Below are 112396 nucleotides of genomic sequence, written 5' to 3' on the forward strand. Positions count from 1 at the left end.
CCAGCGGCTGCCCGCCTGGGTGCCGAGCACCGCCCACACTGCCAGTAACAGCACGGCGAGGATGGCCACCAAGGCCAACCCCGCTATTTTCACACCACGCATCACAGCTCAGGCCCCATGGAAAAGTGCAATCGAACGCCACCCGGATCTTCGAGGGCATGGGCCAGGTCAAGGCGGATCGGGCCGACCGGCGACACCCAGCGAATACCGACGCCCACGCCGGTTTTCAGGCTGGGCATTTCCAGGGTATTGAACGAGTTGCCCTGGTCGATAAAGGTCGCGATTCGCCATTTTTCGGCGATGGAATATTGGTACTCGGCGCTCAGGGCGACCATATAGCGGCCACCAATGCGGTCGCCACGGTCGTTCTCGGGCGACAGCGTCTGGTACTCGTAGCCGCGCACGCTCTGGTCGCCACCGGCAAAGAAGCGCAGCGACGGCGGCACCGACTTGTAGCCATTGGTGGCACTGCCGCCCACCTGGGCACGCGCCAGGAAGCGGTGGTTGTCCCACAAAGTGGTCAGGCCTTTGACCATGGCCGTGCCGTAAAGCAGGTTGGTGTCGGACCCCAGGCCTTCCTTGGCCACCTTGGTATCGAATTGCAGGCGGTAGCCATTGTGCGGATCGATACGGTTGTCACTGCGCAGGTAGGAGTAGCTGACCCCCGGCATCACCAGGTTGCTCAGGCCGGAGTCATTGCCCAGGCGATATTCTTCGCGCTGGTACTTGAGCGAGATGACCCGGGTCCAGCCGCTGGGCAACTTGCTGTGCCACTCGGGGCCGAGGGTGAGCAATTTACTCAGGGTGTCGGTGTTGGCGATTTCTTCATTCTGGTAGCCACCGGCGAACCGCAGCTTGTCGGTGAGCGGCGGGTCGAGCGGGATGTCGTACCACAGGCCGACGTTCTGGCGTGGTGCCGACAGCTCGGCTTCCCAGCCATAGCTGTGCCCTTGGGGGTTGACCCAGTGGCGGGTCCAGTTGGCTTTGCCGCGCGGCCCCACGTCGGTGGAAAAACCCAGGCCCAGGCCCATGGTGCGCGGCTTGCGGGTTTCCAGGCGCACAGCGACCGGGATAATGTCATTGCTGGAGGCGGCCGGGGCAGCGTCCACGCGCACGCCTTCGAAAAAGCCGCTGGCTTGCAGGTTCTGGTTGAGTTCGGCGATCAGTTCGGAGTCGTAGGGCGTGCCGCTTTTGAACGGCACCATGCGTTGCAGCAGTTCTTCGTCAAACGGCGTATCACCGGCAAAGCTGACCTTGCCAAGGGTGTAGCGCGGGCCGCTGTCGTAGATCAGTTCGATATCGGCGACACCGGCCTGCGGGTCTACCGAAAGTGTCTGGTGGGTGAAGCGCCCGCTGAAAAAGCCGTAGCGCGACGCCTGGTTCTGGATCAGACGCTTGGCGTCTTCGTAGTGGCCGTGGTTGAGCACGGCACCGGATTTGAGGTCGTCGCTGACGGGCACGCGAAAGGCCTTGAGGTCGGCGGCAGGGCCGTCGACCCGAATGGTCACGTTACGCAAATGCACCGGCTCGCCGCGGTCGATGGTAAGGATCAGGCGCGGGTTCTTGCCGCCCTTCACATCACTTTCGATCTGTGGCTGATAGAAACCGAGCGCCTGGGCGGCTTTGCGCGCCTGCTCCTCGGCGCCACGGCTGAACCGCAGCAGGGCCTCTTCATCACGATCGCCGACCCCGCCGATATAGCCTTCGATGTTGGCTTTCAACGCGTCGTTTGAAGGCTTGATCCGCACGTCCAATTCGCTTTGCGCAAACGCGCCGCAGCTTGTGAACAGCAGAACCAAGCCGCTGGTAAATCTTCCTGGAAACTTCATAGGCGCGGATGCTACACGAGCTGGGGAGAAACTTAGAACTCAGACAATTCTGAAAAATTCTGCGCTAAGCCGTTGCAGCATGTAACGGCTGGGGGTTCGGATGAAAAAACACGTGTTCCAGGATGGGGCCTATAGCGACTTCACCAATTTCCTCGTAGCCCTGACGTTTATAGAACTCCAGGTAGCGTGAATTGCCCGTATCGAGCACCACACCGGCCGAGTGCGGGTCTTCGGCGCACCAGTTATGCACGGCCTCCAGCAACTGCTCGCCATAATGCTTGCCCTGGAATTGCGGGTGAATCCCCAGCAATGGCAACACATGCACCGACTCACTCGGCAGGCACGCCAGCACTGCATGATGGTAGTCGAGGTAGCGCCGCGTCCCACGCACGCCGGTGCTCAGCCACATGCGCAATTGCCAGGCCCAGCTCTCGGTGATGCCCAGGCGCCGTTGCGGAGGCGCAATCAGGGCGATGCCGATCAGCCGGTCGTTGACGAACAGGCCAATGGCCGGCAGTTTCTGAAAGAAATGCTGCTTGACCAACTCGCGCACGGTGGCGCGTACCCGCTGCTCGTAACCCGAGCGCTCGGCTTCGAAAATGTAGGCAAAGGTCGGCTCGTGACGATAGGCCTGGTACAGCAGTGAACGAGCCTCGCGGGAATAGCCGCTGTTGAGCAGGCGGATTTCGGCAATGGCAGTCGAGGTGTCAGGCATACAATCAATCTCCCTGGGCACCGCTCAGGAGGCGGCGTTCTTATGGGTACGAACCCACGCAGCACGAGTCGTTCCCAGACATTAGCAGCGCATCTGGCCTACCGCCACGCTGGCCCCCGTCCGACTTGTCCGCTAGCATCGCCCTTTTGCCAGGACTGGACAGCCGACCATGAAAATCGTCTCCTTCAATATCAACGGGCTGCGCGCCCGCCCTCATCAGCTGGCGGCGCTGATTGAAAAGCACCAGCCCGACGTGATCGGCCTGCAGGAAACCAAGGTCCACGACGACCAGTTCCCCCTCGCCGAAGTACAGGCCCTGGGCTATCACGTGTACTACCACGGGCAGAAAGGCCACTACGGCGTGGCGCTGCTCTCGCGCAAAGAAGCCTTGAGCGTGCACAAAGGTTTTGCCAGTGATGAAGAAGACGCCCAGCGCCGCTTCATCTGGGGCACTTTCGCCGACGAGAACGGCCACCCGGTCACCATCATGAACGGCTACTTCCCCCAGGGCGAAAGCCGCGACCACCCCACCAAATTCCCGGCCAAGCAGCGCTTCTATGAAGACTTGCAGCACCTGCTGGAAAGCCAGTTCAGCAATGACCAGGCACTGGTGGTGATGGGCGACGTAAACATTTCCCCGGAAGACTGCGACATCGGCATCGGCGCCGACAACGCCAAGCGCTGGCTCAAGACTGGCAAGTGCAGCTTCCTGCCAGAAGAACGCGAGTGGATGGCCCGCCTGAAAAACTGGGGCCTGGTGGACAGCTTCCGTCACCTCAACCCGGACGTGGCCGACCGCTTCAGCTGGTTCGACTACCGCAGCCGCGGCTTTGAAGATGAGCCCAAGCGCGGACTGCGGATCGACGTGATCCTGGCCTCCAACGGCCTGATGCCGCGCGTCAAGGACGCTGGAGTGGACTACGACCTGCGCGGCCTGGAAAAGCCATCGGACCACGCGCCTATCTGGCTCGAATTGAGCTGACAACACCGTCCAGCCAGGTAACTACAGAACGCTGCAGCAGCCACAGTAACCACGATGCGAAGCGAGCCGCTCTTGATCTTGATCTTGATCTCGCTTTTGATCCTAGGCGCCCCATCAAACACGCTGGCCGTAATTCGGCAGTGATTTGGGGGGTAAACCGGCAGGGATGCCGGTTTAGCCGCCCCGCGCCATGGATGGCGCGTGGCGGCGGCCCCCCAAATCACTGTCGAATTACGGGCACACCGAGCCTAGGCGAGGTGCCGAGTGTTGGGGCAAGAGCGTTTTGCTTACTTTTGCGCTTTTCAAAAGTGAGCCGCCGTAAGGGCGGAACCCATAGAAGCCGTTACCCAAATAACGGATATGTACCCGGTCTGATCCAATATCCTGGTCGGCTGTCAGGCCGCCTTCGCAGGCAAGCCAGCTCCCACATTTTTGGATCGCGGGGGGACAGTTAGATTGTGGTCGGCTGTCGGGCCGCGTTCGCAGGCAAGCCAGCTTCCACATTTTTGGATTGCGGGGTGACAGTTAGATTGTGGGCGGCTGTGAGGCCGCCATCGCTGGCAAGCCAGCTCCTACCGTTGAGTCATATTTATGCAACCTGCCTGACTTATTCTCGCAGCACTCCCTTTGGCTTGAGAAGGTGGCGGCATGAGGCTGCGCGTTCTGTTCCTGCTGACCCTGTTACCCCTCGTTTCTGTTGCTGCCCCCCTACCCGCTCCCGACCAAGGCCCTGCATTGCGCATCCAGGGTTCCAACACCATTGGCGCAGCGCTGGGTCCCGCGCTGGTCAAAGGCTTGATGGAACAACAGGGCCTGCAGGCCGTGCACAGTGAGCCGGCCGAAGGCGCCAATGAACAGCGCGTGGTCGGCAAGACGCGCCAGGGCAAGACCGTCACCATCGAGGTCGCGGCCCATGGTTCCAGCACCGGTTTCACGGCGCTGAAAAAATCCACCGCCGACCTGGCGGCTTCGTCCCGCCCGATCAAGGACAGCGAACTGGTCGACCTCGAACCCCTCGGCGACCTGAAAAGCCCCGAAGCCGAACAGGTGATCGCCATCGACGGCCTGGCGATCATCCTTAACCCGCAAAACCCGTTGAACAGCCTGAACACCGAGCAACTGGCGCAGATCTTCAATGGCGAAGCCAGTACCTGGGAGGCCGTGGGCGGCGTCGGCGGGCCGATTCAGGTGTACGCACGTGATGACCAATCCGGCACCTACGACACCTTCAAGGACCTGGTGCTGCGCCTGCGCGGCAAACCGCTGGCGCCCTCCGCCAAGCGCTTCGAGTCCAGCGAACAGTTGTCCGATGCCGTCAGCCGGGATCCCCAGGGCATCGGTTTTATTGGCCTGCCCTACGTGCGCCAGGCCAAAGCGGTGGCGATTGTGGATGGCGACTCACAACCCATGTTGCCGCTGAACAGCTTGATCGCCACCGAGGATTACCCGCTGTCCCGCCGCTTGTTCTTCTACCTGCCGCCGTCGGCGCGCAACCCGTGGGCCAAGGCACTGGTGGACTTTACCCAGAGCAGCAAGGGCCAGGCGATTGTCGCGGCCAGCGGGTTTATCGCCCAGCAGGTGCAGGCGATCGCCGTGGAGCCCCGTACTTCGATGCCCGAGGACTATCAGGCTATCGCCCGCGAGGCACAGCGTCTGACCGTGAATTTTCGCTTCGAGGAAGGCAGTGCGAGCCTGGACAACAAGGCGCGCCAGGATCTGCAGCGGGTGGTGGCGTATATAAAGAGCCATGGCAAGCTCGACAAACAGGTGTCGCTGGTGGGCTTTGGTGATGCCAAGGATGACCCGCAGCGAGCGGCGCTGCTGTCGAAGTTGCGGGCGATGGCGGTGCGCCGGGAGTTGGTAAAAAACGGTGTGGTACTGCGGGATATTCGCGGGTTTGGCGCGCAGATGCCGGTGGCGGCGAATACGGCGGATGAAGGCCGGATCAAAAATCGGCGGGTGGAAGTTTGGGTGTACTGAGCATTGGGTTTTGTGTTGCTGGTACTGGCCTCATCGCGGGCAAGCCCGGCTCCCACGGTTGACCGAGTTGTTCAGGAGAACACGGTCAACTGTGGGAGCCGGGCTTGCCCGCGATTGCAGGCGACGCGGTGTTACTGGCCGCTGCGCATCAGCTCTTTAGGCACATACTTGCCAATCTCGAACTTGCCGATCGCTGCGCGGTGCACTTCGTCCGGGCCGTCGGCCAGGCGCAGGGTACGTTGCATGGCGTACATGTAGGCCAGCGGGAAGTCGTTGGACACCCCGGCACCGCCATGAATCTGGATCGCGCGGTCGATCACCTTCAAGGCTACGTTCGGCGCCACTACCTTGATCTGGGCGATTTCGCTTTTCGCCACTTTATTACCCACGGTGTCCATCATGTACGCCGCCTTCAGCGTCAGCAGGCGCGCCATGTCGATTTCCATGCGTGAGTCGGCGATCTTGTCGATGTTGCCGCCCAAGCGGGCCAGTGGTTTGCCAAACGCGGTACGGCTGACGGAGCGCTTGCACATCAATTCCAGCGCGCGCTCGGCCATGCCGACGGAGCGCATGCAGTGGTGGATACGGCCTGGGCCAAGACGCCCCTGGGCAATTTCAAAGCCACGGCCTTCGCCCAGCAGTACGTTTTCGTACGGTACACGCACATTGTCGAACAGCACTTCGGCGTGGCCATGGGGCGCGTCGTCGTAGCCGAACACCGGCAGCGGGCGCACGATTTTCACGCCGGGGGTATCCACCGGTACCAGGATCATCGAGTGCTGCTGGTGGCGCGGCGCATCCGGGTTGCTCAGGCCCATGAAGATCAGGATCTTGCAGCGCGGGTCGCAGGCGCCGGAGGTCCACCATTTCTTGCCGTTGATCACCCACTCGTCACCCTGGCGCTCGGCGCGGGCGGCCATGTTGGTCGCGTCCGAAGATGCCACGTCCGGCTCGGTCATGGCGAACGCCGAGCGGATCTCGCCGCGCAGCAGCGGCTCCAGCCAGCGTTGTTTCTGCTCTTCGTTGGCGTAGCGCACCAGCACTTCCATGTTGCCGGTGTCGGGGGCGGAGCAGTTGAACGGCTCCGGCCCCAAGAGGGAACGGCCCATGATTTCGGCCAGCGGCGCGTATTCAAGGTTGGTGAGGCCGGCGCCCAGTTCGGATTCAGGCAGGAACAGGTTCCACAAGCCTTCGGCTTTAGCCTTGGCTTTCAACTCTTCCATGATTGCGGTGGGCTGCCAGCGGTCGCCTTCGCTGACTTGGCGTTCGAACACCGGCTCGGCCGGGTAAACGTAAGCATCCATGAACGCAGTGACGCGTTCACGCAGTTCCTGAACCTTGGGCGAATAGGCGAAATCCATGAGCAGCTCCCTTCTCTGAGAGGTTGTTTAGGTCATGCAATCGATGCTAGAACAGCGTTGATAATTTACCTAGCCTATTCTCGGCGTGTATTAACATTCATCACCGATATATGATCGACGTATGGCCACCTAACAATAAGAGCGCTACGAAATGAATCTGAGCAAGGTCGACCTCAACCTGTTTATCGTCTTTGACGCGATCTACACCGAAGCCAACCTGACCCGCGCCGGGCAGATTGTCGGCATCACCCAGCCGGCGGTGTCCAACGCGCTGGCGCGCCTGAGGGAAACCTTCAACGACCCGCTGTTCGTGCGTACCGCCCAGGGCATGGTGCCCACGCCCATGGCGCAGAACATCATCGGCCCGGTGCGTAATGCGCTGTCGTTGCTGCGGGTGTCGGTGCAGGAAAGCCGCATCTTCAACCCGCAACAGGCAGCCAAGACCTACCGCATCAGCATGACTGACCTCACCGAAGCGGTGATTCTGCCGCTGTTGTTCCAGCGCTTGCGCCGCCTGGCGCCGACGGTGGTGATCGAGAGTTTCCTGTCCAAACGCCGCGAGACCACCAAGGAACTGGCCGCCGGGCGCCTGGACTTTGCCGTGGATGCGCCGTTGAACACCGACCCGCAGGTGCGCCACGTCAAGCTGATGGAAGACCGCTACGTATGCGCGATGCGCAAGGGCCACCCCCTGGCCGGCAAGGACAAGCTGACCCTGGATGACTACCTGTCGCTGACTCATATCCATATCTCCAGCCGCCGCAACGGGCTGGGCCACGTCGACCTGGCCCTGGGCAAGATGGGCATCCAGCGCAAGATCGCCCTGCGTTCCCAGCATTACCTGATGGCCTCGCAAGTGTTGCAGCAGACCGACATGGTCATGACCGTGCCCGAGCGCTTCGCCCGCCGCCACGAACTGCACTGGTTCAACCTGCCGGTCAACGACGTGCCGCCGGTGGAAACTCACCTGTACTGGCACGAAAGCACCGACCAGGACCCGGCGAACCGCTGGATGCGCGAGCAGATGATCGAGCTGTGCCAGCAGGTGACGGCGCACGAAAAGAAACTCGACAAACAACAATCCTGAGATTGCCCTCCCTGTAGGAGCCGGCTTGCCGGCGAAAAACGCACAGTCACCGCCGTTGTCCGGGCTGGCTGCGTCATCGTTGACGACCATCGCTGGCAAGCCGGCTCCTGCAGTGATTCGCTTGACGTTTACGTCAACCTGCCATTAGCTTAACGCCAAGACTTTCTTGAGCGCCGCCATGAGCACCACCTACAGCATTTCCGACCTCGCCCGCGAGCTCGACATCACCACCCGCGCCATTCGCTTCTACGAAGAACAAGGCTTGCTGGCCCCGGAACGCCGGGGCCAGGAGCGCATCTACTCCGCGCGCGACAAGGTCAGCCTCAAGCTGATCCTGCGGGGTAAGCGCATCGGCTTTTCCCTGGCCGAATGCCGCGAGTTGATCGAGCTCTACGACCCCACCAGCGGTAACCACGTGCAGCTCAACAGCATGCTGGCGAAGATCACCGAGCGCCGCGAGCAGTTGGAACAGCAACTGCTGGATATCGAACAGATGAAGCTGGAACTGGACACCGCCGAAGAGCGCTGCACCCAGGCCCTGGCCCACACCATGCGCCAGGCTGGCCATTGATCACGAAGGTAACTGCCATGTCCCTCCCCTCACACGTACGCCTGGTGGAAGTCGGCCCGCGCGACGGCCTGCAGAACGAAGCCCACCCCATCAGCGTGGCGGACAAAGTCCAGTTGGTGGACGCCCTCAGCGCGGCCGGCCTGAGCTATATCGAAGTCGGCAGTTTCGTCTCCCCCAAGTGGGTGCCGCAGATGGCGGGTTCAGCCGAGGTGTTCGCGCAGATCCAGCGCAAGCCCGGCGTGACCTACGGGGCACTGGCGCCGAACCTGCGCGGGTTCGAGGACGCATTGGCGGCCGGCGTAAAGGAAGTGGCGGTGTTTGCGGCGGCGTCCGAGGCGTTTTCCCAGCGCAATATCAACTGCTCCATCAGCGAAAGCCTGGAGCGCTTCGCGCCGATCATGGCGGCCGCCAAGCAGCACGGGGTCAGCGTGCGCGGTTATGTGTCGTGCGTGCTGGGTTGCCCGTATGAGGGTGAGATCGCGCCGGAGCAAGTGGCGGCGGTCGCGCGGGAGTTGTATGCCATGGGCTGCTATGAGGTGTCCCTCGGCGACACCATCGGCACCGGCACGGCGGGCGCGACGCGGCGGTTGTTCGAGGTGGTCGCCGCGCAGGTGCCACGGGACAAGCTGGCCGGGCATTTCCACGACACCTATGGCCAGGCCATCGCGAATATCTACGCCAGCCTGCTGGAAGGAATCACGGTGTTCGACAGCTCTATCGCGGGCCTCGGCGGCTGCCCCTACGCCAAGGGCGCCAGCGGTAACGTCGCCACCGAAGACGTGCTGTACCTGCTTAACGGCCTGGGCATCCACACAGGAATCGACCTGGAGGCATTGATTGGCGCGGGCCAGCAAATCAGCACTGTGCTGGGCCGGCCTACAGGATCGCGTGTAGCGAAGGCGCGTAACGCCGGTTGAGTCGCTTAGCCGTGACAATGTGTTACCGCACGGCTACACATCGAGTAACACGGGAACATATTTTGTCGTATTTGCCGTAGGCCATTCCCTACACAAAATTTATATCACTGATTTTAAAGGAATTTTAAAAGTTGGCACGGGTTCTGCTATCTCTATGGCATAACAAGAATAAAAAGCACCAAACCTAATAAAAATAAGACGAAACGACTCTGACATAACAAAAACAACACGGCAGAGACGCAGCTAACAGATTTTTTTGGAGAAGATGTGCTTCGCAGGGTACGGCGTGCCGAAACCCGCAACCGGTTAGAGAAAAATAAAACTACCTCAGGTAGCTACCCACTGGTTGGATCGTTCACGAAGAAGCAGATCAGCGCTCAAAAAAATACGTTTGCTCTTGACCCCGGATGGGGGTCGCCAAAAACAGCGGTAAAGGGTAACGGTTGCCAAAAACAACAATAGACCGCCCCTCAATAATAAAAAAAGAGCACGCAACGACACATTAAAGGGGACCCTCGGGTCCCCTTTGTGCTGTGTGCCCCCCTCCCTCAGAGCGATGTCCCGCTCACCGCCGCAACGTTGTTCAATACAGTGCGCGTCAAGGTTTTCAGCGAGTTTTGCTCCAGCATTTGCCGCTCCACCCCCAATTGATCGAGCTCCCGCTTGTAAAAAGCACTCGGCATCGCGCCGTTCACCAGCACTTCATCCCTGCGTGCGCCAAACAGGCGGGCCACCCGGTCGGCGGCCTCAGCGTGCTTTGCCTGCCATTGCTCTATTGCGTCCTGGCCAGCAGCGGTATCCCGTTGACCTTCCAGATCCGAAAGTTCGAATAACGCTTCGCTCTTCTCTCCCAGCAACCCGCGACCGGGTGCCATCAGTGCATCGAGCGCTTGAGAGTAGCGGGTGCGAAGGTGTTTCTCCCAGAACAGGCACCCGACAAAAAAAGCCTCCTCGGCAGCCGGATTGCGCTCGTCCCTGAGCACCTGTGCATACGCGGCGTCGATGGTCTCCGGGCTTACATTGGCCATCTGGGGAAACAACATGTCCCGGGACCGGACCGGTAACGCCAGCCGCTCTGCAAGCCGTACGCGATAAGCCAGGACGACTTCAACCTCCTCGGTAAATCCAGGGCCTCTTGCCGCAACGTCCCGTAGGGCAATGTCGTCTACCAGCATCAAACGATACAACTTCCTGGCCGTTTCGATCAGCGTGCTTTCGGCATTCTCCGTTCCGGCTAGTTCAAGTGCCTTTGCCCCTAGCAGCTCACGCTCAAGGTTCATGAACTCGACCGAACTGCCGTCACCACAGGTCACTCGATCGTCGGCCACGGTAAATAACGCCTCGCGAATAGCCTGGCTTTCGCTTGCGGCCTCCAGCATGCCCCACACCCGCTCGGCCAGCGCTGGGCGAGTCACCGCGCTGGCGTACTCGGCACTGCGGGTTGTGTCGGCCACCACTGCAAAAAAAGCATCCGAACTCAGACTGACCCTGAGTTCATCCCAGATCCCACCCAACCGCGCCGAGTCACCGGTCGACGACGCGCCCAACCACAAACCACGCGCTTCATCGACCGTCACGTGCTCACCCAGTTGTACCTGGGCGGCTGCCAATACCGGATTGCCGTGCACAATAACGCGATCCGGATGCTCATAGGCGTATTCAGGCAATGTCCTGATCCGGTTGTCATGCAGATCGGTACGGGCCAGATAGGGCAATTGTTCGGCACCGACGGGAAAGCTGACCGTACCTGTATTGGGCAGGTAAAGCTGGTTCAGGTTGCGCAGGCCACGCAGATCGGCCTGCCACCCCAAGCGGGGATTATTGCCAAGATTGAGTATCTTCAGGCTCCGCATACCCTCCAGGCGCCGACGGCTTTGGTCGGTCAACTGGATATCATTTCCGCTCAAATTGAGTTTGGTAAGCCCCACCCCCTCGTTCGCAAACGTCGGCAGTTGCGTCAGGTTGTTATTGCTCATGTTCAACCAGCGCAGCCCGCCGAATGCATTCAGAAAGGGCAAGGAGCTGTCTGAAAGCGCCATCCGGCGTAAAAACAGACTGCCTACGTGATCCATGTTTGCGCTGATCGCCGGTAACTCGCCGATCGCCTCATCCGACAGGTCCAGCACATGGCCGATTGGTGTCCCATCCCCTGCAAATGCCTGCGCAGAGGCCCTGCGCCAAGCCGCCTTGAGGGTACCCGAGACTCTGCGGCGGGCGCTCGCATAACCTGATCCCCCTTGCTGTTGCCACTCGAGCAGCGTCTTGTTCAATGCGGCAAATTCCGCTTCAAGCTCGGTCAGTTTTGCCAGCAGAACGGCGTCACTGGCCTGTTGAAGGCCAAGCAGGGTCTCGACCTCTTCCATGGACTTTGTTGGATAGAGCGCCATCGCAGCGCTCTTGCAAGCTAACGGACGTTCGACGGCGCCACCTACCGGACTGAGCGGATAACCCACGCGCCCATCAGCCAGGCGCATGGGGGATTTGAAACCGGGCTTGATCGCCTGCAAGCCCAGTGCACGTCGACTCACCGGCTCACTCAGCGGCTGCTGCGCAAGCTTGCGCTTGAGCCGTTGCGCAGCCGCATTGAACTGCGGCCAACTGGTGAACTTGCCACTGCTAGCCATCCAGAGCGCGTTGAAAAAGGCGTCCTTGTCGCTTCGCCAGTATTCAATTTTTCCCGGTCCGCTGCAGAGTTTCCACGTCTTCATGTCGGTGTGGATAAGCTGCAGTTGCCGGGGGGCACTACTGTCTCCCACCCGGTCCAGCAAAGGGCCGTCGTAGGCCCCCGACCGAAGCTCAATGCACACGCCATCCAGGAGCTCAGGCAGCGCGGCCATCTTGTGCAGTGCCAGGTGCACGCTGTCCAGGGTGAGTTGATTGTCGAATAACAGATCGGCCTGTGCCCGCATCACGCGCGCCTTCTGCAAGTACCCTCGCGCTTCTTCGGCCAGGCGCAACGGCACACGCGATGGGGTCTGCATGCGTGCCAGTTCCTGACTGTTGGCATGGCTCAGAATTTCTTCAGCCGCTAACCTGGGCAAGCCTGGAAAGCTACGCTGGAGCAGCTGCACGTTGGCATCACTGGAAACCTCACCGGCCGAGATCTCGCGATTTAACAGCGTGCCTCGGGTGCTCTCGGCGGCTTCCAGCAAACAATCCCGGTATCGCACGACCCTTGCCAATGGTGTACGCAGGTATTGCATCAGTGGATCGACCTCATTGCCCTCCTGCACCTGGCCCGCAGCAGCCGTATCCTGTATCACGTCTCGGGTCTGAAGAAACAGAAAGGCCATCGCTTCCCTTGTAACCCTCTGCTCTCCCAACAATCGGCGAATTTCAGGTTCCGTCAACTGCTTGATGAACGACGGAAACAGCAGGCCACTTTGCAATTGCTCATGTTCCAGTGTGATCACTTGGTTTGCATCGCTCGGTACACCTGAACGCCATATCGGGTTGCCCTTTGCATCCAGCGCCACCAATACACGTGACTCTGGCCACATCCCGCTCTCGATCAATACCTGGACTTGCATGAACCAGTCGACGCGAGAAAACACCTCAGGGTCCGGGTGCCTTAACCGGTCGATAAATGCCTGGTGCCTGCCAGCGCATTCAAACCGCCGAAGCATATCCTTGAACAGCGGCGCGGGCGCTTGATGCTCAATGAACACCCGACGCAACTCGTCGTCCGACACACCACTGAACGCCCTGGCCTGCTCCAACTGGCTATCGCTCAAGTTATCCACGCTATGGCCTATGCGGCGCAACAGGGTCTTGCGATCCCAGGTCAAGGGTTGTTCGAACTCATGCACCCATGCGCCCTCACCGTTGTGGCGAATCCGGGGGGCATAACGTGAATCGCCATCGGGGTGCAGCAGCCTGAATTCGTCAGAGCGATTGCTGGCCTGGAGCTTGTAGTAGCCGCCGCCCGCTGCCTGCAGGTATAACCCTGCGTCGTGGGCATACAAGCCTTGTGTGTTGGGGCGGTGTCCGTCGGGCAGGTTGATCCTGTGCAGGTAGTGCGCGGGATTGAACGCGTAAAGACGCCTACGCCCACCGAACTCTACCTGCACCAGGCGCTTGATCAGCGCGGCGTCCTTGGTTGCCGACAACACGGCTGGCACCGCCAACCCAGCCAGGTTGAGCCCCACCGCCGAAAAATGCGCCCACGCCGTTTGGGTGTCGTCCTGCGACCAGGCCTCAATGCCTTCGCCGATCTCGTAAGCCATCTGCACGGCGCCGACGACCAGCATCACCTCACCCAGCACAGGCACCACGAACGACGCAAGGTTGAGAATATCCAGCGCCGTACTGCCGAACGACCACAGCCAGGCGTTGTAGACCCGATCGTCGACGTCCTGTGTCGACACCACACTTGCGCGGGCATTCGCCACGAGCGAACGTATACGCTGAATCGCGCAGTCCGCCCAGACATCACCCCATGCAAGCGCGTAGCTGCCCTGATGATTGACCCGGCCTTTTTGCGCCGGGTCAAAGTCCTGGGCGGTGCCGTGCAGCGCGCTCGGATCCAGCGAAGCCTTGAGCCTCGTGAAGAATGCATCCTGGCTGGCCAGCGGCACGAACTGGCTGAAGAAGGTGCGGTACTCGACACGACACAGGCGCGTGGTCAGGTGGTCGGTAAAAGCGCTGATCGTGTCATAGGCTTTGAGCGGATGAAGGGGGTCGCCTGGGATATAGACCAAGCACGCTCGGGGCATGAGATCCGCCCCTCTCGAATGTGCCTGCCACACGACCGGACCGATGATCAGAATATTCTCGAGCACAAACGAGAATAGCCGAAACGGCGAACACTTGACCGCCTCCCCTGCCCATTTGACCTGCGACTGGCTGCGCAACAGATCGAAGATCACTTGGTGGCCGTCGGGCTGGATATCGCCCTTCATCAAGGCAATCTCTGCGGCCAGCTCCAACTGGTTTCGATGACTGACAATCAAGGTGCTGTAGAGTTTGCCAATGCCTGCTTCAGTGGTGGTGGTACGGATCAGGCTATTGATGAAGGTGCGCACGTACTCGTAGTAAGTGTTGCCCAGGTCGAGCTCGCGGCACAGCTTGGCAAACGCATGGGGTTCAATGGCTAGCTTGACCGACTTGACGTTTGCAAGCGGATGAAACTTATCGCTGGGGTACCCGTGAAAGTTGTAACGGGTGATCAGGTGGCAGTCTTTGCACACCGACTCAGCCGCCTCCTGTGCGGTGAAGTTGTTCAGCGCTGCCTCCAGCAGGCTGATACCCCGGTAGAAATAGAACTGCGCAGCCAAGGGGCTGGCCTGGCTCGTCGAGACCTCCTCAGGCTCGATGTCGCACTCTCTCTGCTCCATCTTGCGGGCATAAAATACCGTCCTGGTATCCAACCGTTGCCCGAGTTTCTTCTCAATCGCGGCCGCCAACAACGGCTCGGCGTAGGCTGCCGGCCCTTTGAAGTCCCTGAACATCTGATCGAGTTGATTCAAGGACCGCCTGCTGCGCACATGGACCGACCTCATGCGGTCCTTCGCCGTCGACGAGGCATTTTTGTACCAGTCGGGAATACTCAGCGCCAACCCGGCCAATTCAGTTTTGCGCTCATCCAGCGCATCGGTATACCAGCTTGGGGTGTTGTCCCGGATCACCTGCCAGTGGGGACTCTGTTCGTCCCCAACCGGACGCACGGGGGGATCAATGGAGGGGGTTGTCATGGGCGTGGCCTTCAAGTGGCGAAATAATCCGCCACTTTAGGCACCACGGTTCAGCGCAGAGCCGTAGACATGCACCCCGTTTCAACGGTCGTCGCGCAGCTCCTCGATGCTGATCTCGCGCATGCGGAATTTCTGGATCTTGCCCGTCACCGTCATCGGGAACTCGTCCACGATCTTGAAGTGCTTGGGCGTCTTGAAGTGTGCGATGCGGCCCTTGCACCAAGTTTGCAACTCAAGCTCATTGGCCACATGCCCTGGATGGAACTTGACCCAGGCGACGATGGCTTCGCCGTAACGTGCATCCGGAATGCCGATAACCTGCACATCCGCCACTGCTGGGTGGGTGAAGAAAAACTCCTCCAACTCACGCGGGTACACGTTCTCGCCGCCGCGGATGATCATGTCCTTGTTGCGCCCGGCGATGCACACGTAGCCGTGGGCGTCCATGCTCGCCAGGTCGCCGGTGTGCATCCAGCCGGCGTCGTCGATGGCCTCGCGGGTGGCGTCGGGGTTGTTCCAGTAGCCGAGCATCACGCTGTAGCCACGGGTGCATAACTCGCCGATTTCACCCCGCGCCAGCGTGTTGCCGTCGGCGTCGATGATCTTGTTTTCCAACTGCGGCTGGGTGCGCCCGACCGTGGTCACGCGGCGTTCCAGGTCGTCGTCCGCCCCGGTTTGCAAGGACACCGGGCTGGTTTCCGTCATGCCGTAGGCAATCTGCACCTCGCTCATGTGCATCTCGCTGATGACCCGGCGCATCACTTCGATGGGGCACGTGGCGCCAGCCATGATGCCGGTGCGCAAGGTGGACAGGTCAAAGTCACCAAGGCGCGGGTGATCGAGTATGGCGATGAACATAGTGGGCACGCCGTACAGGCCGGTGGCGCGCTCTTCGGCGACGGCGGTGAGAGTCAGCAGCGGGTCGAAGCCGTCATTCGGGTAGATCATGGTGGTGCCGTGGGTGATGCAACCGAGGTTGCCCATGACCATGCCGAAACAGTGATACAGCGGCACCGGGATCACCAGGCGGTCTTGCGCGGTCAGGCCCAGGCTTTCGCCGACCATGTAGCCGTTATTGAGGATGTTGTGGTGACTGAGGGTGGCGCCCTTGGGGAAGCCGGTGGTGCCGGAGGTGTACTGGATATTCACGGCCTGGTCGAAGTGCAGGCTGGCCTGGCGGCTGTGCACCTGTTCGGGCGGGATGCCTGCCCCGAGCGCGGCCAATTGCGACCAGGGCAGGAATCCCGGGGGCGGGCTGGGGTCGAGGCTGATCATGCCGCGCAGGTCAGGCTTCAGCTCTTGCAACATGGCGTGGTAATCAGAGGTCTTGAACGACCCGGCGCACACCAGCCACTGGCAGCCGGACTGCTTGAGTACGTAGTCCAGTTCAGTGCTGCGGTACGCCGGGTTGATATTGACCAGGATCACGCCGAGCTTGGCACTGGCGATCTGGCTGATGCACCACTCGGCGCAATTGGGCGCCCAGATACCCAGGCGGTCGCCGGCTTGCATGCCCAGGGCAAGAAAGGCACGGGCGTGCAGCTCAACGGTCTCGGCCAACTGCCGCCAGGTGTAGCGGCGCTGTTGATGGCGCACCACCAGGGCCTCGCCCTCGGGATACTGCGCGACGGTGTGATCAAAGGCCTGGCCGATGGTCATGGCCAGCAAGGTCTTGTCCTGAGAGCCACGGCTGTAGCTCTGATTCGGTTGATCCATAACGACCCCTGTTGTCTTTTTTGTAGGTTGACGTAAACGTAAACTACGATTGACAGCGCCGTAACGCAAGCTTACGTTAACGTAAAGGTGAGCGCCCTCCCCTGGCGTCCTCCCCACAACAACAAAGCTCACATTAAGGTGCCTGTCCATGAGTTACCCGTCCCTGAACTTCGCCCTCGGTGAAACCATCGACATGCTGCGCGACCAGGTGCAGTCCTTCGTGAGCAAGGAGATCGCGCCCCGCGCGGCCCAGATCGATATCGACAACCTGTTCCCCGCCGACCTGTGGCGCAAGTTCGGTGACATGGGCCTGCTGGGCATCACCGTGCCGGAAGAATACGGCGGCGCCGGCCTGGGCTACCTGGCCCACGTGGTGGCCATGGAAGAGATCAGCCGGGGCTCGGCGTCGGTGGCGCTGTCCTACGGTGCGCACTCCAACCTGTGTGTGAACCAGATCAACCGCAACGGCAACCACGAACAGAAACTCAAGTACCTGCCCGCACTCATCAGCGGCGAACACGTCGGCGCCCTGGCCATGAGCGAGCCGAATGCCGGCTCCGATGTGGTCTCGATGAAGCTGCGCGCCGATAAACGCGGTGATCGCTACGTGCTCAACGGCAGCAAGACCTGGATCACCAACGGCCCCGATGCCAGCACCTATGTGATCTACGCCAAGACCGACCTGGAAAAAGGCCCGCACGGCATTACCGCATTCATCGTCGAGCGCGACTGGAAAGGCTTCAGCCGCAGCAACAAGTTCGACAAGCTGGGCATGCGCGGCTCGAACACCTGCGAGCTGTTTTTCGATGATGTGGAAGTGCCGGAAGAAAACATCCTCGGCGCGCTCAATGGCGGCGTCAAAGTGCTGATGAGCGGCCTCGACTACGAGCGCGTAGTGCTGTCCGGCGGCCCTACCGGCATCATGCAAGCCTGCATGGACCTGATCGTGCCCTACATCCATGACCGCAAGCAGTTCGGCCAGAGCATCGGCGAATTCCAGCTGATCCAGGGCAAGGTCGCCGACATGTACACCCAACTCAATGCCAGCCGCGCCTACCTCTATGCGGTGGCCCAGGCTTGCGAACGTGGCGAGACCACCCGCAAGGATGCGGCCGGCGTGATCCTCTACAGCGCCGAACGTGCCACGCAAATGGCCCTCGACGCAATCCAGATTCTCGGCGGCAATGGCTACATCAACGAATTCCCGGCCGGGCGCCTGCTGCGTGACGCCAAGCTGTATGAGATCGGCGCCGGCACCAGTGAGATCCGCCGGATGCTGATCGGTCGCGAACTCTTCAACGAAACCCGCTGAAGGAGCGCACCATGGCCACCTTGCACACCCAGCTCAACCCGCGCTCGGCGGAGTTTGCCGCCAACAGCGCGGCGATGCGCCAACAGGTCGACGCCCTGCACACCCTGCTCACCCACGTGCAGCAGGGCGGCGGCGCCAAGGCCCAGGAGCGGCACACGTCGCGCGGCAAACTGTTGCCCCGCGAGCGCATCAACCGTTTGCTCGACCCGGGCTCGCCGTTCCTTGAACTCAGCCAACTGGCCGCCCATCAGGTGTACGGCGAAGACGTGCCGGCTGCCGGGGTGATCGCCGGGATCGGCTGCGTGGAAGGTGTCGAATGCATGATCGTCGCCAACGACGCCACGGTGAAAGGCGGCTCCTACTACCCGCTTACGGTCAAAAAACACCTGCGCGCCCAGGCCATCGCCGAGCAGAACCGCCTGCCGTGCATCTACCTGGTGGACTCCGGCGGCGCCAACCTGCCGCGCCAGGATGAAGTGTTTCCCGACCGCGAGCACTTCGGGCGGATCTTCTTCAACCAGGCCAACATGAGTGCCCAGGGCATCCCGCAGATCGCCGTGGTGATGGGTTCGTGCACGGCCGGTGGTGCCTACGTGCCGGCGATGGCCGACGAAGCGATCATGGTGCGTAACCAGGCCACTATCTTCCTTGCCGGCCCGCCGCTGGTAAAAGCCGCGACCGGTGAAGTGGTGAGTGCCGAAGACCTCGGCGGTGCCGATGTGCACTGCAAGATCTCCGGCGTGGCCGACCACTATGCCGACAGCGATGAACATGCGCTGGCGCTCGCCCGACGCAGCGTGGCCAACCTCAACTGGCGCAAACAGGGCGAGTTGCTGCAACGCCCGCCCGTGGCGCCGTTGTACAGCAGCGAAGAGCTGTATGGCGTGATCCCGGCCGACGCCAAGCAGCCCTTTGATGTGCGCGAAGTGATCGCGCGCCTGGTGGATGGCTCGGTATTCGATGAGTTCAAGGCACTGTTTGGTACCACCCTGGTGTGCGGTTTTGCGCACCTGCACGGCTACCCGATTGCGATTCTGGCCAACAACGGGATTCTGTTTGCCGAGGCCGCGCAAAAAGGCGCGCACTTTATCGAACTGGCCTGCCAGCGCGGCATTCCGCTGTTGTTCCTGCAGAACATCACCGGCTTCATGGTCGGCCAGAAGTACGAAGCCGGCGGCATTGCCAAGCATGGCGCCAAGCTGGTCACCGCCGTGGCCTGCGCCAAGGTGCCGAAGTTCACGGTGATCATCGGCGGCAGCTTTGGGGCCGGCAACTACGGCATGTGTGGCCGCGCCTATGACCCGCGCTTCCTGTGGATGTGGCCGAACGCACGCATTGGTGTGATGGGTGCCGAACAGGCGGCCGGTGTGCTGGTGCAGGTCAAGCGCGAGCAGGCTGAGCGCGCCGGCGTGGGCTTTAGCGCTGAAGAAGAGGCGGCGATCAAGCAGCCGATCCTCGACCAGTACGAAACCCAGGGCCACCCCTACTATTCCAGCGCGCGCCTGTGGGACGACGGTGTGATCGACCCGTTGCAGACCCGCGACGTGCTGGCCCTGGCCTTGTCCGCCGCGCTGAACGCCCCCATCGAGCCGAGCCGCTTCGGCGTGTTCCGCATGTAAATGGAGCTGTACCCCATGAGCGATTTCAATACCCTGGAACTCATCACCGACCCCCGTGGCTTTGCCACGCTGTGGCTCAGTCGTGAAGCCAAGAACAACGCGTTCAATGCCCAAATGATCCGCGAACTGATCATCGCCCTCGACCAGGTGCAAGGCGATCCGTCCTTGCGCTTTTTGGTCCTGCGTGGGCGCGGCAAGCACTTCAGCGCCGGCGCCGACCTGGCCTGGATGCAGCAGTCGGCCGAGCTGGATTACCACACCAACCTGGACGACGCCCGCGAACTGGCAGAGCTGATGTACAACCTGGCCAAGCTGAAGATCCCTACCCTTGCGGTAGTGCAAGGCGCGGCCTACGGTGGCGCGCTGGGCTTGATCAGTTGCTGCGACATGGCGATTGGCGCGGATGACGCGCAGTTCTGCCTGTCGGAGGTCCGCATCGGCCTGGCGCCGGCGGTGATCAGCCCGTTCGTGGTGCAGGCCATCGGCGAACGCGCGGCGCGGCGCTATGCCCTGACCGCCGAGCGCTTTGGCGGCCAACGCGCGCGGGACATTGGTTTGCTGGCGGAAAGTTATCCGCTTGGCGAGTTGGACGCTCAGGTCGAACAGTGGATCGCCAACCTGCTGCAGAACAGCCCGGCGGCCATGCGCGCCAGCAAGGACTTGCTGCGTGAAGTGGGCAACGGCGCCCTCACCCCGGCCCTGCGCCGCTACTGCGAAAACGCCATTGCGCGCATTCGGGTCAGCGCCGAGGGCCAGGAAGGCATGCGCGCCTTCCTGCAAAAACGTCCACCGAGCTGGCAGCCCCAGGAGCCACGTTCATGAGCACATTGACGACCCTGCTGGTGGCCAACCGTGGCGAGATTGCCTGCCGGGTGATGCGCACCGCCAAGGCCATGGGCCTGACCACCGTGGCGGTGCACAGCGCCACCGACCGCGATGCGCGTCACAGTCGCGAGGCCGATATTCGTGTCGACCTGGGCGGCAGCAAGGCCACTGACAGCTACCTGCAAATCGACAAACTGATTGCCGCCGCCCAGGCCAGTGGCGCCCAGGCGATTCACCCAGGCTATGGTTTTTTGTCCGAGAACGCCGGCTTTGCCCGCGCGATTGAAGCAGCCGGGCTGATCTTCCTCGGCCCGCCCGCCTCGGCGATTGATGCCATGGGCAGCAAATCGGCCGCCAAGGCGCTGATGGAAACCGCGGGCGTCCCCCTGGTGCCCGGTTATCACGGCGAAGCCCAAGACCTGGAAACCTTCCGCGCCGCCTGCGAGCGCATCGGCTACCCCGTGCTACTCAAGGCCACGGCCGGTGGCGGCGGCAAAGGCATGAAAGTGGTCGAGGACGTCAGTCAATTGGCCGAAGCCCTCGCGTCGGCCCAGCGTGAAGCACTGTCGTCCTTCGGCAATGGGCAGATGCTGGTGGAAAAGTACCTGCTCAAGCCGCGTCACGTGGAGATCCAGGTGTTTGCCGACAGGCACGGGCACTGCCTGTACCTCAATGAACGGGACTGCTCGATCCAGCGTCGCCACCAAAAAGTCGTCGAGGAAGCACCGGCGCCGGGCTTGAGTGTCGAACAGCGCAAGGCCATGGGCGAAGCTGCTGTGCGGGCTGCCCAGGCGATCGGTTATGTCGGTGCCGGTACGGTGGAGTTTTTGCTCGACGCACGCGGCGAATTCTTCTTCATGGAGATGAACACGCGGCTGCAGGTGGAGCACCCGGTGACCGAGGCGATCACCGGCCTGGACCTGGTGGCCTGGCAGATTCGTGTCGCCCAGGGCGAGGCGTTGCCGATCACCCAGGCGCAGGTGCCGCTGATTGGCCATGCGATAGAAGTGCGGCTGTATGCCGAGGACCCGGCCAATGATTTCCTGCCCGCCACCGGGCACCTGACGCTCTACCGCGAATCCGCATCGGGGCCGGGGCGTCGCGTGGACAGCGGGGTCGAGCAAGGCGACAGCGTGTCGCCCTTCTACGACCCCATGCTCGGCAAGTTGATTGCCTGGGGCGAGGACCGTGAACAGGCGCGACTGCGCTTGCTGGGCATGCTGGATGAGTTTGCCATTGGCGGGCTCAAGACCAACCTGGGCTTTTTGCGGCGCATTATCGGGCACCCGGCGTTTGCGGCGGCCGAGCTGGATACCGGGTTTATCCCGCGCTATCAGGATGAGTTGCTGCCGGCGCCTGGGGAACTGAGTGATGAATTCTGGCAGGCGGCGGGCTCGGCCTTTATTCAGAGCCTGCCGTCGGGTGAGGGACCGTGGGCGGATAAGCGCGGGTTTCGTGCCGGGCTGCCTGCCGAGGTTTCACTGCATTTGAGCTGCAATGGCCAGGATCGGCTGGTCACACTGGCCGCAGAGCCGCCAGAGTTGCGCGGCGAACAGTTGCTGATCGAACATCAGGGCGTGCGTCGCAGCCATCTGGCGGTACGGCACGACCGCACGGTGTACCTGCGTTGGGACGGCGAAATGCAGGGCGTGACGCTGTTCGACCCGATCGCCGCGGTCGAGGCCGGCCAGTCTCACCAAGGCGGCCTGACAGCCCCCATGAACGGCAGCATCGTGCGCGTACTGGTGGAGCTGGGCCAGCACGTCGAGGCCGGTACGCAACTGGTGGTGCTGGAAGCCATGAAAATGGAACACAGCATCCGCGCGCCCCAGGCCGGGGTGGTCAAGGCCCTGTTCTGCCAGGAGGGCGAAATGGTTGCAGAAGGTTGCGCGCTGGTGGAGCTTGAAACAGCAGGTTAAAACTTTGCCGTGGCCTGCACGACGACGCCGAGAAGACGGCAATCGTCGGTCAACAACTGTTTGGGATAGGTGGGGTTGAGCGGTACCAGGTAAAGCTGGCCACTCTCCTCCAACAACTGGCGGAAGGTGGCCTGGGGGCTCCCGGCCCATTGGGCGACCACCAGTTTGCCGGGCTCGGCGGCAATGGCCGGGTCGACCAGGATCATCATCCCCGCACTGACGCTCAGGCCTTTAGGTGCGGTCATGGCATCACCTGTGACCGGCAGCCAGAAGGCCTCACCCTGGGCATGATAATCGCTCAATTCGAAACGGGCCGCGCCATAAGCCGCCCGCGCTTCGCGGACCTCGCACAGCTCTCTCCAATCGCTGACGGGGTAGCGGAAATACGGGTTGTAGTTTTTCTCTGGGGGCGCCTCAGCGACTCGCTCGCGAATATCCAGGGCGACTTCCAGATACCCCAGCCCCAACGCCGCCAATACCCGATTCATGTCCACCAGGCTCGGCGCGCGGCGCTTGTTGAGCCAATGGCCCACGCCGCCCTGGGACATGCCCAGGCGCTCTGCCAGTTCACCTTGCGTGACCTTGCGGTCTTCCATGTTGGCCTTGACCAACGCGATCCAGTTATCCATGGGCGCTGACAATACGTCACGCAGTTTCCAGGGCAATAAACAGTTTGTAGTAATCCATAAAACGACATAAATACGATACGTACTATTATCGGGCATAAGGTTTTCGACACCCACCCAGAGTACCGCCCCTTATGACGACAAGCCCGTACCTCCTGCCCGAACTCCCCGAAGACACAGAGCTGCACGACCTGCGCAGCAGCGGCGCCGCCCAGCGCGCATTGGACTTTTACTTGAAAGAAGATATGTCGGCATCCATGCCTGACGACGCACTGTTTGCCATCAAGCCAGGCATCAGCCAGGAAGAAGCCCTGGTGCACGCCTCGGACCTGTTGCGCAGTGCCGCCGCCACAGCCTATGAATCTGCGAGCAGCCATCAGGGCTATCAGCGCGACCTGGCGTTTTCAGTGGTGTATTTGATTGATATGGCGAAGGCGATGGTGGAGCGGTCGTTGCGAGCGCCCGAGGCTCAAGCGAACGGATAACAGGCGCGAAGAAAAAATATTTCTATCCAGGGGATAAAAACATTTGACTTGCAAATGATAATGATTATTATTGGACCTAGCTGATCGCGAGATCAGTCGATAGACCAAGGGACCTTAGGTCGGACTCTTGGAATATCTCCTCATCAGGCTAATCACGGTTTTTGACCCGGCTCTTTGGCCGGGTCTTTTTTTTGCCAGTTTTCCTGGCATGGCTTCAGGCTAATGAAGACTGTGTGTTGCTCGATGGCGCGCATGGTAGCAAAAGACCATCGCCAAAAGAAAGCCAGTCGAACGCGCTAGCGCAGATCTTTGCGAAATAGCGCTTGAGAATCAATCTCATAGATTCTAAGCTGCTGCGGCGTCACGGATGACGCCCCCCCTCCCCCCTGCAACAATTTTGCATCCAGCCTTTACCAGACTCCTGTGTAATATGGCCGCCACAACACTCATATTCAGGCACCCAGACTATGACCGTGGCCTTGACCTCCATCAAAATCAGCTCCGACTTCGACAGTGGCAATATCCAGGTACTGGATGCCCACGATGCCTATCAGTTATTGCTGGCAATCAAACCCGACACACGCAGCCAACACTACCAATGGTTCCACTTCAAGGCCGAAGGCATGCACGTGGGCCACACTCACACCTTCCGCCTGAGCAACGCGGGCAAGTCTTCCTACCCGCACGCGTGGAGCGGTTACAACGCTGTGGCGTCCTACGACCACATCAACTGGTTCCGGGTGCCTTCGCGCTTTGATGGGGAAATCCTGCATATCAGCCTGGAAACCCGCGAGAAGCATGCGTGGTTAGCCTATTTCGAACCCTACAGCCGTGAGCGTCACGACTGGCTGATCGAGCAGGCCCTGAGTCGCGCCGGCACGCAATTACTGGCCACCGGCAAGAGTGCCGAGGGCCGTGACATCCAGTTGCTGCGTCGCGGCAAAGGCGGTGAAGGCCGCCGCAAGATCTGGATCATCGCCCAACAGCATCCTGGCGAGCACATGGCCGAATGGTTCATGGAGGGCATCATCGAACGCCTGCAACAGGACGGTGATGCCGAGCTGAAAAAGCTGCTGAAAGTCGCCGACCTGTACCTGGTGCCCAACATGAACCCGGACGGGGCGTTCCATGGCCACTTGCGCACCAACGCCATGGGCCAAGACCTCAACCGTGCCTGGCAGAGCGCCAGCCAGGAGATCAGCCCGGAAGTATGGTTCGTCCAACAACAGATGGAAACGTACGGTGTGGACCTGTTCCTCGATATCCACGGTGACGAGGAAATCCCCTACGTCTTCACCGCCGGCTGCGAAGGCAACCCCGGCTACACCCCGCGCATCGAGGCATTGGAAAAACACTTCCGCAGCCACTTGAGCGGCCTGACCCGCGACTTCCAGACCACTTACGGCTATACCCGCGACCTACCGGGCGAAGCCAACATGACCCTGGCGTGCAACGCTGTTGGCCAGCAATACGACTGCCTGTCCCTGACCCTGGAAATGCCCTTCAAGGACAACGACGACGCGCCCAACCTGAAAACCGGCTGGTCCGGTGAGCGTTCCAAGCAGCTGGGCAAAGACGTACTGAGCACCGTCGCCGACATCGTGACCACCCTACGCTAACGCCTTGTTGGAGCCGGCTTGCCGGCGATGAGGCCCTTGATGATGCAGACATTTCAAGGACGCCATCGCCGGCAAGCCGGCTCCTGCACCGTCAGCGTTTGCTGCCAGTCATGCTTTGCAATACGCCATCGCGCCGGATCAACCCATGGAACAACGCCGCTGCCAGGTGCAACAGCACCGTCAGGAACAGCAGGTAGGCCAAAAACCCATGGGCCTTGCGCAACACCGCGAACAACGGCGCGTTCGCGCCTACCAACGCTGGCAATTGCACCGAACTGCTGAGCATCACCGGGTCGCCCGCCGCTGAAATCATCGCCCAGCCCAGCAACGGCAACACCAGCATCAAGGCATACAGCACCACATGGGAGGCCTTGGCCGCCAACACTTGCCACAGCGGCAAGTCAGCCGGCAACGGCGGTTGGCGCGTGGAGAAACGCACTACCAACCGCACGATCACCAACGCCAGGATCGCGATCCCCAGCGGCTTGTGCAGGTGGATCAACCACTCATGCCGCTCCGACACAGAAGCCGCCAGGCCCGCGCCGATAAACAGCATGGCGATGACCATCAGCGCCATCAGCCAGTGCAACAGACGCGCCAGCGGCGCGAAGAACCGTGGTTGGGCATTCATGGCTTCGACTCCTGAGGGGCGCTGTGCAACGGGCTGACTTCACCGGCGCGGCGCAGGTACGAACTGGCATAGGCCGCCGAACGTGCCGCCAGCAAGGGATCATTGGAGGCTTCGATGCCACTGGGCAGAATCAGCGGGTCAAAGTTGATATCACGGCAATCACCGTCCGCTTGCGGCTGACTGCTTTGCAGCACCAGGGTGCCGGCGTTGATGACCTTATGCTCGCCGGTCCAGGCCTTGCTCGCATCGTCCAGCGGGTCCCCAGGGTTGGCCAGGGTCATGTTCAACTGCCAGCGCAACGGCCCTGCCGCCAGGCGCTGCACCAGGTCTTTTTCGAGGAAGTCACTCCCGGCCGGCGCAACATCGCCCGCCGCATCCTGAAGCTGCGGTACCACCCCCCAACGCACTGCCTGACGCTTGCCATCGGCACCCACCAAGTAAAACGCGTTGATACCGTTGTAGGTTTCAGTCGCATAACTGGCCGATGGCTTGGCGGTCTTGACCCACGCCAGAAACGGCGCGGTCTCGGGATGAGCGGCAAAAAACGCCGGCATGCTCGCCGGGTTCGGTTTGCCAGTGGCCGGCTCCGGTGTACCGGCCTTGAGCATCTGGTAGAACGCTTCAGGCGTACCCACCGGGAACACCGGCATGCTGTTCATGCCCGTACGCCACTGCTGGCCGTTGGCCTGGGTGAATTGCACGGCAAAACTGCGGATCGGCACACTGCTGTCGGGCGCATAGGGGTTGCCGCTGGGCAAGGCAAACCGGCCGACCAGCGGGGTCTTGGCCTCGCTGAACACCTGGGCGCTGGAGTAGGCACGGGCTTCGGGGCTGCTCTCGAAATAACCCGCGACACACACACCCTTGGCATGGTTACGTCGGAAGCCGGGGTGCACGCCATTGTTGGTTTCCAGGGCATTGACCAGGGTTTTAGGGCGCAGGCGCTGTGGGTCGAGGGTGCCATTGACGTAGGCAAATGCCCCCGCCACAACCGCAACCACGGCACCGATACCCGCCAGGCGCGCGATCAGGCTCGCAGTGCTCAACGGGGGACGGGGCGGTGATGAGTGATCTACCATGAAGGAACTCCAGGGCCAAAGGCCTTAGGGGTGAACATAAGGTCGGAGCATTAAGACGAACGCCGGTCGGCTCTATTCCCTGGCCTTGAATTTATTTTCAAGCAAGGGGAATAACCCTCAACGCCGCACGTCTCTCTAGTCCCAGCGTAGTGACCAGCCAGATTCCCATGCATGAACTCGACGAACAGTTACGTGAACTCATCCCCAGGCTGCGGCGCTTTGCCGTGTCCCTGACCCGTAACGCCAGCAGTGCGGACGATCTGGTGCAGTCGACCCTGGAACGGGGGATCATCAGTTGGGCCGACAAACGCATCGAAGGCGACTTGCGCGCCTGGCTGTTTTCGATCCTCTACCGCCAGTTCCTCGATGCCCACCGCCGCACCCGGCGCTATGCACGCATGCTGGAATTTTTTACCGGACGCGACGACGCGCAGCCGTCGGTGGAACGCACCGTGATCGCCCAGTCGACCCTGCAAGCCTTCGATCAACTCAACACCGAGCAGCGCGCATTGCTGCTATGGGTCTCGGTCGAAGGCTTGAGCTACAAGGAAGTCGCCGAGATCCTCGAAGTGCCCATCGGCACCGTGATGTCGCGCCTGTCGCGGGCGCGCCAAGCCCTGCGCCAACTCAGTGATGGCGAAATTGCCAGCCCTTCCCTGCGGATACTCAAATGATCAGCCTGCCCCCCAGCGAACGCGATTTGCATGCCTACGTCGATCACCAACTGCTGGAGAGTGATCGCCGCGTGCTTGAAACCTATCTGGCGGCCCACCCCGACGTCGCGGCCCAGGTCCATGCCTGGCAGCACGACGCACAATTGCTGCGCGCGGCGTTGGGCGGTGCCCTGCAACAGCCGCCCAACCCGGACCTGGACCCGGCATTGATTCGCCAGCGCATCAAGCGCCAGTCGCGCCGCCACTTCGCCACGGCAGCCGTGCTGCTGATCGCCGTCAGCCTTGGCGGTGTCGGTGGCTGGCACGCCCGTGAAGCCACCCAGCCCGCCCCATTGCCGATGGCCGATGCGATGCAGGCGTTCCGCTTGTTCGCCCAGGACGGCATCATGCCCGCCGATTATCAGGTTCAGGGCAGCGGCACAATGCAGGCCTGGCTCGATCGCTACTTCAACCAGGCCCATCGCTTGCCTGACTTGAGCGGTTCCGGGTTCACGCCGGTCAGCGGGCGCCTGCTCACCACCGAGCAAGGCGCGGCGGCCATGGTGCTGTACGAAGATCCACAAGGGCGGCGCATCAGTTTCTATATCCGGCCACCGGGACCGGAGAACGGCTTCCTGCCCCGTGGCAGCCGCAGTGCCGATGGCTTGCAGGCCCAATATTGGTCCGGCGCCGGCTACAACTATGCGGTGGTCAGCCCGGCAGACCAGCCCACTCCGGCGATGCTGAAGTTCTAGAAGCCCACGTCGAGTACCACGTTGTCGAGGTAGGTGCCGGCCGGCGGAGTGGTTTGATCGCTATAGATCCTGGCGTTGTAGTTGAACACCTGGCTGCCTATACCCAGGCCATTGCCGGGGTTGACCTCGGCGGTGGAGCTGTCGCGACGCGCCGCCCCCACACTGCCCCAACGGGTGGTGCCGGCACTTTTGAAGATGTCGTAGGCCAGGTAGTTGCTGCCTGAGACCATCCGCCGCCGCCCGCCCGCGCTGACTGAATTCTGGCCGTCGCTCAGCCCTACGCTGTACGCACTGCCCTTGGTGCAGGAAATGCTCGCCTGCCCGGTCACCGTGGTGAAACCACTGATCACCGGGGCGCTACCGAAACTGATATTGGGTGCAGTAATCTGGCAGTCATTGGTGACGGTCATGCTCACCGTCAAAGCAGCCGTACCACTGCCGATGTCGCGGCCCAGGCAGATACCGCCAATGCCAACCCCCGAGCAGTAGTTCCAGTTCCAGGCAATGTTCAAGGTCTCGGTGTACAAGCCGGCGGCGACGTTGCTGCCGGTGATACTGCTCACGTACAGCGGCACGGTTTTAGCGCCAGGCCCCGCGATCAACCCGATGCTCTGGGCAATGCCCCCCGCCCCGCCAAAATCGAATTGCGCCCCACGGGTTATCGGAAAGCTGGTGCTGTTGTTGGCGTAGATCGTATAGCCGATGACGTCACCGGTAGGCCCGACCATGCCGGTCTTGGAGGAGGTGATCGTCGCGTAGAAATGGTCGGAGGACACCAGCAGCGAGATCAATGCCGAGGTGCAGCTCAACCCTGAGTTGGCTGTCGACGTGGCCTGCGCCGCCGTGCGTACCGTCATCGAGCTGATCGACCCGAAGCTCGCCGGCAGCGTGGTTACCACCGAACACGCTGCCATGGCCTGGCCCGACAACACTAAACCTACGACAGACAGCCACCCCAACCCCCTCATTGGCACACCAACGGCCCGATCAGCGGCACGCCTTGTTGCTGCTCGTCCATGTCGAACCGCGCCTGGCACGTACGCCCCTCACCCAACGTGACCTGCAAGGTGTTATGCGCCGAGAGGTTTTCCAGGTAAACCAGGCCATCCCAGCCGACCACCGCCTGCTGGTTGCTTTGCTCGTGCACCACCAGGCTGCCCAAGGGCAGTTCCTGATGCTGGGTATCCACCAGGGTGACGCTGGCCGCGAGCACCCGGCGCAGCGGGAACTCCAGTAGGTAGCCGCTGCCACGGCGCACCGACACACGCTGCTCCACATTCGGGCTCTGCACGTTGAGCGGCAGGTTCAGCGGATCGATTTCATATTTGGCGCGGTAGTACGCGCTGCTCCACGGCACCAGCAGGTGGCCGTTGCGGTCGGTTTCGCCCACCAGTTGGTTCTCGTAGCGCACCGGGATCCCGGCGAAACCCTGGGTACTCACCACCACAAAGGCATCATTGATCCGGTTGGCGGCAAAGGTGTTACCGCCCATCCACACCAGCGAGCCGCTGGCATCCGCCCAGCGGGTCTGGGCATCGCTGCTGCCGTACACGCCGGCCTGCAACTGCACCGACTGCAAGCGCCAGGTCAGGTCGGCCTGCCGGTACGCCGCGCCATCGCCCTGGGCATAACCGAGGGTGTAGCCCACCCCGCCCTCGCTGGGCACCGCGCTGCTGTAATTGAGGCGCTGGCGACTGGCGCCGTCCTTGCTGCGCTCGGTGCTCAAGGCCAGGCTGCCGTTGAGGTCGAACGGAATCACCCACTGCGCCTGCATCGCCCAGTTGCTGTCGCCGATCTCGCGGTTGGCCGACAGGTAGAAACTGGTGTTGCGCCACAGCGGTTTACTCCAGCTCAGGTTGAGCAGGCGCGTGCGCGAATCGTCCGCCGCCTGCACGTCGAAATAGCCCATGCCCAGGCTGCCGAAGCGCTCGAGGTTGAGGCTCAGCGTTACCTGTTCGCTGCGCTTGCTGAGGCTGGCGTAAGGGGTGTCGACCAGGGTCAGGTCGGCGTACTCGTCGCGTCGCTCGACTCGTTGGTACGAGAGGCTGTAGCGCGTGCTGTTGTACTGATACCCCAGGCTCAGTTGCTGGCCGGTACGTCCTTCGAACTGGCTTTGGCTGACAGCCGTGTTGAGCACGCCGAAGTTGCCCAGCCGCAGGTTGCCGCCCAGGCCGCCCAGGGTCAGGTCACTGGAGGCCTCGGCATGGCTCTCCAGGGTCAGGTTGTCGGAATAACCATAACGAAAGGTGCCGCTGGCCACGCCAGGGCCATAGGCGAAATCCTTCAGGGTGTATTCCCGGCGCAAGGAGCCGGCGGCCACCGAGAAATCCGTCAGGCCTTTTTGCAACAACGTGCTAGTCACGTAGAACGGTACGGTGGTCGACACCTGGCGACCGAGGGCGTCGGTCGTCACCACCACCGCTTCGCCGGCGCCGTTGATAAACGGCACGTTGGTCAGGGTGTACGGCCCCGGTTGCAGCAGCGCGCTGTCAGATTTGTAGCCGTTGATAAACAGGTCCACCGACGACGGCACCGCGGCCTCACCGGCAAATTGCGGCAGGGGGTAAGTCACCAGGTCCGGGCGCACCGCGAAGTCCCGCGAGAACTGCACACCGCCCAGGCGCACCGAACTGCTCCAGGGCAAGGCGCCGCTGATCACGTCACCGGCTTCGTAGGTCAGCAGCCGCTCATCATCAGAGAACCGCCAGGTAGTGTCGTAGCGCCGGTAACCGTTGTTGAACGTACCGCTGCTGACGCCATCGGCCAAGGTCTGGCGGTACTGGCCGGTATTGGACAAAGTGCCCCAGTTGTCGAACAGCCGCACTTCGTTCCAGGCGGCGAGGTAGCTGCCGCCTTCGTCGGTGTCGTTGAAATACAGGTCATAGTTGAGCAAGGCGCCGAAGCTGCTCATCGCCTGGGTGCGCGGGTAAGTGTTGCGGTTGCCGATAAATTGTTCCTTCAGCCACGACGGCGGCACATCCAGCAGCAGGCGCTGGCCGTTGCTGTCGTAATCGCTGTGCAGGCCGGGGATCTTGTCCAGCGCTACGCTGCCGCTCAATTCGCCGGGCAGCTTCATGCCCACGTCCTGCAGTGCGCTGGCCGGCACATAGAGTTGCCCGGCCCGCTGATCGACCGCGATGACGCGGCCGGTGTCCATCTGGTTGACCACCAGCTCCAGAAACAACTGTGCATCGGCGACAGCCTCCATACTGCTCGGGGGCGGTGGCAGGTCGCCAGCCACGCCCGGAAGCGCAATCATTGCGCCGCCCAGCCCGCCTACCACCGACAGCCATAGACTGCGAGCCCGACCACGACTCACCATGGCGTTGTGTCCTTCAATGGACATCTCCATCCGTTTAAAACCCGGGGCCTCCCAGCCCCGCTACGCTGCCGTTACCGCTTCGGCGCAAGGTTCTCCAGCTGTTGCGCACCGTTGATCCTGACCTGCAACGGCTGGTCGGCCGACAGCCCGTCCGGCACCGGCCAGCGCATGGTCGCGCCGGGCAATACATAGCCCAGCAGGCCGTCCACCAGGGGCCGGGTCTGCCCACCCTGTTTGAACGAAGCATCGGTAAGGCGCGCATGCACGGCGCCCTGGTTGCGCACTTCGAGGTATTGGCGCCCCGCCACGGTGACTTTCTGCCAGCTCAACTCCGGTTTGCCGGCGCCCTTGGGATCGCGCTGGCGCGTGCTGTCTTCCTTGCTCCACAGGCCTGCGCCGTAGGCAAACAGCGGCACCGAATAACGCATCTGAAAGCGGATCGCCGCTGCGGTGTTCTTGCCTTCCGGCGGCGTGGGCACCTGCAGGGGCGAAGGGATTTCATCGATGATGATGCGGTAGGCCAACTCTTGCCCAGGTGGTACTTCGCGGGTGCGGGTCAGGCGTACCAGTTGCTTTTGCCCCGGCTCGATTCGCGCCACGGGCGGGCTGCCGATCACATCGCGCTGGTTCTGGTACTGCTCGTCAAAGCCGCTCTGGCTCCAGGCGAACACGCGAATCTGCAGGCTTGCAGTCTCGGTCCCGCGGTTTTCCAGCCACAGCGCGCTGGCCTGTTGATCGGCCTCCAGCACCGGGTCGATGGGCCAGATCAGCACCGAGCTGGCCGCCTGCACAAGCCCTGCCGTGCACACCGCACTCAAGGCAATACCCGCGGCCCACAGCCGCCGGGAAGGTGAACGCATAACCCCACTCCTTATACCGATAGCCTTACCACGTCAGCTGCACCTGCAGCGTGTCGCTGTATGTCCCCCCAGGCTGATTGCCCGGCAATTGCACCCGCCCGTAGATCGGCAGGCTGATGTTGTTCGCGTCGCTGTAGGCCACGTTGACGCTCTGGCCGATCCCCAGGCTCTGGCTGAACGCCGCATCCCGAAACAACTGGTAAGCCACCCGCGCGCTACCACTGTTGAGCTGCAAATTGCGCCCGGTGCTGCTGTGCTGCCCGCCATTGACGCTCATGCTCAGCGTCACCCCCGGTGTGCATTGCAAGGTGACGCCCCCCGTCAGCGCAGCCGTGACCGTGCCTGTCGCCAGCGCCGAGTAACTGCCGTAGGTCAGCGCACCGTAATTGGCGCCGCCGCCCACGATCAGGCAGCCGGGGGTAATGGTCGCGCTCACCTGGAAGCTCTGGCTGGTCACCGCCGACAATGGCAGCGGCAACGCCAGCCCACAGGCCAGCAAGGCTCTGAGCCACATCGCTAGAACGTCAGTTCCACGGCCACGGTGTCGGTGTAGGTGCCTGCCGGCAGCCCTGCCTTGCCCACCGCCCGACCGTAGAGGTTGACGGTCTGCGCCACGCCGGTACTGGTGGCGAGGGTAATCACGCCGTCGATCGCCAGCAGCGCGGAATGGCCGCTGTCGGTATAGAAGTCGTAGGGCACGAAGTTACCCGCACCGTCAGCCAATGCGCGGCTGCCTCCCGGCGATGCGCCGTCATGAGCACCGGCGCGCACCTTGACCGCTGGTGTGGTGCCACTGGAGCACAGGATCGACAACGCCCCACCGGTGCCGGTACCGCCCAACAACTGGGCATCGGCATTGGTGAACAGGCTGTTGGTGGTACCAAAATTCAAGGAGCCGAAGTTCAGGCCAGTGGCCGCCCCGGAGCCATTGACCTGGCAACTGGCAATCAACGTCAGGCTGGAAGTGATCTGCCCCGTCACCGTGGTTGCCGCGTTGAGGCTGGAGGCCATTGCCAGGCCCAGCGCACAGACGCCTAATCGCGAAACAAGTACATGCATGGTTTTCATCCTCTTGAGTTACCAGTCCAGTGTCACCGTCAACGTGTCGGTGTAGATCCCTGCCGGTAAGGCACTGGTATTTGCCACCACGGAGCCAAACACCGGGATCGGTATCTGGGTGCCCTTGGCCACGACAAAATTGCGTTGCTGCCCGATGCTGTAGGTGCTGCGCCCCTGCGGGTCGGCGGACAGTCGATAAGGAATCATCTGGCGCCCATTGCTCAGGCGCCGGGTGGTGCCGTCGCCGTTGGTGCCACCGTCGATGGTCACGGTGAAGCTCGAGACCGAGGGGTTGCACGACACCGCCAACGGCGCCTTGTCGCCATCGGTGATGCCGGCGCCCAACGGGTTGCTCCAGGTCGGGCCCTGGCTGCCGAAGTCAAGCATGGCCGTGCCGCCCGTGGGGTTGACCGGCGCACTCTCGACGCCTTTGCTCACCTCACAACTGGCGGTGATCACCAGTCGCGCCTGGATAAACCCGCTGGCGACAGCCGCCTGCGCGTCTTCTGCCAGCAACAGCAGGCCGCCCATGGCCACCAGGGCCAGACAGCGGCTTACCATGTCACCGTCACCTTGAGGAGGTCGGTGTAGCGGCCGGCGGCGGGGATGTCCTTGAGCGGCTCGATGCGCCCGTAGAGCGGCAGGTCGACGAACCCAGCGTCCGGCACCCGGCCGCTGAGCGGCACATCCACCGGCAACGGCACGCGCCGCGCGGCGTCGGCATAGATGCGATAGGGAATGGGTTTGGTCGATGGGGTGGCGCTGAGGTAACGCACTTCGCCGGTGCCGCCATGCAGGCCGCCATCGACGCGTACCTGGTACGGCGTGTCGGGGTTGCACTCCAGGCGCGGCTGGCGCTGGCTGATCAACGCCGCACTCAGGGGCCCGGCCGGGTCATCCAGACGCGGGCCGCTGCCGAAATCCAATACGCCAAGTTGCTCGATGCCAGCGCTGCGGGTGGTCCCCACCAGCTGGCAGCCCCGCTGCACGTCGATACGCACCTCCACCTGGAGTTGTGCACCGTAAGCCGTGTTGCAGAGCATCGCGCCCATGACTGCCAATACTGCTCGTCCCTTCACTGCCCCAAGTCCTTGTACAGGGGTGACTGCTGTGTAGGAGGTTAGACACTCAGCGAAAAACTGCCAGTCTGGACAGGATTACCTGCGTGACATGCTTTTTCGAGATAGCTGGCAGCGCCCTTCTCTATTGGTCAAAACGCGGCGAGCGCCCTAAAGTGAGCGACCACTGAAATACAGAGTGACTTGCATTGGCCGCGCTTTCCCTGATCCGTCGCCTGCTCGGCAAAAAGCCCGACACCCTCGACGCCTCGCCCATCCCCGCGTTCTTTCAGCAAAAGGCCGAGCAACAGGGTTACACCCTGAGCACCGGTCAAACCCGCGCCATTACCGCCCTGGCCCGCGAAACCCAACACCTGCTGGCCGGCCAACCCGCCCGCAGCCTGTACCTGCACGGGCCGGTGGGGCGCGGCAAAAGCTGGTTGCTGGACGGGTTTTTCCAGGCGTTGCCGATCGCCGAGAAGCAGCGCGTGCACTTCCATGACTTTTTCGCCCACCTGCATCGCGGCATGTTCACGCACCGTGCGCAGGACGATGCCCTGGCCGTGACCCTCGATGAACAGTTGGCAGACTGCCGGGTGCTGTGTTTCGACGAATTCCACGTCCACGATATCGGCGATGCCATGCTGATTACGCGGCTGTTCAAGGCCCTGTTCGAGCGCGGTGTGCTGGTGCTGGTGACATCCAACTATGCACCGCAAGGGCTGCTGCCCAACCCGCTGTACCACGAGCGTTTCAAGCCGGTGATCGACCTGATCGATGCGCGCATGGAGGTGCTGGAAGTCAGCTCGCCCCAGGACTTTCGCAGCCTGCCCCAAGCCCAAAGCGCGCAACGTTTTACCTGCGGTCAGTACGTGTGGCCGGGCACCCCGAGCCAGCGGGCGGCGCTCGACCTGCCCGCTGCGGACTGCCCGCCCCTCCCCCTGGCCGTCGGCCATCGAACGTTGATGTGTCGCCGCCATGAAGGACGCAGCGTCGCCTTCACCTTCAACGACCTGTGCGAACAACTGACGGCGGTGATGGACTACCTGCTGCTGTGCCAGGACTATGACCACTGGATCATCGACGGCCTGCCCCGACTGGCGGACTGCCCGATTGCCGTGCAGCAGCGTTTTATCAACCTGGTGGACGTGCTCTACGACCGCGACAAGCACCTGGTACTGATCGGCGAATTGCCGCTCGACGTTGCCTTGAGCGGCCAAGCCATCGACCTGGCGCGCACTGCCAGCCGTCTCGGACAATTGCAGCCGGCCAACGCGCAACACGCGCCCGACCCGGTATCATGAGCGCCATTTACGCCTTCTCGCCGAGTGACCGCGCCGTTCATGAATACCCTTGCCCAACTCAAGGCCGGCCAATTGGCCGGCATCACGCGCCTGGACCTGTCCTGCGGGCTGACCGAATTCCCCCGGGAAATTTTCGAGCTGGCCGACACCCTGGAAATCCTCAACCTCAGCGGCAATGCCCTGAGCAGCCTGCCGGACGACCTGCACCGCCTGCCGCACCTGCGCGTGCTGTTCTGCTCGGACAACCTCTTCACCGAGCTGCCAGCCAGCCTGGGCCAATGCGCCAAGCTGAGCATGATCGGCTTCAAGGCCAACCAGATCAGTCACGTGCCCGCCACCGCCCTGCCGCCGCTGTTGCGCTGGCTGATCCTGACCGATAACCGCATCAGTCAGTTGCCGAGCGAACTGGGTGAACGGCCGCTGCTGCAGAAACTGATGCTGGCCGGCAACCAACTGGACCACCTGCCGGAAAGCCTGGCCAACTGCCACAACCTTGAGTTGCTGCGCATCGCCTCCAACCGCTTTACACATTTGCCCGAGTGGCTGCTGGCGCTGCCCAGCCTGACGTGGCTGGCGTATGCCGGCAACCCGGTGGAAATGGCAGTGGAGGTGGCGGGCGATGACGCCACGCCAGATATTCCCTGGTCCGAATTGGAACTGGCCGAAGTCCTCGGCGAAGGCGCTTCCGGTGTCATCCGCAAAGCACTGTGGAAACCGTCAGGCAGACCTGTCGCCGTCAAACTGTATAAAGGCAGCATCACCAGCGACGGCTCGCCGCTGCACGAAATGCAGGCCTGCATTGCTGCTGGACTGCACCCCAACCTGATCAAGGTCGAGGGCCGCGTGGTCGGCCACCCTGACGACCAGGCCGCGTTGGTGATGGACCTGATCGACCCGAGCTACCGCAACCTCGCAGCCCTGCCGAGCCTGGCCTCGTGTACCCGCGACATCTACGAAGCGGGCACTCGCTTCAGCCTGGCGGTGGCGCTGCGCATGGCACGTGGGATCGCTTCGGTGGGCGCGCACCTGCACCGGCACGGCATCACCCATGGTGACCTGTACGGCCACAATATCCTGTGGAATGAAGCGGGCGATTGTCTGCTGGGGGATTTTGGCGCAGCGTCGTTTCATGCGATGGCGAACACGGTGGAAACCAGGGCGTTGCAGCGCATAGAAGTGCAGGCGTTCGGGATTTTGCTGGGGGAACTGCTGGAACGGGTTGAAGGACAGGTGAGCAGTGAATTAGTCGAGCTGCAAAAAAGATGCTGTCAGCGCGACGTGCTGGCACGGCCGAGCTTCAACGAAATAACACACATCCTGTAGGAGCCGGGCTTGCCGGCGATGGCGTCCTTGAAGCCACCATCGCCGGCAAGCCGGACTCCTACAAGGCATTGTCAGTCAGCACGTAAGCGTCAGCCAGCCAACCCGACAAACATATCCTGCACGTCATCGTGGTTGTCCAGGCCTTCGAGGAAGGCTTCGACTTCCGCCATCTGCTCATCGCTCAAACCGCTCACCGGGTTCTTCGAGAGATAGCCCAGCTTGGCCGACAGCACGGTGAAACCCTGCTCCGGCAAGGCTTTCTGCACGGCGTCGAGGTCGGTGGTCTCGGTGATGAACAGGGTGGTGCCCTCTTCTTCACCGTCTTCGAAATCCTGGGCACCGGCTTCGATAGCGGCCATTTCCGGATCGGCATCCGGGCTGTCCGGCGAGGCTTCGATCAGGCCGACGTGGTTGAAGTCCCAGGCCACGGAGCCGGAAGCACCGAGCTGGCCCTTGCGGAACGCCACGCGGATTTCCGCCACGGTACGGTTGATGTTGTCGGTCACGCACTCGACGATCAGCGGCACCTGGTGCGGGGCGAACCCTTCATAGGTCACGCGGTGGTATTGCACGGTTTCGCCGAGCAGACCGGCGCCTTTCTTGATGGCGCGGTCCAGGGTTTCCTTGGGCATCGAGGCTTTCTTGGCCTGTTCCACGACCAGACGCAGGTGAGCGTTGGTGGAGGTGTCCGCGCCGTTGCGGGCGGCGATGGTGATTTCTTTCACCAGCTTGCCGAAGATCTTGCCCTTGGCATTGGCTGCCGCTTCTTTATGTTTGACTTTCCACTGTGCGCCCATGACTCACTCTCTTTTCGTCCATCGCGCCGAAACGTCTACTGGCCGGCGCTTTGGGGGCAGAGTTTATAGCGCAAAAACACTCTAATCCACCAAAAAACCGGCCAGGCCTTCAGGTGCGCAGGGGGTTGATCGCCACACTGCGGTCCGGCACGAAGTCGCCCGCCTGGGCCAGTACCGCCGGTCTGGCGTTCCAGTAAGGCATCAGCACCAGGGCGGAAAACAATGCGGCGCCGGCAAACACAATAAAGACCGTCACGGTGTCAAAGTAACCCGGCAACAAGCCGCCGAGGATCGCGCCGACCGAACCACAGCCGTTGACGAAGCCAGCCGCCGTGGCGCCCGCCTTGGCGGTACCGAAGTCAATCGCGGCGGTGCTGCTGATCATCGAGTCCGGCCCGTACAGGGTCAGGCCCATCACGAACAGCAAGGCCATCACCAGCATCACGCTTCCGGTGTGCAACGCGCCCATGAACAACGCCAGGGCCACGGTCAGCGCCAGCAGGCTCAGCACACAGGCGGGCATGCGCCGGGCACCGAACAGTTTGTCGGAGGCCAGGCCGATCATGATCGGCCCAAGCAGCCCGGCCAGCTCGAACGCCGTGGGCACAATCGCCGCCCCGACCTTGCCCACCGATGGCATTTGCTCATAGACGATCACCGGCCCCCACAACAGGATCGCGTAGCGCGCCGGTTTCAGCAGGAAATACGCCAGCCCCAGGGTCAGCACCGTGCGGTTGCGCAGGATGGCGCGCAGCGGCTCCAGCATGCTGATGCGTTTTTCGGCGGCAGCCTGCTCTGCGGTCAAGACGGGCTCCGGCTCTACCGCGGGCAAGCCCACATCCTGTGGTGTGTTGCGCTGGAAGATGAAGAACAGTACCGCCACCACGCCCACCACCGCCGCGCTGGAGATAAACGCTGCGTGCCAACTGCCGACCAACGTGTAGGCCCACCACCCGGCGAAGGGCGACGCCACCAGTCCACCAAACGCGTAGCACGAACTCCACAAACCCAATACCCGCCCGCGCTGCTGCGCCGGGAAGAAGCTACCGAGGTTCTTGCAGAGCCCTGACCAACCGGTGGACTGCGCCAGCCCCTGGATCAACATGCAGGTGACAAAGATCGGCAAGGTCGCAAACGTGCCCATCACCAACGCGGCCGCTGCCGAAATCAGCAAGCCGCCCAGCACCACCACCCGTGGCCCGAAGCGGTCGGCCAGCATGCCCCAGGTGAATTGCCCCACGGCATACGCCGCCAGGTAAAGGCCATCGAGGTTGGCCATCATCATTTTGTCGAGGGGGAAACTCGGGTCGTCACCGATCCCCAGCTTTGCAACGGAAAATGCTTTGCGCGTGAAATAGAAGGCGGCGTAGGCCAGCCAGGTGATGGCAAAAATCTGCACGCGCCAACGCTTGATGCTACCCATAGGGATATTCATGGTGGTTCTGACCTCAGGTGTGAGTGTGCCGGCAGAATCGAAAACAAATGCCTGTTTTTTTATTGTTGAGCACTGCAATGCCTGGCCTTGTAGGGCGCGGCATTGGTCAGATGAGCCCTGTTTGCCAGGACCCATGGTCACCGCAGTTGTAGGACTCAACCTACGGCGACTGGGGCGTATCAAAGCAACGGCTGACTAATAGGTAAAATCGATTTATCGTATTTCAAATATAAGCTCAGCTTGTAAGAGGATCTGCGATGTCGGTTTCCCACGCCCAACTCAAAGCCTTTCATGCCGTGGCACTCCACGGCAGTTTCACCCAGGCCGCCGAGCGCCTGTTCCTCACCCAACCGGCGATTTCCGACCAGGTTCGCAAGCTCGAAGAACGCTTTGGCGTGCTGCTGTTTCATCGCAATAAACGCTCAGTGCGCCTGACCGACCTGGGCGAGCGGCTGCTGGCCATCACCCAGCGCCTGTTTGTGATCGAGGCCGAAGCCGAAGAGTTGCTACAAGACTCTCGCGCCTTGCAGACCGGCACCCTCACCCTGGCGGTGGATGCTCCCGTGCACTTGCTCCCGCAGATCGCACGTTTCTGCCAACGCTACCCAGGGATCAGCGTGAAGATCGAAACCGGTAACACCGACGAATCGCTGTTTCGCCTGTACAACTACCAGGCCGACCTGGCCCTGCTCGGGCGCGACGTCGACGACGAACGCCTGCTGTCTCTGCCCTTGCCCGACGGCCAGTTGCTGGCCTTTGTCGCACGCAACCACCCCTGGGCCGGACGAGCATCCATCTGCCTCGCGGACCTGGACGACACGCCGCTGGTATTGCGCGAAATTGGCTCCGTGACCCGTCAGACGCTGGAACAAGAGATGAACCAGGCCGGGCTGCGCATTCGCCCGGCGATCCAGGTCGAAGGCCGTGAAGCGGCGCGCGAAGCGGTGGTGGTGGGGATTGGGGTGGGTGTGGTTTCTGCCGCGGAGTTCGGCGCCGACTCACGGGTGTATGCCATGCCGATCCGCGATTGCAGCCAGCGGATGAAAGAGACCCTGGTGTGCCTCAAGGAACAGAGTTCACGCCGGGTGGTGGCGACCTTTCTCGACATCGTGCGCGACAGCCTTCAACCCGGCGCCAGCTCAAAGAACGCCTGAATCAAGCGCAGCGACCGGCGCCGCTCCATGCAACCGAGCATATGCCGGTTTACCAGGCCCTCCCCCTGGATCGGCACCGCCTGCACCCGGGGGTCCTGGCTGACCTCCATGGACGAAACCACGCCAACGCCCAACTCGGCCGCAACGGCCTCGGTCACCGCCTCACGGCTGTCCAGCTCCAGCAACACCTTGGGCTGCACGCCGGTGGCGGCACAGGCGTCGTCGAAGGTGCGCCGGGTGATCGAGCTGGGTTCTCGCAGCACCATGATCACCGCATCCAATTGCGCCAGGCGAATCCCCTTGGGCTGCAGCGTCCAAGGGTGCGCGGCCGGCACCAACGCGCAGATCCGCGACTCGCTCAACGGTTGCAGGTGCAGGCCATTGCGCGGCTCCACTTCCGTGAGCACCGCCACGTCCGCATGCTCGGACAACAACGCCGCCAGGGTTTCCTGGGCGTTGCCCAGGCGCAGGTTGACGGTGATGCCCGGGTAACGTGCGCGCAGGCTGGCGATCATCGGCATGACCAGGTGCGGCCCGTCCGCCGCGACTTCCAGGCGCCCGGTGAGCAACTGGCGGTTGGCCTCCAACAAGGTCTGTGCCTCGTCCACCAGGCCGAAGATCGCCCGGGTGATTGCCGCCAGGCGTGCGCCCTCTTCCGTCAGCTCGACCCGTCGCGCGGTGCGGCGCAGCAGCGGGATTTGGTAGTACTCCTCCAGTGCCTTGATGTGCCCGGTCACCGCCGGCTGGCTGATGAACAGCCGCGCGGCGGCACGGGTAAAACTGCCCTCACGGGCCACGGCATCGAATGCACGCAATTGGAACAGGTTCATAGCTATCGGCCTCACTGATAGCTCGCATAACAACAAACAATTTGATTGATAACAAGCCAAACTGCAATTTAAGCGCCGTAGCTTCAACCCCCGATGCCTTGCGAGGACTTGAGATGACCACTGCCGCGCCCATCCTGCTGACCCCCGGTCCCCTGACCACCTCCCACCGCACCCGCCAGGCCATGATGGTGGATTGGGGTTCATGGGATGACCGTTTCAACCAGCTCACTGCCAGCGTGTGCGAGCAATTGCTGGCGATCCTTCACGGCGAGGGCAGCCACCACTGTGTGCCCCTGCAAGGCAGCGGCACCTTCGCGGTGGAAGCGGCCATTGGCACCCTGGTCCCGCGTGACGGCAAAGTACTGGTGCTGATCAACGGCGCCTACGGCAAGCGCCTGGCGAAAATCTGTGAAGTCCTGGGCCGCGATTTCAGCACCTTTGAAACCGCCGAGGACGAACCCACCACCGCCGCCGATGTGGACCGCCTGCTGCAGGCCGACAAGGCCATCACCCACGTGGCGCTGATCCACTGCGAAACCAGCACCGGCATTCTCAACCCTCTGCCGGACATCGCCCAGGTGGTTAAAAACCACGGTAAACGCCTGATCATCGACGCCATGAGTTCGTTCGGCGCGTTACCCATCGACGCCCGCGAAGTGCCGTTCGACGCGCTGATCGCTGCCTCCGGCAAATGCCTGGAAGGCGTACCGGGCATGGGCTTCGTCTTTGCCGACAAGCAGGCATTGGCTGCCGCCCAAGGTCACTGCCACTCCCTGGCGATGGACCTGTTCGACCAGCACAGCTACATGGCCAAGACCGGCCAATGGCGGTTCACGCCGCCGACCCACGTGGTGGCGGCCCTGCACGAGGCGCTGCTGCAATACCAGGAAGAAGGCGGCTTGCCCGCGCGTCATAAACGCTACGCCAGCAACTGCCAGGCGCTGCTCGACGGCATGGGCGAACTGGGCCTGCGCAGCTTCCTGCCAGCAGATATCCAGGCCCCGATTATCGTCACCTTCCACGCGCCCCAAGACCCGCGCTACCAGTTCAAGGACTTCTACGAACGGGTCAAGGCCAAGGGTTTCATCCTGTACCCGGGCAAGTTGACCCAGGTGGAAACCTTCCGCGTGGGCTGCATCGGCCATGTCGACGCGGCAGGGATGCGGGCGGCGGTCAAGGCGATAGCCGACGTGCTGCAAGAAATGGAAGTACTCGAGATTTGACTCCCCCGTGTAGGCGCTGGCTTGCCGGCTCCTACAGTGCCCCTATGACCCACAGGATTTGTAACCATGAACTATCAAAACCCCAACACCCTCCAGGCCGTGATCCTCGACTGGGCCGGCACCGTGGTCGACTTCGGCTCGTTCGCCCCCACGCAAATCTTTGTCGAGGCCTTTGCCGAGTTCGACGTGCAAGTGTCCATCGAAGAAGCCCGTGGGCCGATGGGCATGGGCAAGTGGGACCATATCCGTACCCTCTGCGACCAACCGCAAGTCGCCGAACGCTACCGCAAGGCCTTCGGCCGCACGCCCACCGACGATGACGTGACCGCCATCTACCAGCGCTTCATGCCGTTGCAGATCGAGAAGATCGCCGAACACTCGGCCCTGATTCCTGGCGCCCTCGACGTCATCGCCCGGCTGCGCGTGCAAGGCATCAAGATCGGCTCCTGCTCCGGCTACCCCAAGCAAGTGATGGACAAGGTCGTCGCCCTGGCCGCCACCAATGGCTATATCGCCGACCACGTGGTCGCCACCGACGAAGTACCCAACGGTCGCCCCTGGCCTGCCCAGGCCCTGGCCAACGTGATCGCGCTGGGCATCGATGACGTGGCGGCGTGCGTGAAGGTCGATGACACGGTGCCGGGCATTCTCGAAGGGCGCCGTGCCGGGATGTGGACCGTGGCCTTGACCTGCTCCGGCAATGCCCTGGGCCTGACGTATGAACAGTTCCGCGCCCTGGACAGCACCACCCTGGATCGCGAGCGCAAGCGTATCGAGACTATGTTCGAAGGCTCGCGCCCGCATTACTTGATCGACACCCTCAACGACCTGCCCGCCGTCATCACCGACATCAATGCGCGCCTGGCCCGTGGGGAAATGCCGCAAAGCCACTGATAGAGGTCAACACAACGGCACTTACGCCAGGCAAAGCGCTCAAAACCGGCATACAGTTAAAGGACTCCATCGCCAAAGAATGGAGGTTTGCCCTGATGAGTGAGGAACCCAGCAATGCCGTGGAAAAACTCCGATACGCGCTACAGCACCATGTCGATCGCGTTGCACTGGTTGATGGTGGTGCTGCTGGCGGTGGTCTACGCCTGCATTGAGTTACGCGGCCAGTTCCCCAAAGGCAGCGGTGCGCGCACATTGATCGTCGAGATGCACTTTATGTTTGGCCTCACCGTGTTTGTGCTGGTGTGGCTGCGGTTGTTCGCACGCAGCCTGGGGGTGGCACCGAAGATCGTACCGGCACCGCCGCAATGGCAAAGCCTTTTGGCGATCCTGATGCACTTCGCACTCTACGCGTTGATGATCGGCATGCCGATTGCCGGTTGGCTGATCGTCAGTGCCGAGGGCCATTCGGTGATGTTCTACGGGATGGAATTGCCGCCGTTGATCGGTGAGAACAAGGACCTGGCCAAGCAGATCGAAGGCTGGCATGTGTGGTTCGGCAAGGTCGGTTATTGGCTGATCGGGCTGCATGCACTGGCGGGGATTGCCCATCACTACATCCTGCGGGACAACACGGCGTTGCGCATGATGCCGGGTGGGAGCCGGCTTGCTCGCGAAGGCGGCGGGCCAGCCACCAAATCTGCTGAACGATAAACAGCATTCGCGGGCAAGCCCGCTCCCACAGGGGGCATTCGTTAAGCTTCAAACCCTCGGCGGCCTTGGAGGCCGCCGGTGTGGACGAACACCAGGCGAGTACCGAGTGCGAAGCGCCCGGCCTCGATCTGCATCTTCAAGGCCAGTAACGCCTTGCCGGTGTAGAGCGGCTCCAGGGGCAAGCCACAAGCCTGTTGCGTGGCGTCGATGAAGTCGAGCAGCACCGGGTCGACTTTGGCGAAGCCACCTCGGCTGGCGTTCAGCAGCTCATAGCCGCCCTGCACGAGGGCGTCGACGTTCTGTGCCACGCCGTGGTCATCCGGCACCGCCATGGCGCCATACACCGGGTGCGCGCCCGCCTCTGCCAGCGCCAGGCCCGCCAGCGTGGTACCCGTGCCGGCGGCCAGCCACCAGGCGTCGTAATCCGCCCAGCCCACGCGGTGTAACTGCGCACGCACCTGCTCGACCAGCACCGCACACCCCAAGGCACCCGCACGGCCTCCGCCGCCTTCGGGCACGGGGTGCAGGTCGGGATACTGCTCGCGCCATGGCCGCCAGAAACCCGGTTCATGCCGCGCGCGATAGCCGCCATAGCCCAGCCAATGCAGTTGCATGCCGAAGGCTTTCAGGTCTTGGATTGTGGGGTTGTCTTGAGGATGACCACGCAGCAGGCCCACCGTGGGAAAACCGAAACGCTTCCCCGCTGCCGCCAGCGCATGCAGATGGTTGGAGTAGGCACCGCCCAGGCTAATGATGCCGCGCGCATCTTGCGCCTGCGCCAAGTGCCCGGTGAGCTTGAACCACTTGTTGCCGCTGATCAGCGGGTCGATGCGGTCCAGGCGCAACACGGCCAGCTCGACACCTTTCAGCCAATCCAGGCGCAAAGGTTCAAGCGGTGCGTGGGGAAGCCAATCGAAGGGACCCATCGGGAGGGATCTGCATGAAAAACGGGGCGGTAGTCTAACACCGCCCCGTCCGGGGTCTTACAACTCGGCCGCGAGACGCGAGCCTTGGTTGATCGCGCGCTTGGCGTCCAGCTCGGCCGCCACATCGGCGCCGCCGATCAAGTGCACGTTCTGGCCGGCCGCGACCAGGCCATCCTGCAGTTCGCGCAGTGGGTCCTGGCCGGCGCAGATGATGATGTTGTCCACCGCCAGCACCTGCGGCTCGCCCTCGGCGCCAATGCGGATATGCAGGCCTTCATCGTCGATCTTCAGGTACTCGACGCTGTTGAGCATCTGCACCTGCTTGTTCTTCAGGCCGGTACGGTGGATCCAGCCGGTGGTCTTGCCCAGGCCATCGCCGACTTTGGAGGTCTTGCGCTGCAGCAGGAACACTTCACGCGCCGGTGCATGGGGTTGCGGCTTGATCCCAGCCACACCGCCACGGGCCTCCAACTGGGTGTCGATGCCCCACTCCTTCCAGAACGCTTCGCGGTCCAGGCTGGTGGACACCCCCTGGTGCACAAGGAATTCCGACACGTCAAAACCGATACCGCCCGCGCCAATCACCGCGACGCGCTTGCCGACGGGTTTACGCGCCAGGATCACGTCCAGGTAGCTCAGCACCTTGGCATTGTCGATCCCTGGAATCGCCGGGGTACGCGGGGCAATGCCGGTGGCCAGGATGATCTCGTCATAGCCGCCTGCCGCCAACTGCGCCACGTCGACGCGGGTGTTGAGGCACAGCTCCACGTGGGTGGTTTGCAATTTGCGCTTGAAGTAGCGCAGGGTTTCAAAGAACTCCTCTTTGCCCGGCACACGCTTGGCGATATTGAACTGACCACCGATCTCGCTGGCCGAATCGAACAGCGTCACCTGATGGCCGCGCTCCGCCGCCACCGTGGCCGCCGCCAGACCGGCAGGGCCGGCGCCGACCACGGCGATCTTCTTGATGTGCTGGACTGGCAGGTAGTTAAGCTCAGTCTCGTAGCAGGCCCGCGGGTTGACCAGGCAGGTGGTCAGCTTGCCACCAAAGGTGTGGTCCAGGCAGGCCTGGTTGCAGCCGATGCAGGTGTTGATCTCATCGGCGCGGCCGGCGGCGGCCTTGTTGACAAACTCCGGGTCAGCCAGGAATGGGCGCGCCATCGAGACCATGTCGGCATCGCCTTCGGCCAGGATCTGCTCGGCGATTTCCGGGGTATTGATGCGGTTGGTGGTGATCAGCGGAATCTGCACCGCACCGCGCAACTTGGCGGTGACTTTGCTGAACGCGCCGCGTGGCACTTTGGTGGCGATGGTCGGGATGCGCGCTTCGTGCCAGCCGATACCGGTGTTGATGAGGGTCGCACCGGCGCCTTCAATGGCCTTGGCCAACTGCACGATTTCTTCCCAGCTGCTGCCGCCTTCCACCAGGTCGAGCATCGACAGGCGGAAGATGATGATGAAATTCGGGCCCACGGCGTCACGCACGCGGCGCACGATTTCCACGGCCAGGCGCATGCGGTTTTCGTAGCTGCCGCCCCAACGGTCGGTGCGATGGTTGGTGTGAGCCGCGAGGAACTGGTTAATGAAGTAGCCTTCGGACCCCATGATTTCCACGCCGTCATACTCGGCGACCTGGGCCAGCAGCGAGCAGGTGACAAAATCCTGGATCTGCTTTTCGATACCCTCTTCGTCCAGCTCCTTAGGCTTGAACGGGTTGATCGGCGCTTGAATCGCACTGGGCGCAACCTGCTTGGGGCTGTAGGCATAACGGCCGGCATGAAGAATCTGCATGCAGATCTTGCCGCCCGCCTTGTGCACCGCCTGGGTGACGATCTTGTGCTTCTGCGCTTCTTCGTCGGTGGTCAGCTTGGCGGCGCCTGCATACACGCCGCCCTCGTCATTGGGGCCAATACCGCCGGTCACCATCAAGCCAACGCCGCCACGGGCGCGCTCGGCAAAATAGGCCGCCATGCGTTCGAAACCGCCGGGTTTCTCTTCCAGGCCGGTGTGCATCGAACCCATCAGGGTACGGTTGCGCAAGGTGGTAAAACCCAGGTCCAACGGGGCCAGCAGGTGCGGGTAGGCAACAGCGGTCATGGTCAAGCTCCACAACGGATCATCACGGGACGTGGAAGGCTCGAATGGCCTGCCATCGGTTTATGTCCCACAGACTAAGAGGCGGTGGACGACGGCTCAATGACTGAAACTGACAACTTATTGATCCAAATGCACAGCGCCCCTTGGCAAGGCCGCCCATGCGCCCTACCCTAGTCGGCGAACCCTGCACACGGTCTGTTGTCTGTTCCCCCATGCGTAAACTTCTGATTTTCACCATCACCATGGCCCTGGTTGCCGCCATCGCCGCGTATCTGGTCTGGACCCAGGAGCGCCCCGTGGGGCATTACCTGTCGGACCTGCGTATCACACTGGCCGTCAACGAAGGCCTGCCTGCCGACCGTGGCAACTTGCTGGGCATCCAGCCGGAGTTGTTTCCCGCCGACTACCAGAGCCTGGAACGCCTGCACCTGAAGCTCGCGGCCTACCTGCAAAAAGCCCGTGACCAGGGGCTGATCAATGACAAGACTATCGTGGTGCTGCCCGAACATATCGGTACCTGGCTGATGCTCACCGGCGAAAAGAACGAGGTGTACCAGGCCCTCCACGCCAAAGAGGCGATGAATTGGCTGTCGGTCAGCAACCCGCTGCTGTTCGCCCGCGCCTGGATCAGTGCCACGGGCGACAACCGCACCGACGACGCCTACCTGCGCATGAAAGCCCAAGACATGGCGCGGGACTATCAGGTGTTGTTCGGCGGCCTGGCCAAGGAATTCGGCGTTACATTGGTGGCCGGTTCCATCACCCTGCCGAACCCGAGTGTGAGCCAGGGTCAACTGCAGGTCGGCCATGGCGCGCTGTATAACGCCAGCGTGGTATTTGCCGCCGATGGCTTGCCGATCGGCGACCCACAGCGCCAGCTCTACCCGATCTACGATGAACGCGGCTTTATCCAGCCCGGCGACGAAAACGTCGTCAGCGTGGTCGACACCCCGGCCGGGCGCCTGGGTGTGCTGGTCGGCAGCGACAGTTGGTACCCGGACAACTACCGCAAACTCAACGAGCAAGGTGCGCAGTTGATTGCAGTGCCGGCCTTTGTGCTCGGTCGCGATACCTGGGACCGCCCTTGGCGCGGGTTCAAAAGCGTGTCCACCCCGACCGAAATCAGCCTCAAGCCCGAAGAGCTCAGCGAGGGCGAGGCCTGGCGTCGGCTCACGCTGATCAGCCAGCCCCCCATCAGCCAGGCCAGCGCCGGCATGAGCGTGTTCCTGCGCGGGCAGTTCTGGGACCTGGGCACCGCCGGGCACAGCTTTCTCAGCAGCAATGGGCAAATCAGCGCCGATGGTGAAGCCCGTGGCGCACGCCTGTTGAATATCTGGCTGTGAAACCGGTCCGGCTGGGGGATCTGTCGGTGGGCTTCGTGCACACCCTGGCCGATGCCATCCACAGCCACGGCCTGGACCCACAGCCGCTGCTGCTGCAATACGGCCTCGACCCGGCGCGCCTCGCCGAGGCCGGCGCACGCTTGTCGATCCCACGCTACATGCGCCTGGGCCATGCGGCCATCCAGCTCACCGGCGACCCGGGCCTGGGCTTGCGCATGGGCCAGCTCAGCCGCTTGAGCCAGGCCGGGCTGGCCGGCGTCACCGCCGCCCAGGCGCCCAACGTACGCGAGGCGGCGCGCGCATTGACGCGCTTCGAGGCGCTGTACGGTTCCAATTATCGCGGGCAGTCGAGCTTTGTCGAAGATGCCGAAGGCGCCTGGCTGCGCTTCTATTCCATCAGCCCCTACAACGCCTACAACCGCTTTGTGGTGGACTCGATCATCGCTGGCTGGCTGCATCAATTGTCGAGCCTGGCCCAGCAACCGGTGCAAGCGCAGCGCATCGAAATCGAATTTGAAGCGCCGGACTACAGCGAAGACTACGAAGCGCTTGGAGACGTTCACTTCGGCGCCGACGCCAATCAATTGCGCCTCAACCAACACACCCTGGCGCTGCGCAACCCGCAGCACTGCCCAAGCACCTGGCAATTGCTGTTACAGCTGTGCGAAAGGGAATTGGAGCAGTTGACGCGCACCCGCAGCCTGCGCGAGCGCATTACCCGTTTGCTCGGGCCGATGCTCAATGGCGGCCGGGAACCCGACCTGGAAGAAGTGGCGGCACGCCTGAAGCTGCCCACCTGGACGCTGCGCCGCAAACTGGCCGAAGAAGGCACTCAGTTCCGCGCGATTCTCAACGATACCCGCCGCGACCTGGCCATGACCTACATTCGCGATACGGAATTGGCGTTCGGCGAGATCGCCTACCTGCTCGGTTTTGCCTCGGCCCAGGCGTTTCAACGGGCCTTCAGGCGATGGAACAACCAGACCCCAGGGGAATTTCGCCGCAGTCAGCGGCATTCCGCCTGAAGTCGGTCTTACAGCTCTGTTGCATCGTCAGCGGGTTCCAGCGGGTCCGACTCAATCGCGTGGTACTCGAGCAGTTCTTCCTGGTAATCGTCCATGCCGGACTCCTTCTTGATGTTAAAAGCGGCTGCTGATTAATGACCTGCACAGCCAGCCTAAAGTGCCGTCATGACGAAAAAATGTCGACGCCATGACGTTCCTGCGCTCAAGGTTTAAACGTAGCAGCGTTGCAGGGATTTAGCACCCGGCCATCGAGACACTATTGCAATCATTGCAATTGCAATCACATACAGATTTCCATTAGGGTAATGGCATTCGTCGCCAGGTGACCCTCTCCATGACCACCGCTACCGCACACGCCGCGCAGCTTTGCATCGACGCCTTGAGTGCTGCCACGCCCGCCAGCCGCTCACCGCTGTACACCGTGACAAGCATGGCCGACACCCTCGAATTCAGCCGTCAGGCCTGGGTGATCCGCGGCCAGTCACGCTCGCGGCGCGTGGGTCATTGGCCTAGTTGGTTCGCCCGTAATACCGTCGAAAAACCCTTGCTGTACCTGCACACTGCGCAGTCGTCGGCGCAGTTGAGTGCGCTGTCCGACGCCGCCCACCAGCGCGGCATCTTGTGCAACGACATCGAAAACCAACCCTCCCGGTGGCCCAAGGGTGCGCAGCCTTCCCTGCCGTTATGGCTCGCCACCCACCCGCGCTGCACGCCGTATGACCCGGCCTCCGGCGAGGAAGCCCGAGCGATTGTGCTGGCAGCGTTGCGTAGCCTGTATGTCGACGGCAAGCCCGGGTTCTATTACCTGGCCCTGCATGATCATGAAAGCGCGGCGCCCCTGAGTGAGCAGGACCGAGAAGCCGCACTCAAGGGCATGTACCGACTCCAACCTGACACCCCTGCGGATGTGCGCCTGCTCGGCTCAGGCCGGGCGCTTGAAGAGGTGCTGCAGGCCAGGCAGCTGTTGGAACAAGACTGGGACATCACCGCGCAACTGTGGAGCTGCCCCAGCTACACACGACTGGCCCGCGAGGCTGGCGCGGCTGAACGCTGGAATCGCCTGCACCCCGGGCTGTCCAAGCGCAGCTGCCATCTGCGCGATTGCCTGGCCGGGAATGCAGCTCCAGTGATTGCAGTGACCGGCTATCCGCAGGCGATTGTCGATCAGTTAGCGGCGCACGTGGATGCACGCTTTGTGGCGCTGGGCGCGGGGTCGGTGCAGGCGGCGGCGCCGAGTCGGTATTGGATCGTGGTAACGGCGCTCAGGGCATTGGCGGATGAAGGGCGGATCGACGCACGGCAGGTGCAGGCCGCGATGAATCGCTATGCAGTCGAATGCGCTGGACTGTAGGAGCCGGCTTGCCGGCTCCTACAAGGTTTTCGTGGGGCTTTAGGTTTTGCGGCGGCTGCGGGTCTGGACGCCGGCATCCATCGCCAGCCCGGCGGTGCGCTCCAGTGCGTCGGCAAAGCACTGGCGTTGCTCGGGATCGATCTGTGACAGGAACAGCTCATCCACCGTGCTTTCGTAGATCTTCCACATCTTTTTACGCAGCACCCGACCGGCCTCGGTGATCGAGGCAAACGCTGCGCGGCCGTCGCCGTCGGAGCGGGAACGCACCACCAGGCCGTCCTTTTCCAGGCGGTCGACCAGGCGGGTGAGGTTGTAGCGCTCGATGGCCAGCACATCGGCCAGTTCGTGCATGCGACGGGTACCGTCGGGGCCGCTTTCCAGGCCCCACAACGCGTCATACCAGGCATAGGGTGGCAGGCCCGCCTCTGCCAGGCGCCGCTCGATTTCGCGGATGACCGTCCTGTGGGCCCTGACAAAACGGAACCATACATCCGGCTCTTTCGACGACATGCAACACCATCCGGGCAATTTCAAGAAGGTTGCAATAGTAGCTCATCCCGCGCTAGATTCGGTCATGTAGTTGCAACTGCAATTACATTTGCCGGCACTCCCACAAGGAGCCCGCCACTTGAAATCCGCCTACCTTGGAGCCTCACATGACCCCGAACAACGCAGTCAGACGCGATGACGATCCACAGGAAACCCGCGAGTGGCTGGACTCCATCGAATCGGTGCTGTCCACCGAAGGCCGCCCGCGCGCCCACTACCTGATCGATCAGTTGCTGGATTTCGACGTGGCGCGGCATGGCGACTTCTACGGGCGGGTGACCACGCCCTACGTCAATACAATCCCGGTGGACCGTCAATTGCCCTACCCTGGCAACCTGGCCATCGAACGCCGTACCAATGCGTTTATCCGTTGGAACGCCATGGCAATGGTGTTGCGTGCAGGCAAACACTCAGGCGTCGGTGGGCACATCGCGACCTATGCGTCAGCCGCAGTGCTGTACGACGTAGGTTTTGATCACTTCTTCCGTGGCCGAACCGACAGCTTTGAGGGCGACCTGGTGTACATCCAGGGTCACTCCTCCCCCGGCATCTACGGCCGCGCCTACCTGGAAGGCCGCATCAGCGAAGCGCAACTCGACAACTTCCGCCGCGAGGCCGGTGGCGACGGTATTTCGTCCTACCCACACCCACGGCTGATGCCGGACTTCTGGCAATTCCCTACCGTGTCCATGGGCCTCGGCCCCATCACCGCCGCTTACCAGGCGCGCTTTATGCGCTACCTGGAATTGCGCGGCCTCAAGCAACACCAGGGACGCAAGGTCTGGGCCTTCCTCGGTGATGGTGAAATGGATCAGCCGGAATCCCTGGCCGCCATTTCCCTGGCCGGGCGCGAGAAACTCGACAACCTGATCTTCGTGGTCAACTGCAACCTGCAACGCCTGGACGGCCCCGTGCGCGGCAACGCCAAGGTGATCCAGGAGTTCGAAAGCCTGTACCGCGCCGCCGGCTGGAACGTGATCAAAGTGATCTGGGGCAGTGGCTGGGACGCGCTGCTGGACAAAGACCAAAGCGGCCTGCTGCGCCAACGCATGATGGAATGCGTGGACGGCGACTATCAGAACTACAAGTCACAGAACGGCGCCTATGTACGCGAACATTTCTTCGGCAAGTACCCGGAATTACTCGCGTTGGTTGCGGACATGTCCGACGACGAAATCTGGAAACTCTCACGGGGTGGACACGACCCGGACAAGGTCTACAACGCCTATGCGGCTGCCGTGCGCCATGGCGGCCAGCCCACTGTGATCCTGGCGAAAACCGTCAAGGGCTTCGGCATGGGTGAGGCCGGCGAAGGCCAGAACATCAACCATCAATTGAAGAAAATGGGCGCCGATGCGGTTAGAGCATTCCGCGATCGTTTCGACCTGGACGTCGCGGACGACCAACTCGCCGACATCCCCTACCTCAAGCCCGCGGCCGACAGCGAAGAAGCCCGCTACTTCGCCGCTCGCCGCCAGGCCCTGGGCGGCTACGTACCGGCGCGCCACAGCGTGGTCGAACCCTTGCAGATCCCCGAACTGGCCGCCTTCGCCACCCAGCTCAAGGACACCGGCGAACGGGCAATCTCCACCACCATGGCCTTTGTGCGCATCCTTGGCACCCTGCTCAAGGACCCGCACCTGGGCAAACTGATCGTGCCCATCGTGCCGGATGAGTCGCGTACCTTCGGAATGGAAAGCCTGTTCCGTCAGATCGGCATCCACTCGGCCGTAGGCCAGCTCTACACCCCGCAGGACGCAGGGCAACTGAGCTACTACAAGGAAAGCAAGGACGGACAGATCATGCAGGAAGGCCTGAATGAATCCGGCGCCATTTCCTCATGGATCGCGGCGAGTACGTCCTACAGCAACCACGCTGTGATGACCGTGCCGTTCTATATTTTCTATTCGATGTTCGGCTTCCAACGCGTTGGCGACCTCGCCTGGGCGGCAGGCGATGCGCGGGCGCGCGGCTTCCTGCTGGGGGCCACGGCAGGCCGCACCACGCTGATGGGCGAAGGCTTGCAGCATGACGATGGGCACAGCCATATCCTGTCGTCAGTGATCCCTTGCTGCGTGTCCTACGACCCGACGTTTGCCTACGAGCTGGCGGTAATCATTCGCGAGGGCATGCGGCGGATGTACGTGCAGCAAGAGGACATTTACTACTACATCACCTTGCTGAACGAAAACTACCCGCACCCGGCAATGCCCGAAGGTGTGGAGGACGGCATTCTCAAGGGTATGTACCGGCTCAGTGCCAGCACGCAGGCCCAGGTGCAACTGATGGGCAGCGGCTCAATCCTGCGCGAAGTGATTGCGGCGGCCGAGTTGCTGCACAAGGACTTCGGCATCCACAGTAATGTATGGAGCACAACCAGCCTCACCGAGTTGCGCCGTGACGGGCATGCCGTGGAGCGCTGGAACCTGCTGCACCCGCAGAGCGAGCCAAGGGTGAGCTACGTGGAGCACTGCCTGGCCAGTGAAACAGGGCCGGTGGTGGTGGCGACGGACTACATGAAGCTGTTTGCCGATCAGATTCGCCCCTTCGTTCCCGGCCGGCGCTTTGTGGCGCTGGGCACGGACGGTTTTGGGCAATCGGACACCCGTGAAACCCTGCGGGCGTTCTTCGAAGTGGACCGGCATTTCATCGCGCTGGCGGCCTTGAAGGCCTTGGCGGATGACGGCGTGATCGGACGCGAGAAAGTCAGTGAAGCGATCAGCCGCTACGGGATCAACGTCGACAAGGTCGACCCCGTAGCAGTCTGAGTTACTGCGCAGGCGTCGGCAGGGGCGGAATCGCTTCTGTCGGCGCAGGCAAGTCCGGGTTGCTGGTGGCCGGTGCGGGTTCTGCCTGCGGCGCAATCGGCGCGGCCTCGGCAGGTGGCGTGACGGGCTGGGAGACAGGCTGCGGGGCGGCAGGCTCTTCCTTCGGCGGCTCGACTTTCTCGGTAGCCGGGGCGGCCTTGGGTTCCGGCACCCCCAGCTCGGCTTTCGGTTGCTCGGGGATATGCTCGGCCTTCTTCACTTCCTGTGGCAGGAACACATCAACCAGCGAAAAATAACGCTCGTAGAATTTCGGCGCCGAAACGGTCTCGCTCGCCACCTTCACCATCGAGTCATCGGTGGAGCCGATCGGCATCGACACCGAACCCAACACCCCAACCCCCAGGCTCGCGGAGTTGTTGACCTTCTTCAGCGCATAGCGATCCTGCAAGGCGTTGGCGAACATCGTCGAATGGTTGGTGCCTTTGCCATCATCGGCACACACCACGTTGAAGCTGATCTGCAAGTGGGTTTCGCCGGTCTGCTGGAAGCTCTTGTTACCCACGACCAGTTTCGGGTCGCTGCTGGTGATGATGTAGCCCTGGCTCAGCAAGGCGCGCCGTGCGGCTTCACACGCGGCGACGTCAGTCACCGGGTAATCCCGGGAAAACGTACCGGAGTCGTCGAAATTCTCATGTTCATAAATAGCGGTCTTGGGTGACGAGCAGCCCGCGGCGCCCGCCAACACCAGCGCCAACCCGAGGCTACGCAAGTGAAATGATGTCGACATTGAAAATCCTGAGGAAAACGGTCCGGGCGGTATTGTGCAACAGAACGAGGCCTTGGCGCGCGCATTCCTGTCGGTAAAACGTCACAGCCTTAGATTGCACCACTCGCAGGAAAAAGCCCTGCGCACATATGCTCAATAAACACGCGCAATTTGACCGAGGCATGGCGACTTGATGGCCATAACAGCCAGAAACTGCCCCGATGTTCCAGGTGGTCATCCAGCACCCGTTGCAGGCGCCCGTCGGCAACGGCCTGATTGACCATGTAGTCCGGCAGGCAGGCGATCCCCAGCCCTTCATGCACCACGTGGTTGAGGGACTCGATGGTGGTACTGACCAACGGGGCGCGCAAGACAGGTTCCGAGGCGCCGGCAGCCAGGCGCAACGGCCAGGGCTCCAGCTTGCCCGTGGCGCAGAACTTGTGACGCAGGCAGGCATGCTCGCTCAACTGCTGCGGCAGTCGCGGGGTGCCATGCTCGCGGAAATAGGCCGGGGTGCCCACCACTACCAACTGGTAATGCCCCAGGTGACGCGCCATAAGGCGCGAATCTTCCGGCTTGCCCGTGCGAATCACCGCGTCGAAACCTTCTTCGATCACGTCCACCATGCGGTCGGAGAAATCCACATCCAACTCGATCTCCGGGTAAGCCCGCATGAAATCGCTGAGCACCGGCATTAACAAGCCGCGCACTTGCGGCACGCTGATGCGCAACTTGCCTCGGGGCGTGGCGCTGGCCTCTGTCAGTTCGCGCTCGGCGGCTTCGACTTCGGCCAGGATACGCCGCGAACGCTCAAGGAACAGCGCTCCCTCGCTGGTCAAGGTGATGCTGCGGGTGCTGCGGTGAAACAGCCGCACGCCCAGGCGCTCTTCCATCCGCGCGATGCTCTTGCCGACGGCCGACGATGACACACCCAGTACACGCCCTGCGAGGGTGAAGCTGCGCGTCTCCGCCACCTGCACGAATACCGAAAGGCTGCCCAAGTTGTCCATGATCTCTCACAATGATTACGGACGCCTACGTCCGATAAGTTCGGAACCTTAGCCTGTTTTTCCGCGGACAACAGCCCCCTACTCTGCCTGCTTGCCCTTTTGCATGGATAGAGTGTGATGACTTCCCTCACCGATTCCCCCGTGACCGCTCAAAAAGACACCCTGCCGCTGGGTGGTTTGCTGGCCTTGGCCAGTGCCGGTTTTATTACCATCCTTACCGAAGCCATGCCCGCCGGCCTGCTGCCGCAAATGGGCGAAGGCCTGGGCGTGTCGCCCGCACTGGTTGGCCAACTGGTGACGCTGTATGCCCTGGGCTCACTCGTCGCCGCCATCCCGCTGACGCTGTTGACGCGCGGCTGGCGCCGCCGGCCGTTGTTGCTGGTGGCCATTGGCGGCTTCGCCCTGGTCAACAGCGTGACCGCGCTTTCCAGCCACTATGGGCTGACCCTGGTGGCGCGCTTCTTTGCCGGCGTGTTCGCCGGGCTGCTGTGGGCATTGCTGGCGGGGTATGCCAGCCGGATGGTCGCGCCACACCTGCAAGGTCGAGCCATTGCAGTGGCGATGCTGGGCGCCCCGCTGGCGCTGTCGTTGGGTGTGCCCGCAGGTACGTTTCTTGGCGCCGCCGTTGGCTGGCGCCTGAGCTTTGCACTCATGACCGGCCTGACGCTGTTGCTGTTGATAGGGGCGCGTCTGCAACTGCCGGATTTCGCCGGCGAACAGGCCGGAAAACGCTTGGCCCTGCATCAAGTGCTGAGCTTGCCGGGTATTCGTCCGGTGCTGTGGGTGACCTTTACCTACGTACTGGCCCACAACATTCTCTACACCTACATCGCCCCATTGCTGGTGCCCGCGGGCATTGCCGCCGACATCGACCGCGTGCTGCTGGTGTTCGGCCTCGCCGCGCTGTTGAGCATCTGGCTGGCCGGTGTGTTGATTGACCGGTGGTTGCGTGCACTGCTGTTGATCAGTTGCGCGCTGTTTGGTTTAGTCGCCTTGGCCCTGGCGTTCTGGATGAACCTGCCAGCGGTGATCTACCTCACCGTGGCGTTATGGGGCCTGGCGTTCGGCGGCCTGCCGGCCCTGCTGCAAACGGCGCTGGCCAAATCGGCCGGCGAGTCAGCTGACGCCGCGCAATCGATGCTGGTGACCGTGTGGAACCTGGGCATCGCAGGCGGCGGCCTGGTGGGTGGTGTGTTGCTCCAAGGCTGGGGCGTCGGCGCATTTGCCTGGGCGGTTGTGCTGCTGATGCTACTGGCCCTGGCCGGCGCGTCACAGGCGGCGCCCCAACAACTGGCCCGGCCACCCTTCAAGGTCGAACGTTGAAATACGCTGATACCCGCACGCCTCGTAAAAACGCACCAGGTCGCCCGTGCCGCCGGCGTAACAGTCCACGCGCAGGCGGTTGACCCCGGCAGCGCGGGCACGCTCATCGGCGAAAGCCAACAGCTGCCGACCCAACCCACGCGCACGGGCATCACGTGCGGCGATCAGCAAACGCACATAGACTTCCGGCTCAGACGCCGGCGGCACGTAAGGCATGGGCTCGCCCAGCACGAGTGCCGCCAGCACCCGTCCTTCAGGCGTTTCAACCACCCAGGCACCAGGCATGCCACACGCGTCCGTGACTTGCGCGACCCGCCGGGGCAATGCGGACCAGGGCTCGGTGCCCCATTGAGCGTTATTACCCATCCCGACAAACCAGGCAATTACCTCGTCAAACACCTGCAGCACGGCCGGGGCATCCGCTGCGCTGGCACGACGGATCACCCAGCCTTCTTTTCCTTGAATAGACACGCTTGAGACTCCTGGGTCGGCGATAACGAATGCCCAGTCTAGCGCACATAAAAAAGCCCCCGGACTTTTCAGGCCGGGGGCTTTTTGTTCAAACCAACATCAGAACTTCTTGATGTCAGCCTTGGTTTCCAGCTGCTTGCGGTAGGCCGCGAAGTCCTGCTGGCCCACGCGGGAGGCGAGGAAGCGGCGGTATTGCGCCTTTTCTTCGTCCGTTGGGGCAACGGCTTCGTTGACGCCGTTCAAGCGCACGATCACTAGGCTACCGTCAGCCAGGGTCACGGTGGTGAAGGTCGGCTTGTCCTTGGCCGCAGGCTTGGGCATGCGGAACAGGGCTTGCAGCACGGCCGGGTCGATCGCTTCCTGGCTACGGGTAGCCGCTTCAGTGACCTTCCATGCCTGGCCGTCGACCGGCTGGTTCAGCGGGGTCTTGCCATCACGCAGGCTGGCGATCAACTCGTCAGCGTGGGCCTTGGCGGCCGCGCTGGCGCGTTCCTTGGCCATCTGGGTGCGAATCGCCGCTGCAACGCTTTCCAGCGGCAGTTGCGAAGGCTTCAGGTGCTCTTTGGCACGCAGCACGATGATGGTTTCCGGGTCCAGCTCGATGGCGGTGCTGTTGGCCCCCTCATCCAGGACTTCCGGGCTGAACGCAGCGGTGACCACGGCACGGTTGGCCGCGACACCTTCGCCACCGTCACGGCCAAATGGCGCGGAGGTGTGAACGGTCAGCTTCAGGTCGGACGCTGGCTGGGCCAGGTCGGAGGCTTCGAATGCCGCATCTTCCAATTGCTTGGTCGCTTCGACAAAACGCTGCTCGACCTGCTGGGTCTTGAGCTCTTTGGTCAGCTTGTCTTTCAGGCTGGCAAACGTCGGCACTTGGGGTGCTTCAACGCCCAACAGCTTGATCAAGTGCCAACCGAAGGTGCTGCGCACCGGCGCCGAGACCTGGTCCTTGTTCAACGCGTACAAGGCGGCTTCGAAGTCCGGATCGTAGACGCCAGGGCCGGCGAAGCCCAGGTCGCCGCCACTGTTGGCCGAACCTGGATCCTGGGAGAACTCCTTGGCCAGGGCTTCGAACTTCTCACCTTTGGCCAGGCGTGCCTGGATTTCTTCGATCTTGGCCTTGGCTTGCGCGTCGGTGACCTTGTCGTTGACTTCAATCAGGATGTGCGCGGCACGACGCTGTTCAGCGAGGTTGGCGGTTTCTTTCTGATAGGCAGCCTGCAGCTCATCGTCCTTCACGGTAACCTGGTCGAAGAAGGAAGACTTCTTCAGTTCCAGATAGTCGATGACCACTTGATCAGGGGTCATGAACTCTTTGGCGTGCTGGTCGTAGTAAGCCTTGACCTCGTCGTCGGTAAGTTTCACCGCCGCAGGGTTGGCCTTGATGTTGACGGTGGCGAAGTCGCGAGTCTGTTTTTCCAGACGGGCGAATGCCAGCACTTCGGAATCGGTGACGAAACCGCTGCCGGCAATACCTGCGCGAACCTGGCCGATCAGCATTTCCTGGGTCAGCATCTGCCGGAACTGCAGGCGGCTGTAGCCCAACTGACGAGTGACCTGGTCAAAACGGTCGGCGTTGAACTTGCCGTCCACCTGGAATTCCGGCGTCTGCAGGATCACTTGGTCCAGCGCGGCTTCAGAGAAGCCAAACTTGGAATCGGCGGCGCCTTGCAGCAGCAGCTTGCGATCGATCAGGCCCTTGAGGGCCGCTTCGCGCAGCAGTTTTTCGTCCAGCAGGGAAGCATCGAAATCCTTGCCCAGCTGTTGCATCAGCTGGCGACGTTGCATGTCGACGGCCTGGCTCAATTCGGTCTGGGTGATTTCTTCACCGTTGACCTTGGCCACGTCCTGCTTACTGTTACCCGAAGCCTGGAAAATGGCTTCGATACCGGTGAACGCCATCAATGCGACGATGATCCCGATAATGGTCTTGGCAATCCAGCCTTGTGAATTGTCCCTGATATTTTGCAGCATGCGTCCCCCAGAAACGGTTGAACTTCAAAAATAGGCAACCGTGGAGCGTGGGTAGAGTCCGGATAGAAGAAAGGCGCATCCGAGGATGCGCCTTCTCGTAACTGGCGGAGCGGACGGGGGTTTGAACCCACACCCCCGGCGTGGCGACCCGATGGATACGTGGGTCATCTGCCGCTCCGCTGCCAGGTCGAACCTGCGTTCGACCCGGGTAGGCAAAGGCTAGATCGAAGCTTAGTTAACGGCTTCTTTCAGGGCTTTACCGGCTTTGAAACCTGGTTTCTTGGCAGCAGCGATTTGCAGTGCTTTGCCAGTCTGTGGGTTGCGGCCAGTGCGAGCTGGGCGGTCAGTCACAGAGAAAGTACCGAAGCCTACCAGTACCACGGAGTCGCCGGCCTTCAGAGCGCCAGTGACGGATTCGATTACTGCATCCAGCGCACGGCCAGCAGCAGCTTTCGGGATATCAGCGGATGCAGCGATAGCATCAATCAGTTCCGACTTGTTCACTCTAAGTCCCCTTATATATCTATTGAGTATGATTCTAAGTTTTTTGGTGAAAGCAAAAACCAGTGCTGAATGGCCTACAGACACTTAAGAGCCGCTTTATAACAAGGGCTCTAAAAAGCTGTCAAGGAAGCCACCAGGCTTTAACGCATTAATGCGTGCTAATTCTTTCCTTGGAATCAGACTCGCGTTTTTCGTCCTTTGCAACTATCTCCGGAGCCACATCCGGCAAGGGCTCCGGCGCGTATTGCAGCGCAATTTGCAGGACCTCGTCAATCCATTTAACCGGTTTAATCTGAAGATCTTGCTTGATATTGTCCGGAATTTCCTTCAAGTCGCGAACATTCTCTTCAGGAATGATCACGGTCTTGATACCACCGCGGTGTGCAGCAAGCAATTTCTCTTTCAGGCCACCGATAGCCAATACCTGGCCACGCAGGGTAATTTCCCCGGTCATGGCAACATCGGCGCGCACCGGAATGCCGGTCAATGCCGACACCAGGGCCGTGCACATGCCTACGCCAGCGCTAGGGCCGTCTTTCGGGGTCGCCCCTTCCGGCATGTGGATGTGAGTGTCGTGCTTCTCGTGGAAGTCCAGGGGGATCCCCAGGCTCCGGGCGCGGCTGCGCACCACGGTCTGCGCGGCCGTGATGGATTCGACCATCACGTCACCGAGGGAACCGGTCTTGATCAGCTGGCCCTTGCCCGGGATCACCGCGGCTTCGATGGTCAGCAACTCGCCGCCCACCTGGGTCCACGCCAGGCCAGTCACCTGACCGACCTGATCCTGCTGCTCGGCCAGGCCATAGCGGAATTTCCGCACGCCCAGGAAGTGCTCAAGGGAGTCGGCCGTGACCTTCACCGAGAAGCGTTTTTCCAGTGCATGTTCCTTGACCGCTTTGCGGCAGATCTTCGCGATCTGGCGCTCCAGGCCCCGTACACCGGCCTCGCGGGTGTAATAGCGCACGATGTCGCGGATCGCCTCGACCTCGAACTCGATCTCACCTTTCTTCAAGCCATTGGCCGAAGTCTGCTTGGGCGCAAGGTATTTGACGGCGATGTTGATCTTCTCGTCTTCGGTGTAACCCGGCAGACGAATCACCTCCATCCGGTCCAGCAGGGCTGGCGGAATGTTCATGGAGTTGGAGGTGCACAGGAACATTACGTCGGACAGGTCGTAGTCGACCTCCAGGTAATGGTCGTTGAAATTGTGGTTCTGCTCGGGGTCGAGCACTTCCAGCAAGGCAGAGGCCGGATCGCCACGCATGTCGCTGCCCATTTTGTCGATTTCATCAAGCAGGAACAGCGGGTTGCGCACGCCCACTTTTGTCATCTTTTGAATCAATCTTCCTGGCATCGAACCGATGTAAGTTCGGCGATGACCACGGATTTCCGCTTCATCGCGTACACCACCGAGGGCCATGCGCACGAATTTACGGTTGGTGGCGTTGGCAATCGACTCGGCCAGGGAGGTTTTACCTACACCAGGCGGGCCGACCAGGCACAACACCGGACCACGAATTTTCTTCACGCGCTTTTGCACGGCGAGGTATTCGAGGATGCGTTCTTTGACTTCTTCCAGGCCGTAGTGGTCAGCGTCGAGGATGTCTTCAGCGCGCGCCAGGTCCAGGCGTACCTTGGTCTGGGCCTTCCACGGCACCTGCACCAGCCAGTCGATGTAAGAACGCACCACGGTGGCTTCGGCCGACATCGGCGACATTTGCTTGAGCTTGTTCAGCTCGGCGGTGGCCTTGGTCAGGGCGTCTTTCGGCAGGCCGGCGGCATCGATGCGCTTTTTCAGCTCTTCGATTTCGTTGTGGCCTTCCTCGCTGTCGCCGAGCTCCTTCTGAATGGCCTTCATCTGCTCATTCAGGTAGTACTCGCGCTGGCTGCGCTCCATTTGTTTCTTCACGCGACCACGGATGCGCTTCTCGACCTGCAGCAGGTCGATTTCAGCGTCCAGCAGCGCCAGCACATGTTCAACACGGGCCGACAGGTCGATGATTTCGAGGATGTCTTGCTTCTGCTCGATTTTCAGCGCCATGTGCGCGGCCATGGTGTCGACCAGGCGACTTGGCTCATCGATGCTGTTAAGGGAGGACAAGACTTCAGCCGGGACTTTCTTGCCCAACTGCACATACTGCTCAAATTGCGAAAGCAGGCTGCGTACAAATACTTCTGACTCGCGCTCCGGAGCCTCGACTTCGTCGATCAGCGCCACTTCAGCGCGCAGGTGGCCATCCACCTCCATGAAGCGTTCGACCGCGCCGCGCTGTTCACCTTCCACCAGCACCTTGACGGTGCCATCGGGCAGCTTGAGCAATTGCAGCACGGTAGCAATGGTACCGACGCGATACAGGGCGTCTTCGCCTGGATCATCATCAGCAGGATTTTTCTGGGCCAACAGCAGGATCTGCTTGTCGCCCGTCATCGCGGCCTCGAGGGCTTCGATAGACTTCTCGCGCCCCACGAACAGCGGGATAACCATGTGCGGATAGACGACGACATCACGCAACGGCAGGAGAGGCAATTCGATGGTTGTCTTCATGATTTCGCCTCTATGACAGTTGAAAAGTAAGCTTGAAACCAAGATGGGGGCTGCATGCAAAAAAAACAAGCTTATTGCCAGCAGTTAAACGCAGTAAACGCTCTGGCGTAAAAAACGCCGTAAAAACAAAGGGGCCCCTGGAGGCCCCTTTGTTCATACCGACACTGCGAAACGCTTACGCGTCTGGCGCAGCCTTGGCAGCCGGCTCACTGTTTTCGTAGATATACAGTGGCTTGGACTTACCTTCTATAACGCTTTCGTCGATCACCACTTTACTCACCTCGGACTGCGAGGGGATCTCGTACATGGTGTCGAGCAGCACGCCTTCAAGAATCGAACGCAGGCCACGTGCACCGGTCTTGCGCTCCAGTGCCCGCTTGGCCACTGATTTGAGTGCGTCGGTACGGAACTCGAGGTCTACACCTTCCATCTCGAACAACTTGGCGTATTGCTTGGTCAGGGCGTTTTTCGGCTCGGTGAGGATCTGGATCAGAGCCGCCTCATCCAATTCGTCCAACGTCGCGAGGACCGGCAGACGGCCAACGAATTCCGGGATCAAACCGAACTTGACCAGATCGTCAGGCTCGACTTCACGCAGGGACTCGCCCACCTTCTTGCCTTCTTCCTTGCTGCGCACTTCTGCACTGAAACCAATGCCACCACGGGTGGAACGCTGCTGGATCACTTTTTCCAGACCGGAGAACGCACCGCCACAGATGAACAGGATGTTGCGAGTATCAACCTGAAGGAATTCCTGCTGCGGGTGCTTACGGCCGCCTTGTGGCGGTACGGAAGCAACCGTGCCTTCGATCAGTTTCAACAGGGCCTGCTGCACGCCTTCACCGGAAACGTCCCGGGTGATCGACGGGTTGTCCGACTTGCGCGAGATCTTGTCGATCTCGTCGATGTAGACAATACCCATCTGGGCTTTCTCTACGTCGTAGTCGCACTTCTGCAGCAGTTTCTGAATGATGTTCTCGACGTCTTCACCCACGTAGCCAGCCTCAGTGAGGGTGGTGGCGTCGGCGATGGTGAACGGAACGTTCAGTAGGCGAGCGAGGGTTTCTGCAAGCAGGGTTTTACCCGAACCTGTAGGACCGATCAGCAAGATGTTGCTCTTGCCGAGTTCAACTTCGTCGCCTTTCTTGTCACGCTGGTTCAAGCGCTTGTAGTGGTTGTACACCGCTACGGCCAGAACCTTCTTTGCACGCTCTTGACCAATCACGTACTGGTCAAGGATGCCGCTGATTTCTTTAGGCGAAGGCAATTTATGCGCACTGCTTTCGGCCTGGGCTTCCTGCACCTCCTCGCGGATGATGTCATTGCACAGGTCGACGCATTCGTCGCAGATAAACACCGAGGGGCCGGCAATCAATTTGCGTACTTCATGCTGGCTTTTGCCACAGAAGGAGCAATAGAGCAGCTTGCCGTTGTCCTCGCCGTTGCGGGTGTCAGTCATTCGTTCGATCCAAATCCGATAGGCTTGCAACACAAGATGAAGGCTTATGCGGGCTTTTTCAAGCCCGCCAGTGGTCGGCATGCCGACCAGCCCTATTTTGAGCAGCTTATATTAAGCGGGGCGCTGACTGATCACTGCGTCGATCAGCCCATATTCCTTGGCCGCTTCGGCACTCATGAAGTTGTCGCGATTGGTATCGCGCTCGATTTCTTCCAGGGTACGCCCGCTGTGCTTGGCCATCAGCGTGTTGAGACGCTCACGAATGAACAGGATTTCCTTGGCGTGGATTTCGATATCCGAAGCCTGGCCCTGGAAACCGCCCAATGGCTGGTGAATCATCACGCGCGAGTTTGGCAGGCAGAAACGCTTGCCTTCGGCACCTGCGGTCAGCAGGAACGCGCCCATGCTGCAGGCCTGGCCGATGCAGGTGGTCGATACGTTCGGCTTGATGAACTGCATGGTGTCGTAGATCGACATGCCTGCAGTGACCGAACCGCCTGGGGAGTTGATGTAGAGATGGATGTCCTTGTCCGGGTTTTCCGCTTCAAGGAACAGCAGCTGCGCACAGATCAGGTTGGCCATGTAGTCCTCTACGGGGCCCACCAGAAAGATCACTCGCTCCTTGAGCAGGCGCGAGTAGATGTCGTAGGCGCGTTCGCCACGAGCGGACTGCTCGACAACCATCGGGACCAGGCCGCCAGCGGCCTGGATATCAGAGTTCTGCTGAATATAGGAATTACGGAACATGCTCTGCAGTTACTCCCAAATAGTCATGTCTTGAAAACGCATAAGCCAGCGCGAGGCTGGCTTATGGTTGAATTTTCCAACGAGTTGGACAATCAGTCGGCTTGTGCTGCTTCCGCCGGTTTGACTGCTTCTTCGTAAGAGACCGCTTTATCGGTCACCTTAGCCTTCTGCAGAACAGTATCCACAACTTGTTCTTCCAGCACAACCGAACGCACTTCGTTCAGTTGCTGATCGTTCTTGTAGTACCAAGCCACAACCTGCTCAGGCTCCTGGTAGGCCGAGGCCATTTCCTGGATCATTTCGCGAACGCGGTCTTCGTCAGGCTTGAGGTCGAACTGCTTGACCACTTCAGCCACGATCAGGCCCAGCACGACGCGGCGCTTGGCTTGCTCTTCGAACAGCTCGGCCGGCAGTTGGTCAGGCTTGATGTTGCCACCAAACTGCTGAACAGCTTGAACGCGCAGGCGATCCACTTCGTTGGACAGCAGAGCCTTAGGCACTTCGATCGGGTTGGCGGCCAGCAGACCGTCCATGACCTGGTTCTTGACCTTGGACTTGATGGCCTGACGCAGCTCGCGCTCCATGTTCTTGCGAACTTCGGTGCGGAAGCCTTCGATACCGGTTTCCTTGATGCCGAATTGGGCGAAGAATTCTTCGTTCAGCTCTGGCAGCTTAGGCTCGGACACGCTGTTGACGGTCACGGTGAACTCGGCGGCTTTGCCAGCCAGGTCCAGGTTCTGGTAGTCAGCAGGGAAAGTCAGGTTCAGAACGCGCTCTTCGCCAGCCTTGGCGCCAACCAGGCCGTCTTCGAAGCCCGGAATCATGCGGTTGGAACCCAGCACCAGCTGAGTGCCCTTGGCGGAGCCGCCAGCGAACACTTCGCCGTCAACCTTGCCAACGAAATCGATGTTCAGCTGGTCTTCGTTCTGGGCAGCACGGTCGGCCACTTCGAAACGAGTGTTCTGCTTGCGCAGGATTTCCAGCATGTTGTCCAGGTCCGAATCAGCCACTTCGGCGCTCAGGCGCTCGATGGCGATACCGTCGAAACCGGCCACTTCAAACTCAGGGAACACTTCGAATACGGCAACGTATTCCAGGTCTTTGCCAGCTTCCAGGGACTTAGGCTCGATCGACGGCGAACCAGCCGGGTTCAGCTTGTGCTCAACGACCGCTTCGTAGAAGGAAGCCTGGATCACGTCACCCACAGCTTCCTGGCGCGCATCGGCACCAAAACGGCGCTTGATTTCGCTCATTGGCACTTTGCCTGGACGGAAACCAGCGATCTTGGCCTTTTGGGCAGTCTGCTGCAGACGCTTGTTGACCGCAGTCTCGATGCGCTCAGCCGGCACGGTGATGCTCAGGCGACGCTCGATAGCAGTAGTATTTTCAACAGAAACTTGCATGGATATTCCTCGTTGCACAGACGTTAGCCGGCCATTTCCGACCCCAATCAAGGGCATGCATTCTAGTGGGTCAAACTCAAGAAGTCACCCTACTGGAAATACGCCCGAAAACAGCCGGCAATTTATCGGTACGAAGGCACTGACGCACCCCGCCCCGGTGACAAATACAGCCCATCACGCCAGGGCTCTGCGCCGCCCCTTCTATATATAGAAGAAGTCGTCATCCATCTCCCTGACGGCCAACCCCTGAGACAGGCTGGCAGGCAGTGCGGCATCATCGAGATACATAAATACGACGAAACGCCCTGCCAGTGCGACCCAATGACTGCGGCCGCGGAATATTAGAACCGCTAAAACCAAAAAAGGCGCCAGACTGTTAAATCTGGCGCCTTTCGAATATGGGGTGGACGAAGGGGATCGAACCCTCGACAACGGGAGTCACAATCCCGTGCTCTACCAACTGAGCTACGCCCACCATATTGCGTTAACAAAGAAACCAAACCACTTCTTCTTTGTTGAGCCCTACCCTGTTTTTCAACGGGGCCAAGCTTTATTTGGTGCGGATGAAGAGACTCGAACTCTTACGCCTCGCGGCGCTGGAACCTAAATCCAGTGTGTCTACCAATTCCACCACATCCGCGCTTGAAGCTCTTAAAGCAAAGGCGCCAGACGATTAATCTGGCGCCTTTTAAAAATATGGGGTGGACGAAGGGGATCGAACCCTCGACAACGGGAGTCACAATCCCGTGCTCTACCAACTGAGCTACGCCCACCATATAGCGCTACTTGTGCCAAAGCTGCCTAATGGCGCACCCGGCAGGACTCGAACCTGCGACCATCCGCTTAGAAGGCGGATGCTCTATCCAGCTGAGCTACGGGCGCCTGATTAATCTGTACTCTTGGAGGATTACAAACTAAGTGCTTCCAGCCTTGCAGAACAACACGCCATTCTGCTCGACCTTCTTAACCAGTGCTAGGCTGTGCCCGACAAGTGCGACGAATAGTATAGACGCCCTCGAAACCCGTCAAATCTTTTTTGAAAAAAACTGATTTTATTTAAGGGGTTAGGGCAATTTGCAGACCAAGCGCCTTTGCCCTCACGTCCTGGCATGCGAGAATGCGCGCACTTTTCTTCCCCCTCTCGATGGTTAATCACGCGTAATGACTGCACAACTTATCGACGGCAAATCAATCGCCGCCAGCCTGCGCCAGCAGATCGCCAAACGAGTCACCGAGCGCAGCCAGCAAGGCCTGCGCACGCCGGGCCTCGCGGTGATCCTGGTCGGCAGCGATCCTGCCTCTCAGGTTTATGTCTCGCACAAGCGTAAAGACTGTGAAGAGGTCGGCTTTATTTCCAAGGCCTACGACTTGCCTTCCGAGACCACCCAGCAGGCCCTTACCGACCTGATCGACGGCCTCAACGACGATCCGGCGATCGACGGCATCCTGCTCCAATTGCCACTGCCCGAGCACCTGGACGCCTCCAAACTGCTGGAGCGCATTCGCCCGGACAAGGATGTCGATGGTTTCCACCCTTATAATGTCGGCCGCCTGGCCCAGCGTATCCCGCTGCTGCGCCCGTGCACCCCGAAAGGCATCATGACCCTGCTGGAAAGCACTGGTGTCGACCTGTACGGCCTCGACGCCGTGGTCGTCGGCGCGTCCAACATCGTCGGTCGCCCGATGGCCATGGAACTGCTTCTGGCCGGCTGCACCGTGACCGTCACCCACCGCTTTACCAAGGACCTTGCCGGCCACGTTGGCCGCGCTGACCTGGTGGTCGTCGCCGCCGGCAAGCCGGGCCTGGTCAAGGGTGAGTGGATCAAGGAAGGCGCCATCGTCATCGACGTAGGCATCAACCGCCAGGACGACGGCAAGCTGGTCGGCGACGTGGTGTACGAAACTGCCCTGCCCCGCGCCGGCTGGATCACTCCAGTGCCAGGCGGTGTCGGCCCGATGACCCGCGCCTGCCTGCTTGAGAACACCTTGTACGCCGCCGAAACCCTGCACGATTAATAACCAGGCGTACTGAAAAAGCCCTGCTTTATCGCAGGGCTTTTTATTGCCCGCAATAAAACCTGTTTTTTCTTAGTTTTTAAGCACTTTCGTCCGGTTCTAGAAGAACATTCGACAGTTTCTGATCCATACTCCTAATATTAATTTTGTGTTTTCCAGAGTTTTACAAAGTAGCAAGGCCCAGCAAATACAGGGCCTTTCCTACTTTGGGATACACACCATTCGATAGCGGAACGCGGTCAGTGGTACAAAAATTGGTACGAGATCCCCCCCTCCCACGGCGTCCTGCCGACCGAACACAACTGCCCAAAGAACCGACTGCTAAGCTCTTCACTCCGCCAGAGGAACGCCTATGCCAAACTCAGACCTACTCCCCTCCCTTCTATCCAAGCTCTACGAAAACCAGCTGGCCCTTGAGGCTTCCATCATGGAGCTATCGAACTGGGTTGAGCAGCGTGGCTCCGCTGAGGTCGCAGAAAATATTCGGGGTGCGCTGCATACCATCGACGACAACGAAGAGTTCATCAAGCTTACACTGGCCGTGCTCATGTCTCCTGACGGATAGCCTCCCGTCGCCTCAAATCGCACACCGGACAAACCTCCATTACTGTATGCATATACAGTATTTGAGTTAATCCACTATGAATATCGACGAAGACACCTCCGCGTGGCTTGGCTGCCCCACACCCCTCGAAATGTACCAACACCAGTGCGCCCTGCTTGAGGACGAGCTCATCGAGACTGAATCGATGCTCAGAAAGGCGCGGGCCAACATCGCAGGCCTGGTGCAGATGAATGACCTGCTCGCCACCGGAAAGGCATCAGCAGAGGCGGCTCTCAGAGAAGCCATCGAGCGCGGTTCAGCCGTGACCAATCAGGCGCCTGACAATGTGAGCTTCCGTCCCATAGATCTGGTTACCGGCCAGCGCGACTACTTACTGAGAGAGAACCAGCGACTGCTGATGGAGCTGAAAAATCTAAAAGAGCCTTCAACCTAGCTCGTCTGCGTATACAGTCAGAGCTCTATCTGACAAGTCGATCCAACCGGCCGCGTCAATCAGTCCATGCGACCTCAAAACGTTCGCAGCGGAGATGCTCGTGTCGTACCGCTCTTGAGGGGATAGAGATCCGGTCGCTGCCCGAATGCTCGGCGGAGTTGATCCCTCTAATGCATTGCCTTGCCCATTACTGATCGTCATGACGAATGCTCTGGCCCAGTGTCTACCCTGTAGATACTGACCGAATCCTGGGGGTTCACCACCCCCGACGAGCGGAGACGACCATGTGCGGAAGATTGACGCAGTACCGCGGCATCCATGACTTTGTTGCAGCGCTGAGCATGCCTAATGCTCTGGCCAACTCTGTAGGCGATCAACCGATCGAGCGCTACAACGTCGCGCCGACAATGCAGGTTGCGCTGCTTCACCTGCAGGGCGAATTACTGCACGCCGACCAGGTAAGGTGGGGATGGCGGCCGCACTGGGCAAAGGATCGTGCCGCGCCGATCAATGCCCGTGTCGAGAAGGTTGCCCACGGCCCTTTCTTCCGGGCGATCTGGCCGCATCGTGTAATCACACCCATAGACAATTGGTTTGAATGGGTGGACGAAGGCGGCCCGAAGAAACAGCCGTATTTGATCCGTCGGCGGGACGGCGCGCCAGTGCTGTGCGCGGCCATTGGCCAACTGCCAGACGCGGACGAAGGACCTGGGGAGCATGACGGCTTTGTGATCATCACCGCCGACAGCGCCGGCGGCATGGTGGACATCCACGACCGTCGGCCCGTAGTGCTGACGCCGGAGTTGGCTCGGGAATGGTTGGACCCGGCTACGCCCCAAGAGCGCGCCGAGCAGATGGTGCTGCATCAGGGCGAACCGACCGAAGCCTTCGAATGGTTCAAGGTCGATACCGCTGTGGGCAATGTGCGGAACCAGGGGCCCAAGCTGATACAGCCGGCCCCTTAGAACAGCCCGCCTAAGTCGGAGGGCTTCCAATTCATAATCACGAGCTCGCCGCTGACCTCGGCCTTTCCCTGACGCTGATTGGTGGTGCTGTACCGAATGTCCAGCGTTTCGAAGTGGAACCCTTCAAAAACCCGCCGGATATCAGGGTGATCGTTGATGCTCACCATCACCTTGCCTTTACAGCGGCGCATGAAGTCGGCCATCCGCTCATAGTTTTCAAAGGGGAAGTCCACGCCATATCCGACAGTCTGCCAGTAAGGCGGGTCCATGTAATGGAAGGTGTGCGGTCGATCGTATCGTTCAGCGCATTCAAGCCATCCCAAGTTCTCGACATAGGTGCCGGACAGCCGTTGCCAAGCTGCAGACAGATTCTCCTCGATCCGCAATAGGTTAATGGCTGGGCCAGTTGTTGCTGTACCGAAGGTCTGTCCACTCACCTTGCCGGCGAAGGCATGGTGTTGCAGGTAGAAAAACCTAGCAGCTCGCTGGATGTCGGTGAGCGTTTCCGGCCTGGTCATCTTATGCCACTCAAATACTTGCCTAGAACTGAGCGCCCATTTGAACTGGCGCACGAACTCCTCCAGATGGTTTTGCACCACCCGATAAAGCGTAACCAGGTCGCCATTGATGTCGTTGAGAACTTCAACGGGGGCCGCCTGGGGCCGCATAAAGTAAAGGGCGGCGCCGCCAGCGAAGACCTCGACATAGCACTCATGTGGAGGGAAGAGAGGGATCAAGCGATCAGCCAAGCGGCGCTTGCCACCCATCCATGGAACGATTGGGGTTGTCATTTTTGCAATCCTTTGCAAGTGAGGTTTTCATTGAGATCATTCTAATTTTTAGCGGCCGCGATTTTAGGTCAGCGGGCAATTTCCCTGACGTAGGCTTGACATGCCCGCAACGCGATCAATCCTTGGTCGCCGTCGTCGGTAATGCCGATAATTCTTTGAGCATGCGCTGGGTCAAGTTGGGCTCGACGGGCTGCATGAACCACGCCGACGGCGCCGGGGGCGGAAGGCACGTTGCAGCCATCGGCTGGATCCTCGGCGAGGAGGACTGACAGGCGCACATCAGCAGTGGCAAGGCGATCGCGCAAAAGAGCCTGACTGCGTTGGGCATCGGATAATTCCTTGGTGTGTTGTTGGTCCTGGGCGGCGAGCTTCCGCTCTGTAGCCAGGCGTTTGTCCTGCTCGGTGCGGGCCTGGGCGGCAGCAGCAGCTCCGATGGCAGCGAGGTCTGCCTGGTGCAGGCCTGCCTGCTCGGAAAGCTGTTTGCCCATGCGCCAGTCCTGAACCTGCCAGGTCACGCCCGCGGCGCTGGCCATCAGCACCAGGATCAGCAGCACCAGCCCGGCCAGCTTTTGCAAAGGCGTCATGCCAGCACCTTCTTCGCCCGCTCCCACAGTTGCAGGCGATCTTCTAGGCCGTTGAGTCCACCGTTAATGCGGCGGGTGATCTTCGGGAAATCACCCTGATCCGCCAGCGTGTTCAGGCCTTTCGTGGACCAGAACCAGGCCGCCGACATGGCGGCGTATTGCGGCTGCTCCAACAGTGTTGGTTGATTGATCAAGTCCAGGCCCAGCGCCTCACCGCACGCAGCATAGTTCGCACGGCCCGTTATCTGGATCAGGCCCCGGCCACGGTACTTGGAGCCATCACCCGGCACGATATTGCCGAGGTCGGCGCGGCCTTCGTAGCCGGCCTGCTGCGCCGTCGGCCCCCAAATCTCGCGCACGTAGCGCAACTGGCCTGACTCATGCCCGACCTGGGCGATGAATGCAGCGGCTCGTCTTGCGCCGACAATGCCGTAACGGTTCATGGCCGTGTTCAGGACAGAAACAAAAACGCCGGCTTGGCGGCCGGCGTTCGGGAGGATCTGCAGCAACTGCTGCTGAGTAATTGGCATACAAGCTCCTAACGTGAATCGCCCGCACGCGGCGGGTATGGATGGTGCAAAGAGTCGCTACGCCAGGCTGACAACCTTGACGGGCTTCGCGGCTTTCTTCGGCTTCTTGCCCTTGGCTTTTGCTTTGCCCTTTTTGCCACCGTTGCACTCGACGGTGGTGGACCAGCCGGCTTGGGTGAATGTCTGCTCCACGGAATCCACCAGATACTCGCCATCGAGCCCCACCTTGAAGCCCTGGGCGTTGATTGAGCGCTCCGCGAAAAGATCCGTGCGCCCGACCATTTCCAGGCGCACGCCCGCCGTCGAGCGGTTGAACGCAGCCAATCGCGCCTTAGCCGCTGACTCGGCGGCGGTCTTGTTCGGGTGAATATGGCGGTCGGTGTGCACTGCCGGCAGGCCATCCGGCACGTCGTCGTTGTCCAGGGATACAACCGATAACTTGCCCGTCTTCTTGTCCTGGTGCTTGGCCGCCACGGTCTTGTGCGCGTTACGGTCGCCCAGGCGAAACTGCCAGCGGCTTACGTCGCTGCGCGTGATGGTGATCGCGCCAATCACCTTGCCGCTGGCACTAAGCCCAGCTTGGCGCTGTATCACCATCAACTTGCCGTCGCCCACCTTGGCGGTGCAGTCGTATTGCTTGGCCAGGCGCGTGACAAAGCTGAAGTCAGATTCGTGGAGCTGGTCAGCCCGAGCGACTTTCGTGGCGATGGTGCAGGCCGGCGTCCAGCCATTGCGCGCCGCGATGTCGGAAACGATCTTCGACAGTGGCACGTCTTCCCAACTGCCGCTGCGGATCGACTTGCCAGTGCCGCGCATGTCGCTCGCCTTGCCCCGGATAACGATGGTGTCCGGCGGACCCGATACCTCGATCTCATCGACCACATAACGACCCAGGCGCACCAGGGACGTTTCGGCATAGCCTAGGTAGACCTCGATCCCGGCGCCGCGCTTGGGCAGCGTTACCAGGCCGTCGCGGTCATCAATGCGCAGCTCAAATTCGTCCGACTCCATGCCGGGCTTGTCCGTGGTGCGCAACAGCAAAAGTCGATCGTTAATCAGCGACGTGATATCGGAACCGTTCGCGACGATTCTAAATTGGGGAGTCATAGGGCATTGGCCAATAAAAAACCCGCACTGGGCGGGCTCTAGGAAAGGGAGGCGTTAGGCATAACGGGACAAGGGCTCAGCCGATAGAACTGAATCAATCCCACAAGGCCACTTGCTCATCCACAGGGCCTGGCAGATCCGGCAAGACAATCACCACGCCGGCGCGGTAAGGCTGATCCTCGTCCGCCAGGCCCTGATTGGCCGCAAGCACGGCCTCAACACTGCCCACCAGATGGCCATAGAAGTTATGGCAAATGGTGTCCAGCAGATCCCCGTCAGATGTTCTGCATATCGTCGCCATAGCGCACAAACTCCAAGGTAAACGCCTGTTTGCGCGGGATTCCGCCCTGCATCAGCGCGCTTTGGTCTTCGTCAATGGTCTTGAGGCACCAGGTGCCCAGCACCACGCCATAACCCGTGGTCAGGGTCACCGGCTTGAGCTGGGAGCCTATCGAACGCAACGTGTTGAGCTGTTCCAGACCGCCACGGTAGCCCGGGAAAATATCGCCCTTGAGCGTGATCTTCTCGTCACCCATGCCCACGGCCTGCTGGGCCGACCGACGCGTCAGGCGCTCCTGGGAGGCCCAGCGGTATTCAGTCGAGCGGCGCAGCGAGTCAAAGGCCGCCGTATCAAGGTTGAAGTAATACGGCTGCGCCTTCGGGTCCAGCGGCTGAATGATCAGCAGATGGGGGAACGGCTTCACCGCCTCTTTCGCCGGCGTGCCGTCCGTAGCAAACGCACCAGTGGGCAGGATATTGGCCAGCGACGGGTCAATCTTGCCGGCGATCTTGTTGATCGCGGTAGCTGCCCGCCCTGCCTGCTCTTTCAAGGTGCCCAGGCGCTCGTCAATCTGCGACAGGGCACGCGTAGCACGGTTGTAGGTCGCCACCACCTGGCCAACCTTGGCTTGGGCAGTGGCAATACCGCGCATGACTCGCTGTAGCTTCTCTCCCACGGCAGGACCAATAAACGGCAGATCCTCCAGCTCGTTGGCCGCGCCGGTGATTTCGCTGATCGCACCGTTTACCGGCCCGATCACCCCGTCGATACTGCGCCGGCCCGCTTCTCCGGCCGAGGCCAGGTACTTCAGGCCAGACTGTAGCTGTGCCAGTGATTCCATATTCCCCCCTTAGAGATGCGGCGCGTCGTAGAGCTGTCGGTTTTCGAGCTGCTGGGCAATTTCCCGTCGATGCTGCTCCAGCAGCGGCTGCAACCTGGCCGCAAGCTCATTCGGGTCTTTCACATCGCCCTGCACCGTCAGCGTAAAGGGCGCGCTAATGTCTACCTTGGGCTCGATCTTCGCCGGCTGCACCTTCGCCACCACGGCCGCAGCAAGTGGCGCTGCAACCGCATCAGCGCTAGCCTGCGGCAACATCATGGAGCGAGCGGCATCACCCGGATTGATTGCGCCAGGTACTGCCGATAACGCGCCCTGGCCCGGATTGGTCAACATGAGAGGCCCCGTGCGCGAAGGCGCGAACGACTTGGCGATACCCCCTAGTACCGGCGGGATATCCTTGCCGGCATCCTTCATCATCAATGGGCCGGCCACGGGCATGACCTTCTTGCTTTCGTCAGCGCCAAACATCGACTTGCCGATGGCACCGCCCAGGGCGTCACCGCCCAAGCTCCCTAGATACCCACCAATCAGGCCGCCCAAGATGGTGCCGATTACCGGTACCGCCGACCCGATTGCCGCACCGGCCGCCGCACCGGCAAGAGTGCCAGCAAGCCCGCCGGCCGCCGCGCCATAACCTTCAGCTTTTTCGTCCTGGGTTTCAGCGTTGTCGTAAGTGTCTTTGACCTTAAAGCCGGCCTCAATTACGGCCAACACTGCCGGCCCCTTCAGGCCCGCGCCAACGCCACGGCCTGGACTTCGGCCACGGCCGCCACCCCTGCCCTTGCCCTTCCCATCCTTACCGCCAGCGTCGTCGACGCCGCCCAAATCCATGCCACCAGATCCACCCATTGGCATGTTGGTAACAATGACTTTTTGCGGGATATTGGGATTACCCATCAACGAGCCGCGCCCAAGGTTGAGCAGGCCCTTGGCGATCTTGAATCCGCTCATAGCGGTCTGGAAAGCGATCACGGCGGCAACGGCAGCGCCGATACCGGTCACAACCCGGGGCGATTCGTCCGACAGCTTGGCCAGCCCCTGGGTGACGTAGGCCAACCCATCAGCCACCTTGTCAGTGACCGGCCGGAAGGCGTCACCAATGGCGCGCATGGCGTCATCCATACTCTGGGCCATTTCCGCCCATTTCTGCGCCGACGCTTGCCGGCGCTCCTCAAGGTTCTTATCAAGGATCCCGGTGGCACTGGCCGAGTCTTTCTTGAGCTGCGCGTACAGCTCTTTGTTCTGCATGAAGGCCGTCAAAGCGCCCTTAACCTGCATGTCCGCGAACAGATCCCCGGTACGCAAAGCTTGCTCCAGGGATGCAATCATGGCCTTGGCTTTCTCGGGATCAGTCTCCTTGCTGATCTTCGCCGTAGCGGCGGCCATCGCGGCGGCCTTCTTCGGATCGGTTGCCGCAATGTACTTCTGTGCCAGCTCAAAGCTGGACTCCAGAGTAGATTTACCGTTCTGCAGGCCGGTATTCATCGACCCTTGATAGTCAATCCCGGCATCCTTGTAGGCCTTGACCGTATCGCCAGAACCGATTTTCTCCATCCAGTTTTTGAGGTTGTTGGCCGCTTCATCGGCACCGCCGGCGGTCTTCATTTGCACCTGAAGCATTGAGCCCAGTTGCGTGACCGCATCCATGCCGGTGATACCGATCTTGCCCATGCCCGCCAGCAGCTCGGGGAACCAACGCGCCATGTCGGCCGCTTCAAAGCTGCCCGCCTGGCCCTGATAGGCGATAGCCTCCAGCGCCTTTTGCATCACGGCCGGGTCGGAGATTTTGGCGTTCTGCCCCAGGGCGTTGATCATGCGGGCCGTTTCGCCGCCATCCGACCCCTGGCCAATTGCAAACTTGGCCGCCACCGGTGCGTAAGACATGGCCTTATCAAGCTCCATGCCAGCCCCCACCAGGGCGTTGACCACCTCAGCCACCTGATTGCGGGCCATGCCGGTATCACGCGACGTGCCAATAATCGTCTTGGCCATCTGCGCTTCTTCTGGCTTGTTGGCAATGTTCGCCTTGATCGCAATGTCACGAATGATCGCGCCAAAGTCCGCGCTAACCTTCGTAGGAACGGCCATCGCGGCCGTGGCCGCCGCCGCCTGGCCTATGCTGCTTTTCAACTGCTGTTTACCAGCATCGAGCTGCATATGGCCCTTGGCTTTAAGCTCAGCCTTGGTCGCGGCCTGCCCCATAGCCGCGTAAGCCTTGGTCAGGTTGCGCACCTCAACGCCCTGCTTGCGCAGGCCGTCCAGATTATTCTCCAGCTTCCGCCGTAGCGCATCAGCGCCCTTTTCGCCGGCCATGTGTGCTTTGAGCCATTCCTCACGCAAACGCATGGTTTCGCCGATGGTCTTTTGCAGCACCCGTGCCCGGGAACCTTGTTCCTCCAGCTTCTTTATTTTGTTGCTGACGTCCTTGAACGCCGCCCCTACCGTCGAGCTGACGGCCCCGCCAATCACCAGGCCGAGAGCAAGTTTGTTCGCCATGTGCGCGCCCTATACGTCGTGTCGATCAACAGCGGCTCAATCCGTGAGCCACCACACCATCACGTTAAAGGGCATGGCCAGGATCTCGGCAGAAGAGAAACCCGTCTCTTTTGCCAAGCGCTTGGCCAGCGCCTTAAGCGTGCCCTCGTTACACGTCGTCTTCTTCAACCAGGCGAAAATAGCCCGCCTGGAGGCGCATGTAGTCCTTGTATTTGAGGGCTGTGAGTTCGGCCTCAGTAGCCATGAGCAGGCTGGAAAACAAGTTCAGCTCCACCTTTTCATGGTCACCATTGCCGGCGATCTTGGCGGCCATAACATCCTTGACGCTGGGCGCGCGCATCATCAGCTTGTCGGTCACAACCCCATTGAAATTGGCCTTGTGCTTGAGCGTTACGGTAACGCCTTCGTCACTCAGAACCAGCCAGGCCGGCAGCGGTGCAGTAAGAGAATCGGTCATTTCATCAATCCTTAGAGGCCCAGGGCCAAGCGTTCAGCGGCCAGCTGATCGACACCGTTGATCACCTGAACCATGTTGGCAAAGTCGATTTCGAACATCACACGCCCGTCGATTTCGAGCTTGTAGTAGGTGACGGCTACGGCGTGCTTGATTTCGGCCTTGTCGCCCGGCTTCCAATCACCCATATCGACTTCTTTGAGCGAGCCGCGCAGGGTCACTGTTACAGACTTGACGGTGCCTTTTTGGCCCTTGAGCGATCCACGGAAAACGAGGTTGCACGCGGTCTGATCCGCCAGGCCGAAGAACTTCAGCGCCTCTTTACGCACGCCGTTGGTGGTGAATGCCGCTTCCAGCTTTTCCAAACCGGTGGGCAGGTCGACCGGGCCGCTCATGCCGCCGCCCCGGTATTCCTCGGTTTTGACCGAGAGTTTAGGCAGCGTCATGGACGGCACGTCACCGGAAAAGCTCACGCCATCAGCAAACATGACGCAGTTGGTCAACATTTCAGGAATCATTGCTCGGCCCCCTTAGGCTGCTTCAAGTACTTCGGCCAGCCACTCGTTGGTGACCTCGATCAGGAAATTCGGGTTTTCTGCCGGCGGCACGTCGGTAAAGCGAATGCGCCAGAAGATTTTGCCCTGCTCGATTTGGCTTAGCGTGTTGCGCTCGGTGTCCGCGTAAACCTCGAAATTGATCACGGCGCCGGCGTTCTTCTGGTCGCGCATAAAGGCCTGGAGCCCTGCGGTCACGTCCGACACATAGGTTTTCGTAATCGAGCGGTCTACCGCCCACTTGTGGCCCGCCTGGATCGCATCCATGAGGATGTCGCAGGTACGCACGCGGGTAACAAACGACCACTTGGCATCAGCCGAGCAAGTGCGGTTGCCCCACAGGCGGTAACCGCCGTCGCGAATGATCGTGGTGATGTTCGCGTTATTGAGCAGGTTGGCCCGGCACGTCTCGTCGCCGTCCAAATACTCCACCGGCCGGGTGGTACCGGTGATGCCAACAAACTCTTTGTTCGATGGCGACGCCCAATAGCCGTACTCGGCATCGGTCCAGGCAAACAAGCCCGCTACCCAGGCTGAGGCCGGGGCATCCACGGTCGCGCTGTCTACGGTGCTCCAGAACTGCACGCCCGGGTCCACCAGATAGATCCGCTTGCTGCCGAAGTTCAGCGCGTAGGCCATGGCGGCCTCGTCCGTGGTATTCGGGCCATCTACAATGGCAATCGCACGCAGCTTGCCGGCCAGGGCGTCCATGGCGGTGGCCACCGCCTGGGTGGCCGAGTGCCCCGGGGCAATCAGCAACTTAGGCTGGGCGTTGTGTCGGCTCTTGCCGTCCAGCAGCGCCTGAAGGCCCGTGCGCTGCCCATCCGCCAGAACGCCACCGATGATGGCGGACGTTTGCAGCGCGGCGTCAGCGAGCTTAGGCACGCCAATGGCGACGATTACAGCCTTAGCCCGCACATAGATTGCCTGGCAAGCCCGGGTGATCGCCGAATCAGTGCCGAACGCGGCAATGGCTTCGCGCTCGGACGTGATCAGCTTCAGCTCGCCCGCCTTGGCGTTACCGCCACCGAGTACGCCTGGCGTGAAGGTGTCGCACAGACCAATGATCGAGGACGACGGGAGCGAAATAGTGCGCGCGCCGGTGTCGATCAGCGAAGTAGTGACGCCGTGAAAGAAACTCATAGGGCTCAATCTCCAGAAACGAAAAAACCCCGCGTAAGCGAGGCCGTAGGTTGTTCGTGTTACGCGTAACGGAAAAGAAAACGCCCCGTCAGTGCGGGGCGTTATTCGGTTTGGTCGGCGATCCAGGCCGGCGGTAAAGGGCGATGCTCGCTATCAGGAAACTCCGGCGACTGCGGCCAATCGCGCAGTGCCTGCATGTAAACCAGCAGCTCAGCGAATTGATCGGCCGACAGTGTGGTACTACCGCCAATCTCCTGCTGGTCACGGTGCCGCTCGCGTAACCATATGGCCGATTGCAACTGAGCATCCCGCCACTCTCGCTCTTTCGCCGAATTATCAACTGGAGCCTCTACGGGCTCCGAAAGCACAGGCACGCCTTTTTCGTTCAAGGTGATCACCTTCCCCAATGACTCACCCAACATCAATGCTTGGTGCTGTTCAAGGGAAATCGGCACCACGTCCGACGGCATCTGCTCTTTTCGGTAGATCACCGCACTGAAAAAACCAGGCGTGGACGGACTGTAATAAATATCCATTCTGTTCCTACCGATTAATAGCCAATGGCATACCAGCGAATTTCGCCGGCTGAACTTGTGTAGTTGTTTTGTACGCGAATAACAGATTTCGAAATGATCGATGATCCAGGGCTATAAGCACTGGTCGCCGTCATGTTGTCGAAAGCGTTGACTGCCCATACGGATAAAGCGGCGGTCGGAAATGCAACTGGTAAGGTGACATCCCGCGTAGGACCAAGACCACTGCCGGCCCTCCCCACATCCGAAGCCTGCCCCCATTGGAAAATGAAACCGCCCAGCCACGTGGGAAAAACGATGGCCCCGTTAACCCCCTTAATGAACTGGAACCCAAAGCGCATTTTCTTCGGCGTTACGATAGTGGCGTCATCCACCCCCGCATCGGTCTGCGCCTGGGTTGCCACCTTCGCCGTACCTTGATTGATTTCCGTCGCCTGGGCCGCCAACGTAGCGAGCGCAGCAATATCAATGTTTCCCTGATTGATCGGTGCGTTCCACGCCTTGATGCACCACATTACAGCCAGGTTGCGCGGGCGCGTTTCAGCGCCGCCAACGACAGACGTTTTGCCGTTGGGGTACAAGCTGTTAACACCGTTAGGGAAATCTCGGTTACCAACCAGAGCCCCTATCGGCGTCTTCGGATTAAGCGATACAGCGTCAATGTCATGGCTATGACCTTTTAAGTCGTCGGCTTGATAACTGCCAAGTGCTCGCCCAGCATCAACACCGCGACCATGGTCCCACCCTCGCAGGAACTCAGCGCGCGACTCGGGCAAGCGAAAGTTGCCGGCGCCCTCGTCGCCCTTGTTGAATGCACCGCCCAGGAACGTCGCCAGGTCTGGATAAGCGGCCACGCTCTTGACGCTGCCGTCCAGCTCCAGAAAGCCCGGAGCTACCTTGTCCACGGGAAAACCGATCATCGAGCCGACCGGTAAGGCCGACGCCTGGGCGATCATCGCCGTGATTTGATCCTTGGTGTAGGTGTCGGTAATGCCGTGACCCGCCAACGTGGTCGGGTTGGTACCGGCGATTACCCGGCCGTACTTATCGACGGTGACATTGGCATAAGAGCCAGCACTGACGCCGGTGCGGCCCACGGCCATTTCAAAGGCCAGAGCGGTAGTGCCCAAGACAATCGGCGCATCCGTCACCAGCTGCCAAACGCTGTCACCGTTAGCGGTGCCGGTCTCGACACTGACAAACAGCCCCGGCGTCACCTCGACGCTACTGTCTGCGTCCTGGGCGCGTCTCCACACGCCGGTCGAAGAAACCACGTACAGGCCGTTTTCCTTGGCGGCCGTCTGATTCTTCACCAGCACGCGCGCATCCGCCGGCAACAGCACGCCGTCGACGGTCTGCACGCCGCTCAAGGCGATGTTGGCCGTGGTGGCCACCAATACCGAATGCTTGAAGTCCATTTTTGCCATGGTTTCAACAATCTGAGTATCAACGTATTCACGAGTCGCCAGCACAATCGCCGGGTCAATCTTCAGGACGACGCTCGCGGTATTCGCGACGATGAAATTCATCCGAATGATTTGGGTCTTGCCGGTCCCCTGCACAAGCAACGGCTTGAAGCTCGGCGCACAGTTGGCCACCGCCACCATGTCGCCGTCGGCGTCATACAGAGCGATTTCCCGGATCCACTTACCACCCACGTCGGCCGGGATAACCTGCTCGGTGATGATGATGTTCGGGTTTGCCGGATCGGTTCGCACCTGATTGACCGCCGCGCGGCGCCATTCGTTGATCAGGCGGGTTTGCGCCCGATTGGGGATTGGGTCCGCGCCGTTGGCATCGCCAACACCCATTTGTGCGAAGGTCCAGGGCTGGCCCAGGGCGGTAGCGTTTGCCTGTTTCGCCTCCCCCACTGCCGTGAGAATGGCAAAAAACTGACTGTTCTGATCAATCATGGATACACGTCCAGGGTGTCAATTTCATCAATACACATGACCAGGCCATAAGTGCCGGTCACCTCGATATCGCGGGGGGTTGGTGGGTAAACGTCGATCACTTCACCCTCGCTTACACAGGCGCCGATGCCGATGTAACCGGTGGTCTCCAGGCTGATCGCCAGGCCGGTCATGTGCCGACTGACAGGCTTGGCGTCATCAATGAGCCGGGTCAGCTCTTCGTACATTTCTTCGGTAATGCCGGTATCCAGAACACCGACCTTCAGGGCGAACGTGCCCGGCACCCCCTCGGGCACCGTCTGCCACCACTCCATGACCTCAATCAGGTAGCCCAGCGGCTCGACCACGCGGCGCAATGCGCCAATCGTGCCTTTGTGCTTGTGGATGTAGTACGAGGCCTTGATGGCGGCCCGCTTGGTCGCCTCACTCCACCCGTAATCCCAGCGGTCGACCGACCAGGCCCACGCCAAATGCAGCAGCAAATGCGCCGGACAGGTATCGGCGTTGTAGAGCGTGCGCAACGGAACAATGGTTTTCTCGTAGAGCGCTGCCTCCATGGCGCGCTCCAGCTGAGTGCTATTGCTGGGAAGTAGGCTTTTCATCCGCCAACCTCACGCTGTAACCGGTGCAGTACGCGGCCTGGGCTTTAGTAGGGGCCAGGTCGACCCACCCGGTCAGCTCGACACGCGAAACGCCGGCGACATGCACCTGGGCGTCCACAGCAGAACGGGCCACCTCAACGCCAAGACGTTTACGGGGGTTGATCCATTTCGACAGACGGCTCAAGGCCTCGGCCAGGGCCGCGTCACCTTCTGGTCCGGCGCTGTTCATGTGCAGGATCGCGTCAATGCGGTAATGCAGAATTTCGGCGCCCTGGACTGTCACCCGATCCCCCAGCGGTCGCACGTCGTCGTCATTAAGGGCTTTAGCCACCGTGGCCAACAGCGCCGGCGTGGCCGTCCCGTCCCCTTCGGTACTCAGCACCGTTACGGTAACGCGTGCCGGCGATGGGCTTTCCGCCGTGGCGTCCCGCACCAGGCCGGACGCGTTGCGCGCGTGCAGGATGTAGCTGTTACGCGGCCCTGCGGTGGTAAGCCCCTCATAGGCCAACTGGATACGCTCGCGGTACGAATCATTGTCCTCAAGGACTTCAGCCACCGGTGGAACCGCCAGCAGATCCTCGGGTTGAATCACCAGGCGCTGAAGGTTGACGTTTGCGCCCAGCTGATCGAGGTCGCCATTGATAGCGTGAGCCAACAGCAACGCCTTGCATGCGTCGTTAACCCGGGCGCGGTTGCCGACCTTGTTATACGCCCCCACCTCCAGCACCTTGGTAACAGGATCGCTTTCAAGCGCGGCGTTCCAGTTGTCGCCCATATAGGCGCGGAAAGCTGACAACCCTTCGTCGTAGACCTCTTCAAAGTCCAGCGGCTCAAGCACCTCCGGCGCCGGTAAGGCCGACAAGTCCACGATGCTCATACGCTTACCTCCAAGACAAAACTGTCGCCCAGGTACTGGCCGGCAACGAGCATGTTTATTTTCCCATCCAGCAGCGAAAGCGCCGTTACTCGCTCAAGCTTCAGGCGCGGCTCACTACGGCCAAGGGCACGGGCCGCTTCGGCCTGGACCGCACTTTTCCAACCAGCATTGATTGGCAAGTCAACGAAACCGCGTAGCTTGCTGCCGTACTCCGGCCGCTGCCGACGACTACCCAGGGGCGTACTCAGAATGTCGGCGATGGACTGCCGCAAATGCTCAATGCCGGATATGGGCTGCCCTGTGTGGCGATCCATTCCGATCATCTGGCTTATCCCTCTAGAGCGGCGCATTCGTTATGAGCCTTCAGGAAGGCCACAGCCTCTTTGTCAGACTCCGGCACCACAACCAGGCCCTTGGCCACCGGGTAGGTACGATCGGTATCAGGCACAACCAGCGTGCGCGACGTGTAGACCAGATCGCGAAACGTCAAAGACGCCGGCGCGGCAGTGGCTTGCTCTTCGGTTGCGGGCTTCTCGATGGTCTTGGCCATGATTTCTCCGGGCATGAAAAAGCCCGCACGCGGCGGGCTGTAGGTGATTTTTGGTTAATGCTTATGGTGATTGTCGCTATTACCGGCCGCCAGAATATCGGCGTCGCCGGTGATGCTTTGCGTTACGTGTAACGTGCCGGCGATTTCTACCGCACCTATCAACGAAATTTGAGGCGATTTGATCGCGGCCCAACCGGGCGCCAGATCGAACTCGGTACCGCCAACCGTGGCATTCACCGCGCTATCCGTAACGGTCACAACCGTGCTGCCCACCTTGATAGTGACTGTTCCAGTGGGCAGCGTGATTGTGTAGGTCTTGGCCTCCCAGTCGTAAACCAGTGAACCGCCATCATCAAAACGCCATACCTCTACATGATCCCGGTTATCCGGCTGGCCGCCGGCATTGCCGTACAGCCCAGGGAGAAACGTGCCCATGCCAGCCTGGCCGCTTGGGTTAAACAAAACCCCCTGCTCGCCCAGGCTTGGCGCCCGCCAGTGCCGCGCCTTACCGGCCGCCAGGCTGTGCCAGCGCACCCAGGCGCTAGTCCATTCGCCATTGCTGACACGCACCGCCGGCGCCGCCAGATCCACACCGACCACCACGCAGGGCATCAGCATGGCGGCAATCATGCGGTCATGTTCGGCACTGGCGTAGCTCATACCGGATCCTCGGGGTAAACAGGGCCGGTATCACTGGTGAACTCCCCTGCAGGAGACGCAGGGCCGCTAGGGGATTCGTCAGGCCACGGCCAAGTGAACTCCCCCAGTTCGAAAGGCTGGATCCATTGAACCGACCACATGACGAACTGTTCAAGCTCAGGCGTCGGGGCTTCAGGCTGGGCGTGGACCTGCTCCGGCGGGCCGGTGACAAAATCCAAATCCCACCACTGATCCTTTAGCACCGTCATCATTTGGCCGGCCAAGATAGCGGCCTGTAGCGATGCCCTGGGGCGGTCCGCTTCCACCAGAATGCAGGATTGGAAACGACCAATGATCGCCGTTTTACCCTCTCCCCGGTCCTGGCCCGGGGCCATATCAGTGATCCCGTACAACAGCGCCGGCGTCATAACCTCGGCACCCAATTCGGGGAACTGTTCAACGTGAACAACCCGGGGCATCTGTTCGCTAATTATGCGAGTGATCGCATCATGTAATGTCGTCAGTTCGCTCATTGGACACACTCAATACTAAGTCGACCATGCCGGAACCATCGGGCTTTAAACGGACAACCTTGTAACGGCCACCACCCAACAGGGGCGGCAGCTCAATGGTTAAATGGTCGCCCTTTTTGACGCCTTGCACGTCGACCACGCGCGCGGTCAGGGTGGGCTCTAACACCTCGTCGGCATTGATTGCCCCGCCCAAGCGTGCAGCACCGGTTTTCCCGCCGCCGATTTCGGCGCCGACAAAGGGGGATGCAAACGCGCCGAAGACAACACGACCGTTAGCAAGCGTCGCCGGATCGCCCAGGCGTTCAACCGCCAAGGCGTCCATGCGATTAGCCAGGGCCCGAAAGCCACCGGCCATTACTGGATCAACAGGGCTTCAGCGAAGCCGCCAGACGCGTCAGTCAGCAACTTGCCGAACGGAACAGCGTCTGCTGTGCCATCTGCGACCAACCCACCAGCCAACAAACTGACCTTGGTGCCCTGCTTCAGGGCACCGGTAACCGGCAGCAGCCACGAACCACCCAAGGCACCCACGCACGGCTCGCCCTTCTTGGTGGTATCCATCGGAACCACCACGAGTGAGTTAATAGCCAGCGGAACGCCGGAAGTCGTCCCAGCAGTTGGCGAAGTAAAGGTGACCGTCTGCCCGGCGCCTTGATAATTCTTAGACATCGTTCAATTCTCCAGAACGCAAAAACAACAAACCCCGCACTTGGCGGGGTTCTCAAGGAAAGCGGTTATTACTTACCGGCAGCGCCGTACAGGCCACGGTAGTCCGATGGCGCAACGCCGGCGTCAATACGTACCTTGCTGGCTACGCCGTCGACGCTGAAACCGTTTTGCTGCTCCACGTACGGGGTATCAATACCGTTGAGGTACGCCACTTCGATGGTGTCGCTGCCTTGCTTGGCGGCCATAAACCAACCGGTTGCCGAATTGTCGTCAAGACGCGGCTCGCCGATCACTTCGGCAAAACCGCGAATCGGGTTGATGATGCCTGAATTGACATCAGCACCCGGCACCGAGGCCGAATTGATCAGTTGATTTGCCTTGTCTTCCAGGGCTACCGGCGTCAGCACGTAGGCAGGGCGAATATTCAAGGTGCGAGCCTTGCCAGCCTCAACCTGCGTTTTTTGCGACGCCATTGCGGTCTTGCCTGCGATCAGGCTAGCAATGGACAGCTCAGAGCCTGCGCCGGTCGCCCAGTTCTTACGGGAGGCATCAAACAGCGGTTTACCGTCGCGCATCTTCGGCGGACTGGTCAATACCGCATAGACCAAATCGCCGATGGTTGCACGCGCCGCTTGGCCCATCTTGTAAGGCACGTCACTCAACAACGACAGGTCGTCGTTGATGATCGCCTGACGGGTGATCGAAAAAAGCTCGCCGTAGGTGGCCAGCGTGATCGGCTCGCCGCGATCACTCAGAGTGATGTGCTTGTACTCGGCGCCCGGGCGCACTTCGCGCAAGCTCGGGAACTCGCCCAGGCCGACCCGCGAAGACGTTTTGAAGTCGCTCAACTGGCCTTTTTTGGTCCAGAGCTGGAACGTCTCCGGCGCTTCCTCCCAGCCCTGCAGCACCGACTTGCCGGAGATATCCAGCAGAATCTGCCCGAAGTCGCTGGAGCTGTGAGTGAAGGCAAGGCCAACCATCTGCATAGGGTTGAGCGTGGCCACCAGAATGCCGCGCTCCGTCAGGGATGCGCGGGCCAGCTCGCGCATACTCATGTGGTTCAAACCGTTGCTGGCCTCGATTGCAGTGATACCGATCCGCGCTTCCAGGGACGCACGCACCGAGTCGCCAACCAGATTACCGTTGGAGATATGACCGTGCAGGCCTGGGACATTGGACGGCGTGGTCTGCTCGCCCAATTTAGCCAACAGCTGCGCCCGGGCACTTTCAACAGTGCAAGCCATGTCAGCTACGCAAGCCTGCAAAAGCCCAGGATGGGCAGTCGCAAAGCTGCCGAAAGCGGCAGTGATACCGGTGCGGCGTACGCCTTCCTCGGCAATCACCTGGGCGCGAATTTGGTCAGCCGACAGGGAATTTGCCGGCGCCGGGGCAGGCGCTGGAGCCGGGGCAGGTACCTGGTTACGCGGGTTCATCAGATTGTTAAAAGCTTCTGGCGGCATGTGTTCAAACTCCTGCATGCGTTTCGATTTGAGTTGTGCGGCAGCTACCAGCGGGTCGATCAACTGATCAGCGAAACCGGCTACCACCGCCTCGCTGCCATCCATCCATGTTTCATCCTTCAACAGCGCGTGGATTTCTACCGCGCTCTTGCCGGTCTTGCTGACGTAGGCCTGCACCAACGTTCCTTCAACCTTGTCGAGCAGGTCGGCATAGCGGCGCATATCTTCCGCATCGCCGCCCTGTGCGCCCCAGGGTTTGTGGATCATCATCATGGCGTTGGTCGGCATGTACACCTTGTCACCCGCCATCGCGATCACGCTGGCCATGGAAGCCGCCAAGCCGTCGATGTACACATCTAAGCGGGCCGGATGGGCCTTGAGCGTGTTGTAAATCGCCATGCCCGCAAACACATCGCCACCGGGCGAGTGAATGCGCAGATTGATTTGTGACACGTCACCACAGGCGGCCAGATCCTGGGCAAACTGCTTGGCAGTGATGCCCCACCCGCCGATCTCGTCATACAGCAGGATTTCGACACTACCGCGCGCCATGGCGCGCATTGAGTACCAACTCTCCACTGGCTGGTTTGTCGCCGTAATCACGGACGAAACCGACGACTGAACTGACGCCCTGGGCATCGTCAGCGGCGGCGCTTCACGCTTTCTCTTTTTCGTTTGATAGGTCTGCATTGACGGTCACTTTCCCGTAGAACTTGTGATAGGCGTCGGAGCTGAACACCAGCCCTTTCGCCCGGTTGCTTTCGATTTCCGCCTGACGCGAGCGCTTAAGTTCTTGCGGGTTTCGCCCACGCGCTCGGATCACTTCGGCCTCATCGGCAAAACCACCCTGCACCAGCGCATCCCAGGCGGTCGCCTCATGCACCGGGTTAATCCAGGGCATCACCGGCCCCTGATAAACCGCGCCGTACACCGAATCCATGTTTACGTCGCCTGGCGGCACAAGTACGCCGCTGACCAACGCCATTTCGATAAAGGCCCGGTAAACCTTGCGCGACCAGTAGTCGATGAATTCGTGCTGCAGCAGGTCGTAACCCAGTTGTGACTCCACCAGTTCCTGACGCTGGGCCGAGTAAGTGCCCGTGTAACTGCGCGTCGCCGTGGAGTAGCCAATGCGCGTACCCGCCGCAACAGCGCGCAACTGACCGTTGCGGAAACTCTCCACAAACTGGCTGGGCCGGTTGCTTTCGATCATCCCCACGTCTTCGCCGGGCAGCAGCCCGTCAAACACCATGCCTGGGGCAATCGGAATACTTCGCGCACCGGTGGCCTGGCCGTCCTTGCCGGCAGTCGTAGGCGCAACCACGTAATCGTCGGTAGAACCCTTCTTGATGAACATCGCCAGGGCCGCGCTGATACGGGCAGCAACGCGCTCGCTTTCTTCGTAGTCCTTGATGTCCGCCAAGCGCGTCAACACGGCGTGCAGCAGAGGCTGGCCCCTGTTCTGCCCAATTCGCTTGCGGTACGCGATATGCAACATCCGATCAGCCGGTACGAACTTGGTATCCACCGACATACTGAAACCCAAGGCACTGCCGGGGTGACGCTTAAGCAGGTTGTATCCGACGACCCGGCGCCAGGCGTCGCGTGTGATGCCCTGGCAAATCCCTTTGGATTCGTCGTTGTAGCTCCAGGGCAGGTAATCAGGCTCCAGCAACTCCAGCGTAAAAGGCACTTTGTGCAAGTGCTTGAAGTTGGGCACCTTGCCCAACAGCTGCTGGGCCAACGATTCGCCGTCGCGTAGCCAGGTGCGGCAAACCAGGCGTTCCATTTGTGCACGGGTCAACTCCCCTGAAGTTTCCGGCCGCAAGGACCACTCGGCCCACAGGTCTTTGATTTGCGCCGCGAACGCCAGGTGAATATTGCCGGCGTGATCCAGAGGCAACGGCTCCACCGCAATCCCGGCTCCACCCACTACCCGCTCTTCCAACCGGTCGAAAATACCCGTCACCAGGTCGTGGTCTTCGTCCAGCTTTCGAGCTTGGCCGCGCAACGATTCCGCGTCGCGCTGCAACGAGGTGTCAGCGCTTCGCGTTTGTCGCTTCGCCTTGTGTGTGCGCGTGACCTCGGCAGCCTCAAAGGCTTGGATTCCGCTACGTGCCGCCAGGCGCCGCAACCCCGCACCCGGGCTAACCGCTGCAATGCAGCGGTCGAGGAAGTTCAACGAAACTCAGCCAGGGCATAACCCGGACTGCCCTGCGCGGCGGCGCGCTGGGCGATAACCCGGCGCTCCCATTCGCGTCGACCTGCTTGGATTTGCGGCAGTTCGGCCATGGTGTGGGTGCGGCCATTAAAAATGGTCGTTTTACCCAGCAGAATGGCGGCCTCTGCCTCCAGATACTTGTCCAGCATCTCCTGCGCGTTTATAGCCATCCGTTACTTTCCACGTTATGCCAGTCGCCAGGGGCGTCGGCTTGAGTTGATGGGGGCTCAGGCCGCGCCGACTCAATCGGCGGCTCTGATTCTTCTGGCTCATTCAGGTCGGGCACTTCCGGCACCTCCCACGCGCCCGTGGCCGGAACGAACTGAGCCTCTAAGGCCAGTTGCTCCAGATCCAGGCCAAAACGCTCCTGACTGATCCGCAGGGCCGCCAGTGCATACACAAAACAGTCGAGGGCTTCATTGCGGCGGCGGCCGCTGGTCCAGCGCTGAACCCGGCGGCCTTTGGAGACCACCCATTCTTTACGCTCGCTGGTCAGCTGCTTCATTTCGTCTTCGTCACACACCAGCTCGTTAAGCGGCAAGTGGATGCACTCAGGCACTGGGCGGTCGCCGTCCGGTTCGATTTTCAAGCGGCTGTAGATCAGCTCCTTGGCGTTGTCCGTGCCTACCTCAGTGAGGTAAACCCGGTCGCCCTTGGTCTTTTTCTTCGGGAAGGTGGCAATCTTCTTGCCGTAGGTCGCAGCGCCGAACACCGGAATAACCCAGGTGACGCCGTGCTTTTTACTTTCCTTGCGAACTTCGTCCGAGTAGTGGCCGCCGGAGTCCCAGCACCAGCGCTCTACACGCATTAACGTGCCGTCTTCGCGGGTGAACTGGCGGCGTATTTCCTGGCCCACTTTCTTGCGCAGCTCAACGCTTGCGGGGTCACCGGTCAGTACCCAACGGTGAACCAACCACGCTTCCTCACCGGCGCCGAAGGCCCATACACGACCTTCATACCGGTCATCTTGCGTATCAATCCCACCGAACAATGCAACGCCACGGGCGGGCACCTTCAGGTAGTTACTGCGCCGCTTGGCCAGCACTTCCCATTCCAGTTTCTCGCCTTGGTCTTCTTCCCAGGCTTCACCCAGTGTGGTGTTGATAAAGGTCTTAAGCTTTCCCCGGTCCTTGCCGACCTTCAGCCATTCACTGACCACCGAAGCCCAGGTAACGAACTCGGAGTACACGGTCCAGATGTGGAACGTGACAGATCGCGGCGTGGTGATCGGCTGATCATCGGCGGAAAACCAATCCATGCCGTCGCGGGTCCAAATACCTTGGCGCTCGCAGATGTAGCGCCCAGTAACTGAGGCCTGAATCATTTCGTGGTATTCGAACGTGCAACCGTTACCGGACTCGCACAAGTACCAGGCTTTCTCTACCTGGCCGTATCCATCGAGCCGCCAGCGCATGCCGTAAGGCTTGTCGAAGGCTCCCCATTTCAAATGCTGCTCTGTGCCGCAGCACGGACATTTGATGTTGAACCGAAGGAAGTGCGGGGACTCATCAGCCGCCCGGCTGATTTGGCAGCCCTCGCCCACTGACTCGTCATCTTCACCGCCGGCAACGATCACCCCAGGAGTAGACCCACGTATTGATTTAGGAAACGTCGCACCTTCAAGGCGCTTATCCCCCAGCATCGTCGGGGAGCCCTCACCCTCGATATCGGCGTCGAACTTTGACAGTTCGTCGTAGATCACTTCATCAGGGCTTTTCTCCCGGTAGTTGCGCGCCGCCTTACCACCCAGGCACCAAAGCATTTTCGAGTTATCAAAACGCTTTTCGTCCAGGGTGTTATCCCGGTGCTTCACGCCGTACCAGGGCGCCAAAGCGCGCACCAGGGGAACGTCGCGGATCATCGTTTCGATGTGGCGCTTCATCATGGTGTCGGCGTCCGGATCGGTCGGGCACCAGGACAACACGTTGCGTTTCTTGTGCTGGATCTTGTAGCCCTTATTGGCTACCAGCATCTTGGTATAGCCAACCCGTGCGGACTTCAGCACGTTGACTACAGCGATCAGGTCATTGCCCATCGCATTAAGAATGGCGACCTGAAACGGCGCCGTGGTCCAGCGCCCCTCCTGATAGGACGACTCGGAGGACAGGTAAAAATGCTTATCGGCCCACTCAACCGCCGTCAGTGGCGGTTCCTTGTAGAGACCGGTTAGGCCCTTACGGACGCTATCAATCAGCGCCCTCATCCAGGGCTTCGACGAACTCATCTAGAAGCTCCGGCAAGGTGTCGGCCAGGTTGACCGCTTCGTTCCGCGTAACGGCTATTTCACGTTGGATAGCCTCGATGTGACGCACCTCGATATCCGGGTGCTTGCGTTTCACTTTGATGTGAATGGTGTCCAGCGTTGAGCCGAGCATCGCGCTCAACTTGCCCAGGGCGAACAGGCAGAAATCCACCGGCACCAGCTTTTTGGCTTTCACCCGATTACGCATTTCTTGGGCGTCGGCTTGCTCAGTGGTCAACCGCAGTTTCTGCTGCGCTTGCTTGTACTCAATCAGCGGATCGATTGGTTGGCCGTCGTCATCGAGCGGTTGTTGTTTCTCACCCTTGTGAACCAGCCGGTTATCCAGCACAGAACGCACGTCATAAAACGACTCCCGGCCGATCTTGGCGATGGGCGTCACCCCCCATTTATCGAAGGCTTGCGTGGTAATCCCGAGGCTGTCGGCCATGCGCGACTTGTTCAGCCACTCGGGTTTACGGGTGATCGATTGATTAGCCATAACTACACAACAACCAACCTTTGAAAATGGGTCATATATAGCGAAGACGCGGGGCCCGAATTACCCCCATGAGGGGTGGGGGTCCGGGAGTACCTTCGGCTTCTCGCCCCGGCCTACCTGTCAAGCAAAAAAGGCGATGAAATCGAAGAAAAGGCCACTTTTTTCACCTTTTCTCTGACTTCCCGTCGACTACAGCCATCAACGAGCCGAAGCCATCGCTTCAGCCCAGGCGGTGGCTACGTCAGCCTGATAGTTCGCGTTGACGATGTTCTGACCGATCTTGAAGAACGGAAAAATGGTTCGATACCTGGGCGCTGAATCGCTGAAGATGAATACCGGCCGTACTGCATCACCCATGCCCATCGACTTGCGCTCCCACACACCCTGCGTACCGTCAACATCACCTGAGAAGAAGCGATGGGCGTTGCCCTTACGTCGACTTCTAGCACTGCTACTGGCGTTTGCCTGATAGCCCCGCGTCGATTCAGCAGCCCCCAGGCCCGACAGGATCTTCAACATCGTGCCGCGTGACACGTTGCCGTACTGATTCATAAAAGCCGTGGTGGGTACGGCGTATTGGCCGCTGCGCATAATGCCGCATGCTATCAACGATTTCTCGAAACGCTTGTGAGGCCGCAGACCACCACTCACCGCCTGCTGAAGGTAAGTGTCGGCAGGAATGCCCGACGCCCATGAGTCTTTGAAGTAGACCTCAGCGGCCCGCGCCTTGGTGGCCATTTTTACGAACAGGCTGTTCAGCGTGGTCGGGGTGGGCCGGTCCAGGCGTTTCTGCATCACCGTGATGGTGCCCTTCTTGACCCGTTGAGCCAACAGGGTCGCGGTACGAGCCATTACGAAAGGAATTTGTCGTTTCTCTAACTCACGCATGCCCGCAGAAACAGGGAACGCATCCAGCGACATGTCGACCTTGAACATCGTCCCGCCCCTACTCTGTCGATCTACTGACTGTTAGTGGTGCCTGAAGCCGAGTCGCTAACACCCGCCTTGCGTGCCAAAAATTGCGTATAGAGGCCACCTGCAACGTCTGCACCTATCACGGCGATTACGATACCCAGACCGGCTGCCAGGTAGAGGTTGCTCCATAGAGCCATCGCGAGCAGCAACGTGGCCATACCGAGTAGTCCAGAAGCGAGAAAGCGTAACGCTACACGCTGAAGGATTTGGCGAAGGCCCAGGTCACTACCTGAGGCGCGAAGCATTTCCCCAGACAAACCAGCGAGGCTCAGCAGAACCAACAACCACAGGGGTACATCGGTCAGTGCCTGATGCTCGGAGTTCATCTTGAGTCCTCAAATAGGTCGGCCTTCCAGTCGCTGGCATCCGCTTTAGGCAAGGAGACAGGCGTGGGGCCGAAAAACGAAAAAACCCAGCTCTAAGGCTGGGTTTCTATAAGGCGTCATGCTGCGTTCACAGCAATTCACGCTGCTATGAAAACAAATTTATTCCGCGCGGAAAAGTCAAATATTTCAAAATTTCACAGTACCCAACCACTAATTAAGCTTATCCGCCTTGAGCCGATTTCAGACTACAGAATCCGCTTCTTTTTCAAGAGGAATTTGGGAGAGGGCTTTTTTCACTTTAGATATACCCGGAACCTTCATCGAGCGAGCAAAATTCAAATCTTCGGTTAACATTTCCACAGTGTTTTTTTCTATAGCCACGCCTGGCCCTATGAATTTTTCCTCAATAACTTCCAGTATACTTTCTAAAATTCGAGTTACGCCGTGTTTATTTCCAGCTTCCGCAGCTGCCTGCAATCCCTGACCGAGCGAGATCAACATATTCTCTGGCACACCATCCAAGTGCCACACAATCATTTCGACTTCCCTCAATTCCATTTCGGCGTTAGCAAGTTTTACATCTACAGAACGTAGACCCTCACTAAACTTCGCAGTCATCCCTTCTACAGATTTAATCTCAGCTATTAGCTCTGATCGAACGTTCTCAGTCGTCGATCTTACCTCTGCCAACTGGAGCAGCACCCTATCCAAAATTACTTTATTACTTTCATCAAGAATCATACTTATCTCCCGCTTAGACTCTTCCAGCTGCAGATTCACCTCTGCACGGTAAGAAACTAAACGGCTCTCAAAGTCTGACTTGATGCGATCTTTGTCTTGCTCATAAAACTTGAAGTTTGTGAAATAGCTTAGACCCATTATAACGAGCACGAAGCTTGCAACGATACCTAACGACCAAAAAACGGTGGTCTGCTGAGAGGATTGAAACTCTTTTATTAGTTTATTCTGGTCTTTCAAAAGAAGGAGCTCTGAATCCTTCAGAGATATTGTTTTCTCAACCCCTGGAGAACTTACAACCGGCACAGAGTCGACAAATAAAGGCGGGACCACGCTAGACTCCGAAAAAGCATTAGTTGAACATATCAAAAAGACGCTCACAAAAACACTAACCACCCATTTCATACCTACAACTCCTAGCCAGTTTAAACTTCCATTAACCAACAAAAACACCTATACACTTGCACGAAAGATAGCTTTATCAAAATCATTAGAAGCCATCCTCACGGCACCAGCACAATATTGCAGAATTTTCATGCAGCCGGATGCATGACATGTACTACACAATCTATCCACGCGGATCCTGCCCTAGTTAGCTCTCTAGCTTTACCCTCACTGAGACCATAATGCTTTCCTACACGGACCATAGGCCATTTAGCTCCATAGTACAGCCAAATGATGTCTCCCATTTGCTGATCGCGTTGCGTTAGCTTCGCTACTGCGCTATCGATGGTCAAAGCCCAATCATCAGTGATGCAATAGCTCCTGCTTGAGGATGGCTGGGATATTGCCTGACGCATAAGCGATAAGGTGGGCGAGGTATAACCAGGCACACCCATCACGTCCATTCTCCACAACCCCCACTGCTCAAGCAGGTATTCGGTATCCCCTAATGGCCGGCCTGCCGGCTTTCGAATCATCATGCTCTTAATCCCCTGTGTAATTTGTTCCGTCTGCTCCCAGACGGTTTGGTTGTTCGTATTGGCTCTGTGGCCCTATCGGTGTTGGAGGAGTCTTTAACGCCAAGACTTCGCGCTGTACCTGCTGCAATTTGAAACTCAATTGGGTAACCAGCTCGTCAACAGAAAGCACCAACTTGCTCCCCTGAACAACCCAACCTGAGCCGTTGCAATCCGTGCAAACCAACTCATAAAACACCCCTGCTACTACCGCCTTACCCTTGCAGATCGAGCAAGGTTCAAGCTCGATCCGTTCCCGCTTAAAGCCAGGCCCCTGTCGTTTCAGCACGTTTTAAAACCTCGCCCTTAACAAATTGTGGTTCTGGCTCGCAGGCCCCGCCGTTCAAGGCGTCTACAAGGTTTTGCGAATCTTCATATCTAACGCCTGTCTGCGCGTGAATCGCCTTGAAGCCACGCACATCTAACCAGTCGTGCCACTTCTCCAAAGCCAGGCGGCGCTGCTCTTTGGCCTGGGTGTTGATGTACGTGGAAGCAATCTTGCCCAGGGAGTGGTTCAGCAGCATCTCGCCGATATGGCCGTCGACGCCCAGGTCTGTCCAGGCGGTGCGAGCCACTTTGCGTAGGTCGTGACTGGTCCAGGCGCCCTGCCCCAACCGAGTGAACACGGCACTGGCTTGGTTATCGCTCAGCGGCCTGCCACGGCGCGACGGAAACAGAAAAGCCCCGGTGTAGCCCTGGGCGCTCTGGCGGTCACGGTAACGGCGCAGCAGCGCGCACACTTGATCAGTCAGCGGCACGCGCAGCTCGGTCTTGCTCTTGGTGTGTTCCGCCGGCAGGAACCACTCACGCTCAGGCAATGCAATGTCAGCCCAACGCGCCTGGCGGGTTTCACCGATCCGGGTGCCGTGGCACAGCATCATCAAGGCCAGCATGGCGTCACCTGGCGCGCTGTCGAAGCGCTCGGCCAGCAGCGTCACTAACTCTGGCACCTGCACATCACGCAGGCGAGCGGGCTTGGGCTGAATTTGCGCCGACGTGAAGTTGCTGAACTTCAGCTCGGCCATCGGGTTAACCGGGATTAGGTCCAGCTTGCGCGCCTGACGAAAGGCCATCGCCAGCAGACGAAACAACTGCTGAACATATGACAGCGACAGCTCTGCCTGCACCGGCCACATCAGCAACCGGTCGAGAGCCTGGGCGTTAACATCGCGAAGCAACAAATCACTCAGGCGCGGCTTGAGCTGGCAGTTGATCGCAGATTTGATGGCCGCGCGGCGCTTGTCAGACAGTGCCCGCGACTTGGCCATGCGCTCCCCGAACCAGTCGAGCAACTCGCCGACGGTCAGCCAGCCCGACACGCTGGCCGCGCCATCCGCCGCCACGCGCAGGCGTACCGCCGGCAACGCTGCGATCACCTGCTTGGTGTTCAGGTCAGGAAAGGCGCCAATACGGTGCCACTGGCGCTTGTTGAGCAAGTACCAGGAACCGCGCGCACGATTTTTGGCGAAACGAAAGTGCAATGCAGGGTGGCCGGCATCGCGCAGGTCTCGCACATGCTCGAGCTTAGCCTTGCGCACAATCTCGGCATCCGACAGTTTTACTGTCAGGGTTTTGATTCGGGTATTCAAACGTTGCCCTCCTTTCGGGCAAGTAGGTCAACGACCTCAAAAGTCGATGGCCACATCCAATCGCCGTAGCGCTTGGCCATGGCCTCATCAGCGAACAAAGCCACGGCATGGTCAGGCAGGACGTCCATGTCCAACTTGAAGCCGCAGCAATGCACCGCATAGCGGTAATTGGCCGGGACCGGAACGGCCAGGCGAATCGGTGCCATCAGTTTTTTTCCTTTGTGTAACGACCGGCCAGACTGCTGACCTTTTCGGGTTTAGTCGGCTCAACCCAGCCCGCTGCGAGCTGTTCGAATCGGCTGTATTGACCGTGGAAAGCGGCACGCACGGTGCCGCCTGCAATATCACGGCCCTTGCCGATAATGATTTCGGCAATGCCTTTGGCTTCGGAGTGTTCGTGGTAGACCTCGTCGCGGTACACGAACAGGATGATGTCCGCGTCCTGCTCAATGGCGCCGGATTCACGCAGGTCAGAACACAGCGGGCGTTTGTTAGGACGCTCTTCGCATTTGCGGGAGAGCTGGCTGAGCAGAATCACCGGGACGCCCAGCTCTCGGGCCATGAGCTTCGCGGTTCGCGTCATGTGGCTGACTTCCTGCTCACGGCTGGACGTGCGCGAGTCGGACTCCACTAATTGCAGGTAATCGACGACAATGAGGTCCAAGCCATACCGACGCTTATGGCGGCGAGCGGCCGAGCGCAGTCGATTCATTGACATCGACGCGCGATCCGACAGGAACAGATTCGACTTCTTGAGCTTACCGGCGGCGCTCATCAGCTCGGCGCCGTGAGTATTAGGGGCTTTGCCATTCTTGATCAGCTGTAACGGCACTCGCCCTTCGGAAGCCATGAAGCGATCCATCAGGCCCGTGTTATCCATTTCCAGGCTGAACGCCATCACGCTTTTGCCATCACGGATAGCCGCGTGAGACGCGATATTCATGGCGAGCGTGGTTTTGCCCATGGCCGGTCGGCCAGCGATGATGATCAGTTGGCCAGGCTTGAGGCCTTGCAGCTTCTCGTCCAAATCAGGAATGCCCGTGGACAGGCCGTCAATTTCATCACCACGATCAGCCCGGGCCTGCAGCACCTCGATGTAGTCGTTGAGAAAGTCCTCAGCCTTGACCACTTCGGATGTTGCCGATTGGCTGTCAATGGCGTGGGACTCAGCCTGTACCGCTGCAACCTTGTCAGCCGCCGGCTGGTCACCGTAGGCAATGTCGTTGATCCGCACGCTCAGCTCGATGATCGACCTATCCAGGCTGCGCTCACGAACCGTTCCGGCGTAGGAAGCGGCGTTTGCAACGCTTGGCGTATTGCGGGCAATTTCTGCGGCATAGGCAAACGAACTCGCACCACCAGGCAGATCCCCCACATAAACCCCGACGGTCACGATATCGACGGGATGACCATCACCGTGCAAGGCCAAAATCCCGCGATACAGCTCGGCGTTGTCCTCGTAGTAAAAGTCCTCGGGCACCAGATCGGCGGCCAGTACGTCGATCAGCTCAGGGCGCAGGAACATCGCCCCCAGCACACCGTGTTCGGCTTCCAGGCTGTAGGGATCACGCATTGTAATTACCCTCAACGACCTTCACGAAGTTGCTCGGGGCAATCAGCCAATCGAAGTTGCAGCGGAAAGGATTCCCGCCAGAAGCCGAAACCTTACCCATCAGAAACTCGCTGCAGCGCACCAGGGCGAAGTAGTCAGCCCAGAAACTGAGATCCTGATGAACATCGCTTTCGTTCCAACGTGCGCTGACCTTTGCAATCCGATCCTTGGTCAACAACATGACTCGGGGAAACTCCGGGATCGTTGCGTTGAACAAATCGACGATTGCCTGAGTTGGGCATTTCGGCTTCGAAATTTTCGTTGGTTGCTCGGCGCCAACAAGATGTGACGGTTCACTTGATGGTTCTATTACGGTTCTGGGTGCGGCTGCTGCGGGGGTTTGCGTCGTGAGCTGCGGGGGTGGTGGTGCGTCTGCTGCGGGGTGCGCCGCCTGCGGGGGTGCATAAGATGCGGGGGTTAGGGTGTAAATCGTCGAGCGCCCCATCCGTTCCCGGACGGACAGGATGCCAACTTGGCCGAGCCACTTGATGGCAGCCTGAACGGTTCTTTCAGCAAGGCATGTACGCTCAGAAATACGAGCTACCGAAGGCCAGCAAACACCCTCGTCGTTTGCATTGTCAGCCAGCGAGATTAGGACTGCTTTTTGCGGGCCACTCATGCCTTGCAACGGCCAGCACAGGCTCATGATGATGGTACTCATGCGGGAAGATCCTGGGCAGGTGCCAGGGACGCCTTCAAGTAATCGAGGCATTCCCGGCGGAATTGAGACTTGGAAGCGCGCGAATACTGGCCGCTGATCATCAGGGCGGCATTCATCGCTGCGGATTGATTGGTTACTGTGTGTCGTGACACCTTTTCAGGCTCGCCGGGAAGTGTCGCGACAACGCCAGAACTATTGACTGGAGGGGTGTTTTTGATCATTATTGACCTCGCTAAAACGCTGTACTGAACCGCCCTGCCAGGCGGTTTTTTTATGCCTGCGATTTGGGTACTGGATGAATCAACAGCTAATCCAGATCACTACCAGGCCTCGTTCTTCAGGTACAAAATCATCCCAACGAACGGCTAAGAGGCCTCTGGATATAGATCCGGTCTAAGCTCATGACGCGGTATACCGGTTGCCTGCTCGACGGAGATCACGCGCTCCGCTGGCACTCGCCCGGAGGCACACCAGCGCTGAACGTTCTGTGGCGTGCAGCCAAGAACGCGAGCTAGGGCCGACTGGCTGCCTGCTGCCCTGGCAGCACGCTCTGCTGCATTAGGTTCCATAGAATCCTCGTTAAAACCGCAATTACAACTCAAAGTTACAGAATTTCGAATATATCTACAAGTGAGAATTGCAATGCTCGCTACAAGTGCTGGTTGTATTCTCACTTCCATGACAACGACCTCCTCACGCATAGCCGCAGCACGAGAAGCGCAGGGACTCAATCAATCTGAGTTAGCCCGCAAGCTTGGCGTTAGCCCTCAGTCGGTCCAAGCATGGGAGTCGGGGCGCACAGCTCCACGAAACCCGCGCATCAAGCATCTGAGCGAAGTGCTTGGCGTCTCAGTGGCTTACTTGATGGGTGAATCTGGGCCAGCCGAATCACACAGCGCCACTACTGACACCTCTCTGCAAGCAATCGAACCCTGGGACGAAAGCACCCCTCTTGATGACGATGAGGTTTACGTACCTTTTCTTCGCGAGATTGAGCTCGCGGCCGGCTCTGGAAAATTTGCCATAGAGGAAAGCGACAGCTCTCGACTACGCTTTTTCAAGAAGGATCTGCGGCACAACGGCGTTCAATTCAGTAACGCAAAGTGCGTGGTTGTAAGCGGGAACAGCATGCTTCCGGTATTACGAGACGGCGCAACCGTGGGTATCAATGTTGGAAAAAATACACTGAAGGACGTGGTTGACGGGGAGATGTACGCCATCAACCACAACGGCCAACTCAGAATTAAGCAACTGTTTCGCCTACCCACAGGCATTCGGTTGCGAAGCTTCAACCGCGATGAGCATCCTGATGAGGAGTACACATTTCAGGAGATCCAGGAGCAGCAACTTGGCATTCTGGGCCATGTGTTTTGGTGGGCAATGTACTCCCGCTAACCAATTCTAAATTCATTCCAAATCACCAGAGCCCGCCATTGCGCGGGCTTTTTCATGCATCCTGAAATTACAAAAATGCATCCTTTCTCCAAAAATAATTACAACCCAGGCTTGCAAATTACAATTTACGGTTGTAATTTTGCCTCGTCGCCGGATAACAACCGGCCCGATGGAAGGCAGCGATGAACCGGCCTTAATGGTTCAGAGGGTTGGCAACTGACCCGGGTGCGCAGCGTAAAGCGCCAAGACGAGTTATCCAGCGGGAGAACAAGCCGAAAGGCCCGCGGCTGGACAAACAATTTGATGGGCCGGCGACGACGCCAGTAGCGGGAAGCCGGCAAGCGACACCAGAAGATTTCACTTCTGCACCTGGTGACGGGTGCAGCGGGAAAACAACCGGGAGTCTAAGCGATGAACGAAATCATCAACGGCGCATGGAAGGGTCACCTCGGTAGAGGCCTTGCGCCCAAAGAGCTTCAGTACCTACTGGCCGCCGCCCAGGGCATGACGGCCAAAGAGATTGCCCGCCAGTTCGACGTGGCAGCCTGCACTGTAGCGAAGCGCCTTTCCTGCGCCATGTTCAAGCTCGGCGTTACCCGCCAGACCGCCATGATTGCCGAGGCTATGCGCCGCCAGATCATCTCGCCCATGTGCTTCGTGTTGGCGGCGCTGATCGCCATGCACGCAATGATCGGTGACGAGTCAATGCGTCGTGACCGCCGGGTGCCAGAACGCCGTATGGCAGAAGTCAGAATGGTACGCCGCGCCGAACAACCGATGCTGCTCGCTTAACTCAAACACCGAGGAAAAAGATATGCCCGAATCAATTCAAGAGCGTGCCGAAGGGCTCGCGGCTCTCCGTGTCCGCGCAACCATTGCCACCAGCGCGATGTACGCCTTGATAGGCAAAGAGCAGCCCGTGCAAGAGATTCGCTTTCAGGTAGTCAATAAGGGCCGCTGCGCCTATCACATCGTCGAGCGCTCCACCGGTAAGGTAATGGGGATGTGTTTCACCTGGAAGGCAGCGATCAACCGCGCCAAGGTGCTGGAAGCGCGCGCCGACGGCAAAAAGATAAATATCGAACGCTGGTCGCAATAATTATTGTAAAGATGGGTAACCCCAAAGTGGCAGTGATCGCCGATCCGTATCATCAGATGGACGCATTATTCATCATGGGCAATAAAGCCAAAGAGGTAGATATGCACTCGTATCAATGTTGAATAAATTGATTTATATACGACTTTACTCGATCATCAGGGTCGAATGCGCGAATGTTGAACATAGCGCCGCCAGCTGAAGAAAGATCAAAAACCACTTCACTATAGCCAGGATCCAAGGACTTAACCATTGATATGAACGAGTCTTTATTTCCAGTGGAAGCTTCAGCCAATCCTCGGGCCGCTGCATAAGCTAGAATGTCCGCCAGATCTAGAAACAATGGTTTCAAACCGTGAACCGGCTCAGAAAAAAACATTTCATTTTTATGTTCAACTGGAAAAAAACTACGAAGATTATCCACTTGTCGCTTTTGGTTTAAAAAAAGAATCTTAGTTTTATCACCGTCAACATAAGACTTAACGCGTGTGGGCGGAAAAATATGTGTTAACGGCCCAATCGCGGCATGAAAACAGAGGTGCATTTTCGTCTTTAGATTATCTAGATGCAAAGTGAGCGGTTTCGCAGCGTTCTCAGAATCAAAAAGAAGACTATCAGGTGCCTTCCTAGCATCCATATAGCCAACCCATCCTCGGGCACCCGCTATGAAAGACTGAATCATTATCTCATCTAAAAACTTTAGCACCATTTCATTCGTGAGTTCTGAGAAATAGGTCTTCGATCGCGCATGCTTATTGAAAAGCTCACGACAATGAATTCTTGCACCTTCATCTACTCCGAATCTTTTTTTAACTTTGTTTACGTAAGATTCTACCAGCTGATGTTTTTTCTGCGGAATTATTATGAAGGCATACGTAACAACCTCATTAAAATGACTTTCATCTCCATACAGCGCTACATCCATTATTCCCTGCGTCATGCTCTGCTCTCCATGTGGCTTATATATTTTAACTTCATTACTCTACCCCTCAGCCGACTTAAGCCAATCACGAGCTATACCCGAAGTCAAAAATATCACGCCAACCATCAAAGATTATTGCTCTAATTAATATACTGGCATTACCACAATCGGTTCGGTGATCGTCCATTTTTTGTCATCCATACCAAAAACTCCTTACCAGTCATCGTTAGTTTGATATCCTGCCCCTCGACAACAACTAACTCTTTTGCAATGAGAAAACCCAAATATGGCTCCATCTCCCAATCATCCATATGTGGACTATTGCGAGCTTTAAGGGCTTCCCACTCTCGATGGGTTTCACCTAAAGAGACGCCAGTTACGCCTCGCTGATTTAGTAATTCTAGAAACTGAATTTGCCCACCGAATATGAATGAATAGATATTTTCAAAGTACCAAAGCACTCGCCAACCCACATCATCACTGAGCAGAAAATTCAACTTCTCCTGATCGCTCTTACTCGCTAGTTGCTGTTGAACAATGCCCAAAACTATCCCATATGAATGGGGAAACTCCCCATCGGGAAATACCCTTATTTCACCTTGACTAGTTGAAGGCTGTATTTGTGGCTGTGGCGACTCAACTTCAAACCCGCTGGCACTAAAGCTCTTGATCCTTGGCAAAATATTCTTTACTTCATTCTTGAAGAAGTAGACCGTAATTAAAAACATAATGAGAGCCACATGAGGCCAGCCTAAACCGCTCCACAGCCCTACAAATACACGCTCAAACCATTCCCATATAGCTGTCACAACTGAAAAAAAGCCAGACCAGTTATCACCGTTCAACATCGTTCTCCTCCCTCGATCTCATGTCGAGCCGTCAAGCAATAGCTCATAAATTCACTTCACGCCAGCCGGTGAGGATCCCCTATGTCCGAACAACAGATCGACGAAAAGAAACTCGAGCGCGCAATCCGTAAGATAAAACACTGCCTGGCACTGGCGCAGAGCGCAAACGAGAACGAAGCCGCCACTGCGCTCAGGCAGGCTCAGGCACTGATGCGGGAGTACCGGCTGACCGAAATGGATGTGAAGTTGAGCGATGTCGGTGAAGTTGAGTCAGCCCTGTTCCGCACCAAGCGTAGACCAGCGTGGGATCAGCAGCTCAGCATAGCTGTAGCAGAAGCGTTCAGTTGCACAACCCTACGGCGCAGGACGTGGAGTTCTGCGAAAGGCCAGGTCATTGAGTGCGCAACATTCGTCGGAGTATCTCCCACCCAGAACATCGCCCTTTACGCGTACGAGGCACTGCATACCAAACTCACTCAGGCCCGGAAGGCCTATTGTTCAGCGGTCAGATCTGGAGCTCATAGCAGTCAGTATTCGGCAGAAACTGCCGGCGACCACTTTGCACTGGCGTGGGTCTGGGAGGTTCAGTCGAAGCTAAAAGCGCTTGTACCTCAAGGCGACGATGATCCGCTCGGGAATCTCACCACGGGCCAAGACCTTGTTGCGATTCAGGCTCAGGACAAGGCACTGATCAGCGAATATCTCGCTACCCAGGAAATCGGGAAGTCCAGGAAAGGCAAGGCGGTAGAGCTGGATCTAAACGCCCAGATCGCCGGGATGCTTGCTGGCAGCAAGGTGGAACTGCACGCCGGCATCGCGCGGGGTGGTGAGGACACCCTCGCGCTTTCCGTACTCGCTTGAACTCCCCTGCCCACAGAAGCCCTATAGCCCCGCGCCAGCAATCAACCGGGCCCCGACCTCACGCCCAGCAACCTGCGCCAGGCCGCGGTCAACATAGGTTCGGTCACCCGCAATAACCGGCACCACAACCTCACCACCGCGCTTTACCTCGACGTTGATACGCCAGGTCTCCCGGCCTTCCTCGTCCTTGTCGCACTCCATGTAGTTCCAAACCTGAAAGCCTTCGATCTCATCGTAAATATCGTGCTTGGTCATGGTCCAGCCCATTTATAGGAAGGGGCCATCGTAGCACCACACCCCGGGCATGGCCCGGCAAGGACTCCCTATGCTTACAGCAATTGACCTATTTTCTGGTTTTGGCGGATGGACGCGCGGCGGCAAAGACGCAGGTCTCGACGTCCTATGGGCGGCCAACCACTGGCCGGCGGCCGTGGAGTGGCACACCAAAAACAACCCAGAGACGCAGCATGTCTGCCAGGACCTGCATCAGGCTGACTGGTCGCGGGTGCCGAAGCACGACGTCATGCTGGCTTCTCCGTGCTGCCAGGGCCACACCAAGGCGCGCGGCAAGGCGTCGGGAAACCCGCAGCACGACAACTCGCGGTCGACGGCCTGGGCGCCAGTAGCGAACGCCGAGTTCCACAGGCCCGATTTCGCTGTTATCGAGAACGTGCCGGAGTTCTTGGACTGGATTCTGTACCCAGCCTGGGCCGATGCAATGCAGCGCCTGGGCTACTCGCTGGCACCGCACATCGTGGACTGCGCCGACCTCGGCGTACCACAGCACCGGGTGCGCCTATTCATGGTCTGTTCTCGCAGCAAGGCCCCTCTCCACCTTCAGCTCCAGCAGCACCAGCATGTGCCCGCAAGCGAGATCATCGACTTCAACGCCGGAAAGTGGTCGCAGATCATCAAGCCAGGCCGAGCCGAATCGACGCTAACCCGCGTGAAGAATGGGCGCAAGCGCTTCGGAGATCGCTTCGTAATGCCCTACTACGGTTCCGGGTCTGGGCTCACCGGCCGCAGCCTGGACCGACCAATCGGCACCATCACTACCCTGGACCGCTGGGCAGTAGTCGACGGTGAAAGGATGCGCATGATCACCGCCGCTGAGGCCATGGCCGCCCAGTCCTTCCCGAAAGATACCCTCCGCCCGGACAATCATAAATTGACCATGCACATGACTGGGAACGCCGTACCGCCATTGGCCGGCCAACGCATAATTGAGGCGCTAATGGCATGTGGGTAGGCCAGTTAAAAACATCACCTTGCGCGGCTTCGCACCTCAGTTTCTAGAGTGTCTAGCTCTTCCATCCAGCGCTCAATTAGCTGTCGATTCGCCGAAATTTTCTTCCATCGCCTAAAGTTGATCGCCGGTTCTCTTGATACGTCGTAGAGAGTGGCACTTACAAACTCACCATAGTTAGCCACCTCTCTCAAGCCAATGATGAAGTAGACCATCTGACTTGAAATGGCTGTGACAGGGATTTCACGCAGCATTGCAGCTGCTTGATTGAGTTCATGCAGAAGAGAGTCACTTTTGGAGCCGCTTAATTGGGTTCCGAAAAGCGAAGATGTTGGCTGAGCATATACCTCAAGCCTAGCATATAAGCCCTCCATATGAACCATTAATGCGTAAGTAGCACTCATCCCGTTCAAGCGTTCACCAAGAGTTTCTTCTGCTCGGTCATTTCGCTGTTGTCTGCTTTGAAAATAGGGCAGAGCAATGGCAACTATAATTGCCACAAATGCGCCAATCGCTTGGGCCCAGCCAGCGGAATCAGCAGGCAGCCACCCATTGCGAACCCAGTATGCAACTGACCCCACAAGCAACCAAAGTGTGGAGCCTGCAACAAGTAGAATCCATATCGTCCATATGGTGTATTGAGCAATTCGTTCAAAAAAACACCTTTTCATCCCGCCTCCTGAACACACAAAATTTCGAGCAGACCTTAATCACCAGTAAGGGGCATGGTGACTGGGGCTTTTGGTCAACTGCTTGAAGGTACTTTACTTTGCCGAACCTACATCGAAACGGTTAACTGATGTGGCTTATGAAGCAAGTCTCCCAAGAAGAATTCTGCTTTGCTTTTCCATATCCGCATAAGCGAATTCGATCTTGAGTGCGTGTACACGATTTATATTTTGAAGGCCGATCAATTTCTTATCTTCAGGATCTGAATCATCGCCCTCTCCATCACCAAATGTAATTTCGATCATGGCATCTTTGGCGACTCTTACCATCTCGTCCAATACTGTAGGCGAACACTTAAATTGCTCTAGTTCGGAATCAGATAGAAGAACCATCATTACGTCCCATGCTTTACCGAATTCGGAAACATGATTAAACCAATTCCTTTGATCTTCGTCTGGAAAATCATCCGCCAAAGCCCTGTCATTGCGAGAGCGAAGATATTCTGCAAGGTGATTCGACAAGCTAGCCAAGTAAATATGGGGATGAATTGCACCATGTAAAAAACTTCTCACCGCAATCACTGCATCGTATTTTTTTTGAAGCTGGAACTGGGCTTTCCAGGAGCTCAATGCAAAAACTGCCGTTACAGCGGCTCCTACCGTGGCAATACTCGATATGGCACCCAAGAAAGCTATGAAGCTCAACTGACTATCTTTTGTAAAAATAAAGCCGAAGATAGATCCTGCGAAAAACAGCAGCAGGCAATATAGAAAGATTAGCCAGCGCTCACCATAAACATTCCCCATACATCCATCCGTTCGCAATAGTGCGTTGGAGAATACCTGTATGTCTGAAATAAAAGAACGCCCCATCTTGATATCGGCACCGATTTTGCGTTCCGCCCTGGAAGGCCGAAGCCCGCTGGCAATACTACGGCACCGCGCTCGCTTCGATGTTCGCATGCCAAGCCATCAATGGACTGCCAGAGCCGGAGGGGTGATCGCCTGCGGCTCAACCATCACGGTCGCAGCTTGCCGCGCTATCGCCGTCCGCAGCCTGGGCGATGTCATCGATATCCCTTCCGAACTCATCTAACCCCAATCCCCTTCATACCTGCCGGTGACCGGCGGGCGAGGTATTCCTATGTCGGAAACACAGCAAACACAGGAGCCCTTTCGGCTCGACAAGGTGCCGGAGGCTCAGATGGCCGAGATCATCGGCACCACTAAGCGGGCACTGGAAGGCAAGCGCGACCGCCGCGTAATTCCTGAAGGCGTTTGGAACAAGATTGACGGCAGGATTTTTTATAGCTTAAGGAGATACGAAGCATGGCTAGAAAGCCAATGGGCCTGCCCACAGGAGTTGAATTCGTTGGCCAGTCCGTTCGCATTCGCTTCACCTGGAGAGGCGAGCGACGCTGCGAGACTCTCGCACACCCACAAACCCCAAAAGGGATTAAAGCGGCAGCCGATCTACGCGATCAAGTAATAAGCTTGGCAAAGCATGGGGTTTTGGATGATCAGCGATACGCTGAGCTGTTCCCAAACTCCAGCTACATGCCAGTATCGCTGGTGATGACATTCGGCGAGTACGCCCAGGCCTGGATTGATAGCTTGGAGATCGTGCCCGGCACGCGCAGAAACTATCGCGCAACGATCAACACCTACTGGATGCCATGGCTTGGGCAGCTCCCGATCACGGCAATCAACACAATGGTGCTACGCAGGGTAATAAGCGAAACAGTTTGGGAAACACAGTCGATTAAACGCGAGTCGATAGCGCGGGTCACTTCACTACTGAAGTCTGCCGTGCAGGATGAGTTGCTTGATCGCAACCCGGCGACGCCGATCAAGCTCCCGAAGAAAGCAAAAAAGCAGGTAGATCCGTTTTCGGGTGATGAAGCGGCTGTAATCGTTGAGTGGATGTACGCGAATTTTAAAAAGCCAGGCGTGCGGATATTTGCCGCTTACTTTGAATTTGCGTTCTTCAGCGGGCTGAGAACCGGCGAGATAGCGGCGTTGCGCTGGGATGAGATCGACATGGACGCGCGCACTGCACATGTCTGCCGAATCGTTGTAGATGGGGAAGTAGAGGAGCGCACCAAGACGAAGTACGCGAGGACGGTGATGCTTAATAGTCGAGCGTTGAATGCCCTGCGGAAAGCTAAGCAGATCGCCGATGATCGACTGCTACAGCGTCGGAGAATCAAGACCAAATCGCAGTATGTATTTCCGCCATCGGGGGGGTCTGAATTCATCTGCCGCCCGTCTCAGACCGGCGACCAGTTCAGCAAGGCGTTGGTGGCGCTTGATCTACGGCATCGACCGCAGTACAACTGCCGACACACCTATGCAACCATGTGTCTAATGGCAGGCATGAATCCTGCGTTTATCGCCGGCCAGCTTGGCCACAGCGTCCAGGTATTGCTGACGACTTACGCAAAATGGCTATCGTCAACCACTGACTGGTCAGAGGTCGGAAAGCTTGAGCAATCGATGATTGGTACAAAATTGGTACAAGCCTGACCAATCATCGGCTTAGAGCCTTTATTTAAAGGCTCTCTATCACTTTCTGATCCATACTCCTAAAATGTAACGGCATTTATCAAAAACCCGTTTCCGAACGGTATTTCCTTACTTTTTTTAGCGAGTTCATCCGCGTGAAAATTCGTCTTTCTATCATCAGCCTATTTTTCGCTTTCACAGGCCACTTCGCGCACGCCGCCGAAACCACCCAGGCCCCGCGTGATACGTCCAAGCTGCAAATCGCCTCTGGCAGCGCCATGCTGGTGGACCTGCAGACCAACAAGGTCATTTATTCCAGCAACCCGGACGTGGTGGTGCCCATCGCTTCGGTGAGCAAATTAATGACTGGCCTGATCGTGCTCGAAGCCAAGCAGAACATGGATGAGTACATCGATATCAACATCACCGACACGCCGGAAATGAAAGGCGTGTTTTCGCGCGTGAAGATCGGCAGCCAGATGCCGCGCAAGGAAATGCTGCTGATCGCCCTGATGTCCTCGGAAAACCGCGCCGCCGCGAGCCTGGCCCACCACTATCCGGGTGGTTATGCAGCCTTCATCGCCGCGATGAACGCCAAGGCCAAGGCGCTGGGCATGACCAGCACGCATTATGTCGAACCCACGGGCCTGTCGATCCACAACGTGTCCACCGCCCGCGACCTGAGCAAATTGTTGGCCGCCGCGCGTCACTACCCGTTGCTGAGCCAACTGAGCACCACCAAGGAAAAGACCGTGTCGTTCCGCAAGCCCAACTACACCCTGGGCTTCTCTAACACGGACCACCTGATCAACCGCGCCAACTGGGACATCAAGCTGACCAAGACCGGCTTCACCAACCAGGCCGGCCACTGCCTGGTGCTGGTGACCAGCATGGGCAACCGTCCGGTGTCGCTGGTGATCCTGGATGCCTTTGGCAAATTCACTCACTTTGCCGATGCCAGCCGCATTCGCAACTGGGTCGAGACCGGCAAGAGCGGTTCGGTGCCGGATGTGGCGTTGCGCTACAAGGCTGACAAGAACCTGAAAAACCGTCCTAACGCCGCCGAAGTACGTCGCTGATCACACACTGATGCAGGAGCTGGCGTGTGTGGGAGCTGGCTTGCCTGCGATCGCATCACTGCGGTGTAACTGGAACACCGCAGTGCCTGCATCGCGGGCAAGCCCGGCCCCCACACAACCCCGCTCCCACACTGGAGCATTGGTGTGTTGTTTACTTGCGTTCTGCCAGCACCTTCAGCGCCTGCGCCGCCGCGCGCTCCTGCCCCGCCTGGCCCGTCGCGTTGGCCGCATCCCGCCAGCGCTGCGCGTCCACATTGGCCGGCAACTGGCTCGGGCGCTGGGTGAGGATCGCCCAACTTCCGGCGCTGTTCCACTTTGACTCAAAGTCGCTGAAGCTCATCAACAACCGCCGGTCCATGCCCGAGCGCAGCAACACCGTGCTTTTCTGTTGATTGAAACCCACCACGACCACGTAGCGCGCGTCCGACCACAGCCCGCCGCCGATTCGCGCCATCACTGGATAACCCGCCGCCACCTGTGCCAGCACCGCTGTCAGCTTGGCGTCCACCGGGTACACCATCAGCCCGTACTCGCGCGCCAGCACCTGCATGTTGCGCTCAAGGTCCGCTTCGCCGCCCGGCAAGTGCAGCGGCTTATCCAGCAACCCCGGTGTCATGACAATGCCTTGTTGCGACAGCATGCTGGCTAATGCCGTAGGACCGCTCTGATAAGCCTCGCTGCGAAACGTCGGCACGCCATTGAGTTCGACACGTTCCGGCAGGCCCGCCAGTTTCGACGGCGTCGCGGAACAGGCCGCAAGCCCCAGGGCGCAGGCCAATAGAACGGATGTTTTAAGGTTCGACCGTAACCGCAATTTTCTACTCTCTTGATCAACTGCCGGTAAGGGCCCTGATCATAGGACGCCCGGCCACGTGGGTATAGCCCGCAGGCTTAGTAAAGGGAATGGATAGAGCAAAGAAGTTGGAAGGACACGACCATTGGTCAATAGCAGGCAACGGCCAGGTAGCTAGACTGTCCATTGAGAAGACTGTGTGTGCCCCGGACGGGGCGTAAGGAGGCCCGAATGAGCCTTGCAACAACGATTTTCCTATTGATCTGCGGTTGGCTGGCGGTAGCCGGCGCCATGTTGTGGGGGGTGTTGCGCATAACCCGCCGGCACCATCACCCCCACGTCAAACCCGCTGCACCTGCCAAGCCCCATAAGGCGGCAGTGCATCACGCCTAGCCCGGCATGCAATTGAAGTCCTGAGTCGCCGCGACTTCCTTGCCGTGACCATCCATCAAGGCGGCGCGCACGGTGGTGCCGAGGCTGGATTCCACCAGGGTGTAGTGCTCACCCGCCTTGAAGTGCTTGTATTCGACGCGACCCTGGCAGTCCTGCTGGTTGTCGTCGCCCGGTTCTTCTTCGAACAGCGTTACATCCAAGCGATGGTCGCCCGGCGGCACTTCAAAAAAGCGCCCGTCATCCACGCGCTTGCCGTCTACACGCTCGGCCATCAGGTCGTTCGGTGCTTCTTCTTTCAGACCGATCCACGCTTCGCTCGGGTCAGCCTTGGGGATCGGGCCGGCGCACGCCGACAACAACAGCACGGCACCGAGGGTGGGGATCAACAGCAGTGGTTTGAGTGAAATGGTTTTGAGTGACTGGGTTTTGAGTGACATGGCAGGGCTCCAAAGCAGGACATGTGTCCGATGGGTTACAAGCTTGGGGAGCGGACCTGTGTAGAACAAATGAATGCATATGAAACGATCTTCAGCGCCTACCTAAATGTTCCTTCACCTGGCTGAAAGGTGCGTGTTAGGTGGGTCGCGTGAGACTGCCGGGGTTTGCAATCCTGCTCCTCTGGAGGTTCACGCATGCTCGGGCTGGTAAAGACCGCACTGCAAAAGCCGTACACGTTTATCGTGTTGGCCATATTCATCTGCATCATCGGGCCGATGGCGGCCCTGCGTACCCCCACTGACGTTTTCCCGGATATCGGCATCCCCGTGGTCGCCGTGGTGTGGCAATACAACGGCCTGTCGCCGGACGCCATGGCCGGTCGGGTGATCTACACCTACGAACGCTCCCTGAGCACCACCGTCAACGACATCGAACACATCGAATCGCAATCGCTGCCCGGCATGGGCATCGTGAAAATCTTCTTCCAGCCTGGCGTGGATATCCGCACCGCCAACGCCCAGGTGACGGCGGTGTCACAAACCGTACTCAAGCAAATGCCCCCGGGCATCACGCCGCCGCTGATCCTCAACTACAGCGCCTCGACGGTGCCGATCCTGCAGATGGCGTTCTCCAGCCCGAGCCTTTCGGAAGCGAAGATCCGCGACCTGGTGCAGAACAATATCCGCCTGCCGCTGAGCGCCCTGCCCGGCCTGGCCATGCCCACGCCCATGGGCGGCAAGCAGCGCCAGATCACCCTCGACCTCGACCCGCAGGCGCTCGCCGCCAAAGGATTGTCGGCCCAGGACGTGGGCAATGCCCTGGCGTTGCAGAACCAGATCATCCCGGTGGGCACCGCCAAACTCGGCCCCAACGAATACACGATCCTGCTCAACAACAGCCCCAAGGCCATCGATGAACTCAACGACCTGCCGATCAAGACCGTCGACGGTGCGCTGATCACCATCGGCCAAGTGGCCCACGTACGCGATGGTTCGCCGCCGCAGACCAATATCGTGCGCGTCGACGGCCACCGCGCGGTACTGATGCCGGCGCTGAAAAACGGCAGCATCTCGACCCTGTCGATCATCGACGGCATCCGCCAGATGCTGCCGCGCATCAATGAAACCCTGCCGCCGTCGCTGAAGACTTCGCTGCTCGGCGACGCCTCGGTGTTCGTCAAGCAATCGGTG

111 protein-coding genes and 4 tRNA genes (2 of these 115 cut by a window edge) are annotated in these 112396 nt (G+C 59.8%); 38 read left to right on the plus strand and 77 right to left on the minus strand.

What is annotated here, in order from left to right:
• From KHP07_RS18850 to KHP07_RS18860, 3 genes are all read right to left on the minus strand, one after another.
• Nucleotides 1-102, minus strand: the start of a protein-coding gene (locus KHP07_RS18850) for a translocation/assembly module TamB domain-containing protein (protein ID WP_214497751.1). The gene continues 3582 nt to the left of window position 1, outside the view; 102 of the gene's 3684 nt are visible here — the first part of the coding sequence; it begins with the start codon at nt 100-102; the stop codon falls past the left edge of the window.
• A complete protein-coding gene (locus KHP07_RS18855; protein WP_214497752.1) occupies nt 102-1829 on the minus strand; it encodes an autotransporter assembly complex protein TamA in 1728 nt (575 codons plus the stop codon). The genes KHP07_RS18850 and KHP07_RS18855 overlap by 1 nt, the downstream gene beginning before the upstream one ends.
• Before the next feature lie 64 nt (nt 1830-1893).
• Nucleotides 1894-2544, minus strand: a complete 651-nt coding sequence (locus KHP07_RS18860) for a GNAT family N-acetyltransferase (RefSeq protein ID WP_078049234.1) — start codon at nt 2542-2544, stop codon at nt 1894-1896.
• A 169-nt stretch (nt 2545-2713) separates the two neighbouring features.
• On the opposite strand from KHP07_RS18860, the gene xthA reads away from it, so the two are divergent.
• Together xthA and KHP07_RS18870 are read left to right on the plus strand one after the other, a co-directional pair.
• Nucleotides 2714-3526, plus strand: coding sequence for an exodeoxyribonuclease III (gene xthA, locus KHP07_RS18865; RefSeq protein WP_078049235.1), 813 nt, complete (start codon nt 2714-2716; stop codon nt 3524-3526).
• Nucleotides 3527-4174: 648 nt separating this feature from the next.
• Nucleotides 4175-5506: a substrate-binding domain-containing protein gene (locus KHP07_RS18870; RefSeq protein WP_214497753.1), complete on the plus strand. Its 1332-nt coding sequence runs from the start codon at nt 4175-4177 to the stop codon at nt 5504-5506.
• Between the two features lie 131 nt (nt 5507-5637).
• Here KHP07_RS18870 and KHP07_RS18875 read toward each other — a convergent pair whose 3' ends face one another.
• Nucleotides 5638-6867, minus strand: a complete 1230-nt coding sequence (locus tag KHP07_RS18875) for an acyl-CoA dehydrogenase (RefSeq protein ID WP_078049237.1) — start codon at nt 6865-6867, stop codon at nt 5638-5640.
• Nucleotides 6868-7018: 151 nt separating this feature from the next.
• On the opposite strand from KHP07_RS18875, the gene KHP07_RS18880 reads away from it, so the two are divergent.
• From KHP07_RS18880 to KHP07_RS18890, 3 genes are all read left to right on the plus strand, one after another.
• Nucleotides 7019-7954, plus strand: coding sequence for a LysR family transcriptional regulator (locus KHP07_RS18880; RefSeq protein ID WP_078049238.1), 936 nt, complete (start codon nt 7019-7021; stop codon nt 7952-7954).
• Nucleotides 7955-8132: 178 nt separating this feature from the next.
• Nucleotides 8133-8525 carry a MerR family transcriptional regulator gene (locus KHP07_RS18885; protein WP_078049239.1) on the plus strand — a complete coding sequence of 131 codons (393 nt, stop codon included), beginning with the start codon at nt 8133-8135 and terminating at the stop codon, nt 8523-8525.
• Nucleotides 8526-8542: 17 nt separating this feature from the next.
• Nucleotides 8543-9442: a hydroxymethylglutaryl-CoA lyase gene (locus KHP07_RS18890; protein WP_099492922.1), complete on the plus strand. Its 900-nt coding sequence runs from the start codon at nt 8543-8545 to the stop codon at nt 9440-9442.
• Nucleotides 9443-9990: 548 nt separating this feature from the next.
• Here KHP07_RS18890 and KHP07_RS18895 read toward each other — a convergent pair.
• Nucleotides 9991-15135, minus strand: a complete 5145-nt coding sequence (locus KHP07_RS18895; RefSeq protein WP_214497754.1) for an NEL-type E3 ubiquitin ligase domain-containing protein — start codon at nt 15133-15135, stop codon at nt 9991-9993.
• 81 nt (nt 15136-15216) lie between these two features.
• Nucleotides 15217-16851 carry an AMP-binding protein gene (locus KHP07_RS18900; protein WP_214497755.1) on the minus strand — a complete coding sequence of 545 codons (1635 nt, stop codon included), beginning with the start codon at nt 16849-16851 and terminating at the stop codon, nt 15217-15219.
• A 148-nt stretch (nt 16852-16999) separates the two neighbouring features.
• On the opposite strand from KHP07_RS18900, the gene KHP07_RS18905 reads away from it, so the two are divergent.
• The 4 genes from KHP07_RS18905 to KHP07_RS18920 are packed head-to-tail and all read left to right on the plus strand — an operon-like array spanning nt 17000 to nt 22526.
• Nucleotides 17000-18163, plus strand: coding sequence for an isovaleryl-CoA dehydrogenase (locus KHP07_RS18905; RefSeq protein WP_078049243.1), 1164 nt, complete (start codon nt 17000-17002; stop codon nt 18161-18163).
• Between the two features lie 11 nt (nt 18164-18174).
• Nucleotides 18175-19782, plus strand: a complete 1608-nt coding sequence (locus tag KHP07_RS18910; protein ID WP_214497756.1) for a carboxyl transferase domain-containing protein — start codon at nt 18175-18177, stop codon at nt 19780-19782.
• A 15-nt stretch (nt 19783-19797) separates the two neighbouring features.
• Nucleotides 19798-20604, plus strand: a complete 807-nt coding sequence (locus KHP07_RS18915) for a gamma-carboxygeranoyl-CoA hydratase (protein WP_214497757.1) — start codon at nt 19798-19800, stop codon at nt 20602-20604.
• On the plus strand, nt 20601-22526 hold the full coding sequence (locus KHP07_RS18920) for an acetyl/propionyl/methylcrotonyl-CoA carboxylase subunit alpha (RefSeq protein WP_100490279.1): 1926 nt from the start codon (nt 20601-20603) through the stop codon (nt 22524-22526). Before KHP07_RS18915 ends, KHP07_RS18920 begins: the two co-directional genes overlap by 4 nt.
• Here the strand turns inward: KHP07_RS18920 and KHP07_RS18925 are convergent.
• Nucleotides 22523-23155 (minus strand): LexA family protein, encoded by a 633-nt coding sequence (locus tag KHP07_RS18925; RefSeq protein ID WP_214497758.1) that lies wholly within the window; start codon nt 23153-23155, stop codon nt 22523-22525. The two genes, KHP07_RS18920 and KHP07_RS18925, sit on opposite strands and share 4 nt — an antisense overlap.
• Before the next feature lie 131 nt (nt 23156-23286).
• On the opposite strand from KHP07_RS18925, the gene KHP07_RS18930 reads away from it, so the two are divergent.
• Both KHP07_RS18930 and KHP07_RS18935 read left to right on the plus strand, forming a co-directional pair.
• Nucleotides 23287-23637 (plus strand): DUF6124 family protein, encoded by a 351-nt coding sequence (locus KHP07_RS18930; protein ID WP_078049248.1) that lies wholly within the window; start codon nt 23287-23289, stop codon nt 23635-23637.
• Between the two features lie 467 nt (nt 23638-24104).
• Nucleotides 24105-25256 carry a M14 family metallopeptidase gene (locus tag KHP07_RS18935; protein WP_078049249.1) on the plus strand — a complete coding sequence of 384 codons (1152 nt, stop codon included), beginning with the start codon at nt 24105-24107 and terminating at the stop codon, nt 25254-25256.
• A gap of 91 nt (nt 25257-25347) precedes the next feature.
• On the opposite strand, the gene KHP07_RS18940 is transcribed toward KHP07_RS18935, so the two are convergent.
• Nucleotides 25348-25887, minus strand: a complete 540-nt coding sequence (locus KHP07_RS18940) for a cytochrome b (protein ID WP_078049250.1) — start codon at nt 25885-25887, stop codon at nt 25348-25350.
• Nucleotides 25884-26966 (minus strand): catalase family peroxidase, encoded by a 1083-nt coding sequence (locus KHP07_RS18945; protein WP_078049251.1) that lies wholly within the window; start codon nt 26964-26966, stop codon nt 25884-25886. Before KHP07_RS18945 ends, KHP07_RS18940 begins: the two co-directional genes overlap by 4 nt.
• Nucleotides 26967-27133: 167 nt before the next feature.
• On the opposite strand from KHP07_RS18945, the gene KHP07_RS18950 reads away from it, so the two are divergent.
• Together KHP07_RS18950 and KHP07_RS18955 are read left to right on the plus strand one after the other, a co-directional pair.
• A complete protein-coding gene (locus tag KHP07_RS18950; RefSeq protein WP_078049252.1) occupies nt 27134-27640 on the plus strand; it encodes a sigma-70 family RNA polymerase sigma factor in 507 nt (168 codons plus the stop codon).
• Nucleotides 27637-28374, plus strand: coding sequence for an anti-sigma factor family protein (locus tag KHP07_RS18955; protein ID WP_099492930.1), 738 nt, complete (start codon nt 27637-27639; stop codon nt 28372-28374). Before KHP07_RS18950 ends, KHP07_RS18955 begins: the two co-directional genes overlap by 4 nt.
• Here KHP07_RS18955 and KHP07_RS18960 read toward each other — a convergent pair.
• The 7 genes from KHP07_RS18960 to KHP07_RS18990 all read right to left on the minus strand — a co-directional run bounded on the left by KHP07_RS18960 (nt 28371) and on the right by KHP07_RS18990 (nt 34667).
• The gene (locus KHP07_RS18960) at nt 28371-29288 is read right to left on the minus strand and encodes a Csu type fimbrial protein (RefSeq protein WP_100492438.1); all 918 of its coding nucleotides are present in this window, start codon (nt 29286-29288) and stop codon (nt 28371-28373) included. The genes KHP07_RS18955 and KHP07_RS18960 overlap by 4 nt on opposite strands.
• A gap of 50 nt (nt 29289-29338) precedes the next feature.
• Nucleotides 29339-31696, minus strand: coding sequence for a fimbria/pilus outer membrane usher protein (locus KHP07_RS18965; RefSeq protein WP_214497942.1), 2358 nt, complete (start codon nt 31694-31696; stop codon nt 29339-29341).
• A gap of 71 nt (nt 31697-31767) precedes the next feature.
• Nucleotides 31768-32556 (minus strand): fimbrial biogenesis chaperone, encoded by a 789-nt coding sequence (locus KHP07_RS18970; RefSeq protein ID WP_078049255.1) that lies wholly within the window; start codon nt 32554-32556, stop codon nt 31768-31770.
• A 25-nt stretch (nt 32557-32581) separates the two neighbouring features.
• Nucleotides 32582-33070: a Csu type fimbrial protein gene (locus tag KHP07_RS18975; protein WP_214497759.1), complete on the minus strand. Its 489-nt coding sequence runs from the start codon at nt 33068-33070 to the stop codon at nt 32582-32584.
• Nucleotides 33071-33072: 2 nt separating this feature from the next.
• Nucleotides 33073-33615 (minus strand): Csu type fimbrial protein, encoded by a 543-nt coding sequence (locus KHP07_RS18980; RefSeq protein WP_078049257.1) that lies wholly within the window; start codon nt 33613-33615, stop codon nt 33073-33075.
• Nucleotides 33616-33633: 18 nt separating this feature from the next.
• Nucleotides 33634-34176 (minus strand): Csu type fimbrial protein, encoded by a 543-nt coding sequence (locus KHP07_RS18985; protein ID WP_099492934.1) that lies wholly within the window; start codon nt 34174-34176, stop codon nt 33634-33636.
• Complete coding sequence (locus tag KHP07_RS18990) at nt 34170-34667, minus strand: Csu type fimbrial protein (protein ID WP_502937537.1); 498 nt, start codon at nt 34665-34667, stop codon at nt 34170-34172. The genes KHP07_RS18985 and KHP07_RS18990 overlap by 7 nt, the downstream gene beginning before the upstream one ends.
• A 215-nt stretch (nt 34668-34882) precedes the next feature.
• Between KHP07_RS18990 and zapE the strand changes: the two genes are divergently transcribed.
• Complete coding sequence (zapE, locus tag KHP07_RS18995) at nt 34883-35977, plus strand: cell division protein ZapE (RefSeq protein ID WP_099492936.1); 1095 nt, start codon at nt 34883-34885, stop codon at nt 35975-35977.
• Between the two features lie 39 nt (nt 35978-36016).
• Nucleotides 36017-37300, plus strand: coding sequence for a protein kinase (locus KHP07_RS19000; RefSeq protein WP_214497760.1), 1284 nt, complete (start codon nt 36017-36019; stop codon nt 37298-37300).
• Between the two features lie 89 nt (nt 37301-37389).
• Here the strand turns inward: KHP07_RS19000 and KHP07_RS19005 are convergent, their stop codons facing one another.
• Together KHP07_RS19005 and KHP07_RS19010 are read right to left on the minus strand one after the other, a co-directional pair.
• Nucleotides 37390-38097 carry a YebC/PmpR family DNA-binding transcriptional regulator gene (locus KHP07_RS19005; RefSeq protein ID WP_028616915.1) on the minus strand — a complete coding sequence of 236 codons (708 nt, stop codon included), beginning with the start codon at nt 38095-38097 and terminating at the stop codon, nt 37390-37392.
• Nucleotides 38098-38206: 109 nt separating this feature from the next.
• Nucleotides 38207-39532, minus strand: coding sequence for an MFS transporter (locus KHP07_RS19010; RefSeq protein ID WP_099492937.1), 1326 nt, complete (start codon nt 39530-39532; stop codon nt 38207-38209).
• A 257-nt stretch (nt 39533-39789) separates the two neighbouring features.
• Here KHP07_RS19010 and KHP07_RS19015 point away from each other — a divergent pair, with 257 nt between their 5' ends.
• Nucleotides 39790-40686, plus strand: coding sequence for a LysR substrate-binding domain-containing protein (locus tag KHP07_RS19015; protein WP_078049262.1), 897 nt, complete (start codon nt 39790-39792; stop codon nt 40684-40686).
• Here the strand turns inward: KHP07_RS19015 and KHP07_RS19020 are convergent.
• Nucleotides 40656-41516 carry a LysR substrate-binding domain-containing protein gene (locus KHP07_RS19020; protein ID WP_078049263.1) on the minus strand — a complete coding sequence of 287 codons (861 nt, stop codon included), beginning with the start codon at nt 41514-41516 and terminating at the stop codon, nt 40656-40658. The two genes, KHP07_RS19015 and KHP07_RS19020, sit on opposite strands and share 31 nt — an antisense overlap.
• A gap of 113 nt (nt 41517-41629) precedes the next feature.
• Between KHP07_RS19020 and KHP07_RS19025 the strand changes: the two genes are divergently transcribed.
• The 3 genes from KHP07_RS19025 (at nt 41630) to KHP07_RS19035 (ending at nt 44344) form a co-directional block, all read left to right on the plus strand.
• Entirely contained in the window at nt 41630-42739 is a 1110-nt protein-coding gene (locus KHP07_RS19025; RefSeq protein ID WP_099492938.1) for a 2-aminoethylphosphonate--pyruvate transaminase, read from the plus strand.
• Between the two features lie 66 nt (nt 42740-42805).
• Nucleotides 42806-43633 carry a phosphonoacetaldehyde hydrolase gene (gene phnX, locus KHP07_RS19030; protein WP_214497761.1) on the plus strand — a complete coding sequence of 276 codons (828 nt, stop codon included), beginning with the start codon at nt 42806-42808 and terminating at the stop codon, nt 43631-43633.
• 114 nt (nt 43634-43747) lie between these two features.
• Nucleotides 43748-44344: a cytochrome b gene (locus KHP07_RS19035; RefSeq protein WP_214497762.1), complete on the plus strand. Its 597-nt coding sequence runs from the start codon at nt 43748-43750 to the stop codon at nt 44342-44344.
• A 41-nt stretch (nt 44345-44385) separates the two neighbouring features.
• On the opposite strand, the gene KHP07_RS19040 is transcribed toward KHP07_RS19035, so the two are convergent.
• Nucleotides 44386-45270: a 1-aminocyclopropane-1-carboxylate deaminase/D-cysteine desulfhydrase gene (locus KHP07_RS19040; protein WP_214497763.1), complete on the minus strand. Its 885-nt coding sequence runs from the start codon at nt 45268-45270 to the stop codon at nt 44386-44388.
• A 57-nt stretch (nt 45271-45327) separates the two neighbouring features.
• Entirely contained in the window at nt 45328-47367 is a 2040-nt protein-coding gene (locus KHP07_RS19045) for an NADPH-dependent 2,4-dienoyl-CoA reductase (RefSeq protein ID WP_214497764.1), read from the minus strand.
• A 212-nt stretch (nt 47368-47579) separates the two neighbouring features.
• Here KHP07_RS19045 and KHP07_RS19050 point away from each other — a divergent pair, with 212 nt between their 5' ends.
• The 3 genes from KHP07_RS19050 (at nt 47580) to KHP07_RS19060 (ending at nt 51086) form a co-directional block, all read left to right on the plus strand.
• Nucleotides 47580-48710 carry a carbon-nitrogen hydrolase family protein gene (locus KHP07_RS19050; RefSeq protein WP_078049269.1) on the plus strand — a complete coding sequence of 377 codons (1131 nt, stop codon included), beginning with the start codon at nt 47580-47582 and terminating at the stop codon, nt 48708-48710.
• Nucleotides 48707-49735: an AraC family transcriptional regulator gene (locus KHP07_RS19055; protein WP_078049270.1), complete on the plus strand. Its 1029-nt coding sequence runs from the start codon at nt 48707-48709 to the stop codon at nt 49733-49735. Before KHP07_RS19050 ends, KHP07_RS19055 begins: the two co-directional genes overlap by 4 nt.
• Before the next feature lie 334 nt (nt 49736-50069).
• Nucleotides 50070-51086, plus strand: coding sequence for a transketolase-like TK C-terminal-containing protein (locus KHP07_RS19060; protein ID WP_214497765.1), 1017 nt, complete (start codon nt 50070-50072; stop codon nt 51084-51086).
• Between the two features lie 39 nt (nt 51087-51125).
• On the opposite strand, the gene KHP07_RS19065 is transcribed toward KHP07_RS19060, so the two are convergent.
• A complete protein-coding gene (locus tag KHP07_RS19065; RefSeq protein ID WP_214497766.1) occupies nt 51126-51596 on the minus strand; it encodes a MarR family winged helix-turn-helix transcriptional regulator in 471 nt (156 codons plus the stop codon).
• A 146-nt stretch (nt 51597-51742) separates the two neighbouring features.
• On the opposite strand from KHP07_RS19065, the gene aceE reads away from it, so the two are divergent.
• Nucleotides 51743-54403 (plus strand): pyruvate dehydrogenase (acetyl-transferring), homodimeric type, encoded by a 2661-nt coding sequence (aceE, locus tag KHP07_RS19070; RefSeq protein ID WP_099492942.1) that lies wholly within the window; start codon nt 51743-51745, stop codon nt 54401-54403.
• Between the two features lies 1 nt (nt 54404).
• Here aceE and KHP07_RS19075 read toward each other — a convergent pair whose 3' ends face one another.
• Nucleotides 54405-55190 carry a DUF2242 domain-containing protein gene (locus KHP07_RS19075; RefSeq protein WP_078049274.1) on the minus strand — a complete coding sequence of 262 codons (786 nt, stop codon included), beginning with the start codon at nt 55188-55190 and terminating at the stop codon, nt 54405-54407.
• Between the two features lie 89 nt (nt 55191-55279).
• Nucleotides 55280-56179 (minus strand): LysR family transcriptional regulator, encoded by a 900-nt coding sequence (locus tag KHP07_RS19080; RefSeq protein ID WP_214497767.1) that lies wholly within the window; start codon nt 56177-56179, stop codon nt 55280-55282.
• A 117-nt stretch (nt 56180-56296) separates the two neighbouring features.
• On the opposite strand from KHP07_RS19080, the gene KHP07_RS19085 reads away from it, so the two are divergent.
• Nucleotides 56297-57502, plus strand: coding sequence for an MFS transporter (locus tag KHP07_RS19085; RefSeq protein ID WP_214497768.1), 1206 nt, complete (start codon nt 56297-56299; stop codon nt 57500-57502).
• On the opposite strand, the gene KHP07_RS19090 is transcribed toward KHP07_RS19085, so the two are convergent.
• From KHP07_RS19090 to KHP07_RS19140, 11 genes are all read right to left on the minus strand, one after another.
• Nucleotides 57449-57973, minus strand: a complete 525-nt coding sequence (locus KHP07_RS19090) for a GNAT family N-acetyltransferase (RefSeq protein ID WP_352152409.1) — start codon at nt 57971-57973, stop codon at nt 57449-57451. The genes KHP07_RS19085 and KHP07_RS19090 overlap by 54 nt on opposite strands.
• A 99-nt stretch (nt 57974-58072) precedes the next feature.
• Nucleotides 58073-59947: a SurA N-terminal domain-containing protein gene (locus tag KHP07_RS19095; RefSeq protein ID WP_078049278.1), complete on the minus strand. Its 1875-nt coding sequence runs from the start codon at nt 59945-59947 to the stop codon at nt 58073-58075.
• A 231-nt stretch (nt 59948-60178) separates the two neighbouring features.
• Nucleotides 60179-60466 carry an HU family DNA-binding protein gene (locus KHP07_RS19100; RefSeq protein WP_221034285.1) on the minus strand — a complete coding sequence of 96 codons (288 nt, stop codon included), beginning with the start codon at nt 60464-60466 and terminating at the stop codon, nt 60179-60181.
• Between the two features lie 133 nt (nt 60467-60599).
• Nucleotides 60600-62996, minus strand: a complete 2397-nt coding sequence (lon, locus tag KHP07_RS19105) for an endopeptidase La (protein ID WP_078049279.1) — start codon at nt 62994-62996, stop codon at nt 60600-60602.
• A gap of 175 nt (nt 62997-63171) precedes the next feature.
• On the minus strand, nt 63172-64455 hold the full coding sequence (gene clpX, locus KHP07_RS19110; RefSeq protein WP_010209414.1) for an ATP-dependent Clp protease ATP-binding subunit ClpX: 1284 nt from the start codon (nt 64453-64455) through the stop codon (nt 63172-63174).
• A gap of 111 nt (nt 64456-64566) precedes the next feature.
• Complete coding sequence (gene clpP, locus KHP07_RS19115; protein WP_034107269.1) at nt 64567-65202, minus strand: ATP-dependent Clp endopeptidase proteolytic subunit ClpP; 636 nt, start codon at nt 65200-65202, stop codon at nt 64567-64569.
• A 92-nt stretch (nt 65203-65294) separates the two neighbouring features.
• On the minus strand, nt 65295-66605 hold the full coding sequence (tig, locus tag KHP07_RS19120; protein ID WP_058423916.1) for a trigger factor: 1311 nt from the start codon (nt 66603-66605) through the stop codon (nt 65295-65297).
• Between the two features lie 399 nt (nt 66606-67004).
• Nucleotides 67005-67080 (minus strand) — tRNA-His (locus KHP07_RS19125).
• Between the two features lie 80 nt (nt 67081-67160).
• Nucleotides 67161-67245: transfer RNA gene (locus tag KHP07_RS19130), tRNA-Leu, on the minus strand.
• A 57-nt stretch (nt 67246-67302) separates the two neighbouring features.
• Nucleotides 67303-67378 (minus strand) — tRNA-His (locus KHP07_RS19135).
• 32 nt (nt 67379-67410) lie between these two features.
• Nucleotides 67411-67487, minus strand: a tRNA-Arg gene (locus KHP07_RS19140).
• A gap of 279 nt (nt 67488-67766) precedes the next feature.
• On the opposite strand from KHP07_RS19140, the gene folD reads away from it, so the two are divergent.
• From folD to KHP07_RS19160, 4 genes are all read left to right on the plus strand, one after another.
• The gene (folD, locus tag KHP07_RS19145; protein WP_078049280.1) at nt 67767-68621 is read left to right on the plus strand and encodes a bifunctional methylenetetrahydrofolate dehydrogenase/methenyltetrahydrofolate cyclohydrolase FolD; all 855 of its coding nucleotides are present in this window, start codon (nt 67767-67769) and stop codon (nt 68619-68621) included.
• A 352-nt stretch (nt 68622-68973) separates the two neighbouring features.
• On the plus strand, nt 68974-69186 hold the full coding sequence (locus KHP07_RS19150; RefSeq protein WP_046035620.1) for a hypothetical protein: 213 nt from the start codon (nt 68974-68976) through the stop codon (nt 69184-69186).
• Nucleotides 69187-69262: 76 nt separating this feature from the next.
• Nucleotides 69263-69619 (plus strand): hypothetical protein, encoded by a 357-nt coding sequence (locus tag KHP07_RS19155; RefSeq protein WP_214497769.1) that lies wholly within the window; start codon nt 69263-69265, stop codon nt 69617-69619.
• A gap of 284 nt (nt 69620-69903) precedes the next feature.
• On the plus strand, nt 69904-70584 hold the full coding sequence (locus KHP07_RS19160) for an SOS response-associated peptidase family protein (protein ID WP_046035618.1): 681 nt from the start codon (nt 69904-69906) through the stop codon (nt 70582-70584).
• Here the strand turns inward: KHP07_RS19160 and KHP07_RS19165 are convergent.
• The 35 genes from KHP07_RS19165 to KHP07_RS29960 all read right to left on the minus strand — a co-directional run bounded on the left by KHP07_RS19165 (nt 70581) and on the right by KHP07_RS29960 (nt 99663).
• Nucleotides 70581-71375, minus strand: a complete 795-nt coding sequence (locus KHP07_RS19165; RefSeq protein WP_046035617.1) for a DNA adenine methylase — start codon at nt 71373-71375, stop codon at nt 70581-70583. The two genes, KHP07_RS19160 and KHP07_RS19165, sit on opposite strands and share 4 nt — an antisense overlap.
• Before the next feature lie 68 nt (nt 71376-71443).
• On the minus strand, nt 71444-71959 hold the full coding sequence (locus KHP07_RS19170) for a lysis system i-spanin subunit Rz (protein WP_214497770.1): 516 nt from the start codon (nt 71957-71959) through the stop codon (nt 71444-71446).
• A complete protein-coding gene (locus KHP07_RS19175; RefSeq protein ID WP_046035615.1) occupies nt 71956-72489 on the minus strand; it encodes a glycoside hydrolase family 19 protein in 534 nt (177 codons plus the stop codon). Before KHP07_RS19175 ends, KHP07_RS19170 begins: the two co-directional genes overlap by 4 nt.
• Nucleotides 72490-72546: 57 nt before the next feature.
• Nucleotides 72547-73596: a phage late control D family protein gene (locus tag KHP07_RS19180; protein ID WP_214497771.1), complete on the minus strand. Its 1050-nt coding sequence runs from the start codon at nt 73594-73596 to the stop codon at nt 72547-72549.
• 94 nt (nt 73597-73690) lie between these two features.
• Nucleotides 73691-73897, minus strand: coding sequence for a tail protein X (locus KHP07_RS19185; protein WP_214497772.1), 207 nt, complete (start codon nt 73895-73897; stop codon nt 73691-73693).
• Complete coding sequence (locus tag KHP07_RS19190) at nt 73872-74717, minus strand: phage tail protein (RefSeq protein ID WP_214497773.1); 846 nt, start codon at nt 74715-74717, stop codon at nt 73872-73874. The genes KHP07_RS19185 and KHP07_RS19190 overlap by 26 nt, the downstream gene beginning before the upstream one ends.
• Before the next feature lie 9 nt (nt 74718-74726).
• Nucleotides 74727-77213, minus strand: coding sequence for a phage tail tape measure protein (locus tag KHP07_RS19195; RefSeq protein WP_214497774.1), 2487 nt, complete (start codon nt 77211-77213; stop codon nt 74727-74729).
• A gap of 148 nt (nt 77214-77361) precedes the next feature.
• Nucleotides 77362-77670: a phage tail assembly protein gene (locus KHP07_RS19200; protein ID WP_214497775.1), complete on the minus strand. Its 309-nt coding sequence runs from the start codon at nt 77668-77670 to the stop codon at nt 77362-77364.
• Nucleotides 77671-77681: 11 nt separating this feature from the next.
• Complete coding sequence (locus KHP07_RS19205) at nt 77682-78185, minus strand: phage major tail tube protein (RefSeq protein WP_214497776.1); 504 nt, start codon at nt 78183-78185, stop codon at nt 77682-77684.
• 12 nt (nt 78186-78197) lie between these two features.
• Nucleotides 78198-79364, minus strand: coding sequence for a phage tail sheath subtilisin-like domain-containing protein (locus KHP07_RS19210; protein ID WP_214497777.1), 1167 nt, complete (start codon nt 79362-79364; stop codon nt 78198-78200).
• 101 nt (nt 79365-79465) lie between these two features.
• Nucleotides 79466-79900: a phage tail assembly chaperone gene (locus KHP07_RS19215; RefSeq protein WP_250883637.1), complete on the minus strand. Its 435-nt coding sequence runs from the start codon at nt 79898-79900 to the stop codon at nt 79466-79468.
• A gap of 14 nt (nt 79901-79914) precedes the next feature.
• The gene (locus KHP07_RS19220; RefSeq protein WP_214497778.1) at nt 79915-81810 is read right to left on the minus strand and encodes a phage tail-collar fiber domain-containing protein; all 1896 of its coding nucleotides are present in this window, start codon (nt 81808-81810) and stop codon (nt 79915-79917) included.
• Complete coding sequence (locus KHP07_RS19225; RefSeq protein WP_214497779.1) at nt 81807-82412, minus strand: phage tail protein I; 606 nt, start codon at nt 82410-82412, stop codon at nt 81807-81809. Before KHP07_RS19225 ends, KHP07_RS19220 begins: the two co-directional genes overlap by 4 nt.
• Entirely contained in the window at nt 82387-83289 is a 903-nt protein-coding gene (locus KHP07_RS19230) for a baseplate assembly protein (RefSeq protein ID WP_214497780.1), read from the minus strand. Before KHP07_RS19230 ends, KHP07_RS19225 begins: the two co-directional genes overlap by 26 nt.
• Nucleotides 83286-83612 (minus strand): GPW/gp25 family protein, encoded by a 327-nt coding sequence (locus tag KHP07_RS19235; protein WP_214497781.1) that lies wholly within the window; start codon nt 83610-83612, stop codon nt 83286-83288. Before KHP07_RS19235 ends, KHP07_RS19230 begins: the two co-directional genes overlap by 4 nt.
• Nucleotides 83613-83617: 5 nt before the next feature.
• Nucleotides 83618-83839, minus strand: coding sequence for a hypothetical protein (locus tag KHP07_RS19240; RefSeq protein WP_214497782.1), 222 nt, complete (start codon nt 83837-83839; stop codon nt 83618-83620).
• Between the two features lie 54 nt (nt 83840-83893).
• Nucleotides 83894-84499, minus strand: a complete 606-nt coding sequence (locus tag KHP07_RS19245; RefSeq protein WP_214497783.1) for a phage baseplate assembly protein V — start codon at nt 84497-84499, stop codon at nt 83894-83896.
• Complete coding sequence (locus KHP07_RS19250; RefSeq protein ID WP_214497784.1) at nt 84496-85011, minus strand: hypothetical protein; 516 nt, start codon at nt 85009-85011, stop codon at nt 84496-84498. The genes KHP07_RS19245 and KHP07_RS19250 overlap by 4 nt, the downstream gene beginning before the upstream one ends.
• A complete protein-coding gene (locus KHP07_RS19255) occupies nt 84986-85366 on the minus strand; it encodes a head-tail joining protein (RefSeq protein ID WP_214497785.1) in 381 nt (126 codons plus the stop codon). The genes KHP07_RS19250 and KHP07_RS19255 overlap by 26 nt, the downstream gene beginning before the upstream one ends.
• The gene (locus tag KHP07_RS19260; protein ID WP_214497786.1) at nt 85366-85680 is read right to left on the minus strand and encodes a DUF2190 family protein; all 315 of its coding nucleotides are present in this window, start codon (nt 85678-85680) and stop codon (nt 85366-85368) included. Before KHP07_RS19260 ends, KHP07_RS19255 begins: the two co-directional genes overlap by 1 nt.
• A 68-nt stretch (nt 85681-85748) precedes the next feature.
• Complete coding sequence (locus KHP07_RS19265; RefSeq protein WP_214497946.1) at nt 85749-87779, minus strand: ClpP-like prohead protease/major capsid protein fusion protein; 2031 nt, start codon at nt 87777-87779, stop codon at nt 85749-85751.
• A gap of 16 nt (nt 87780-87795) precedes the next feature.
• A complete protein-coding gene (locus KHP07_RS19270) occupies nt 87796-89322 on the minus strand; it encodes a phage portal protein (RefSeq protein ID WP_214497787.1) in 1527 nt (508 codons plus the stop codon).
• On the minus strand, nt 89319-89531 hold the full coding sequence (locus KHP07_RS19275; protein WP_214497788.1) for a DUF6148 family protein: 213 nt from the start codon (nt 89529-89531) through the stop codon (nt 89319-89321). The genes KHP07_RS19270 and KHP07_RS19275 overlap by 4 nt, the downstream gene beginning before the upstream one ends.
• Nucleotides 89522-91585 carry a phage terminase large subunit family protein gene (locus tag KHP07_RS19280; RefSeq protein WP_214497789.1) on the minus strand — a complete coding sequence of 688 codons (2064 nt, stop codon included), beginning with the start codon at nt 91583-91585 and terminating at the stop codon, nt 89522-89524. Before KHP07_RS19280 ends, KHP07_RS19275 begins: the two co-directional genes overlap by 10 nt.
• Nucleotides 91548-92102, minus strand: a complete 555-nt coding sequence (locus KHP07_RS19285; RefSeq protein ID WP_046035594.1) for a terminase small subunit — start codon at nt 92100-92102, stop codon at nt 91548-91550. The genes KHP07_RS19280 and KHP07_RS19285 overlap by 38 nt, the downstream gene beginning before the upstream one ends.
• 198 nt (nt 92103-92300) lie before the next feature.
• Complete coding sequence (locus KHP07_RS19290) at nt 92301-93038, minus strand: hypothetical protein (RefSeq protein WP_214497790.1); 738 nt, start codon at nt 93036-93038, stop codon at nt 92301-92303.
• A gap of 23 nt (nt 93039-93061) precedes the next feature.
• A complete protein-coding gene (locus tag KHP07_RS19295; protein ID WP_214497791.1) occupies nt 93062-93403 on the minus strand; it encodes a phage holin family protein in 342 nt (113 codons plus the stop codon).
• 240 nt (nt 93404-93643) lie between these two features.
• On the minus strand, nt 93644-94546 hold the full coding sequence (locus KHP07_RS19300; RefSeq protein WP_214497792.1) for a hypothetical protein: 903 nt from the start codon (nt 94544-94546) through the stop codon (nt 93644-93646).
• Between the two features lie 128 nt (nt 94547-94674).
• Nucleotides 94675-95064 carry an antiterminator Q family protein gene (locus KHP07_RS19305; RefSeq protein WP_214497793.1) on the minus strand — a complete coding sequence of 130 codons (390 nt, stop codon included), beginning with the start codon at nt 95062-95064 and terminating at the stop codon, nt 94675-94677.
• A 296-nt stretch (nt 95065-95360) separates the two neighbouring features.
• Nucleotides 95361-96689, minus strand: a complete 1329-nt coding sequence (locus KHP07_RS19310) for a tyrosine-type recombinase/integrase (RefSeq protein WP_214497794.1) — start codon at nt 96687-96689, stop codon at nt 95361-95363.
• Nucleotides 96686-96895 (minus strand): hypothetical protein, encoded by a 210-nt coding sequence (locus KHP07_RS19315; protein WP_021492509.1) that lies wholly within the window; start codon nt 96893-96895, stop codon nt 96686-96688. The genes KHP07_RS19310 and KHP07_RS19315 overlap by 4 nt, the downstream gene beginning before the upstream one ends.
• Nucleotides 96895-98262 (minus strand): replicative DNA helicase, encoded by a 1368-nt coding sequence (dnaB, locus tag KHP07_RS19320; protein WP_214497795.1) that lies wholly within the window; start codon nt 98260-98262, stop codon nt 96895-96897. Before dnaB ends, KHP07_RS19315 begins: the two co-directional genes overlap by 1 nt.
• On the minus strand, nt 98255-98962 hold the full coding sequence (locus KHP07_RS19325; protein WP_250883634.1) for a helix-turn-helix domain-containing protein: 708 nt from the start codon (nt 98960-98962) through the stop codon (nt 98255-98257). Before KHP07_RS19325 ends, dnaB begins: the two co-directional genes overlap by 8 nt.
• Complete coding sequence (locus KHP07_RS19330; RefSeq protein ID WP_214497796.1) at nt 98959-99183, minus strand: hypothetical protein; 225 nt, start codon at nt 99181-99183, stop codon at nt 98959-98961. The genes KHP07_RS19325 and KHP07_RS19330 overlap by 4 nt, the downstream gene beginning before the upstream one ends.
• Nucleotides 99184-99327: 144 nt before the next feature.
• On the minus strand, nt 99328-99663 hold the full coding sequence (locus tag KHP07_RS29960) for a transcriptional regulator (protein ID WP_502937534.1): 336 nt from the start codon (nt 99661-99663) through the stop codon (nt 99328-99330).
• Here KHP07_RS29960 and KHP07_RS19340 point away from each other — a divergent pair.
• The 3 genes from KHP07_RS19340 (at nt 99605) to KHP07_RS19350 (ending at nt 101456) form a co-directional block, all read left to right on the plus strand.
• A complete protein-coding gene (locus KHP07_RS19340; protein ID WP_458936674.1) occupies nt 99605-100357 on the plus strand; it encodes an XRE family transcriptional regulator in 753 nt (250 codons plus the stop codon). The two genes, KHP07_RS29960 and KHP07_RS19340, sit on opposite strands and share 59 nt — an antisense overlap.
• A 411-nt stretch (nt 100358-100768) precedes the next feature.
• Nucleotides 100769-101149 carry a LuxR C-terminal-related transcriptional regulator gene (locus KHP07_RS19345; RefSeq protein ID WP_214497798.1) on the plus strand — a complete coding sequence of 127 codons (381 nt, stop codon included), beginning with the start codon at nt 100769-100771 and terminating at the stop codon, nt 101147-101149.
• A 22-nt stretch (nt 101150-101171) separates the two neighbouring features.
• Nucleotides 101172-101456 carry a hypothetical protein gene (locus KHP07_RS19350; protein ID WP_214497799.1) on the plus strand — a complete coding sequence of 95 codons (285 nt, stop codon included), beginning with the start codon at nt 101172-101174 and terminating at the stop codon, nt 101454-101456.
• Between the two features lie 112 nt (nt 101457-101568).
• On the opposite strand, the gene KHP07_RS19355 is transcribed toward KHP07_RS19350, so the two are convergent.
• Both KHP07_RS19355 and KHP07_RS19360 read right to left on the minus strand, forming a co-directional pair.
• The gene (locus tag KHP07_RS19355) at nt 101569-102393 is read right to left on the minus strand and encodes a hypothetical protein (protein ID WP_214497800.1); all 825 of its coding nucleotides are present in this window, start codon (nt 102391-102393) and stop codon (nt 101569-101571) included.
• A 140-nt stretch (nt 102394-102533) separates the two neighbouring features.
• On the minus strand, nt 102534-103223 hold the full coding sequence (locus KHP07_RS19360; RefSeq protein WP_214497801.1) for a hypothetical protein: 690 nt from the start codon (nt 103221-103223) through the stop codon (nt 102534-102536).
• 81 nt (nt 103224-103304) lie between these two features.
• On the opposite strand from KHP07_RS19360, the gene KHP07_RS19365 reads away from it, so the two are divergent.
• Nucleotides 103305-104084: a DUF2786 domain-containing protein gene (locus KHP07_RS19365; protein WP_214497802.1), complete on the plus strand. Its 780-nt coding sequence runs from the start codon at nt 103305-103307 to the stop codon at nt 104082-104084.
• A 21-nt stretch (nt 104085-104105) separates the two neighbouring features.
• Here KHP07_RS19365 and KHP07_RS19370 read toward each other — a convergent pair whose 3' ends face one another.
• Nucleotides 104106-104339 carry a hypothetical protein gene (locus KHP07_RS19370; protein WP_214497803.1) on the minus strand — a complete coding sequence of 78 codons (234 nt, stop codon included), beginning with the start codon at nt 104337-104339 and terminating at the stop codon, nt 104106-104108.
• 70 nt (nt 104340-104409) lie between these two features.
• Here KHP07_RS19370 and KHP07_RS19375 point away from each other — a divergent pair, with 70 nt between their 5' ends.
• Nucleotides 104410-105333 (plus strand): DNA cytosine methyltransferase, encoded by a 924-nt coding sequence (locus KHP07_RS19375; protein ID WP_214497804.1) that lies wholly within the window; start codon nt 104410-104412, stop codon nt 105331-105333.
• A gap of 14 nt (nt 105334-105347) precedes the next feature.
• Here the strand turns inward: KHP07_RS19375 and KHP07_RS19380 are convergent, their stop codons facing one another.
• Together KHP07_RS19380 and KHP07_RS19385 are read right to left on the minus strand one after the other, a co-directional pair.
• Nucleotides 105348-106001 (minus strand): hypothetical protein, encoded by a 654-nt coding sequence (locus KHP07_RS19380; protein WP_214497805.1) that lies wholly within the window; start codon nt 105999-106001, stop codon nt 105348-105350.
• A gap of 135 nt (nt 106002-106136) precedes the next feature.
• Nucleotides 106137-106961 carry a hypothetical protein gene (locus tag KHP07_RS19385; protein WP_214497806.1) on the minus strand — a complete coding sequence of 275 codons (825 nt, stop codon included), beginning with the start codon at nt 106959-106961 and terminating at the stop codon, nt 106137-106139.
• A 241-nt stretch (nt 106962-107202) separates the two neighbouring features.
• Here KHP07_RS19385 and KHP07_RS29765 point away from each other — a divergent pair, with 241 nt between their 5' ends.
• From KHP07_RS29765 to pbpG, 3 genes are all read left to right on the plus strand, one after another.
• On the plus strand, nt 107203-107487 hold the full coding sequence (locus tag KHP07_RS29765) for a hypothetical protein (RefSeq protein ID WP_352152410.1): 285 nt from the start codon (nt 107203-107205) through the stop codon (nt 107485-107487).
• Nucleotides 107388-108524 (plus strand): tyrosine-type recombinase/integrase, encoded by a 1137-nt coding sequence (locus tag KHP07_RS19390; RefSeq protein ID WP_352152467.1) that lies wholly within the window; start codon nt 107388-107390, stop codon nt 108522-108524. Before KHP07_RS29765 ends, KHP07_RS19390 begins: the two co-directional genes overlap by 100 nt.
• Nucleotides 108525-108658: 134 nt before the next feature.
• Nucleotides 108659-109582 (plus strand): D-alanyl-D-alanine endopeptidase, encoded by a 924-nt coding sequence (gene pbpG, locus KHP07_RS19395; RefSeq protein ID WP_078049281.1) that lies wholly within the window; start codon nt 108659-108661, stop codon nt 109580-109582.
• Nucleotides 109583-109733: 151 nt separating this feature from the next.
• Here the strand turns inward: pbpG and KHP07_RS19400 are convergent, their stop codons facing one another.
• A complete protein-coding gene (locus tag KHP07_RS19400; RefSeq protein WP_099492946.1) occupies nt 109734-110396 on the minus strand; it encodes a peptidase C39 family protein in 663 nt (220 codons plus the stop codon).
• A gap of 210 nt (nt 110397-110606) precedes the next feature.
• On the opposite strand from KHP07_RS19400, the gene KHP07_RS19405 reads away from it, so the two are divergent.
• Entirely contained in the window at nt 110607-110768 is a 162-nt protein-coding gene (locus tag KHP07_RS19405; RefSeq protein ID WP_178076807.1) for a hypothetical protein, read from the plus strand.
• Here the strand turns inward: KHP07_RS19405 and KHP07_RS19410 are convergent.
• Nucleotides 110765-111175: a PA0061/PA0062 family lipoprotein gene (locus KHP07_RS19410; RefSeq protein ID WP_214497949.1), complete on the minus strand. Its 411-nt coding sequence runs from the start codon at nt 111173-111175 to the stop codon at nt 110765-110767. The genes KHP07_RS19405 and KHP07_RS19410 overlap by 4 nt on opposite strands.
• 225 nt (nt 111176-111400) lie before the next feature.
• On the opposite strand from KHP07_RS19410, the gene KHP07_RS19415 reads away from it, so the two are divergent.
• Nucleotides 111401-112396, plus strand: the 5' portion of a protein-coding gene (locus KHP07_RS19415) for an efflux RND transporter permease subunit (protein WP_214497808.1). It continues 2226 nt past the right edge of the window; 996 of the gene's 3222 nt are visible here — the first part of the coding sequence; the start codon lies at nt 111401-111403; its stop codon lies beyond the right edge, outside the window.

Origin of the sequence: Pseudomonas sp. VS40 (genome assembly GCF_018587885.1) — a bacterium.
Taxonomy (GTDB): Bacteria; Pseudomonadota; Gammaproteobacteria; order Pseudomonadales; family Pseudomonadaceae; genus Aquipseudomonas; species Aquipseudomonas pergaminensis.

Bases quoted from the DNA above. Each gene is read 5' to 3' on its own strand.
- KHP07_RS18855 (WP_214497752.1), bottom strand. From the start codon at position 1,829: ATGAAGTTTCCAGGAAGATTTACCAGCGGCTTGGTTCTGCTGTTCACA.
- KHP07_RS18860 (WP_078049234.1), bottom strand. From the start codon at position 2,544: ATGCCTGACACCTCGACTGCCATTGCCGAAATCCGCCTGCTCAACAGC.
- xthA (WP_078049235.1), top strand. From the start codon at position 2,714: ATGAAAATCGTCTCCTTCAATATCAACGGGCTGCGCGCCCGCCCTCAT.
- KHP07_RS18870 (WP_214497753.1), top strand. From the start codon at position 4,175: ATGAGGCTGCGCGTTCTGTTCCTGCTGACCCTGTTACCCCTCGTTTCT.
- KHP07_RS18875 (WP_078049237.1), bottom strand. From the start codon at position 6,867: ATGGATTTCGCCTATTCGCCCAAGGTTCAGGAACTGCGTGAACGCGTC.
- KHP07_RS18880 (WP_078049238.1), top strand. From the start codon at position 7,019: ATGAATCTGAGCAAGGTCGACCTCAACCTGTTTATCGTCTTTGACGCG.
- KHP07_RS18885 (WP_078049239.1), top strand. From the start codon at position 8,133: ATGAGCACCACCTACAGCATTTCCGACCTCGCCCGCGAGCTCGACATC.
- KHP07_RS18890 (WP_099492922.1), top strand. From the start codon at position 8,543: ATGTCCCTCCCCTCACACGTACGCCTGGTGGAAGTCGGCCCGCGCGAC.
- KHP07_RS18895 (WP_214497754.1), bottom strand. From the start codon at position 15,135: ATGACAACCCCCTCCATTGATCCCCCCGTGCGTCCGGTTGGGGACGAA.
- KHP07_RS18900 (WP_214497755.1), bottom strand. From the start codon at position 16,851: ATGGATCAACCGAATCAGAGCTACAGCCGTGGCTCTCAGGACAAGACC.
- KHP07_RS18905 (WP_078049243.1), top strand. From the start codon at position 17,000: ATGAGTTACCCGTCCCTGAACTTCGCCCTCGGTGAAACCATCGACATG.
- KHP07_RS18910 (WP_214497756.1), top strand. From the start codon at position 18,175: ATGGCCACCTTGCACACCCAGCTCAACCCGCGCTCGGCGGAGTTTGCC.
- KHP07_RS18915 (WP_214497757.1), top strand. From the start codon at position 19,798: ATGAGCGATTTCAATACCCTGGAACTCATCACCGACCCCCGTGGCTTT.
- KHP07_RS18920 (WP_100490279.1), top strand. From the start codon at position 20,601: ATGAGCACATTGACGACCCTGCTGGTGGCCAACCGTGGCGAGATTGCC.
- KHP07_RS18925 (WP_214497758.1), bottom strand. From the start codon at position 23,155: ATGGATAACTGGATCGCGTTGGTCAAGGCCAACATGGAAGACCGCAAG.
- KHP07_RS18930 (WP_078049248.1), top strand. From the start codon at position 23,287: ATGACGACAAGCCCGTACCTCCTGCCCGAACTCCCCGAAGACACAGAG.
- KHP07_RS18935 (WP_078049249.1), top strand. From the start codon at position 24,105: ATGACCGTGGCCTTGACCTCCATCAAAATCAGCTCCGACTTCGACAGT.
- KHP07_RS18940 (WP_078049250.1), bottom strand. From the start codon at position 25,887: ATGAATGCCCAACCACGGTTCTTCGCGCCGCTGGCGCGTCTGTTGCAC.
- KHP07_RS18945 (WP_078049251.1), bottom strand. From the start codon at position 26,966: ATGGTAGATCACTCATCACCGCCCCGTCCCCCGTTGAGCACTGCGAGC.
- KHP07_RS18950 (WP_078049252.1), top strand. From the start codon at position 27,134: ATGCATGAACTCGACGAACAGTTACGTGAACTCATCCCCAGGCTGCGG.
- KHP07_RS18955 (WP_099492930.1), top strand. From the start codon at position 27,637: ATGATCAGCCTGCCCCCCAGCGAACGCGATTTGCATGCCTACGTCGAT.
- KHP07_RS18960 (WP_100492438.1), bottom strand. From the start codon at position 29,288: ATGGCAGCGTGTTCGGTGGTAACCACGCTGCCGGCGAGCTTCGGGTCG.
- KHP07_RS18965 (WP_214497942.1), bottom strand. From the start codon at position 31,696: ATGGTGAGTCGTGGTCGGGCTCGCAGTCTATGGCTGTCGGTGGTAGGC.
- KHP07_RS18970 (WP_078049255.1), bottom strand. From the start codon at position 32,556: ATGCGTTCACCTTCCCGGCGGCTGTGGGCCGCGGGTATTGCCTTGAGT.
- KHP07_RS18975 (WP_214497759.1), bottom strand. From the start codon at position 33,070: ATGTGGCTCAGAGCCTTGCTGGCCTGTGGGCTGGCGTTGCCGCTGCCA.
- KHP07_RS18980 (WP_078049257.1), bottom strand. From the start codon at position 33,615: ATGCATGTACTTGTTTCGCGATTAGGCGTCTGTGCGCTGGGCCTGGCA.
- KHP07_RS18985 (WP_099492934.1), bottom strand. From the start codon at position 34,176: ATGGTAAGCCGCTGTCTGGCCCTGGTGGCCATGGGCGGCCTGCTGTTG.
- KHP07_RS18990 (WP_502937537.1), bottom strand. From the start codon at position 34,667: ATGGGCGCGATGCTCTGCAACACGGCTTACGGTGCACAACTCCAGGTG.
- KHP07_RS19000 (WP_214497760.1), top strand. From the start codon at position 36,017: ATGAATACCCTTGCCCAACTCAAGGCCGGCCAATTGGCCGGCATCACG.
- KHP07_RS19005 (WP_028616915.1), bottom strand. From the start codon at position 38,097: ATGGGCGCACAGTGGAAAGTCAAACATAAAGAAGCGGCAGCCAATGCC.
- KHP07_RS19010 (WP_099492937.1), bottom strand. From the start codon at position 39,532: ATGAATATCCCTATGGGTAGCATCAAGCGTTGGCGCGTGCAGATTTTT.
- KHP07_RS19015 (WP_078049262.1), top strand. From the start codon at position 39,790: ATGTCGGTTTCCCACGCCCAACTCAAAGCCTTTCATGCCGTGGCACTC.
- KHP07_RS19020 (WP_078049263.1), bottom strand. From the start codon at position 41,516: ATGAACCTGTTCCAATTGCGTGCATTCGATGCCGTGGCCCGTGAGGGC.
- KHP07_RS19025 (WP_099492938.1), top strand. From the start codon at position 41,630: ATGACCACTGCCGCGCCCATCCTGCTGACCCCCGGTCCCCTGACCACC.
- phnX (WP_214497761.1), top strand. From the start codon at position 42,806: ATGAACTATCAAAACCCCAACACCCTCCAGGCCGTGATCCTCGACTGG.
- KHP07_RS19035 (WP_214497762.1), top strand. From the start codon at position 43,748: ATGCCGTGGAAAAACTCCGATACGCGCTACAGCACCATGTCGATCGCG.
- KHP07_RS19040 (WP_214497763.1), bottom strand. From the start codon at position 45,270: ATGGGTCCCTTCGATTGGCTTCCCCACGCACCGCTTGAACCTTTGCGC.
- KHP07_RS19045 (WP_214497764.1), bottom strand. From the start codon at position 47,367: ATGACCGCTGTTGCCTACCCGCACCTGCTGGCCCCGTTGGACCTGGGT.
- KHP07_RS19050 (WP_078049269.1), top strand. From the start codon at position 47,580: ATGCGTAAACTTCTGATTTTCACCATCACCATGGCCCTGGTTGCCGCC.
- KHP07_RS19060 (WP_214497765.1), top strand. From the start codon at position 50,070: ATGACCACCGCTACCGCACACGCCGCGCAGCTTTGCATCGACGCCTTG.
- KHP07_RS19065 (WP_214497766.1), bottom strand. From the start codon at position 51,596: ATGTCGTCGAAAGAGCCGGATGTATGGTTCCGTTTTGTCAGGGCCCAC.
- aceE (WP_099492942.1), top strand. From the start codon at position 51,743: ATGACCCCGAACAACGCAGTCAGACGCGATGACGATCCACAGGAAACC.
- KHP07_RS19075 (WP_078049274.1), bottom strand. From the start codon at position 55,190: ATGTCGACATCATTTCACTTGCGTAGCCTCGGGTTGGCGCTGGTGTTG.
- KHP07_RS19080 (WP_214497767.1), bottom strand. From the start codon at position 56,179: ATGGACAACTTGGGCAGCCTTTCGGTATTCGTGCAGGTGGCGGAGACG.
- KHP07_RS19085 (WP_214497768.1), top strand. From the start codon at position 56,297: ATGACTTCCCTCACCGATTCCCCCGTGACCGCTCAAAAAGACACCCTG.
- KHP07_RS19095 (WP_078049278.1), bottom strand. From the start codon at position 59,947: ATGCTGCAAAATATCAGGGACAATTCACAAGGCTGGATTGCCAAGACC.
- lon (WP_078049279.1), bottom strand. From the start codon at position 62,996: ATGAAGACAACCATCGAATTGCCTCTCCTGCCGTTGCGTGATGTCGTC.
- clpX (WP_010209414.1), bottom strand. From the start codon at position 64,455: ATGACTGACACCCGCAACGGCGAGGACAACGGCAAGCTGCTCTATTGC.
- clpP (WP_034107269.1), bottom strand. From the start codon at position 65,202: ATGTTCCGTAATTCCTATATTCAGCAGAACTCTGATATCCAGGCCGCT.
- tig (WP_058423916.1), bottom strand. From the start codon at position 66,605: ATGCAAGTTTCTGTTGAAAATACTACTGCTATCGAGCGTCGCCTGAGC.
- folD (WP_078049280.1), top strand. From the start codon at position 67,767: ATGACTGCACAACTTATCGACGGCAAATCAATCGCCGCCAGCCTGCGC.
- KHP07_RS19150 (WP_046035620.1), top strand. From the start codon at position 68,974: ATGCCAAACTCAGACCTACTCCCCTCCCTTCTATCCAAGCTCTACGAA.
- KHP07_RS19155 (WP_214497769.1), top strand. From the start codon at position 69,263: ATGAATATCGACGAAGACACCTCCGCGTGGCTTGGCTGCCCCACACCC.
- KHP07_RS19160 (WP_046035618.1), top strand. From the start codon at position 69,904: ATGTGCGGAAGATTGACGCAGTACCGCGGCATCCATGACTTTGTTGCA.
- KHP07_RS19165 (WP_046035617.1), bottom strand. From the start codon at position 71,375: ATGACAACCCCAATCGTTCCATGGATGGGTGGCAAGCGCCGCTTGGCT.
- KHP07_RS19170 (WP_214497770.1), bottom strand. From the start codon at position 71,959: ATGACGCCTTTGCAAAAGCTGGCCGGGCTGGTGCTGCTGATCCTGGTG.
- KHP07_RS19175 (WP_046035615.1), bottom strand. From the start codon at position 72,489: ATGCCAATTACTCAGCAGCAGTTGCTGCAGATCCTCCCGAACGCCGGC.
- KHP07_RS19180 (WP_214497771.1), bottom strand. From the start codon at position 73,596: ATGACTCCCCAATTTAGAATCGTCGCGAACGGTTCCGATATCACGTCG.
- KHP07_RS19185 (WP_214497772.1), bottom strand. From the start codon at position 73,897: ATGGCGACGATATGCAGAACATCTGACGGGGATCTGCTGGACACCATT.
- KHP07_RS19190 (WP_214497773.1), bottom strand. From the start codon at position 74,717: ATGGAATCACTGGCACAGCTACAGTCTGGCCTGAAGTACCTGGCCTCG.
- KHP07_RS19195 (WP_214497774.1), bottom strand. From the start codon at position 77,213: ATGGCGAACAAACTTGCTCTCGGCCTGGTGATTGGCGGGGCCGTCAGC.
- KHP07_RS19200 (WP_214497775.1), bottom strand. From the start codon at position 77,670: ATGACCGATTCTCTTACTGCACCGCTGCCGGCCTGGCTGGTTCTGAGT.
- KHP07_RS19205 (WP_214497776.1), bottom strand. From the start codon at position 78,185: ATGATTCCTGAAATGTTGACCAACTGCGTCATGTTTGCTGATGGCGTG.
- KHP07_RS19210 (WP_214497777.1), bottom strand. From the start codon at position 79,364: ATGAGTTTCTTTCACGGCGTCACTACTTCGCTGATCGACACCGGCGCG.
- KHP07_RS19215 (WP_250883637.1), bottom strand. From the start codon at position 79,900: ATGGATATTTATTACAGTCCGTCCACGCCTGGTTTTTTCAGTGCGGTG.
- KHP07_RS19220 (WP_214497778.1), bottom strand. From the start codon at position 81,810: ATGATTGATCAGAACAGTCAGTTTTTTGCCATTCTCACGGCAGTGGGG.
- KHP07_RS19225 (WP_214497779.1), bottom strand. From the start codon at position 82,412: ATGAAAAGCCTACTTCCCAGCAATAGCACTCAGCTGGAGCGCGCCATG.
- KHP07_RS19230 (WP_214497780.1), bottom strand. From the start codon at position 83,289: ATGAGCATCGTGGACTTGTCGGCCTTACCGGCGCCGGAGGTGCTTGAG.
- KHP07_RS19235 (WP_214497781.1), bottom strand. From the start codon at position 83,612: ATGATCGGAATGGATCGCCACACAGGGCAGCCCATATCCGGCATTGAG.
- KHP07_RS19240 (WP_214497782.1), bottom strand. From the start codon at position 83,839: ATGGCCAAGACCATCGAGAAGCCCGCAACCGAAGAGCAAGCCACTGCC.
- KHP07_RS19245 (WP_214497783.1), bottom strand. From the start codon at position 84,499: ATGAGCTACGCCAGTGCCGAACATGACCGCATGATTGCCGCCATGCTG.
- KHP07_RS19250 (WP_214497784.1), bottom strand. From the start codon at position 85,011: ATGAGCGAACTGACGACATTACATGATGCGATCACTCGCATAATTAGC.
- KHP07_RS19255 (WP_214497785.1), bottom strand. From the start codon at position 85,366: ATGGCCGGTGGCTTTCGGGCCCTGGCTAATCGCATGGACGCCTTGGCG.
- KHP07_RS19260 (WP_214497786.1), bottom strand. From the start codon at position 85,680: ATGTCTAAGAATTATCAAGGCGCCGGGCAGACGGTCACCTTTACTTCG.
- KHP07_RS19265 (WP_214497946.1), bottom strand. From the start codon at position 87,779: ATGCCCAGGGCGTCAGTTCAGTCGTCGGTTTCGTCCGTGATTACGGCG.
- KHP07_RS19275 (WP_214497788.1), bottom strand. From the start codon at position 89,531: ATGGCTATAAACGCGCAGGAGATGCTGGACAAGTATCTGGAGGCAGAG.
- KHP07_RS19280 (WP_214497789.1), bottom strand. From the start codon at position 91,585: ATGAGTTCGTCGAAGCCCTGGATGAGGGCGCTGATTGATAGCGTCCGT.
- KHP07_RS19285 (WP_046035594.1), bottom strand. From the start codon at position 92,102: ATGGCTAATCAATCGATCACCCGTAAACCCGAGTGGCTGAACAAGTCG.
- KHP07_RS19290 (WP_214497790.1), bottom strand. From the start codon at position 93,038: ATGTTCAAGGTCGACATGTCGCTGGATGCGTTCCCTGTTTCTGCGGGC.
- KHP07_RS19295 (WP_214497791.1), bottom strand. From the start codon at position 93,403: ATGAACTCCGAGCATCAGGCACTGACCGATGTACCCCTGTGGTTGTTG.
- KHP07_RS19300 (WP_214497792.1), bottom strand. From the start codon at position 94,546: ATGAAATGGGTGGTTAGTGTTTTTGTGAGCGTCTTTTTGATATGTTCA.
- KHP07_RS19305 (WP_214497793.1), bottom strand. From the start codon at position 95,064: ATGATGATTCGAAAGCCGGCAGGCCGGCCATTAGGGGATACCGAATAC.
- KHP07_RS19315 (WP_021492509.1), bottom strand. From the start codon at position 96,895: ATGGCACCGATTCGCCTGGCCGTTCCGGTCCCGGCCAATTACCGCTAT.
- dnaB (WP_214497795.1), bottom strand. From the start codon at position 98,262: ATGCGTGATCCCTACAGCCTGGAAGCCGAACACGGTGTGCTGGGGGCG.
- KHP07_RS19325 (WP_250883634.1), bottom strand. From the start codon at position 98,962: ATGAGTACCATCATCATGAGCCTGTGCTGGCCGTTGCAAGGCATGAGT.
- KHP07_RS19330 (WP_214497796.1), bottom strand. From the start codon at position 99,183: ATGATCAAAAACACCCCTCCAGTCAATAGTTCTGGCGTTGTCGCGACA.
- KHP07_RS19340 (WP_458936674.1), top strand. From the start codon at position 99,605: ATGCTCGCTACAAGTGCTGGTTGTATTCTCACTTCCATGACAACGACC.
- KHP07_RS29960 (WP_502937534.1), bottom strand. From the start codon at position 99,663: ATGCGTGAGGAGGTCGTTGTCATGGAAGTGAGAATACAACCAGCACTT.
- KHP07_RS19345 (WP_214497798.1), top strand. From the start codon at position 100,769: ATGAACGAAATCATCAACGGCGCATGGAAGGGTCACCTCGGTAGAGGC.
- KHP07_RS19350 (WP_214497799.1), top strand. From the start codon at position 101,172: ATGCCCGAATCAATTCAAGAGCGTGCCGAAGGGCTCGCGGCTCTCCGT.
- KHP07_RS19355 (WP_214497800.1), bottom strand. From the start codon at position 102,393: ATGACGCAGGGAATAATGGATGTAGCGCTGTATGGAGATGAAAGTCAT.
- KHP07_RS19360 (WP_214497801.1), bottom strand. From the start codon at position 103,223: ATGTTGAACGGTGATAACTGGTCTGGCTTTTTTTCAGTTGTGACAGCT.
- KHP07_RS19365 (WP_214497802.1), top strand. From the start codon at position 103,305: ATGTCCGAACAACAGATCGACGAAAAGAAACTCGAGCGCGCAATCCGT.
- KHP07_RS19370 (WP_214497803.1), bottom strand. From the start codon at position 104,339: ATGACCAAGCACGATATTTACGATGAGATCGAAGGCTTTCAGGTTTGG.
- KHP07_RS19375 (WP_214497804.1), top strand. From the start codon at position 104,410: ATGCTTACAGCAATTGACCTATTTTCTGGTTTTGGCGGATGGACGCGC.
- KHP07_RS19380 (WP_214497805.1), bottom strand. From the start codon at position 106,001: ATGAAAAGGTGTTTTTTTGAACGAATTGCTCAATACACCATATGGACG.
- KHP07_RS19385 (WP_214497806.1), bottom strand. From the start codon at position 106,961: ATGCGAACATCGAAGCGAGCGCGGTGCCGTAGTATTGCCAGCGGGCTT.
- KHP07_RS29765 (WP_352152410.1), top strand. From the start codon at position 107,203: ATGGCCGAGATCATCGGCACCACTAAGCGGGCACTGGAAGGCAAGCGC.
- KHP07_RS19405 (WP_178076807.1), top strand. From the start codon at position 110,607: ATGAGCCTTGCAACAACGATTTTCCTATTGATCTGCGGTTGGCTGGCG.